This is a genomic window from Gilliamella sp. Choc6-1, from assembly GCF_001690385.1.
In the GTDB taxonomy this organism is placed as follows: Bacteria; Pseudomonadota; Gammaproteobacteria; order Enterobacterales; family Orbaceae; genus Gilliamella; species Gilliamella apicola_A.
On record NZ_LZHI01000041.1, the window covers coordinates 1 to 115,343 of the forward strand.

Below are 115,343 nucleotides of genomic sequence, written 5' to 3' on the forward strand. Positions count from 1 at the left end.
CGTTTTACGTGCCTTTGTGGGCACTAAAGCTTTTTTATGATTTCTTCCTGAAGCTGGGATTTTAAGCTCAGTTCGGCAAACATCTGCTTAAGCTTGCGATTTTCAGCCTCCAGCTCCTTTAAGCGTTTGATATCCGAAGTTTCCATTCCGCCGTATTTTTCTCGCCATTTATAGAAAGTTGAATTACCCACGCCATATTTACGGCACAGTTCTTTAACCGGAATACCCGCTTCAGCTTCTTTTAAAATAGCGACGATTTGATGTTCAGTCATTTTTTTCATCATTAAATCCCCTTTTCTTTTATCATAGAGAATTTTCTACTTTTTTGTTGTACTATTTTAGGGGATAGTTACACAACAAAATCAATATCATTACAAACAAAAAAATAAAAGTAGACGCTAATTGTTATAAATGCTTTCAGTTAATTTCATACAACCCATTCCAATAATAGGTTATAATGAAATGAAATTATATTATTTTATATGGGTTAAATCGATTATATTTTTTGTTATACAACTGACTAATAATTTATAAAATATTGAGCTATTTTTAATACGGGATAGTAAAATTAATAGATTTTTGAAATGCAAGTATAGAAATAATGCCATGACTAATGAATACAATTTAACCAATCACACCCCAATGATGCAACAATATCTCAAATTAAAAGCAGAAAATCCCGATATTTTGCTTTTTTATCGCATGGGTGATTTTTATGAGATGTTTTATGATGACGCCAAGCGTGCCTCGCAGCTTTTAGATATTTCTCTCACAAAGCGTGGCTCGTCAAATGGTGAACCAATTCCTATGGCAGGGGTGCCTTATCATGCGGTTGAAAGTTATTTAGCAAAGTTAATTGGACTAGGTGAATCGGTTGCTATTTGTGAACAGATTGGCGATCCAGCTACTAGTAAAGGACCAGTAGAACGAAAAATTGTCCGTATTGTAACTCCTGGTACGGTAAGTGATGAGCTATTATTAGAAGATCGCAAAGACAATTTACTGGCATCAATTTGGCAATATAAAAATTATTACGGCTATGCCACGCTCGATATTAGCTCCGGACGATTTTATATTTTCGAATGTGACAATTTCGAGGAAATTCAAGCCGAATTGCAACGTACAAGTCCTGTCGAATTATTATATCCAGAAGAATTTCAATCCATGCCATTAATTGAAAATAACTCTGGATTGCGCCGTCGCCCGCAATGGGACTTTGATCTTGAAACAGCAAAACAACAGCTTAATCTACAATTTGGCACTAATGATTTAATTGGATTTGGTGTGGAAGACTGTCATTATGCACTTTGTGCAGCTGGCTGTTTGTTACAATATGTTAAAGATACCCAGCGAACAGCTCTACCTCATATACGTTCAATTGTCAAACAGTCGGCTTATGATTTTGTCGTGTTAGATGCCGCAACACGTCGTAATCTAGAAATCACCGAAAACCTATCTGGTGGAACTCAAAATACTGTAGCTGAAATACTTGATAAAACTCAAACACCAATGGGTAGCCGTATGCTTAAACGTTGGTTGCATTCACCAATTCGTAATTTGACTATATTACAAAATCGACAACAAGCTATTGGCGAATTACAAAATTATATTGATGAAGTTAATCCATTATTAAAACAAATTGGTGATTTGGAACGTATTTTAGCAAGACTTGCATTACATACGGCTCGACCTCGTGATTTTGCTCGTTTACGTGATGCTTATAATTTATTACCACAATTACAAACACTATTAAGTGGTCTTACTTCACCTGCGTTAATTAATTTGCGTAAAAAAATAAATCAATTTGACCGTATAGCCGAAATATTAAATCAGGCTATTGTTGAAACACCGCCAGTAATTATTCGTGATGGTGGGGTTATTGCTAATGGATATAATGCAGAACTAGACGAACTACGAAGTTTAGCCGATGGTGCAACCAATTATTTAGAACAGTTAGAAATCCGAGAACGTGAAACACTTGGCATTGACACATTAAAAGTTGGATTTAATGCTGTGCATGGCTACTATATCCAAATCAGCCGTGGGCAAAGCCATTTGGCACCAATTCATTATACTCGTCGTCAAACACTGAAAAATGTTGAGCGATATATCATCCCCGAACTTAAAGAGTACGAAGATAAAGTGCTAACATCCAAAGGACGAGCATTAGCACTCGAAAAGCAACTTTACGAACAGCTATTTGATCTATTAATTCCAGATCTAGCCACTATGCAAATCAGTGCTGAGGCCATTGCCGAACTTGATGTGCTTACCAACCTAGCGGAACGATCATTAACACTTAACTATCAAAAACCAACACTATCAACCGACTCAGGAATAGAAATTAAAGATGGTCGACATGTGGTGATTGAACAAGTGCTACAAACCCCGTTTATTGCAAACTCGCTCTCATTATTACCAAGCAGACGTATGTTAATTATTACAGGTCCAAACATGGGCGGTAAAAGTACTTATATGCGTCAAACTGCTTTAATTGTTTTACTATCTTATATTGGTAGCTTTGTCCCTGCATCAAAAGCAGTCATTGGACCTGTTGATCGCATTTTTACACGTATTGGTGCTTCTGATGATTTGGCATCTGGACGCTCCACTTTTATGGTCGAAATGACCGAAACGGCTAACATTATGCACAATGCAACTCAACAAAGTTTAGTATTAATGGATGAAATTGGTCGAGGAACTTCAACATATGATGGGCTTTCATTAGCTTGGGCTTGTGCTGAAAATTTAGCAAATGAAATCAAATCAATGACGCTTTTTGCCACTCATTACTTTGAATTAACCCAATTACCCGAACATATGCAAGGTGTTTATAATATCCACTTTGATGCCATTGAACACGATAATACCGTTGCTTTTATCCACGAAGTATCTGAAGGCGCAGCGAGTAAAAGTTTTGGTATTGCTGTTGCTGGACTTGCCGGTGTGCCTAAGACAGTATTAAAGCGAGCTAAACAAAAATTGAAAGAGCTCGAGATTATTTCAAAACAAACGGCTAACAGTGGCGTTGCTCAATCTCAACTTTCTTTTATCAACGAACCTGAACCTTCGGAAGTTGAAGAAGCGTTAAAACAGATTGATCCTGATGCTTTAACACCAAAACAAGCATTAGAAATTTTATATCAATTAAAAAAGTTGGTGTGATCAAATAACTGCTAATTGTTCTATTGTGATGTTATTCTGAAAAAACCGCTAGATGTGATTTCGAGCGGTTGGTTTTAAGTATCTAGAATTTAAAAAAATTAAGCCCAATTTTTCTTCTTAGATGTTTTACCGATGCCCGGATTAAGGCTGTTTGTAGGATCAAGCTCTTGATAGAATTTTTTCAAATCCTCATTGGCATGATACAAATGCCCCACATTGTGCTCGGCTGGATATTGCGCACCACGCTGATCAAGCAATGCTAAAATCTCTTCTTTAACTTTATCGCAATCCACCCCTTTTTTAGCTATATAATCTTGATGAAATACATAACAGAAAAAATGCCCATAATACATTTTATAAATAAATTTCTGATCAATATTATCTGGTAGCGTCTCAAACCAATCGGTATCATTGCGTCGTAATGCAATATCTAATGCAACAATGTTTTCCACTGTTTTACTATGTACATTGCGATATGCCGTTGCAGCACCTGCTGCTGCAAAACGGTGTAACATTGCGGCTTCGGCTTCTTTTTCATCACATAAAAAGTAATTACCATTTTTATTTTGAAAATAATCTTTTAAAAAAGCCTCGGCTTCTGCAATCCCATCATCTGCCATTTTTAAAATAAGGTGATGTTCATAACGATCACGATAATCACGCATTGATTTTGGTAAATGATTTGGCAAAAATTTGCAAGCAAAGATAGAAAACCGATCCGAAAAATTCTTTGGAAAAAATGGAATTTTAGCGGTAACACGATCAACAAAGTTCTTAAACACAAACATGCGTGGCATCATATCTGTACCTAACTTTTTAATGGCTAAAAAGGTCGGTTTCCCATAAACTGCGGCAATATCAAAAGCCACGCGATGTATATATTCGCCCGACACAGGCAAGGTTTTAAATTGGCTTAAAATGTGGCGACGAATACCATTTAATTCATTAATATCATTTGTACCAATATAAAATACGGCTGATTTTTTCTCTAACGGAAATGTATCAAGGCGCACAGCAAATACCATTAATCTACCAGCACTACCTGATGCTTCATAATGACGAGCAGGATCAGCATTAAATCTAGCAGGAGTATCGGCATCTACTTCACGAACATGCTCACAATAATGGTGATCATGGCCTAAACCAGCATCATGTTTAATATCCTTATCAGTATAAGTATGATTTTGAAGATTCTGTAAAATTGTTTCTGGTTCATCACCCAATTCTATACCTAAATGATTAACTAAACGCAATTGCCCTTGCGCATCTAATTGAGCAAACACCGCCATTTGAGTATACGCAGGTCCACGCTGAATCAGTGCTCCACCCGAATTATTACATACACCCCCCATCACAGAAGCGCCAATGCAAGATGAACCTATAACCGAATGCGGACCTCGATGATATTTTTTTAATTCCTTTTCTAGACGAAAAAGTGTGCTACCTGGCAAGCAGACAACTTGTTCACCATTTTCTATCACTTTAATACTATCTAAGCGACGAGTACTAACAATAACAACAGGACGATCATAGCCATTACCATCAGGCGTTGAACCACCAGTTAATCCAGTATTTGCGGATTGTGTGATAACAATCACATCCGCTTCAACACACGCCTTTAACACCTGCCACTGTTCAACTAACGTTCCCGGCAAAACAACGGCCAATGCATCACCTTCACCAAAGCGAATACCTTGACGATAAGGTAATGTACGAGAAGAATCTGTTAAAGTATGTTTTTTACCTACAATACTTTGCAACTTTTCAACAAGCTTTTTTGTTGTATACATACTCATAGATATTTCCTTAAATCGCAAATGGATATTGACTCAATATTGCCTATACTATAACCATTTTAACTTATTAGAAAGTAATTCCGTTATCTTTAATTTTTAAGAAAGAACTAATCGCTTCCATATAGCAATTAAAACTTTTTAATAGTCGACATTTATTTGATAACAAATAGTTACTGTGTGAACTCATAACATGTTGAATATATAATAAAGGGTGGATAAATATAAAAAGCCTTTTATTGTTATAAATAACTGCATAATAATATTCATTAATTCATTATTAGGGTAATTTAAGAGATAAAAATCAGTACAAAGTTGTGATTATTTGCTATGATATTGTTAAATTAAGGAAAAATAATTAATCTAATGAAGCATTTTATTACTTTATCGCTAATACCAATATTGATATTCACACCATTTGATCTTTATGCTGATGATTTTAGCCAACATCATTTTTCATTAATTTGGTGCATTCCATTTGCTGGAACTTTAATTTCCATTGCTTTATTACCATTAATCACTCCGCGTATTTGGCATCATCATTATGGAAAAATCATTATTTTCTGGGTATTACTATTTATGATATCGGCTTTTTATTGTTTTGGATATCAAACCACGATAGAGATGATTACTCATGCAATATTAGCAGAATATATTCCTTTTATTTTATTACTAATGGCTTTGTTTACGGTTTCAGGTGGTATTTTCATTAAAAGTGAAATCATCAGTACACCAGAATTAAATGTTAGCTTGTTAGCAATCGGTACTTTATTAGCATCAATCATGGGGACAACAGGAGCAGCCATGGTAATGATACGCCCACTAATTAGAGCAAATCGTAATCGAAAACAAGCTGTTCATATTATTATCTTCTTTATCTTTTTAGTTGCTAATATAGGCGGAGGATTAACACCACTTGGTGATCCGCCATTGTTTATCGGATTTTTAAAAGGTATCGATTTTTTCTGGACTGTTAAAAATATGTTGTTACCCGTTTTGTTGAGTTCATTGTTATTGCTGACTATTTTTTATTTTATTGATCGCTACTATTTCCAATTACAATACAACAGTATTAAATTGATTACAATTATAAAAACAAATAAATCCATTAAGCTATATGGTATAAAAAATATCTTTTTATTAGCTATGATTATAACCATGGTTTTATTATCAGGACTTTGGCAAACCTCATTAGGGATAACTATTTTGGATACTCATCTTAGTTTATCTAGTCTTATAAGAGATATTTTTTTTATAATTATCACCATCACTTCTACATTCATTACTTCAAAATCAATTCGAGCTAGTAATGATTTTAATTGGGAACCAATTGTTGAAGTAGCTAAACTATTTCTCGGTATATTTATCACTATTGTACCAGTGCTTGCGATTTTAAGAGCAGGAAACAATGGTGCATTATCCTCACTTGTATCATTAGTCAATAACCAACAAGGTCAACCAATTAATAGTATGTATTTTTGGTTTTCAGGATTACTATCTAGTTTCTTAGACAATGCACCAACTTACCTGGTATTTTTTAACTTGGCATCGGGCAATGCGGTAACCTTGATGACTACACTTGAAAAAACCTTATTAGCCATATCAATAGGGTCAGTTTTTATGGGAGCACTTAGCTATATTGGCAATGCCCCAAACCTTATGGTTAAAAGTATTGCTATCCAAAATAAAATTAACATGCCTAGTTTTTTTGGCTACATGAAATGGTCCATTGGAATATTAACTCCAGTATTCGCAATCAACAACTTGTTATTTTTTTTATAACCAACAGTGGTATGAGTATCAGTGACACCACTTTTGGTATTACTTGCTTATGCAACCTAATAAAACTTTTATTTTATAAACAACTCACCTATGCCTAAAAATCACACACTCAAACATAAAAATAATATTTTTATATACATATGAAATAAATAACAATAAGATAGTCCACCTTTAACAGATAAATAACAATTTAATCAATTTATATACATATATTACGTTTTATTATCATTTAATGGTAAAAATCTAATTAATATCCTTTATTTTAATTAAAACAATTACTATCGTTAATTAATAATAATCAAAAATAACTGAGAACTTTTTTTAAATAAGTTCAAATAAAGTTAGATACAGAAGTAATTTTTATCTATAGGTGAGGATATGAACAAAGTTTACAAAATAGTCTGGCATACATCTAAGCGACAATGGGTTGTTGTTTCAGAGCTAGCAAAAAAGGGAAAAACTAAAAGCATCAAACTGTTAGCAGTAACTGCACTAGCTACTCTTTCTGCTAATACAATGGCTAGCCCATGTACTGCAAGCGATCCAACTAAGATCAATATTAGCGGTAGTAGCTGCGAGCTTAACGAAGATAGTTACACAGGAACAGAAACTAAAGGTAAAGACAATAAAGTAATTTCCGTTGATAACGGAGGAAAAGTTACCTTTAAACCAACTAGTGGTAAGGTAACAATTACTAGCCAAAACCAAAATCATGCATTAGTGATTGGTACAGCAGAGCCTTACCCTGGACAATCTCCTGTGAACAATCGACCAAGTTCTGGTGGGGTAATTACCGTGGATGGCGATTTAAGCATTAATGTTAGCGCTAAAACTATGCCGCCAGATGAGACAAAAAAACAATACCGACCAAGCAGTATCTTAATAGGCGATAATAGTGAATTAATTGTTAATGGAAAATTGAATATCAACCATTCAAATCATTGGGCTGATAAAAATGATCAAAACCAAGCAGAATATGGAACTGGAACACCTATTGATGTATCTTTGGCTAATGCACACTCAGCAAAAATTATAGTAAAAGATGAAACAAATATAAAATCAGATGGTGATGGCATTCGAAATGGTTCAGAGCAAAATAATACCCAATTTGGTGGAGATCTTAATTTTAAAAAAGATGTAGAGATTGAAGCAAATTATATAGGCTTAAAAAATAGTGCAGGTAATATAATTTTTGATGAAAACCTCAACATCTCTATAGAAAGAGGGAAAGCAATAGTCCAAACTTCTGGCTTGATCCATGCTAAAGGTGATCTTAACTTAAAATCATCAATATTAGAAGGAAACTATAACTCCATGGATATTTATGGTGGCGAGATTAAAATTGATGGAACAACCAACATTGATTCACATGGTTCTGGAGATCAATGGTATGCTTCTGGTACATCATTATATGTTTCGGGTAATAGTAAGGTTACTTTTGGCTCAGAACTTAATGCAACTACACATGGTGAAGGTAAACCAGAGCATAAAAATGCTGGCATTGGTGACGTTATAAAAATACAAAATGAAGGAGAAGTTAGCTTAGCTACTAAAACGTTGTTTAATGCCGAAGGTTCTGGTAATGGTATAAATATGAGTCAAAAATCTAAATTGAACCTTAACCAAGAAACAATTATCAACACTAAAGAAGGCGATGGTATTAACATTGACGGTGGCACCATAAGCAGTGATAAAGCTAACCTATTAGCTATCACAACTAATGGTAAAGGTAACGCAATTAACATGAGAGATGGCATAGTTAACTTAGCTGCTAATACCACCCTTACCACTAATGATACTGGTCATGGTATTAAAATATCAAACGGCACCTTAAACTTGAATAAACAAACTACTATTCATGCAAACGATGGTAATGGTATTCATGTTGAAGGCGGAAACATCATCGCTGCTGAAGATTCACAATTAGACATTATCGCATCAGAAGCTAAAGCCATATACCTATCTGATGGAACTCTGATGTTAAAAGACACTAATATTACTAAAAATAATGCTGGAACAGCAATTGAATTGGCGGGTGGTACTCTATCTAATCTAGGTAAACTTACCTTCGAAAAAGCCGATGATAAAGCAGCTTTACATAGTACAGTTCAATTAGGTCAAATCGCTACATTTAATAATAGTGGTAGCCTAGATATCAGTAAGGTGAATAATATCGAAGCTATTATCCAGCATGATGGCACCGGTACATTGCAAATAAACAATACTAAAAATGGGATATTGGCCTCAGATAGCGGCAATATCTTCACTAATACCTCTACAGGCACCATTGTAGCTAATAATGCAGGGATCTTGTCTGGTAAAATTGAAACCAGTGATGGTATCATTAATCTAAATAATACTGGTGTTTGGGAAACGACTGAACATTCTAAGCTGACAAACGTAACTAATTCAGGTACTATTCATTTCAAACACTTACCATCGCTAGTCCGTAATACTAGTGAATTTTTTACTATTGATATTACAGGCGATTATGTCGGTCAAAATGGTGTAGTGAAAATGCATACTGTATGGAATGCGCCTAGTGGCGAAAGCGAAGCCAACTCCGAATCAGATGTTTTAAACATTGCCGGTACAGCCAAAGGTATTACTACTATTATTCCAGTATCTAATGATGGTACAGAAAAAATCATCGATGGTGATGTACAAGAAGTTGAAAAACTAATAAATACTATTCCAGTAGTCAATGTTGCTAATAGTGGAGCAGAAGTTGCTTTTATTGGTACAGCTCAAACTACAGGTGCAACAGAAGTTCAGTTAGCTAAACGTACTGTAGATAACCATGATGAATATTTCTGGACAACACAAATAAAATCGGATACTGGAAATGTAGCCGCCATGAATGCAAAATCGAATATAGCCATTTATGCAGATGCAGTTGCTGGTTATACGCTTATGCCTAGCGTTAACTTTGAACAAGGATTTTCAAGTTTGGCAAATCTAAGAGAACGCCGTGGTGATATCTATTGCTTAAATTGTGCTACAGATAATAATCAAAACACTTGGGCGCGTATTTTCGGTAAGCATCAGAAACAAGATGGAAAAACACGTTTAAATCTGAATACAAATATTTATGGTTTACAAATAGGACATGATTTCTTAGTTACACCGACTGGTAATAATGGCCTTAGCTTGCTAGGTGGCTACATATCTTATACAAGAGCCAACACTGATTTTTCAGATAGATACCATGCTAGAAATGGTATCGTTATCGGCAACAAAAAAACTGGTAAAGGTGAGTCTGATAGTTTTAGCTTAGGTATAACAAATACTTATTACTCTGGCACTGGCACTTATATTGACCTAGTGGGGCAATTATCTTACCTACGTAACAAATATAATGCTCAAACAGGAAAAAACCCTTCTACTCAAGATGGTTGGGGAGTAGCGCTTTCGGCTGAAACAGGTCATTCAATTCCATTGAATGACACCAATTGGTCTATTGAACCACAAGCACAACTTATTTACCAAATGGTAAAACTTAATAAATTTACCGACAGGGTTCGTCACGTTGATCAGAATAATCAAGATACTTTACGTGGTCGTGTTAGTTTAATGCTCTCTTATAATGAACTAGATAAAGAAGGTCAAAATACATCAGTGTATGCAATTGGTAATATTTGGCATGATTTTCTCAACCCAGATGAAGTAAAAATTGGTCGTGACAAAATAAGCGAGAAATTTAACAAAACTTGGGGGGAAATTGGTTTAGGTTTAAATATACCTGTTACCAATCAAAGTGAGCTTTATAGTGATATTCGCTACGAACATAATTTTAGTGGCAGTAAACGCCAAAGCTTCCGAGGTAACATTGGTCTGAAAATAAACTGGTAATTAAAATGAATAAATTCTGCCATATACTATTAACTAGTATCTATTTGGCAGAAAATACGACCTTCAATTACTTTATAACCAATTGAAATAAATTAATATTCTTAATAAAGAACTTGCTGATTAGCAAGTTCTTTAATCTAATAAATATTATTCCCTGCGTCCTATTCAAAATAGAAACATGAGTACAACTTAGAAAGTTTACTAAAATTATAGAGCATATTGATAAAATATTACTTACTAATGAATAAAATAAAAAATGTAAATTGAATATTTTTTATCTATCATTAAATTTATAAAAAGCTATACAATACTCTAGCTCACTAAAATTTTACTAATAATATACTGTTAGCAATATTAAATAATTATTTAATCGATATAAATTTTAATCTTTTTTAAATGAATATTAAGCTATATCTAAGATCAACTATCAATCAATGTAAAGAACTCCTCAAAAGTAGTGTTATCTATTTTTTAATGTTATTTAAATTAATTAGTCTTAATTTGTTGGTGTAGATGGCTGTTGATTTGAAATGATCTTAAAATATCCTAATTAAAGAATCTATTAGTGTTTTAACTAATTTATATGCTCTAATATTTTCTAAATTTATTGGCATAGCCAAATAAATTTAACTACTATTATTTAAAAATTAGTTATGATTATCCTGAAATTTTAATCTCAGAGATTTAGTAATTATTAAGAATAGTCAGTTTAATTCTGCATATTAGTTTATCTAATCTTATATGAAACAAAGTACTATAATATTATTACTTTTGTGTTAATTATCCAAAATCAATTAGAATAGAGAATGCGCTTGGATACCGATTATCACAGTTACTGTAATATTTATAAATCTATTTATTATCAGCGTGGTTATACTTGCTATTTTATCAGTAGACAGCGATGATAATGTCATACCATTAAAAGACAATAGGCACAATAAACCAATTATTGGCATTAATTTGCTGAATCATTTTTCAAGTTTTTGGATAATGCGCCAACTTATCTTATATTTTCTAATTTATCGTAAAACAAAATAAAATCTTTAATTTACAAATTTGAAAAAACTTATTGGTTATATCAGTAATGCACCTAACTTTAGGATCAAAGGCATTGTCCCACAAAACAACATTAACATGCTAAGTTTGTTTTGTTAGATGCAATGTTTATAACTATATTAATGCCATGTTTATTATTAATAATTAAGTATTTTTATACTATTTTAAATAATTTACTCTAATAAAAACAATCTTACAGTTATTTACCATAAGTTTATGTACTTATTGGTTAAGCATATTCGGATTTTATATGAAAAATTTCAAGATTAACTTAATGACTTTTTGACTGATTTATCGTTCATTCAAAATAAAACCACAAGATTTGTACACATTTTATTTATAAATGAGTGCAAATCTTGTGGTAAATATGCCAATTTAAATAATTACCAATTTATCATCACACCAAAGTTACCTGAGAAACTTTGACGCTTAGCACTACTAAAGCTATGTTCATAGCGGATATCACCATATAGACTTGTGTTTTGAGCTATAGGTAATTGCGTTCCAATACCAAATTCCCCCCAAGTTTTATTAAATTTTTCGCTTATTTTGTCATGACCAATATTAGTCTCGCCAGAACTCATAAAGTCATGCCATAGATTCCCAATTACATAAAAAGATTTATGTTGAGCCACTACACTAGCATCATTATAGGACAACATTACACCAAGGCGGCCACGCAAACCATCTTGACCATTTTGATCTATATGGCGAACACCATCATTAACTCTATTTAATTTAAGATATTGGTAAATCAACTGTGCTTGAGGTTCAATTGACCAATTAGCACCGTACAAATCAAAAGATTGTCCAACTTCCGCAGAAATTGCGGTTCCCCAACCACGTTGACTATCAGAATTATTACCATTTCGTGCATGATATTTGTTGTTCAAATAAGAGAGCTGACCAACTAAATCAATATAGCTACCACTATTTGTATAAAAAGTGCCAGTTATACCTAAGCCAAAGCTTTCAGATTTACCATCACCTGTTTTTTTATCTCGAATGATAATGCCATTTTTAGCATGATATTTATCTGAGAAGTCTGTATTTGCTTTACTATATGATAGATAAGCACCAAGTAAAAAAAGGTCATTATTACTGGTTTTATTTGCTAAAAAATCATGCCCAATTTGTAAACCATAAATATTTGTGTCGAGATTCAACCGTTCTTTTCCATCTTGTTTATGGTGTTTACCAAAGAAACGTCCCCATGTATGGCTATCATCATCTGAGCTACAATCATAACAAGAAAAACTTCCACGGCGTTCCCTTAAAGTCGCAATACTTGAATATCCTTGTTCTAAATTAATACGAGGCATTAAAGTATAGCCAGAAACGGGTTCTGCATAAATAAGTGTTCCAGATTTAGAATTTAAGTATGGATTGGAACCTAAATGAAGCCAATTATAATCAAATTGAGGAGTCATACCTGAGCTTATCCCCCCATTTGCACTTGGATCTTCAACAGCCATAACCCAGAAATATTCATCTCCAGTAGTTGTTATACGCTTTGCTAACTGAACTTCAATAGCACCAGTAGTTTTTGCTGTACCTTCAAATACTGCGTCATTACTACTATTAGCTACATAGACAACAGGGATAGTATTAATCACTTTTCCGACATATTTAACATCACCATCTATTATATTTTCTTTACCATTTTCTGATACTGGAATAATTTTGGTGTTTCCTGTTGCTGAGCCAGCAATTTTTAGTGTATCTGATAAAGAATTATCTCCATTTTCATTACCTGGCGCATTCCATACTGTATGCATTTTCACAACACCACTTTTACCTACATAATCGCCTTTAACATTAATTGTATAAAATTCATTTGGTGAATTATGCAAGAATTCAATAGTACCAGCATTAATGACATTATTTAAGTTGGATTGACCATTACTATGCCATACACCAGTATTATCAAGATCGATAATACCACTATTTGCATCCATTTTCCCTAAAAGTTTTCCTTTGTTATTAACTTGGATAGTACCATTTGATGTATTGCTAAATAGCAAACCTTTTTCGAAAGAAAGATCACCAGATTTACCATTATTAACAATTAATGTACCTGCTGATTGATGACTAAACATACTTTCAACATTAGCTGAATCTGATTTTATTGTGCCATTATTGTTAAATATTGTGCTATCCCCTTGAGAAACTGCAGACACAATCATAGAATCGTTAGTTAAAGAATCAATAGTTAAAACACCATTATTTGTTAATGTCCCTCGATCTAATTTAATAGCCATCCCTTTTGTTATAATCTGCGTATTTTTGTTTAATGTCAAAATACCATCACTTGTTCTACCATTATGGATCCCAATACCAGAGGTTTGATCATTTTCTATGATAAGATCACCATTAAATGTAAGGTTCCCACCATTACGTATAGCATCTGCTCCTGCTGTAGTTAGTTTGGTTGTGCCATTAATAACAGCGTTATTGGTGTTTTCTACGATTTCAATAGTTACACCACTAGCAGAATTTTTAGTTATTGATAAATCTCCTTTAATAAGTAAATTGCCGCTATCCCCCATATAAATACCACGAGAAGTTTTGACTCCAGCCTCAATTTGTAAGCTGCCTTCAAATATAGCTGAACCACCAGGAATGTTATTACCACCATTCCCCCCCCCTATTGCCAAAGAATGCGTACCATTTACTGCAGTATTATACATCTCAACTTTATTAGCTATAAATGTTGCTACGGTACCTTCACCTTCTATACGAACAATATTGCTACCTTTATATACATCATTAGAAAACGTACAATTAGATCCATTATTTGCAAAAACTCCCCTAATATTATTATCGGATGAACAATCAGCATAAGAAAAATAGGAAGTACCCATTAACGTGGCTAGTGCCAATATTTTTTTAACTTTTAATTTTTTATGATGTGATATTTCAGAAGTAATGCTACATCGCTGCGATGTTAAACTAGATATAACTTTATATTTTTTTTCCATTTTATTTATAAATCTCTTATAACTTAAAAAATTATTAGGTAAAACATAATATCCTTAATTATTTTTATCCCGCTTTTGTAGATTTAGGACTCTAATTTATTAAACATTTTTTCTGTATCGGTGCTTTATAACCCATTAACAGTTAATTTTTGTTTATTTCCTTTCATTCTAAATCATTTAATTTGCCTACTTTACATAACTCCTTTATTTGCTGTTCAGGCAATTTATTAAGTATTAATAATTGTTAGTTTTATTGTTCTCCTTACTGTTATACTTTTTATAGTTTTATTGGTTTGCATTTAATAACAAACTTTAAAAATTGTAAACAGTTGTAATTTTTGTGGATGCTTTAATTAAAAATAATAAAAACTAATTTTATACACTTAAATATACCAGCATAAAAAACGAAGATTTCAGTTTAAGCTCATCTAGAATGTTCGTGAAACCCAGCTAAGAGTTGATTTAGCAAGTAAAATTAAAACCCCACCGTAGATCAAATTTTCATCAATAATTTCTGAATATTATAGTTCAAAAAATACAATTTAATAAGCATTTTTAACAAATTAGATTTTATCTATTTCAATAATAAATTATTCAATATAATATTTTTTCCTTGTCATAATATTAAAAAATGTTCTATTAACAGATTATTAACCTTCTATAATTATTGTTCATGTTCCTCAATCAACACCAATAACTTACTCATCATGTTAAGATTAACTTTAATGCAATCATTGTAAATATTGCTATAATGTGCAATTTTTATCATAATTAGAGAGCAATCTATGTTAAATCAGCTAAAAACAATTATTCAGTATCTTCTCCCTAAACAGCTATTAACTGTCATATTCGGTTGGTTAGCTAAAAAACAGCTAGGAAAGGTTACAACATGGATGATCATAGGGTTTTGTAAACTGTATAAAGTAGATTTAAGCGAAGCAAAACTTACTAATGCAACAGATTACAAGACTTTTAATGATTTTTTCTCCCGAGAATTAAAAGAAGAAGCAAGACCAGTTAATACAGCAAATAATATAATAGTTATGCCTGCAGACGGGGTGATTAGCCAATTTGGCTTAATTCAAGATAATCAGTTATTACAGGCAAAAGGGCATTCCTACTCATTAGAATCACTACTTGCTTGTCATCCTGAAATGATTAAATTTTTCAAAAATGGGACCTATGTAACAACCTATTTATCACCTAAAGATTATCATCGTTTTCATATGCCATGCGATGGAATTTTACGTGAAATGATTTATATTCCAGGTTCACTTTTTTCGGTTAATAAAGCAACAACAGAAAATATTCCCAATATTTTTGCTCGTAACGAACGTGTAATTTGCTTGTTTGAAACTGAGCTTGGCCCTATGGCGCAAATTTTAGTGGGTGCAACAATAGTTGGTAGCATTGAAGTACAATGGGAAGGCATAATTACACCGCCTCGAGAAGGTATTATGAAATCTTGGAATTATAAGGATGAAGTAAAACTCGTCAAAGGGCAAGATATGGGTAGTTTTAAATTGGGCTCAACGGTGATAACATTATTTGCTTCAAACTCAATTGAATTTTCTAAAAATATTAAAATCGGTGATATTACTCGAGTTGGACAGATATTAGCCGAAAGGATTTAACCTTATGTGGATGCGTGGTATTTTAAGTTTTGTACTGATGATTTGTTCTTCAGTAATTTTTGCAGAGTCAATAACCATTAATAATGAACAGGAATTATCTCTACTTATTAGCCAGTTAAGTAATAAAAATGATGAGCTTCGGCAATACATGGACTCTCAAAAATCACATTTGACTAGCATTATTAATGAACAAAATAATATTACCACGCAAATTTCACACGCTCAAAATACACTGGCAACACTAGATGAACAAGGAGAATGGTTGAGTTTTTCAACTGCTCTTGGCGAAACATTACGCCAACAACTTTTACATCTACCAGAAAAACCAAAATCGCATGAACTTGATGCCGAAATTGCTGAAGAAAAAGCACAACAGCTTAACTACACAAATAATTTAGCGGCATTAGACAACTATCCTTCCTTAAATAAGTCTCCTTTTAATAATACAAAAGAAGCAGCTCAATACCGACGTTTACTACGTGAACAAACAGAGCTGCTTAAAACGTTAATTTCAGGAACAGATACAACAATTCTTGAACTTGCAAAATTAAAAATAGCGAATAAACAATTAACTAATGTAATTGACGAAATTAATGACGCCACTCATCGCTACTTCTTCTGGGTTGCCAATGTCAATCCTATTTCATTAAACTTTCCTCTAAATCTAGCTAAAGATGTGGTTTATGTTATCTTTTCAATCGACACATTATCACAACTATATAATGCAAGCTTAGAAGCACTTAGTTCACCAAAACCATTGTTTCTACTTATATTATCGATGTTTTTCGTTTTTGCCCATTTAAAAATGCGTATCAAGTACAACACATTTTTAAATAAATCAGCAATACGAGTAGGTAAAGTAACACAAGATAGCTATTCATTAACCTTAAAAGTCGTTATTTTCTCATTAATAATGGCATTGCCTATACCTATATTATGGGCAGTTTTTGGTTATACTTTACAAATTAATTGGGATTACCCAGTTGCTGTCGCATTAGGCTATGGGGTTAATGCAGCCGCACCGATTTTATGGGTTTTTATTATAACTTCGCATTTTGCGGCCCCAAATGGCTTATTTATCACTCATTTTGGTTGGTTGGCAAAAAATGTTCGTGCTGCAATGAAATACTATCAACTTTCAGTATGGCTAGTGATCCCACTTGTTATGATCGTAATGAGTTTTGATCAGTTTAGTAATCGGCAATTTGCCGCAACAATTGGGCGTTCTGCTTTTATTCTGCTTTGCTTTGCATTAGTATTTATGACCAATTCTATTCACCGTGCTGGAGTACCTTTATTTATTGACAAAAAAGGAACCGGGGATAATCTTTTAAGCCATATTTTATGGTTTATTTTACTAAGTGCACCGTGGTTGGCCATTATTGCTGCATGCTTAGGCTATTTATCCACAGCTCAAGTATTATTAGGACGTCTTGAAGCATCTGTGATCATTTGGTTCGGCTTATTAGTTATCTATTTTATGGTTCGTCGCTGGATGTGGATCCAAAAACGTCGTATTGAATTTGAACGAACAAAGCAACGCCGTCTGGAACGTATGCAACGAGCAAAAATTCAAGAAGACGATAATTCAACCAATGAAAATCTCGATGAACCAGTCATAGATTTAGATGCTATTAGTGCCCAATCTCTACATTTAGTGCGATCCATAATTATGTTAATTGCATTAATTAGTATGATTTTACTCTGGTCAGAATTACATTCAGCCTTTGCTTTTATGAATAATATTAAACTTTGGGGAACCAATACTATCGTCAACGGTGCCGAAATAGAACAGTATATTACTCTTGGTGCGGTGTGCATTGCGATTTTAGTAATGACTATTACTATTCAGTTAGTTAAAAATTTACCTGCTTTATTAGAGCTAGGCATTTTACAACACTTAGATTTAGCACCAGGTACTGGCTATGCAATTTCTACAATATCCAAATATATTATTTTAATGATCGGATCAATGATTGCATTTTCATTTATAGGTATAGATTGGTCAAAAATTCAATGGTTAATTGCTGCATTAGGTGTTGGTCTAGGATTTGGTTTGCAAGAAATTTTTGCAAATTTTATTTCTGGATTGATTATTTTATTTGAAAAACCTGTCCGTATTGGCGATACTGTGACGATTCGTGAGCTTACGGGAAGTATTGCGAAAATCAATACACGAGCAATCACTATTGTTGATTGGGATCGTAAAGAAATTGTAATGCCGAATAAAGCCTTTATTACTGAGCAATTAGTTAATTGGTCTTTATCTGATTCTATTACACGTATTGTACTAACCATTCCAGCAACAATTGATGCAGATAGTGATCTGGTTATTAAATTATTACAACAAGCTTCTAATGAATGTGAATATGTGCTTAGTGATCCGGAACCTCAAGTGTTTTTAGTCGATATTCAAGAAGGCATCCAGTTATTTGAATTACGCGTCTTTGCCGCTGAAATGAATCATAGAATGCTTTTACGTAGTGCAATTCATAAGTTAATACTTGAAGCATATCGCAAGAACAATTTAACTTTACCATTCCCTCCTTTACAAACTAATTTAGAAGCGCTTGGGCGTAAAAGTGGGCGTCGTAGTTATACTGTAGGAACAATTTAACCGAAAAGAGTTTCTAAGAAAGGAACCCCAAATGCGCCTGGAGCTAATAATACAAATGCCCAAATAGGAGCTGAAACAACATTAGCTACATTAAACTTGATTGCTGGCATATGCATTGTGCCAGCAACCAAAGGAACAATTGCACGCAAAGGTCCAAAAAAACGGCCAATAAATACGCCAAATATTCCGTAACGCATAAAAAACTGCTCTGCACGATAAATCAATTTTGGGTGTTTATTCAAAGGCCAAGAAGAAATAACCTGTTGGTGATAGTATTTTCCTAACCAATAAGAAACAAAATCACCAATAGCAGCACCCAACGAAGCTGCTATTAAAACAGGTACAAATGAAATAGCTCCAGAACCAATCAAAGCGCCTGAACCAAGTAAAATGGCGGTAGCAGGAAGTAATAATGAAATAATGGCAAGCGACTCACCAAATGCTAACAAAAAAATAATTGGCAAAGCCCATACCTGATGATTTTCAATAAATTGTATAATTGCATTGGTAATTTCATGTAATGACATAATATATATTGATAATAATATAATTGATTATTACTGATTATTTTAACATAATAATCGACATATTGGTCAACACGAACAAACTATCGTCAGAACCTTACAAAATATAAATAACGAATACTAATCATAGTTTATTAACATTCGTAGCTCTGAACTAACCTATTAAATCAACAAAATAAATCATAAGAGAAAACCATGACCATTGGTATTAAAAAGATTTCAGTCAAAAAATTTAAAGATAGGGATTTTTTCAATTCGCAGGAAGATATTATCGCTATCGAAAAACCAGTAGCATTAATTTATAACGGCATATCACATGTAGTTATGATGGCGACACCGAAAGATCTCAACTATTTTGCTATAGGTTTTTCACTAACGGAAAAAATTATCCAAAACGTGAATGAAATTTATAGTATTGATATTATGGATACTTCAAAAGGGATTGAGGTCCATATTGAACTATCATCAAGGCGATTTAGCGAACTTAAACAAAAACGTAGAAATCTTACGGGAAGAACAGGCTGCGGAATATGTGGTTCGGAACAAATTGATCAGGTTTGCCAAATTTTGCCCAGTATTCCAATAAATGACCACATTGTTCTTTCTGATTTTAATCATAGTTTATCTCATCTTAGGAAAGTACAGCTAGTAGGAAATAAAACTGGCTGCACACACGCCGCAGTATGGCTTGATTTAAAAGGTAACTTCCTTGCAGGATTTGAAGATGTAGGTAGGCACGTTGCATTAGATAAGTTATTGGGGTTTAGAGCCATTAAATTACAAAAGAATTTGGAATATCAACATGGAGTTGTGCTTGTTTCTAGTAGAGCTAGCTATGAAATGGTGCAGAAGACAGCCAGTTGTGGTATCGAAATTATACTGGCTGTTTCGGCGGCAACATCAATGGCTGTTGATATGGCTAAACAAACAAATATAACGTTAATTGGATTTTTTAGAGGAGATAAAGGCGTTATTTATACAGGAACTGATCGTATTAATTAATTGATTGCTTATTGTTATTTTATTTTGTATTTTGAAGAATATGACGCAATCTTTAGCATTCATACAAATTATCGCTTTATCCAATTCTATACACTATCACTGTTTGGATAAACACAAATTCAATACTATAACAGTTTTATCAAAGGATAGAGTATTTGGCACAACAATTGTTATTGTGGTAATGTGGATAAAAAGCTAATTAAGCTAGAACTACTTTATGTCATTTGTACGACACTTCTTATATTAGACGTTTACAATTTAACGCTAATTCATATTAATTTTAATAAAAATCAAAAATAATCTTAGCTTTCTCGTTTAGATTTAGAGAGATAGATTTCCATAATATCTTTGGATTGATTTTTGTAAAAAAAAGAGCAACTATTCAAACAAATACACAAGACCTATTTATGTCTATGATCAATGTTTTAGTGCTTATTTAATTTCAATTATAAATGCTCTATAGGTTAATATACACACAAAGAGAAGACAGGAATTGTCAACCCACATGGTTAATTCTTTAAATTACACACTAGTATTAATTATTAATTCTTATTAATCATTTAACTATATCCGTAATAAATTATATTTTATAATGGAATAATTTATTATATACAATATAATGCATTATAAGATAATTCCTTTCATTTTGTTCTGATTAATTTATAATTTTCCACAAAAATACTCACAGAATTATACCTGTGATTTCTTACTATCTTGTATATTGATTATTATCAATAAAGTAATTTTTTAAATTTTGAGATTTAAATATGAAAGAAAAATTTTTAGGTAGCTTTTTAGTATTTTTAGGTGCTTGTAGTTTTGGCGTACTATCTTCGATTGTAAAAACTGCTTATAAGGCAGGCTATTCCCTTGGTGAGGTCACAGGCATCCAATGTTTTTTAGGTATGATTATTTTATGGAGTATTCACTTATTTGTTAAAAAAATTAGTAAAACAAAAATAGATCAATCGACAAAAAAACCGCTCACTAAAAAATGGAAAGTTTGTAGTGTTGGGATATTTCCTGGATTGGTAGGAATATGCTATTATCAATGCGTGCAGTTAGTACCTGCGTCGATTGCAATTGTTTTATTGATGCAATATTTATGGCTTAGCGTCATTATCGATTTCGTTGTTTTTAAAAATAAACCAACAATAATTCAACTTTTCACTATCTCTATGATTATCATAGGTAGTTGCTTATCTACAGGAATTTTTAATCAAGATATTCATTTAAACTTAACAGGCTGTTTCTTCGGTTTTTTAGCTGCACTAATGTACTCGTTATTTATTATAACGAGTAGCAATATCGGAAACGATTTACCAAAACTAGAAAAAAGTGCCTTAATGATAACCGGTGCATGTATCATAACCTTTTTAATTTTTCCACCATTATTTTTCTTTAAATTGCCTATTGATGACCAACTCTATCAACTCGGATTTTTACTCTCATTGCTTGGTACCGTTTTACCTCCATTTTTATTTTCAGTAGGGATGCCGAAAATCGGGATTTCGTTAAGCGCCATATTATCCACAGCAGAATTGCCTATAGCAGTAACATGTTCTTATTTTTATTTAAAAGAGCCAGTGCTATTTAATGAATGGGTAGGTGTTATAATAATCATGTTAGCAATTACCCTATCAAACCTAAAACATTTAAAAAAATCCACATGATTAACTTTAGCGATTCTGGTGCGGCTATTGCCGCACTATTAAAAAAATATCTTAACCTAATAGTCATACAACAAAAGCTCTCTATCCATTTCCAGGAAAAAATATACTTATTTAGTTATACGATAAATTAGACATATTTTTTTAGCCATTTAACAAAAATATCTGCTTTTGGATTATATTTTGCTTGTGGCCTTAATACATAATAATGCTGTTTACATTGTTTTTTCATTTCAGGAAAAGGAGTTATAAGATCGCCATTTTCAAGATATTTATCAATTAATTGTTTTCGTCCCATAGCTACCCCAACATTATATATCGCAGCTTCACTAGCTAAATCACTTCTATCAAATGTCATTTTAGCAATATTATTAAAATCAAAAGATAATGAAAAATTATTTGCCCAAGTTATCCACTCATCAAAACTTGAATCATATCCCCAAGCCTGGCTATCATGCAATAAAGTACAGTTTTTTAAATTATTAGGATTGCGATATAAATTATGTTTTTCAGCATAATATGGGCTACAAACAGGAGTAATTGTTTCATTCATTAGGTAATCGTAAATTAGTTCATCATGCTTATGATCGTCATAGTAAATAGCTAAATCAATGCGATATCGATTAAAATTTATAATTTCATTGCCTGACAAAATATTGAGTGTTATATAAGGATATTGTCGATTGAACTGCGATAATTTAGGCACTAACCAACTCTGAGTTAAGGAAGGCCGCGCGTAAATTGTTAGTGTACCAGAGATTTCTTGATTGGTTATTTCTAGGATTTCCTGATTTAATTGTTTAAGCAATTTTTTTACAACATCAAATAAATTTTTGCCATCAAAAGTAAGCTCTATCCTTCGATGAAACCGTTTAAATAATTTGAAACCAAGTTCTTCTTCTAACTTAATAATCTGATGACTAACTGCACTTGGACTAATACAAAGTTCTTCAGCAGTTAATGCAAAAGACAAATGGCGAGCAGCAGACTCAAAAGTATATAGTTTAGCTAATTGATAACGGTTAATTACACGATTTTTAGCCAAATAACTTTCTTCATCATACATCAGTAATTCCTCCTGCGTTTCGTTTTACGACTTCAACAGTACTACTAACGGCAATTTACATTTCTAAACATTAAAAACGAATACAACTATTTGAAATAACGCATTATTTGATTTAAATCATTTTTTTGTACAAATTTAATTCATGTTAAGTTGTTTATTTATCATTTGTCAAATAATAACTAAAAACATTTAATAATATTGATAATTATAAAACATAACAGAGGAGTAGATAAAAATGAATTTCCAATTTTGGATTATTTGTGTATTAGTCTCAAGTATTATATTAATTGTTATTTCAATCGTGAAATGTAAGTTACACCCTTTTTTAGCCCTGTTACTTGCTAGCTTTTATGTTGGAGCGTTAATGAATATGCCTCCTTTAAAAATAATCTCTGCTATCGAAGATGGCATTGGTAATACATTAAGTTTCTTAGCAGCTGTCATTGGGCTAGGGACAATTCTTGGCAAAATGATGGAAATTTCAGGTGCAGCAGAAAGAATAGGAATAGCCTTACAAAAATTTCGTTGGTTATCGCCTGAAGTTATTATGGTATTAGTTGGTTTAGTGTGCGGAATCACTCTTTTTGTCGAAGTCGGAGTTGTTTTACTGATTCCTTTAGCTTTTTCTATTGCAAAAAAAACAAAAACATCTTTATTAACATTAGCAATCCCACTTTGTACGGCTCTAATGGCTGTTCATTGTATAGTGCCGCCACATCCTGCTGCACTGTACGTAACTAATGCATTAGGTGCTGATATGGGTACAGTTATTATTTTGGGTTTAGCGATCGGTCTTACTGCTTCACTAATTGGTGGGCCTATTTTTTTAAAAATCATTAAAAACAAAATACCTTTTAAACCTGTACCTACAGAATTTGCTCGCATGCGTGTAAAGGCTGAAGAGGAACTCCCATCGTTAGGCACAACTCTTTTAACGGTTTTGCTACCGATTATTTTAATGCTAATAAAAACAACTGCTGAACTTAATATTGATAAATCGAGTTCTATATACGGTATTTTAGAATTTATTGGCAATCCTATAACTGCCATGTTTATCGGTGCTTTTTTTGCCTATTATACTTTAGGGCATCGCCGCAATATGGGAATGTCAGTACTATTAACCAAGACAGAAGATTGTTTTTCATCTATCGCTAACATCTTATTAATCATTGGTGCTGGAGGTGCTTTTAATGCAATTCTAAAAGAAAGTGGATTAAGTGATGGTCTAGCTAATATTTTATCCCACTTAGATATACATCCTATTTTATTAGCTTGGTTGGTCGCAATTATCTTACATGCAGCTGTTGGCTCAGCCACTGTAGCTATGATGGGAGCGACTGCGATTGTTTCACCTATGCTTCCACTTTATCCTGATATTAGTCCTGAAATTATAACATTGGCTATAGGCTCTGGCGCTATAGGTTGTACTATTGTTACCGATTCACTATTTTGGTTAGTTAAGCAATATTGTGGTGCATCATTGAATGAAATATTTAAATATTACACTTCAGCTACTTTCATTGCCTCATTGATCTCCTTAGCAAGTACTTTTTTATTATCTTACGTTATATAAAATAATTTTAAGAAGGAAATTATGAAAGCTTTAGACATTAAAAACTTAAAACAGCAATATCCTTTAATAGATCAATTGATGAAATTGGAGGAAACTATTTGGTTTAACCCAAAGGTGACCACATTAAAAGAGGCATTACCCTATGTTACGCTTACAAAAGATGATGTTGAAGATGCAAGCCAAAGATTACAACGATTTGCTCCATACTTAAGTAAAGCATTTCCAGAAACTGCCGAAATGAAAGGGATCATTGAGTCTGAAATTGTGATGATTCCAAAAATGAAAATTGCACTTGAAAAACGTCATCAAACAAAACTTATGGGTAATTTATTACTTAAAAAAGACAGCCATTTGCCCATTTCTGGTTCGATCAAGGCACGAGGTGGAATTTATGAAGTACTCACTCATGCTGAAAAACTAGCTTTTGAGCATGGCTTATTAGCAAAAAACGATGACTATAGCCAATTATTTTCAGATAAATTTAGATATTTTTTTAGTCAATACAGTATTGCTGTGGGTTCGACTGGAAACTTAGGCCTATCTATCGGAATTATAAGTGCCAAATTAGGCTTTAAAGTGACCGTTCATATGTCTGCCAATGCATGTGAATGGAAAAAACAGAATTTGCGATCTCATCATGTAACGGTTATTGAGTATCAGCAAGATTATGGTTTTGCTGTTGAGCAAGGCCGTAAAGCTGCACAATCTGATCCAAATTGTTTTTTTATCGATGACGAAAATTCTAAAACACTTTTTTTAGGCTATTCTGTCGCAGGTCAACGTGTTAGGGAACAATTTAAAAAATTAAATGTCAAAGTAGATAATGAGCATCCATTATTTGTTTATCTACCTTGTGGTGTTGGTGGTGGTCCAGGAGGCGTTGCATTTGGATTAAAACTCGCTTTTGGCGATAATGTACACTGTATCTTCGCCGAACCAACCCATTCACCTTGCATGTTTTTAGGCGTTTACACGGGCTTACACGATAATATTTCGGTACAAGATATTGGTATTGATAATATCACCGCTGCTGACGGCTTAGCAGTAGGCAGACCCTCAGGCTTTGTTGGTCGCGCTATGGAAAGGTTACTTGATGGTTACTATACCATTTCCGATCAACATATGTATGATTTACTCAGCTTGTTGAATAAACAAGAACATATTCAATTAGAACCTTCTGCTCTTGCTGGAATGTTAGGACCGTTCCTAGTAGAAGAAAACCAGTCTTATTTAGATCGTTTTCAAATTTCATTAAAAGCGTTAAAAAATGCAACACACCTAGTATGGGCAACAGGAGGGGGAATGGTTCCCAAAGAGGAAATGTGCAAATACCTTAATTTTGGAAATATTTAGTATCTAAAGTATTAAGTGTTTTTAAATATAATTTAAATAGTATTTTGGTAATCGACAAACAAGATATTATTTAATTAAATTTTAAAAAATAATAATAAAATTGAAGAATTTTATTCATTTTTATACTGATAACTTAAAGCGTTGTTAGAAAACAAGCAACAATCGTTTTTTTTAATTGTCCGATACATCGTTATATTATTGTCCTGAAATAAAAAGGAAATTATAAAATGAAGACACATAAAAAACCATTATTTACCTTAGTACAAAGGAGTGAATCAGTAGCTAAACAAAAAACCTTAAGCTATTTAGAAACAAAATTAGATTATCCTGATCGTATTGATGATATTATTGCATTACGTATTAAGGAGCTTAAATTGCATCATACTGAATATAAAGAAAAAGAGTATAACGAAAAAAATACTTTTCGTAATAATAAGGAATTTTCTTTCATATTTGGTGAAGTATTTGAATCGGAACATCATGAAAAACAAATTGGAATGTTAAAAGATGATATAGCTTTGGCTAAAGAATCAAATAAAGTAAAGAAATTACTTGGTACACGTTTAAAAGAAATGGCTAAGATTTATCCTGATGTCAAGCTTGATTTAAATGATGTTAATGTTATGCCAACAAAAATAAAGGAGCACCTTTTTGCGCCACCTTTAATCTTAACTGAAGATAATGCGATAATGCTTTGGGATGATTAAGTAATGGTCCCTTAATAATAAATAATTATCTACAGGGATGGCTCTCTGTAGATAATTTTTTGAAATTAATAGGTTTATTAAAAATAGGAAATATTAACTTTATTCCCAACTGGCTATTAAATCCCAACTAACTATTAAATGCTCTTTCACCATGACAGTTGATATCTAAACCTTCACTTTCATATTCTTCAGAAACTCTCAATCCAACACATAAATCAGCGATTTTATAAGCAAAGAATGATACAACAGTGGTCCAAACAACACACGTAATCACACTTATTAATTGAATACCAACTTGGCTTATTATTGTGACACCTTCAGCGTATCCTATTCCCCCAAAAATATCTGAAGTAAAAACACCTGTTAATAGGCAACCGACAATACCACAGACCCCATGTACACCAAATACATCACAGGTATCATCAACTTTCAAAGCTCTTTTTAATGAAGATACCCCCCAAACCCCTGAAAAACCAGAAATAATACCTATTAATAGTGCCCCCCCTACTCCAACAAAACCAGCAGCAGGTGTTATTCCAACTAACCCGGCTATCACACCAGATACTGCTCCAAGACATGATGGCTTGCCTCGTAATATCCATTCAGCTAATAACCAAGCTAGAACTGCAGCAGCTGTAGCAGCTATCGTATTAATAAACGCTAATCCTGCAATTTCATCCGCATGCGTTGATGAGCCTGCATTGAAACCAAACCAACCAATATAAAGAATAGCAGCACCAAGATACACATATGGTAAATTGAATGGTCTTAATGGTTCGCGGTTAAAACCAATTCTATTTTTCAATAGATAAGCTCCTACTAACCCAGCAATTGCCGCATTAATATGCACTACAGTACCACCAGCAAAATCTAACGCTCCCTCATCACAAAGAATACCACCACCCCAAATCATATGAGCTATTGGAATATAAGAAAAAGTGAACCATAGCACCATAAAAATGATTACGGCTGAAAATCGAATTCGCTCGGCACATGCTCCTAAAATTAAACAACAAGTAATACATGCAAATGATCCTTGAAATGCAATCCAAATAAATTCATAAATTGAACCTGATAGATCTGAAATACCAATACCCATCAATAAGATATGCTGAAAGTTACCAAAAAACCAGTTTCCTTCACCAAAGGTAAGCGAATAACCATAAATAATCCATAACACTGCAATCAAAGAAAATGTCACTAATACTTGTGATAATATCGATAACACATTTTTTGAACGCAACAGCCCTCCATAAAATAATGCAATTCCAGGGAATGACATGAATAAGACTAGTACAGTAGAAATCATCATAAAGCCATTATCCGCTTTATCAGATATTGTCACTTCTTCAGCAAAAGCAGGAACTGTTAGTAAAACAAGGGTTATTAAGCTAAGTAATTTTATTAACATAATTATATCCTTAACAACAGTTATAAAGCTGAATCATCGGTTTCACCGGTACGAATACGAACAACATGATCAAGTGAAGCAACAAAAATTTTACCATCGCCAATTTTGCCAGTATAAGCGGTTGTAGTAATGATATTAATAGCTTCATCAAGTTGTTCATCACTAATAGCTAAGTCAATTTTTACTTTAGGTAGAAAATTGACATTATATTCGGCCCCTCGATAAAGTTCTGAATGACCTTTTTGTCGACCAAAACCTTTAACCTCGGTAACAGTTAATCCCGTTATACCTATTTTTGAAAGCGATTCTCTTACTTCTTCTAGCTTAAATGGTTTAATTATCACAGTCAGTAATTTCATTTATTATTTCTCTCATTAATATGATAGGTGGGTAAGTTAATGCAAACATCGTGCCATAAAGTTATTAAAAGAGAATTTATTTGAAGAAATTGATGATAATCATTTTAAATATTGAGTTAACATATGGAATTATAATTACAAAACAATAAATCAAAATAGGCAGTATTTATTTAAATAATAATTACTTATTAAAAAAATTATTAAACAAATAGCTAGAAAACACTGCCTATTATGCACGAATATTGTGATGATACTTTTTGGTTGCCATTTGACTTTTAAGAAAAAAATAAATCAGAAAGTTACCATAAGTTTACGATATTCGTCATAAGCAAAATGATCTGTCATACCACTGATATAATCCTGTATCAGTCGGCATCGATAATAAAACTCCCAACAAGCAAAACTTGGTTCAATTTTTTCAATATTTTTAATCGCTTGTTGGTAAGCATCACAATGTTTAGCCGACAGTTTATGATAAAGTCTGGTTTCGATTGGATAACCTTGATGAACATTATCTTCGGCTAGCTTCAAAAACTCAGCCGTCGACATATTTAATAAAGGACTATAAATATCTAATAATCCACTAATAATACGGTAACCTTGTAATTCAATGTTTTCAACCGATTCATGATTAAAAACATGTTCAACCCCAACCCTTTTAAATATTTTTAATAATTGATATTCTGCACCATTATCTTCAAGTAATGCATGGTTAAACGAACCATGATAAATATCTTCAATATTTTCAATAAAGCGCTCAGCGGCATGAGGGACAAGCTTTCCTATTGCATTAACGCGTACGTACATAAAAAATTGCCCAATAGCAATAGCATTAAATCCATTTTTTTTTAAATTATCATATGGGCGTTTTACAACTCTACTAAACAAATCATTATCTTTAATTGTTCCCCAAGCTTTTTCTAAATAATGGTAAAGTTGTTGCACTGTAAACAGTTTCTTCTCAACAGCATCTTCAAGATCAGCAATACAATAAGAAATATCGTCAGCTGCTTCCATAATATAAGTAAGCGGATAACGATGGAATGGCTTAATTTCAAGTTGTTCAGATAATTTTTGAATGAATTGTTCTTCAGATAAATAATATCCTGGTTTTTTCATTAGATAAGAAAATTTAGCTGGCACATCATTTTTTGCCCAATAAGCAGGCTTAGAGTATTTAAGAATTGAAGCGACTTGCGAATAAGTAAGATTTAATCGTAAAATACTATGTATCAAACGTATTGCTTGAGCATTACCTTCAAAATTTGATAAATCTCGACGAATTTTAGTTTTTAATTTTTTAAGCTCGGTAGTATCCGATTCCTGTAACTCAAGTAATGGGTATTTAGATGGAGTATCGATCCCCAACCGTTCAATAAACCACTGATTAATTGCTTTTTCACCGAAATGCCCGAATGGGGGGTTACCTATATCATGCATTAAACAAGCCATTTCAACTAAACTTTCTATTGACATTATTGCACTATCTAACCCATATGTTTTAAGCTTCCGCGATTTACCAAGTCGATACATTATTTCTTTTACAATATAGCGGCCGACTTGCTGTACTTCCATAGAATGAGTAAGGCGAGTTCTGACAACTGAATTTCTCTCTAACGGAAAAACCTGCGTTTTTTGTTGTAAACGTCGAATAGCGGCTGAATTAATGATTCTCCCACGATCGCTTTCAAACTGGCGTACAATTGAATAGGCATCGGTTAAATCTTCACATACTTTACTTGTATAACGTTGATAGCTGATTTTTTTATTAAAATCTATCATATTTCAATCCTTTGTATTTATAATACTATAATTTTTGTATTGCCCATTCAATCGATGATTGATAATCAGTAGGTAAAAATGACGTTAAAAGAGTTAAAGATTGTTTTAGTTTAACGGATTGATAATGAGTTAAATTTAAATGCCCAACTTTACGACCTGTTCTAATTTCCTTTTGATACCAATGCAGGTGAACTAAATCAACGGATAACCAGCTAGGATTTAATTTAATTCCAATTAAATTAATCATGACAGAAGTAGAAAAAACATCAGGCATAGGGAGTGGCAATCCCAATATTGCACGAAGATGAAGTTCAAATTGACTTATCGATGCACCATTTTGTGTCCAATGCCCACTATTATGCACTCTAGGAGCCAATTCATTGATTAGTAAATCATTACCGATAACAAAACATTCCATTGCCATAACTCCCACATAATTTAATTTATGCATAATGGCTGATAGCATCTGCTCTGCTTTGGTTTGTAATATAGGTGATTCGTTCGGTTTAGCGACACATATTTTTAAAATACCTTCTTGATGTAAATTATTAGTAAGAGGGTAAAATGCCATCTCCCCTTTAGCGTTACGTGCTCCAACTAATGACATCTCTTTTTCGTAAGGAATCACTTGTTCAGCAATCGCATAGTGATAAATATCATCCGGAACCGATATGTCACTATCTATATTAATTCGCCACTGCCCTCTCCCGTCATAACCACCAGTTCGGCATTTAACAATGATTTGATCACCAAGTTCGGTAAACAATTTTGGCCAATCCTGAGGTTGTTCTAAAGCGAACCATTTAGCAGTAGGTAAACTTAATTCATTAAGCAGTTGTTTTTGTGTTAAACGATCTGCTATTAGCGGAAATATATTTCGATTAATAAAATGGGGATGATTAGCTAAAATTTGCGTGAACGGTGTATCAGGCCAACTTTCAATTTCTGCAGTAATAACAGACTGTTGGTAGGGAATAGAGATAGGATCTACATCTAATCCAACAGGAAAAACCTTTATTCCTAAAGGTTCACCGGCTTCCTTAAGCATTCGGCCTAATTGACCATTACCTAACACGCAAACAGTTTGAAGTTTCATAATTATGCATCTACTCTAGGATCGGGATGATTTAAAATATCATCAGTTTGACTTAATCGCCATGTTGATAAGCGTTGATAAATATCTTTATCATGCAAGGAAAGTATTTGTGCAGCAAGTAATGCTGCGTTAACCGCTCCGGATTTACCTATCGCTAACGTACCAACAGGAATACCTTTGGGCATCTGTACAATTGAATATAAGCTATCTACACCATTTAGTGCTTCACTTTGAATTGGTACCCCTAATACAGGCACTAAGGTTTTAGCAGCTAACATACCAGGTAAATGCGCGGCACCACCAGCACCTGCAATAATCACATTAAATCCTTTTAGTTTTGCATTTTCGGCAAATTGAAATAGCTTATCGGGAGTACGATGAGCAGAAACGATTTCAACATGGTAAGTAATAGTTAATTCATCTAGCACGTTTGCAGCATGTTGAATAGTATTCCAATCACTTTTAGAACCCATTACAATGGCAACTTTAGGTTGAGTGCGCATAAAAAACCATCTAAATATTTGAACCATTAAGTGCTCAAAGTATACACTAATATTTTGCCCATGGGGATAACAATAATAATTTTAACTCAATATAAATTTAAAAAATTAACAAGTTGCTTGGTTATTTTATAAATTAGAAATTGTTTTAATTTGGCTTAATAAAGCAAAAGCAATGTAACTTTAAGTTTTCACTTGTAATTAAACTTAATAAATTTATTTTTGAGCATAATTGTTTTATGCTCATCCATTGACAGTCACAATAATTTTGGCTTCAACTAAGTAATCGCCATGCATTTACCTAAAGTTCTCAGTCATCAACAAGTTCACACTCCCTAATTCCCCTTTCATCGCATACTTGTTTTATTGCTACAAAATCGCTTTTATTTACCACAAATGAATTTATGCCTAAAATATAATCTTTTATCACCATTAGTTAACACTAAAATTTGATTTATTTCTGCTAACACACTTTTTATTTGCTCATAAGCATCATTTTCCAGATTGATAGGGATACTGGTATAGTAAATAATTTCATTATGAACCACTACCTCCTACAAACAATTTTCGGGTTCAATTCGAATTATCTCTAATGATGCTTCTTTTAATTTATTAAGATGCAGTAATAAAATCAGCACGTAATTTTTTTATTTCATCACGCAATACGCCTGCCTTTTCAAATTCTAGATTTTGTGCCGCTTCGTACATCATTACTTCAAGATCTTTGACTTTAGCCTGAACCTCTTTAACCGAAACATAGTGATACGGTTTACCCGGTTCAAATGCTTCAACTTTTGTTATGGATTTTTTGGTACTTAAACCTGCATCTAAAATATCTTTGATTTCTTTACGTACCGATTTTGGTGTAATATTATGTTCTGTATTAAAATCCTCTTGTTTTTTGCGACGGCGTGCAGTTTCATCAATGGTTTTTTGCATTGCTTGAGTAATTCTATCCGCATATAAAATCGCTTTACCATTTACATTTCTGGCTGCGCGCCCAACTGTTTGAATTAACGAACTTTCTGAACGTAAAAAGCCTTCTCGGTCTGCATCTAAAATGGCAATAAGAGAGACTTCAGGAATATCTAATCCTTCTCTCAATAAGTTAATCCCAACCAACACATCTACTTTACCTAAACGCAAATCACGAATAATTTCCATACGCTCAACGGTGTTAATATCCGAATGCAGATATCTAACATTAACATTATGCTCAGATAAATAATCTGTTAAGTTTTCAGCCATACGTTTAGTTAATGTAGTGACTAAAACTCGCTCATCATTATTAATACGAATTTTAATTTCAGAAAGCAGATCATCAACTTGGGTATTAACTGGCCTCACTTCAATAACAGGATCTAACAACCCGGTCGGTCTAACCACTTGCTCAATGATTTCACCACCTGATTTTTCAATTTCGTATTTAGCAGGTGTTGCCGAAACATAAATGGTTTGCGGCATTATATTTTCAAATTCAGCAAACTTTAATGGTCGATTATCTAGAGCAGAGGGTAATCGAAATCCATATTCAACTAAATTAAGTTTACGTGAACGGTCACCGTTGTACATAGCTCCTAATTGAGGAATAGCAACATGGGATTCGTCAATAAATAATAATCCATCAGCAGGTAAATAATCAAATAAAGTCGCTGGAGGATCGCCTGGGTTACGTTGTGCTAAAAATCTTGAATAGTTTTCGATCCCTGAACAATAACCTAATTCTGTCATCATTTCGATATCAAATAATGTACGTTGAGTTAAACGTTGTTCTTCTAAAAGGCGGTTATTGTCTAATAGCACTTTTTGTCGTTGCTTTAGTTCTTGTTTAATCTGTGCAATAGCATCATCCATAATATTTCTTGGTGTAACATAATGTGTTTTAGGATAAATAGTAATTCGTGATACTTCATTAACGCTATTACCTGTCAGTGGGTCGAACATAACAATACGCTCGACTTCATCATCAAATAGTTCAACACGCACAGCCAGCTCGTCAGAATCTGCTGGGAATATATCGATTACATCCCCACGTACCCGAAAAGTACCACGACTGAAACCAATTTCATTACGTGTGTATTGTAATTCCGCCAATCTAGTTAAAATTGAACGTTGATCGGTGATTGTCCCTTTCGTTAAATGCAAAATCATTGACATATAAGTTTCAGGTGCACCTAAACCATAAATTGCCGATACAGATGCCACAATCACCACATCACGACGTTCTAGAAGCGATTTAGTCGCAGACAGACGCATTTGTTCAATATGTTCATTTATTGAAGCATCTTTTTCAATAAAAGTATCAGTCGAAGGCACATAAGATTCGGGTTGATAGTAGTCATAATAAGAGACAAAATATTCAACTGCATTTTCGGGGAAAAAAGCCTTCATTTCACCATATAATTGAGCTGCTAGGGTTTTATTTGGAGCTAAAATAATTGTTGGACGGTTATGTTTGGCTATAACATTTGCCATGGTAAATGTTTTTCCAGATCCTGTTACACCTAATAATGTTTGATGGGCAATCCCATCATCAAGATTTTGGTTAATTTTCTTTATTGCTTCTGGTTGATCACCAGCAGGTTTAAAATCAGAACATAATTTGAATTTTTTCATTCTATCGCAACCTAATATTTTACCTATTAATAAAAAATTATCCCCAAAAGGACTTGACCTTTTAAAATATTATATTTTTTGTTCAAACAATATAAAAATAATAAAACATGACAGAAAAATGAAAGCTTGATTTACAATAACATATTGATAAAATTAAATATAATTATCAAAGCTTACAATCTAAACAAATTAAAACAAATCCTGATAGTAATTGAATTTATCACTGTTTTCAATAAACTACTAACAGAGTTATCCACAGGCTTGGGGGATAACTCTATAAGTATAGTCTTTTTAAACTTTTTTCAACTTTTGAGAAAAAAAAGGAGGTTTATAACATACTAAAAACATCGTTTTTTTCTATTTTTATTCTATTATTTGATAGTAGAAAACTAACAATTTATTTTATCTGCTCTAACTTATATTGATAGCTAAAATCAACATTAGGCACAAAAGTTAGTCGATGTGTGATACATTTTGGAGCATCTTCAACATGATGAGACACAAAAAGTAATTGTGTATTTCCCTCTTTAATTAAACGATCTATCCATCTCTTAACCAATTCTCTATTTAAATGATCGAGCCCTTGTAACGGTTCATCTAAAATAAGCAGCGAGGGATGTTTAACCAAGGCTCTGGCTATTAAAACTAATCGCTGTTGCCCCCATGAAAGCGAATGAAATGGTTTATCAGATTGCAATTGCAAACCTAATAATTGTAGCCATTCATCAGCCAATTTAACTTGTTTATCACTTGTAGCTTGGTATAAACCTATCGAATCAAAATAGCCCGATATTAATACTGCTTTAACGCTAATATTCATACGGTACTCAAGATGTAAACTGCTACTAACGTAACCAATATGTCGTTTTATTTCCCATATTGTCTCACCAGAACCTCGCTTGCGGCCAAATAAAGTAAGGTCATTATTATAACCTTGAGGATGATCCCCGGTGATTAAACTTAACAATGTTGATTTGCCAGAACCATTAGGTCCGATAATTTGCCAATTTTGATGTGCTTTAACATGCCAAGTTAATCCATTAATAACGATTTTATTGTCATATCTAACATAACCATTATTTAAACTAATACGATCTAATTCATCTGCTAGTTGGATTGCTGGGCCATCAGCATCAGGCAATGGTAAGTTAGATATGTTTTCTAAATAGACTAGCTGCTTAACCATTGTATCCTCTAATATTGTGTCTTTTAAACCAAATTTCAACAGCTGGCAATCAGCTAATATACCAATATTATTAATAAATGCGGGAATTTCATTAAACCGATTTAAAACTAAAACAATAGTAATACCTTGCTCAGATAAGGCAGAAAGTATATTGGTCAAATTTTCTCGATATGCAACATCTAAACCATCAAAGGGTTCATCTAATATCAGTAACTCTGGTTGTTGCATTAATGCCTTACAAATAAGCGTTTTACGAGCCTCACCTGTTGAAAGATATTTAAAACGTCTAGATAAAAGGTTAGTTATTCCAAATTGTTTAGCCAACATTTGACAAAGCACATTGTCCGAATTATTTTCTTGGATAATCTGTGCTGTTGTTAATCCAGTATCGTTTTCACCTTCACTCAACATGTCGGTATTATTTCGTTTCCATTCATCATCAATCAACTTTTGTAGCTGCTCAAACGAAATATGCGTTATCGATTTAAATTCGTTAAGCACTTTACCAAATAAGAGTTGCTGCTCGCCAACCAATGCTTTAACTAATATGGATTTTCCACTTCCATTACGCCCAATAAAAGCCGTATTACTACCTTGCTTAATAGTCAGGGATTGAATATCAAAGACTCTAAAGTCATTTATCTTAAAGCATGCTTTTTCTATTTCTAACATGATCCCTCCTTTACCTAAACAATAGTCACGATAATTATATGCTGTGGATTAATGGATAGCATAATTTATCTCTATTCCATTAATCATAAAATCTCGATATATTGAGTTAACTTGGTGATATATAACTTTATACCCGATGATAATTAACAATCAATCACTCTCTTGACCATCTTTTTTAATTTAATATTAATTGTATTTCTTGGAAAAACATAATGTTAACACCATAAAAAGCATTTTTGCTTAATTATTACTCACACTAAAGCTCATTGTAATCTTTTTCAATATGACATCAAAACTTACGAAAAATCATCTCAAATATTGGTCATATTTACTTATATAAAAATTTTGATAATACGAAAAATTAAATAAACTTAATATTTATAGAACATTGTATTAAAACTGAACTTTAGTTGTACTTTATAAATTAAGTTTGGTAATATCGTTATATTTCATTTTACATAACACTAATTAATAAAGGTGATAAATATAAGTTATGGCAGCATACTTATAAAAAATAAGATTGGCATCTCAATTATGTAAGGAATAAAATGCAAAAAATATTTGGAATGATTTTTACTGCTGCTACAGTGGTGCTGATTTTCTCATCGAATGCTACTGAAAAAATAACAGTCTTTGCAGCTGCGTCCCTAACCAACGCTATGCAAGATATTGCAACAATTTATAAAGATGAACATAATGATGCCGATATTGTGTTTTCTTTTGCATCTTCCTCAATATTAGCTAAACAGATTGAACAAGGTGCGTTAGCAGACATATTTATGTCAGCGGATCAAAAATGGATGACCTATCTTATTGATCATCATTTAACGACTAATAAAGAAGATTTATTAAAAAATACTCTCGTTTTAATCGCACCAATACAATCTAAATTAAATTCTATTGAAATTAATGCTAAAACAGATTGGGATAAAATCTTACCTAAAGAAGAAAGAATAGCTCTTGGTGATCCTGAACATGTTCCAGCAGGACTTTATGCCAAAGAATCACTCATTAATTTAGGCGTTTTTGATAAATTATCATCACGATTTGCTCCTGCCACCAATGTTCGTGATGCTCTTATGTTAGTGGAGCGTAATGAAGCTGCCCTCGGGATTGTATATAATACTGACGCTAGAGTAAGTGATAAAGTAAAAATTATCGGTATTTTTCCTACCAATACTTTTAAGTCAATTGAATATCCAATAACCTTACTAAATACTAATGCGATAAATTTTTATCAATATTTACAATCACCACAAGCCAAAGTTATCTTTGAAAAATACGGGTTTATAACTAAACAGTAAATTACGCATATGATATTGACCGAAATTGAATGGCAAACATTATTACTAAGCTTAAAAATAGCTAGTGCGGCAATATTTTTTAGTTTGCCGATAGGAATTTTAACTGCTTGGGTTTTAGCTCGATGCAAATTTTTTGGTAAGTCCTTGTTTGACAGTTTTGTACACCTTCCGTTAGTGTTACCGCCTGTTGTTTTAGGTTATTTATTGCTATTAACTATGGGGCGACGTGGTGTTATTGGTCAGTGGTTAAATGAATATTTAAACATTAGCTTTAGTTTCAATTGGCAAGGTGCTGCGTTAGCTTCAGGAGTGGTTGCTTTTCCACTTATGGTGCGCTCAATTCGTTTGGCTATTGAATCAATAGATACGCGTTTAGAAAATGTAGCTCGAACACTCGGTGCACATAAATTTCGTGTCTTCATGACTATCACTTTACCTTTAGCTTTTCCGGGGATTTTAATGGGGGTGATTTTAAGCTTTGCACGTTGTTTAGGTGAGTTTGGCGCAACTATTACCTTTGTATCCAATATTCAAGGTGAAACGCGCACATTACCATTAGCAATGTATACATTATTACAGACCCCAAATGGTGAATCAGCAGCGTTACGATTATGTACTATTTCTATTCTATTGTCATTAATTGCACTAGTTTTATCAGAAGCATTGAACCGTAGGCATAAAAATAAATTATCTGGGCAATAAACTATGTTAAAGATACATATTAATAAGCAGATCCCTTCTTTTTTATTTCAATTTCATCATGACATTCCCTGCCAAGGTATTACTGCAATATTAGGTGTTTCCGGTTCAGGTAAGTCAACGTTAATAAGCATGATTAATGGATTAACTAAGCCGGATCACGGTTATATTATCCTTAATGATAAACTACTTGTTGATACTAATAATAATCTATTTGTCGTACCAGAAAACAGGCATATTGGTACTGTTTTTCAAGATGCTTTACTATTTCCTCATTATAAAATCATCAAAAATCTCACTTATGGGATGAATGAATTAACCTATAATAGGTTTGATGAGATCGTTGATGTACTTAATATTCGTTCATTGTTAAACCGTTATCCAGCAATGTTATCAGGTGGTGAGAAACAGCGTGTGTCTATAGGCCGAGCATTATTAACGGATCCAACATTATTACTAATGGATGAACCACTTTCTGCACTTGATATGCCTAGAAAAAAAGAGTTATTAACCTATATTCAAAAATTAAATTATAATTTTGATATTCCCATTATTTATGTCACGCATAATATTAATGAAGTAAAAAAAATAGCTAATCATGTCGCCATTTTAGAACAAGGTAAATTAATAAATTATGGTAAAACAGAACATATTTTAAAGACCAACTATTTGAAAGAATGGCTATAGAGTTTTAATTGGTTACTATTTTGTTCCTGTTTAATGTACGAAATACCATCATGCCATGCACCCAGTACAATTCTAGATACAGATTTACCTTCAATGAAAAAATGATGGTTTGCTGGTTTGTGAGTATGACCGTGTACCATAATATTTGCATTATGTTTAATCATCATTTCAACTACAGCTTGCTGATTCACATCCATAATAATTTGAGGTTTTATTTGATTATGCTGGCTACTTTTCTTTCGCAATTTATCTGCAATTTTCAGTCGAATGAAAAATGGTAAAAATAAAAATAGCTTTTGAAGCCATTTATTGTGCATAACATTACGAAATTTTTGATATTGCAGATCATCTATACACAATAAATCTCCATGTAATAAAATGATATTTTTGTCCTGATTTGGTAAGCTGCTAATATCAGACAAAATCGTCATATCACATAATTGAGCGTATTTATTCCCTAATAAAAAATCACGATTACCATGTACAAAATATTTAGTAATCTGCTTTTGGGATAGTGCATTTAATGCTTGAGCAATCTTCTTATTCAAATTGGTTCTCACATCATCACCAACCCAATAATCAAACAGATCACCTAAAATATATAATTCACATTTCTCAGGTAAGGTATCTAAAAAAGATAGAAAGCCTCCCAACACGCCAAAATGACCGGAGGCAGGCTCATTGTCTGCTAGATGAATATCAGCAATAAAATAACGGGCAGGATTATTCAACCGTAACACTCGTAATGATGACATCTTCAACTGGGACGTCAGAATGCATACCATCGCGCCCGGTTTTTACGGATTTAATTTTATCTACAACGTCAAGCCCGTCTACAACTTCAGCGAAAACACAATAGCCATAACCACTCATATCTGGCGAGCGAAAATTCAAATAATCATTATCAACCACGTTAATGAAAAACTGTGCAGTTGCCGAATGAGGATCTGGGGTGCGAGCCATCGCCAATGTCCCACGATTATTTTTTATGCCATTATCCGCCTCATTTTTAATTGGCGCCTTTGTTTTTTTCTGTTTCATACCGGGTTCAAAGCCACCGCCTTGAATCATAAAACCATCAATAACCCTATGAAAAATAGTATTATTATAAAAACCTTCTTGGCAATATTCAATAAAATTCTTAACTGTTTCTGGTGCTTTATCATTAAAAGTTTTAACTTTAATGTCACCTAAATTAGTATGAAGTATGATCATAACATGTTCCTTATTTTCCATTTTTAAATGATTTATTTCAATACATTAAAAATGTGTCTAACATAAAATAATTTATTTATTAAATTTTTCGCATGCTTCAAGCGTATTGCTCATTAACATTGCTACTGTCATCGGACCTACACCACCAGGAACAGGTGTGATCCAACCAGCACGCTTCATGGCTGTATCAAACTCGACATCCCCAACTAGTTTACCATCAGGTAAACGATTAATACCAACATCAATTACAATTGCACCTGGTTTTATCCATTCACCTTTTACATAATTAGGTATACCTACACCAGCAATCACAATATCAGCATTATTTACATGTTTTGCAAGATCTATTGTTCGACTATGAGTAATGGTTGTTGTACAACCTAATAGCAACAATTCTAAGGCCATTGGGCGACCAACAATACTTGATGCACCAACAACAGTAGCATTTAATCCAGATAGGTTTATACCTGTAGATTTTAATAGTTTAACTATACCATAAGGAGTACATGGGCGTAAAATTGGGTCACGTTGTAATAAATGCCCAATATTATATGGATGAAAACCATCTACGTCTTTACTCGGCTCTATGCGTTCAAGCACTTTAGTTTTATCGATGTTATCGGGTAATGGAAGTTGTACTAAAATCCCATGCACATCAATGCGACAATTTAATTCATCAATTAGTGCTAACAGTTCATCCGTCGTCGAATAAGGAAAGTCATAATCAAATGAAATAAAACCAACATCTTCGCAAGCTTTTCGCTTATTTTTAACATAAATTTTCGATGCAGGATCTGAACCCACTTGTATTACTGCAAGCCCAGGGACAGATAACCCTTTTTCAATCCGAATTTTTACCTTAGTCGCAATGTCATTTCGCACTTGTTGTGCTAATGCTTTACCATCAATTATATGTGCAGTCATGGGCTTTAATTCTTTATCCAAATAAAAATAATATTCTCGCAAAAGTTTTTATTAATGTCTATTCACTTGTCATTCAATTGATTAAGATAAATTAATATTTTTTGATATTGCTCATCTATATGGGTAATAACAGAACAAACATACTCATCAAATACTTTTAATTTCGGTTTTTGCAATTTCCATTCTTTTTTAGATATTTGTTTAATTGCATTGTAATTTTTAAATATATTTAGTTGTAAAATACTGTTTCCCACAACATTTAAAAAAATTTCTTGACCAATAGCTTCACCATCTTTTTTTAAATTATTATAATTCTTATAATTAAAATAGGTTTCATTGTTGATAGTAACTATTGATTGCTGTAATAAGTTTACAAGACGCTTATATAATGTTTTTAATTCGCTACTTAGTTGGCTATCATTATTTAATCTTGTTTGAATCGCCTTTTCAAATATTTCATATACTTCTCTTAACAAATTTAAAGTCTGTTGTTCCAATTGTGGTAGATGTTGCCGTAACTCTTGCTGAAATTGAGTTGTTACATTTTGTAATTGTGACCCTAAGGCTATCGATTTACCATTAAAAATTACCTCACCATCAGGTAATATTAACATATCACTTTTTTTATTAAAAATATGCACATTTTGGTCATTAATTGTTATATTGTAACTTGGTTTAACCATGCATTCCTTATAAGATGCAAAAACCATGAAGGGAAATAATACTAAAACAAATAAAATTTTTTTTAACATATTTACACCCAATTAGTTATCAAAGTTAGATTATAATCTATTATTTGGTCACAAAGATAACAAAAGATGGCTCACTGCTTATGTATTGATAAATAGAACATAAAATTGAAAATAATGGAAAAACTCGCTAGATACTATTTTTAAAGCTAACTCACTTTCAAACAGTCAAATTAATGGATATAATCTTTTTGATTAACTATAATTAGATACTTTTAATTTTCTAAAAGTTAAGTATAGTAAATGCAACTTAAATTCACTTACCAGAGGTGTTAAATGTATACCGTAATTTTCGGGCGTCAAGGGTGTCCTTACTGTGTGCGAGCAAAAGAGCTTGCCGAAAAGCTTTCACAAGAACGCGATGATTTTTCATATCGTTATGTAGATATTAATGCTGAAGGTATCACGAAAGAAGATTTATCTAAGAGCGTTGGAAAACCTGTAGAAACAGTTCCACAGATTTTTATTGATGAAAAACCAATCGGCGGTTGTACTGATTTCGAAGCTTATGCAAAAGAGCATTTAGGACTTTATAAAGAATAAGTAATATTAATAATTTTCATATAAAATTTAAGCCCCAAAAATGAGGCTTAAATTTTTATGTTTACTCTATTTTATTGACGTCCAGGTAGTTTTTTCCATGTTACTTCATTACGCAAATAAGTTGGTTCAACTTCTTCAACGTTAATTATGTCTTTTCTTTTCCATTTTTGATCTGCAATCACAATTAAATCTTGAGCATGAGGCAGTAAAATATTACTTCGTTTTATATTGTTAAGCATATTTGGGTAAGTTTGCCATCCGGTACCAGCACTATAACTATTTTCATTAATATTCTGCACTTTTTCGATTACTTGTTCCGGAGCAATAACGCATTCGGGTATTATCGTTTGCCATTGATTATTAATATAACGATACTGCCCTAAATAAACTTCATTCATTCTCGCATCAATAGCTGCAATTATATCTGTTGCCTGTTCTGTACGGTATACACCTTGCACTAAAGTCATAAGAGTTGATACACCAATCATTGGTTTATCAATGCCTAAAGCCAAACCTTGTGCAACCCCAATGCCGATTCGAACACCAGTAAAACTACCAGGACCTTGTCCAAAAGCGATTGCATCAATTTTTGAAAGTGAACAATCAGATTGTTTGAGTAATTTATCAACCATTGGCAATATTTGTTTGGTATGATCGCGAGCAGAGATAATAAAATCATATGTGATTTCGTTCTGGTAGGACAAAGCTACGGAACAGGCTTCTGTTGAAGTATCAATGGCTAAAATAGTACTCATTTTTTCCTCAAAATAATTAATCTTTTCAAATCAGCGTTTAGTTAATAGGAAATTAATAACCTTATTAACATCTCGAGTTCTTGGCGAAGGTGGCAAGCTATTAATAAAAGTTGCACCATAAGGTCGCATCACTAGACGATTATCACAGATAATAATCGCCCCCCGATCATCATGGTGGCGAATTAATCGCCCAACACCTTGTTTTAAAGTGATTACCGCTTCGGGTAACTGTACTTCATCAAATGCGTCACCACCTTGCATTTGGCAATCTTCCATCCGAGCTTTAATCAATGGATCTTCTGGTGATATAAAAGGCAATTTATCTATAATAACACATGATAGAGTATCGCCTCTAACATCAATGCCTTCCCAAAAGCTACTAGTAGCAATTAATAATGCGTTGCCGCTTTGAATAAACTGTTCAAGTAACTTAATTTTGCTGGTTTCCCCTTGGACTAGCACTGGTAATTGTATTAGTTCCCTAAATTGCTTAGCTAAAGCATTCACCATGGCGTAAGAAGTACATAAGAAAAAACAACGCCCGTTATTTGCTTCGATTACAGGTAATAAAATTTCAACAAGTTTTTCAGCATTACCTTTTTCATTAGGAGAAGGAATATAACGAGGAACACATAATATCGTTTGATGTTGATAATCAAAAGGGCTTTCTAGTATCAATGAATCGGCATTAATTAGTCCTAAACGTTTAGTAAAATAGCCTAATTGATTATCAACCGATAATGTTGCAGAAGTAAATATCCAGCATCCTTTTCGTTCAACTAACAGTTCAGCAAATTTATCCGAAACGGATAAGGGTGTTAAAGCAAATATAAAATAGTTAGGTGTACTTTCATACCAGTAACTAAACCCCATTACTTTTGTTTCGCTTAATCTTTTTAAAAGTAAAATATATTGATTCACTCGTTCAAAACAGTTATCTAATGTGGTGGACCGCCCTAAACCCAATAATAGAATCTCATGACAAAAGTTCAATACATCAAATAGATAAGACAACTCATTTTTTATTGATTCTTGACTCAAAAGATATCGCAAGTTTCCTTTTGGGGCTTGCTGGCTAACAATGATACGTAGATCTTGAACACTTTTTTGCAATTTATCTGCACACTGCTGTAATTGAGACATATCTTTTACTTCCGTCCGATAACAAAGCATAATTTGTTTAGATAAATCAAATAATTGCCTGCTACTCAATTGTTGCCCAAAATAATGACAAGCTAAATCTGGCAATTGATGTGCTTCATCAAAAATCATGACATCAGCTTTAGGTATAAGTTCGCCAAATCCAGTATCTTTAACAACAATATCCGCCAAAAATAGATGATGATTAACTACAACAATATCTGCATTTAATGCACGTTTACGGGCTTTGACAACATAACAATCGTTATAATGCTCGCAATCACTGCCAAGACAAGACTCATTAGTGCTCGTCAGTATTGTCCAAATTGCATTCTCTTCAGTCACGTTAGCACATTTGCTAATATCACCATCTTTTGTTTTAATTGACCAGTTCTTTACACGTGCTAAATCCACTCTTAGCTCTTTATTAAGATCACCCGCAGCAGCATATTGGTGATACAACCGTTCTAAACAAAGGTAATTAGAGCGTCCTTTAAGCAACGATACTTTGCCCGTGTAATTCAATGCCTTTTTGATAATTGGCAAGTCTTTACTAAATAACTGTTCTTGTAGGTTTTTAGAACCAGTTGACAATATTACTTTTTTATCACTTCGCAAAGCAGGTACTAAATAAGCAAATGTTTTACCCGTTCCAGTTCCTGCTTCAACAACAAGCGATTGCTGTTTTTTTATTGACTCAGTAATTTTACTTGCCATGATCCTTTGTGGTTCTCGAGCCACAAAGCCTTCAATAGTTTTAGCTAGCAAACCATTATCTGCAAAATCATCAATCACTTAAATCACACCTAATTAAAAAAAACAGCTTTAAATAAACTTTTAAAAATTATTTAATAAATTATACAAGGTTATACTATAAGAAACAGTGTAAAACAGCTGTATTTATTACAATGGAATGGGATAATTAATAACCTATGAATTAGTCATACTATAACAATAACTTTTCAAAAAAGATATATTTGAATTCAAACCTAATTTAATGAAATAATACTAAAAATAAGAGTAACTAAAAAAATATTTACTAAATAAATTATCCATTTGGTAAATTAGGTTTTATTACCAAATGGCAGATTAATATTGATTTGAGTCTATAAAAATAATTTGTTAAATTTCATTATGGCATACTATCCGAAATCCGATTGATAAATTCATTATTATCTACTTTACCTAAAAAAGACTTATAAAAAACAATTTGTTTGGCATTTGGGTTATTTGGTGCCCATAATTGTTCATAACAATAAGGTAATTCAACTGTTAAGTTATGTTGGTTTAAATAAGTCTTATCAACAAGATAATTACAAGACTGCTTAAAATAGTTTTTCCATTTTCTTCGCATTTTTAAATTAATATCATCAGTTTCTTCATATAAGATAGATTCAGAATAGATCGTTAAGCATGGCAAATTAAAGGCGGCTGCGATATGAACAATAGAAGTGTCAACGGTTACTACATATGATGATTTTTTTACTAAGGCAACAATATCTAAAATTGAGTTAGATTTAAATTTTAATCCTAATTTTGCATCAATTTTATTCAGTTTATTAGGTTCACCAATAAATACTATTTGATAACCAAACTTTGTTTCTTTCAAACTTGATACAAGGCATTCCATTTGCCATTGAGATAATTCCCGCTTTCTTGCTCCACCAAAAGGATTAACGATAACAAATTTGTCTATATTATTTTGGGATAAAAAATCTAATATATATTTTTCGTTTGCTGATGATGTATGAAGGTCATAACTGTAATCATGAGTTCTCACATTTAAATAGGTATATACCATATTTAGCTGATTTGTTATATGAGCATTATTATCATAATAAGGGATAGATATATTATAAGTTTTCACATTGCTTTTATTAAATCCCATTAAATGAGTTGAGTTGGTAAAAGCGCAAAATATAATTTTTCTCATCTCGAAAGAATAAAAAGGCCTAGTGTCAATAACAAGGTCAAAATGCTTTTTCCTAATTTTTTTTATGGTATGAAATAAATCTTTTATTGAATAGTCATTGTAGCTAAAAGTGCCTTTTACATATGGGTTATGCTCAATAATAGCCAGACTTCCTTGTTGCGATGATACATATACATCATAGCCTGCTTGCGCGAGATTTTTGATTAACGGGGTGGTCACTACCAAATCGCCAATTTTGTCATTACGAGCAATTAAAATTGTTTTTATTTTTGAAGGATCAAATTCCTCTTTTCTTTTAGGAAAACAGCATATTAATAGTTTGTTTATTGTATTTAGAAAAAATAATTTTATTTTTTTACGTAAAAACTTTATTTGCCACACAAAATTACTCATACTCTTTAAATCCTAGCTTGGTTTGTTATTTTTTTCTTTCTTGTTTAATTTCAATAATAAATAAGTTATTAAAAATTTTGTCCCTTTAAATAATTTACCTTTTTTTAAAAAGGACTTTCCATAAATACGATAATCATTAATTCTCATTCTCGGAAGATAACTTTTTAAAGGTTGCTTATGCCATGGCGTGAAATGTTTATAAAAAACATATAAGTTTTGAGCTAACCCAATATGCTCAAGATACCAAGGCTTTCTTGCTCCAGTAAAATGGATAATATAAGGAAGAGTATCTTCATGGTAAAAAAATTGTTCTTTTTCAGATTCAGTCATCCAAGTAAAAAGATAATTCCATCTACAATCAATAAATTTAACATGATTTTGTAAAACAAGATTTAATGCATCTTGATCTGGATAAATCAGTTTTGACTGAGGATTTAATAAAATGGCATTAACTTTATTTTCAACGTCAAATTCACACCAATTTTTGGTATTAATATAAAGGAACCCAGAATTAAAATAATTCGCTGAATTTAATTTTAATCGACTAACATTTTTAGCTACGTTTTGCTGTTTTAATGAGTCTGAAACTACTGCACATATTACAGTATCAATATCAACCTGTTTAATTGAAGATATGTCTTTGAAACAGAGCGTATCAGCATCTAAATAGATAAATTTATCCACTTTACCTAATAGTAGTCGAGGGACTAATAACCGAATATACATTGAACGGTTAATATGTTTTAATTTATGCTCATTTTGATATTTTTCTATTTCTTGCTGGTCAATTGTCAGAATTTCAATAGGGGCATCAAGTTTTTGAAAGATTTGAAGTTCACTTTTCGGAACATCATATAAAAATACATAGAATTGTATAGAATTATGTAAATTATTTAATTGAATTGATTTTATTGCAATTGCGACATATTCAAGATAATTACTATCTGTACAAAAGGCTATATTTATTTTTTGATTATTCATATTGTTTCTGCCCTGTTATTACAGTTTAATTAGATTAAACACTTCTACTTATCCATTTAGTTACTTTTTTGAACCACGCCTAATATATCGATAATATAAGCTACCAAAAATCCAAACCATTAAGTTAGTAGATTTGATAATTTTTATTTTTTTTTGATCAGTTTTACGTAAGTATTGTGTATCAACAATTTTTATCTCATTGATAAATCCTAAATCTTTATTAAGATAATTACGAATTTGCTTGTAGTTGAAGTTTTTTAAATATTCAATTAATAGTTTTGTTTTTAGTTTGACTAAAATTGATTGAACCAACTGCTTTACAATAAGTTGATCTTCACAATGATAATTCTGATTTAAATAAAATTGTATACGTGACCATGTGTTAATATCTTCTAAATATAAATCAATTATTGCAGTTGCATTTGTTACTGATTTTTCACGATAAAAATAATTAAATAAGTGCTCTTTTACCACAAAGACATCACTTTTAGTTATTGTTTTGATCGTAAAGAAAATATCTTCACACACTTTTAGATCGATATCGAATGTGATGTTATTGTCGATTAAAAATGAACGTCTAAACAGCATACCTGAGATATGAAAGCATTTTTCAAGAAAACTTTTGACAATATTACCCTCATTAAAATTAAATATCTCTTTAACAATACTACTTTTTTTTATCCGATAAAATCCACAATAAACAATGTTGCCATGTGTTTGCTGTTGTCGTAATAACATTGTTTCAAAAAAGGTAGGAGCATAAGTGTCATCACTATCTAAAAAGCAAATAAACTCACCTGTAGAACATTCTATCCCTTTATTCCTTGCTGCTGATACCCCACTATTAGTTTGATGATAAACAATACATTTATTATTATTTTGCTGATATTCATCTAGCAATTGTGATGTGCCATCGGTTGATCCATCATCAATAATTATCATTTGGTAATTTTGATAAGTCTGCGCCTCCACTGATTTAAGGGTCTTTTCAATCACATCTTTTGTATTATAAGCAGGGATAACTACCGATATTAGAGGGTTAATATTCATGTAAACCTTAATTAAAATAATTATAAACCGTTAATGTGTTATACATTGTTTTGCATTCATAATATAACTGATTTTATTCTTCACCAATAATGATTACTTGGATTTATACAATTTTAGCTAAATGTTATTGAGTTCGCTAAATCATTTTTTCCAAATTTTATGCTTTAAATATAGAGTATAATAAAGAACAGCTCTCCAATATTTACCTTCATTCGATAAAATTTTAGCGTAACGGCGAGTAGTTGAAGGTGATTTGTTATTGGCTAATAATAATGAAGTGTCCCTCCAAGGCGATCCATTAATATATTGCTGATATACAGGGGTCAAATAAAGTCTAAACCATGGTTTGCTACCTGATACATAATGAATAAAAATGGCGTTATCAGATACTTTCAAATCCTCATTTCCTTCAACTGTAAGTACTGTAATATTATTATATTTTCTTGGAAGATAATATACTTTATCTTTCAATAAAAGGTTTAATACATCTTGATCTGGGAATTTATAAGCTACGCCTTCATTTAATAGATTTAGCGCTTTATTTGTTACATCTAACTGATTCCAGTTTTCGATGTTATATAGAATTACACCGGAATTAAAATAATTACCATATTCGATTTCAAATTTTTTGCATTGGGATTTTTGAGTATTTTCAACATCAGGGACAGCAGCAACAACTTGATCAGTTAAATTAGTATTAAATAGTTGTTCTAATGATCCTAAACATAATGTATCGCTATCAACATAAAGTAATTTGTTAATATCTTTAGATATAATTAATGGAGCAATTATGCGTAGGCAAGCTGAAACAGGAAAATATTTGGTGTTATTTGTATGAATTTGGAGTTTATCGTTAATATCATATTCAGTTAATGATACTAAATCCGATGCAAGTTGGGCTATTTTACTTTTATTCGCATCTGATACATTCTGCATAAATAAATGGAAATGTAATGCTTTATCTGCATTATTTTTAATAATTGAGTGGATATTTACTCCTGCAGGTAAGGCATAATCATCATCAAAACAAAGAAGCACATGCCATTGTTCGGGCGATGTTTTATTATTTAAAATTATTTCTTTTTTATTTTGTAGGAATTCATTAATATTAATCATTTATTATTTCCACTGTTGTACCAACTAATTAAAAGCTATCGTTTTGAGTTAAATCCAATAGTTTTGGAACAAATTATTAAAACGCGATATCAAAAATTATCTTTTATATAAGTTTTGTACATATAGTCTTCATTATTTGCAAATTTTTGGACGGTAATGAAATTTTTCATAATCGCCTTTTTTCGAGATAAATAATCTGCCTCATTACATTGATTAATTATATATTCAATATTATCAATTTCACTTTCATCTACTCGGATAATACCATCTTCATCAAAAAATTCATAAATTTTAGTCGCTCCAATGTAGATAGGCACTGTCTGAGTTGCAAAGCAATTTGTCAATTTTTCGGTAAAACAATATGGTGATATTTCATTTTCAAAGATAATAGAATACCGATAATCTTTCAAAGTATCATAAGGTTCAACAATGTTACCACCGTCAAACGTTCCAAACGTATCAACATTGGGATTATTTTTTAATTTAATCGCAGTCGCAATTCGTTTAAGATGTAAATCACATAATCTTTTTCCGGAAGATATCATGGATATATTTTTTATCTTTTCATAAAATAAGTTTTGTTGAAAGATTCCCTCTAAGTTAGGTAACATAATAAAATCTCTTGTAAAAAGTTTTATGTCTGCACAAAAAGGAACAAATCGAGCATTTGGTATTTCGTTTAATAATTTTTCATCATAGGTAAATATCAAATCAAAATCTTTTTCTAACCCCTGATAGTTTTTGAATATATCATAACTATCTGGTTTTATACCTTTTGTTTCAACTAGAGCACCAAAACGATTACGTGGTGACCCCATTGTTTCTAACATACGACCATGGGTATATAAATGTAAAGGCAATTCGAAATTGTATTTATCCCAATAGATAAGGTTACTTGTTTGCGATGAAGCATCAGGGCGATAGCGATCTCTTAAAAACATGACCCGAATTTTTTCACCTTTTTTATTGTAAATTTCGGGTTCAATGGAACATAGTCTTACATTAGGCTTGTAGATAGGAATATAGATATTTTCATAAATTTTTGCATTTTTTCTATATAATATATAAGGAGTTTTACTACCATATTTCTTTTTAAAGAAATATTTTTTTTTGTTATCTTTTATAAATAGACAAATAAAATCGACTACAATCCTTTTTAAACTCATCATATTACCTTATATTTCTAAGCTAACTTTACTACATTGCTGCTTTAAAATTAATCACTATAAACAATGAATATATCGATACAAATCAAATTTTTTTGAATTTTATTTATTGTTAAATATATAACCGTAAAATCTGCAATGCCACAATAAATTATCCTAATTGATTTGATAAATACAATTTAGCATAAATACCTTCTTTTTGAAGTAATGTTTTATGATTACCTCGTTCAATTATATGCCCATTATCAATAACTAATATTTCATCAGCTTTTTCAATAGTAGATAATCTATGTGCTATAACAATAGCTGTTCGGCCTTTTTGCAATTCATCTAAGGCTTTTTGAATGGCTCTTTCTGATTCAGTATCTAGCGCAGAAGTAGCCTCATCTAAAATTAAAATTGGGCTATTCCGTAAAAGTGCTCTAGCAATAGCAATTCGTTGTCTTTGCCCACCAGATAATAGCGAACCACCTTCACCAACCTTGGTATCAAATCCATTTTCACATTGTATAATGAAATCATAAGCATAAGCCTTTTTTGCAGCTTCTTCTATTTCCTCTATTGTGTACTCACCAATCCGACCATAAGCAATATTGTTAGCAATAGAATCATTAAAGAGATGAACATTTTGTGATACTAATCCAATTTGATTACGCAAAGAATTTAACGTTAAATCCTGTATATTGTAACCGTCAATGAATATTTCACCTTCAGAAATATCATAAAAACGCGCTAATAAACTAGCTATTGTCGTTTTTCCTGAACCTGATCGCCCAACCAATGCTACAGTTTTTCCAGCTGGGACTGAAAAACTAATATCTTGTAAAGCCAAATCTTGCCGTGTTTCATAACCAAAAGATACATGATTAAACTTAATATCGCCCTTGACTCTTTCGATATTTACAGTGCCTTTATCTGATTCTACTGGTTGTTCTAAAATAGCAAAGAGTGTCTGACAAGCAGCCATACCTTTTTGAAAATTAGCATTAACACTCGTTAAACTTTTGATTGGTTGCATTAATGCAACTAATGATGAAAAAACAACAGTAAATTCACCTGGTGTTATATTTAGTTCAGGATCACTTGCAGTAAGCAAGACAAATGCTATTGCGAAGGAAATAACTGATTGTATAATTGGTGTAGACAATGCTGATATAGACACTAAACGCATACCATCACGACGAAATTTATTACTTACTTTTTCAAAATTTTTTGACTCTTCATCTTGGGCTCCAAATACAATTATTTCTCGATGCCCTTTAAGCATTTGCTCGACCGACATGGTAACATTACCCATGGAGTTTTGCATATTTTTGGCTAATTTTCTAAACTTTACAGAAATAAAGGTAATTAAGCTAACAACAATAGGAGTAACAATAATTAAAGACAACGATAACTGCCAGCTGTTATAAAACATTGTGTAGAAAAGCCCACATACAAAAGCTGATTCACGTATTATTGTAATTAAGGCATCTGACGATGAAGCAGCGACTTGTTCTGTATCATAAGTAATTCTAGATAATAACCTTCCTGTTGAAGATTGATCGTAGAAGCTAACAGGAGCATCAACAAAGTGAGCAAATAACCTTTGTCGAATCCGCATAACAATTTTACCTGAAACTAAGGCTAAAAATACAGAATAACCATAATTTGCAATACCTCGCATCAGTACTAAACCAAAGATGAAAAAGGGTGCCATATATAAAAACTCTTGATCATTCATTGAAAACCCACGATCAAGCAATGGGCGCAATATGCCAATCAATGAAGTATCAGCAAATGCACTAATAATTAACAAAATTACTGATATAAATAAAATAAATTTATGTTGTGCAATATATGGCCATAACTTCAAAAAAGTTTGCCATGTTGATGAATCTCGATCTATATCATTAATATTTTTATGGTTATTTTGAGTCATATTTTTTTACTAAATCAACTATTTTAAGAGTTAAATTGCATTTTATGCATTAATGCATAAATACCATTTTGTTCGATAAGTGATTGGTGATTGCCATCTTCTACAATTCTACCGCTATCAATAACTAAAATACGATCAGCTTTTTCAATCGTCGATAAACGATGAGCAATGATAATCGAAGTTCTACCTTTTTGTAATCTTTCAATGGCTTCTTGGACCAGCTTTTCTGACTCGTTGTCGAGAGCTGAGGTTGCTTCATCCAAAATTAAAATTGGGTTATTTCGTAATAATACTCTTGCAATAGCAATACGTTGCCGCTGACCTCCAGATAATAAAATACCATTATCACCAATTTCAGTATCAATACCATGCTCTAATTTATCAATAAATTCCATTGCATTAGCAAGTTTAGCCGCATTAATAATCTCTTCTAGACTATGCTGACCTTTTTCACCGTAAACAATATTATCTGCAATAGTTCCATTAAATAAATGTACTTGCTGAGACACATAACCAATTTGATTTCTTAATGACTTTAAAGTATAGTCTTTGACATTTATAGAATCTAAACATATTTCACCTTGTTCTAAGTCATAAAATCTAGGAATTAAGCTTGCAATAGTTGATTTACCTGCTCCTGAGCGCCCAACTAAAGCTAACGTTTGTCCTGCTTTAATTTTTAAATTAATATTATTAAGAGCTGGTGAATGAGCCGTTGGATACTGATATGTTACATTTTTGAACTCAATATCACCTCGAATATGATTAGCAACAATCGTTCCACTATCTTCTTCTAATGGTGAGTCAAGCAATTCAAATAATGATTCACATGCCACAGCACCTTTTTGTAATTCCACATGTAAACTGGTTAATTCCCGTAGTGGACGCATCACCGCAACCATAGCAGAAAAAACCACAGTAAAAGAACCTGGTGTGATATCTAAACTCTGGCTTGCAACGAGATATAATATTAATCCTAAACCACATGTTGCAATCAACTGTATAATCGGCGTAGATAATCGGGAAACAAATTCGATTTTAAGTAAACCACGTCGAAAAGTGTCAGTAATTTCATTGAAATTAGATCGTTCATACTCTTTTGCATTAAAAACTAAAACTTCCTTATGCCCTTTTAGCATTTCATCAGCTGCGGCAGTAATCTCCCCCATACCTTTTTGCATCGAAGTAAGTGTTTCTCTAAATCTTTTTGCAATAAATTGAGCAACCAGAATAATTAAAGGTACAAGAATAATTAATACTAATGCTAATTTCCAATTACCATAAAACATCACTATACATAAACCAACAGCGTATGTTATTTCGCGCACAAGAATAATTAATGCATCAGAAGAAGCTTTCGATAACATTTGAGTGTTAAACGTAATAATTGATACTAAATCACCAATAGACTGTTTTTCATGATAACTAACTGGACTTTTCATTAAATGGTTGAAAATCATTTGTCTAAATTTAGTGATAACTTTACCTGACAACCAAGATAAACAATAGGTTGATCCATAATTGGATAAGCCTCTTAATGCTATTAACCCAATAATAGCAATAGCAATAGTAATTAAAAGCCCATAGTTTTTATCCATTAGACCATTATCAAGCAACGGTTTGGTCAACGATATTAAAGTTGAATCTGTAATTGCATTTAATAAAAGACCCAAAATTGCAACAAACAAAGCCTTTTTGTATGGCTTTACAAATGGCCAAAGTTTTATAAGTGCAGTCAAGGAATTATATTTTTTGGACATAATTTAAAATTTTATATAAGTAAATTGGAAAGATTATACTATAAAAAAAACGGTATTGATTAAATTATCGAACTATTACCTTTTTTTTACATTACATAATGTAATCAATTTTCAGAACATTATTTAATACTAGCTATTAATTATATTTGAGTTTTTACCTATCCCAAAATTAGAAATCATTTACAATGCGCTGAAATAATTGCAGAAAAAATAAAACATTCAAAGTATATATACTAGTATATAATTAATTTCTATGTTAATTATTTACATCTTATAACTATATGATTTCTAATAGAAATAATTATTAAATACTTTTTATAGCATTAAAAATTAAAACTCTATTGATAAACATCTTCAAAAACTCCTTTCAATCCTATTGGATTAATAGAAACTATTTCTATATCAGGATAAAACTGATCTTTGAACTTTTTAAATACGTGCCATCCATTTAAAAGAGAATCAATATTAGAAGAAAATGCATTTTGATCATCGTTATCAAAGTAGCCATTTTGGCATACATCGCACCCAACTAAATAAATTCGCTTTGGATGAGTATAAAGAGCAAATGCTAATGCAGAAAATACAACGGATCCATATTCTGGAAAAACTGAAGATGTAATATCAGGGAAAAAATCGGTAAAGAAACTGCCAACATAATATCGCTTAGCATTGGCTTTAATTAAATCTTTTTCCGGTATGGAAGCACCAAAAGTTATGCTGCTTCCATAAAATTTTTGACATGTTTCAGGATTATAATTATTTATTGCATCAATATCGTTTTTAAGACCAGTGATATCTTGAATAAAAATAAAATCAAGGCTAATATCACCACGTCTGAAAGCCCTATTTACACCAATATTGATTGTATTTTCAATTGGCTGATATTTTGCAAGCGTGGGACCAGTGCATAAAATGACTATATCTTGACCTGTAAATTTATTTTTAAAACCAGCAAAACTTTCCATATGAGCTTTTGAATAAGCATTAATATTGTTAATATTCAAAGATAACCCATTAAATTGATTATCAATATTTTTAGATAGGCTATTAATATTATTAATGCGTCCATCAATTTCATTCATAAATATATTGAATTTATTATCTATATTATAAGTGATCTTACTTATATGCTCACTGATATAGCCTTCTAACTTTTCATACCTAGCTGCATTCTCAGTTCGAATAATACTAACTTCATTTGCTAATTTTTCTGTAAGAGACTTAATATAGTTTAATTTCACTCTTTTCAAAATTTTAAAACCAAAAAAATAAACGCACATTAAGCTTTTTGAATTTACGACTTTAACACAATTTAATCCAAAAAGTTGATAATAACGAGTATCACCATTTTTTACTTTCTTATAAATCATAAAATTTTTATTTTCCTAAAATTATATAAATAAATCATTAAAATTATACTAATGAAATTTACTTATAATTACAACATACTAGTAAATTATGTGTTTTATATACATCTTATTTTTGAATAATATTTAGAATATTAACTAGCCGAAATTATTATTCGAAAATAATTACATTTTTTTATAAGTTTTATAAATATAATAAGGAAAAAGAAAATAAGAAAAACTAAAAGTTAATACTTTTTTGATAAATTTTTTGACGGGTTTCTTTTTTTTCTTTTTATTATCTTCTTGATAAAAAGGCTGGTAGTATTTATCCTTTATATTCAGTAGAGGAACTTTATTTTCAATATCAGGAAAACAATCAAGATCCAAATCAAATAATATGGTTTCATTACAATAATTTAAAAAGAAAATAATTTCTTCCTTACTGTTACACATCCCTATTACCCATTTTATTAATCCTGATAATATTACAATAAAATAAGTCTTATTATCATTTAATAAATTATTATCTGAAAGCCTTAATAATAAATATTTCATTACATCTATTGCATCAAACATCTTTTTCCTATCTTTAGCTGAAAAATATGTTTTATGCATTATAGAATCACTTCGAAGTAAATAATTATAAAGATGAACATCAATAGCATAAATCGTTTTTGCACAACAAAGATATTGCAATACAAATGCCATATCATCATGATAATAACCTGAAGGAAAGGCTATATTATATTTTTCAATAATACTTCTTTTAAAAATTTTATTCCAAAGAACACTATTAACTCTAGTTTTAAAAGGAAAAGTTAATGAATGAAGACCATAATAAGTTAGCTTATGATAATCAATATCATTATCACGCAAATCATATTTTTGTTCATCTTTGACAACATTACAATTACATATGGCTAAATCAACACTTTTAGATTGAATAGTTTCCAACATTTTTTCACACATTGTTGGCTCGTACCAATCATCACTATCACAAAACATAATGAATTCACCACAAGATTTTTTTAATCCTTTGTTTCTTGCTTCTGCAGGCCCACTATTTTCTTGATCAATAACAATTATGCGTTTATCTTTTTGTGAAAAACTATTCAATATAGTTAAAGAATTATCTTTAGAACCATCATTAACGCATATAATTTCAATGTTTTTAAAAGTTTGATTTAATAAACTATCAATGCACTTTTTAATAAATTTATCACAGTTGTATACAGGTATAATAATTGATATATCAGGTAACATCTATTCCTCACAATATAACTGATAGAGAAAAATTTTTTCTAACGTAAATTTTTTATTATACGATAAAACCAAGAAATTTCTTATTTTAATTTTTTCTTTGTATTTTTTATATAGCTATCCCATAAAATAGTACAGCTCAAAGTAGATATTCCAGTTAAAGAGCTTTGCCGAAAATATGGCATGAGTAATTCAGCCTTTTATAAATAGAGAGAAAAATATAACAGTATGGAAAACTCAGATAACAAACTTTTAAAATAATTTGAAGCAAAATATCGGAAGATTAATCAAGCTTGTTGAGTTAAATTTAAAATCACAGCTTCATGAGAAAATCATAAACAAGCTAGCTCCCACCAAAGACGAAAAACATCAGCAAAAGAGCTACAAGTTACTAAATATATCTTAATTACCATAAGTTGTTCTATTGATGGATTAAGTGGTAGTGCTTACTACAACTTAACTTACTAGATGACTCAACGATTATTTTGATATTGAACAATATATAGATGAAAAACATTTACCTGGGGAGCCTAAATATTTTCATTGTATATCTGAAATCTAGGCTATAAATGGAAGCATAGCCGTATTTATTGGGTATATTGTGAGTTAAAATTTAACCTCAAAATAAAGCGTAAAAGCGTATCCCACTATTAGCACCAGAAAAAGTGAACGCTCTTCAATAAATAAGGTAAATATTGATCAATGGATTTTATGAATGATAGTAGTCAAAATCAACGTTATATTAGAACTTTCAACATCATCAATAATTTCAACCGAGAAGCATTAGGGATTCATTGGCATTGCTGTCAAATTATCGGTTGGTAGAATTTACCTATTATCTAGATAAATTGACTGATATCATCGGTGATATAATCAAAATATGGGGCAATAATGAACCTGAATTTACTGGAAGAATCTTTACCTCTTGGGCAAAACCTTAAAGTATCACCATTGATTATATTGAGCCTGATAGCCCATATCAAAATGATTACAATGAACGATTTAACCAGACTTACTGAACCGATGTGTTAGATTTGTATTTTTTAACAACCTAGAACAAGCTGGGAGAATGACCGAAGAATCACTCGCCATTTATAATACTTAAAGATCCCATGAGGTATTAAATAATATGATCCCTATTGAATATAGTCACTAAAATAATCAACATAATTTTCTACGTTAGTTTTGGACTAAAAATGGAGTATTTACAGTTAAACCACATAAAGCAGTTTTGGAAAAAACGCCTTATGAGTTTTTAGAAGATTATTTTAACCATGGAGTATAAATAATTGGGTATTTTCTGTTTTACTACTTACTAAACCTAGTGAACTGTATTATTATCAATTGTGCCAATAAGCCCTTTTTTGTCAGAAATTAAAACGTTGGAAAACCATGATGTTCTAGCCCTCAAAATTTCCTTGGGATATATTGCACAGTGACAAACTCGCATTCGCTATAAATTATACTTCCAGTGTGTTGCAATGTGCTCGTTTATTGTAAATTAGACCTGTATTTAGAATCAATTTTGATGATTTTTTTCAAATGTATATTATTAATATTGTTTTAGGCATAAAGCATTGTTATTGTTAATTTTTGGAGAAATTAAATTATAACAACAACTTTATGCCTTTTTAAAGATAAACAGCTCCTAAATTGCTTTTTAAAAAATTTTTATAATTTTTTATATATTCGATAAATATAATATGGAAAAAGCAAATAACTACGAATGATAACTAATATTTTACCAAAAATCATTTTGTTAACTTTAGTTATTTTCTTAATCTCTTTCTGACTGGATATATTATTTTCTTTTTGAATATTATGTAGCTTTCTGAAGAAATCATAATTTTTATCTTTTACCATATTTATGTAATAACGTTCATTACTTTCAGGGAAAATATCTAGATCTAAATCAAAAATCAGTTTCTCATTACAATAATTTAAAAAATAAACCATTTTCTCTTCATTGTTATTATATTTTAATACCCATTGAATCACTGAAACTAACTTTGTTATAAAAAGCTTTTTATTACCAACTAAATTATTATTTTCAACTAATTTAGAATAAAAATATTTCATTGCATCAATTACATCAAATAATTTTTTTTCATGATTTGGTGTAAAATAAGTTTGATGCATTATCGAATTGCTTCGAAATACATAATTATATAGATTACAATCAATTGCATACAAATTTTTTGACGAACAAAGATATTGTAAAATAAACGCCACATCGTCATGATAATAACCAGATGGAAAATCAATATTAAATTTATCAATAATACTTTTTTTGAAGATCTTATTCCAAAGGACACTACTAACTTTATGCCTCAGTTCAAAAGTCAACGTGTGATATCCAAAAATATTTAGTTTATGATAATTAATATCATCATCACGCACATCATATGATTTGTCATACTTTACAATATTGCAATCACACATAACCATATCGACATTTTTTAGTCTTATTGTTTCCAACATTTTTTCACACATAGTTGGTTCATACCAATCATCGCTATCGCAAAACATGATGTATTCACCTTGTGCAATAGCTAGTCCTCTATTTCTAGCAATTGCTGGACCTTGATTTTCTTGGCTTAACAAAACGATATGAGAATGTTTACTAGCATAATCCTTTAAAATGTTAAGCGACTCATCAGTAGATCCATCATCGATACAGATGATTTCTATGTTATCTATAGTTTGATTTAATAAACTATCAATACTTTTTTTCAAATATTTATCACAATTATAAACAGGTACAATAATTGATATATCTAATGACATTAGAACCTCATAATATTCAAATTAGTTAAACTAGCCGCTGTATACCCATAAATAAAGTTATTCAAGATAATAAATTTATAATGTTAATTAATCGCTCTACTACAAGAACGCTCATATCAATCCTACCTTATTGCTAATATAGTTTTGATTTATTTCCCTATTCTAAAATATGAAAAACCAAGCTTATTAGCAAGATCACAATCTAAAAGATTACGAGCATCAAAAATATTTTTCGTTCTCATCGTTGACGCTATGCGATTCAAATCGTAATTTTTAAAATCATCCCATTCAGTTAAAATTACTAAAATATCTGCCCCATGAGCTACTGAATACATGTCATCAGCATAACAAATTTTATCGTCAAGCAGCTCTTTTGCATTTCCCATTCCTTTAGGATCATAAGCAATAATTTTTAACTCTGCTTTTAATAATTCTGCAATAATTTCCATTGCAGGACTTTCTCGACAATCATCCGTACCACCTTTAAATGCCAGCCCTAATACAGCAATTTTTGCATTTTTAACACTACTTACTTTTTCAATAATTTTTCCAGCAATATTCTGTTTTCGTTTTTCGTTGCCTTTTATTGCCGCATCAATTAGTGTAAGCTCCACACCATTTTGCTTAGCCATAAAATGCATGGCATGAGTATCTTTAGGGAAACAGCTGCCACCATAACCTGGTCCAGGGTTTAAAAATTTATTACCGATACGAGAATCTAACCCCATTCCTTTCGCTACTTCGTCTATATCAGCATGTGCTTTTTCACAAAAATCCGCCATTTCATTGATATAATGGATCTTCATCGCTAAAAATGCATTAGAAGCATATTTGATCGTTTCACTTGATCTTCTTTTCACAAATAAAATTTTTGATTTTTCAGAAAATGGTTTATATAACTCCGTTAATATTTCTTTTGCCTTTTCTGAATTGGTTCCTATTACAATACGATCAGGATTGAAAAAATCATAAACCGCAAAACCTTCTCTCAAAAATTCAGGCAAAGATACCACGTCAAATTTTGCCTCTGGGTTTCTTTTAGAAATTAACATTTCGATATCATCACCTGTACCAACAGGAACAGTAGATTTAGTTGCAATCACTGTATAGCCATCTAGATATTGAGCAAGTTCGGTAGCAGCTGCATGAACATATTTCATATCGGCTTCTTTAGTCACTGGATGGGGCGGTGTTCCTACTGCAATAAGGACAATATCTGCCCCAGCAACTCCTTCTTGCATAGAGGTTGTAAATGAAATATTTCCATTTTTTAAGTTTTTCTTTAATAGTTCTTCTAAACCATCTTCAAAAAGAGTAACTTCGCCTCTTTGTAATTTTTCTATTTTTGACAGTTCTCTGTCAATACAGATAACTCTATGACCTAATTCAGCTAGTCCAACACCTGTAGGCAACCCTACGTATCCCGTACCAATAATACCTATTTGCATTATTTATCACCTCTATTATTCATTATTTCAGATTTAAAATATTCAATCGTTTTGTCTAAACCATGATCTAAATCAATCTTTGGTTTCCATGATAATTTTTCATTCGCTAGAGATATATCAGGTTTACGCTGAGTAGGGTCATCTTTAGGCAAGTCACAATAAACAATTCTAGATGTTCCACCAACTTTAGCTATTACTTTTTCAGCTAACTCTTTTATCGTGAATTCACCTGGGTTACCTGTATTTACTGGTCCAACAAAATCATCCGAAGTTTTCATCATTTTGATCATTGCATCAATTAAATCATCTACATAACAAAATGAACGAGTTTGAGTACCTTCCCCGTAAATAGTAATATCTTCTCCACGCAGTGCTTGGCAAATAAAATTACTTACGACTCTTCCATCTTTTGGATCCATTCTTGGGCCATAAGTATTAAAAATGCGAATAACTTTTATTTTTACATTTTCTTCGCGATAATAATCAAAAAATAAACTTTCTGCACAACGTTTTCCTTCATCATAACAAGCTCTTATACCATTAGGGTTTACATTTCCACGATAACTTTCAACTTGGGGGTGAACTAACGGATCGCCATAAACTTCTGAAGTAGAGGATAACAATATTTTGGCATTTTTCTCTTTTGCCAATTCAAGTAGATTAATTGCCCCATAAACACAAGTTTTTGTTGTCATGATGGCAGCTTTTCCCTGATAAGCAGGAGGCGAGGCTGGACAGGCTAAATGATAAATTTCATCTAAAGAGCCATCGATTTCAATAGGATTAATAACATCATGGTTGATAAATGAAAAATTAGGGTGATCGATTATACTTGCCAAGTTTTTCATTCTACCTGTATAGTTATTATCCACGCAAATTACTTTGTTTCCTTCATTAATCAGTCTGATGCACAAATTTGATCCGAGGAAACCACTCCCACCTGTTACCAAAATGCTTGCCATTTATAATCTCCAATAACAATGACTTTATAATTTTTTAGCAAAAACGAATTTCTAGCTTGCTATATTTAATTTAATTTAAATTGATTTGATTTATTTTTTGACTAAATATGAATTAAAATATTATATTTTTCTTTTTAATTCTACAACTTATGGAGTGAGCAATGATAAATCTATATTCATGTTCTCCCTAACAAAAAAATTATTTAGCTTTACAAGCGAGTAAGTATAACTATATTATCTCATTATTGACAATATATTTTGTAATTATTTTGTAATTCATTGTAATCTTATTAGCTCTCCTCACTTTTCAATATTACAAAAAAACAGGTAAGATTCCCTTCAATTTGATTAATTCATATAGCAACCTTCCCTAAACATAAAAAGTTAGAATATAATAGCGCTAAAATAAATACACCTAACTATATAAATGAAAATTACGGCTATAATTATTTTATACAATGCAAATATTGAAAATTCTAAAACTTTTCAATCATTATTAAGTTCAGATAAAAATGGTATCACTTTAAATGTAATTATATGGAATAATGGCCCGAAAGCACTGAATCATCAGGAATGTATACAATATAAATCCATTTGTGACAGTAAAAACATTCACCTTTCTATCTATGAAAACCTTTATAATATTGCTTTAAGTAAAATCTACAACATTTTTATTAAGCAAGAAAATTTTGATTTTTTCACTATCTTGGATCAAGACTCAATATTAAATAATGATTTTTTCCAAAACATTATCATGAATGATAATTTTGATGTAATTGTTCCTGAAATCTATTCTACTGGATGGATTTCAGAACAAAATTCATTATGTTTCCCAATATATCACGAAACACGAAAACTTTTTGATAAAAAAGTTTTTACTATGGGAGAAATTGAGTCTATCTCATCTGGATTAACACTATCTAACCAATTAATAAAATATATAATCAAAAAAAAGCAAGCTGTTTTCGACGAACGTTATGCACTTTATGCCATTGATACCAGTTTTTTCCTTGATTTAAAAGCATTAAAACAAACTCAATTTAAAGGGATATGTGTGGGGAAAATTAATCATTCTTTGGATTTTAACTTACAGGATAGAAAAAAAATAAGCGCCACAAGAAGACTAGAAATGGAATATTCAAAAGTATTAAATAAAATTTTTTATGATAAAAAAAGCCGGTTAAATGTCTTTTTATATTTATTAAGAAAATTTACAAGAAGAGAGTATTCGTTCTCAGAATTTCTTGAATTAGTAAAATGTCTTTTTAGAAAAAAACACCCTCGTTCTTGTATACCTCTAACAATGAATCAATTACTCTAAATGGATGCGAGGAATCGCATCAATTAATGCTTTATTCCAATCAGACCCTTTTATCTCTAACTGTTTTATTTTATCCATGTTTAAAACAGAATATAACGGTCTTTTAGCCTTAGTTCGATACGCTGAGGTTAAAATTGGCTTTACTATTATATTGTGATTAGTCATAAGATTTAATTCATTAGCTGTTGCAAATATCTTAGAGGCAAACTGGAACCAACTTACATACTTATCACCACAATAATGATATATGCCACCTTGAATATCATTCATTAACATTTTTAAAATCGTTTTAGCAATATCACCTGCATACGTTGGACATCCTAGCTGATCATTAATAATGGTTAATTCAGATCTAGTTTGACCAAGTTTTAACATTGTTTTGACAAAATTATTGCCATATTCGCTAAAAACCCAAGAGGTTCTAATTACAATTGCAGAGGAATAATTATCTAAGACAAACAATTCACCAGCTCGTTTAGTCTCACCATAGACATTAACAGGATTGGTTAAATCATCCTCTAAATAAGGGGAGCGTTTGGTACCATCAAAAACATAATCGGTCGAAACATGAACTAGTTTTGCTTGATATTTTTTGGCAATTATTGCTAAATTCTTAGGACCGACTGCATTAACTTTATAAGCTAATTCATATTCATCTTCTGCTTTATCTACTGCAGTATATGCTGCAGCATTTACAATGGCATCTGGTCTATGCAAGGCGACAAAATTATCAACAGCTAAGTCATCAGTTATATCTAATTGCTGGCTGTCTGTGGCAAGTAATTGCCAATCTGAAGGAAAGATATCTTTAAAACAATGTCCTAATTGACCATTAGCACCAGTTAACAAAACTTTCATCAATTAACTATAACTCCTGTAGTTTTTTGCCTAACTTATCTTTTGCCGATAGTAATGGATTTGAAATCGGCCATCTGATATTTACTGTTGGATCGTTCCACAATAAACACCCTTCTGATTTAGGATCATAATAGTTAGTACATTTATATTCAAAGTCAGCAATATCTGACAACACAGCAAAACCGTGAGCAAGCCCAGGGGGAATCCACAGCTGCGTTTTATTTTCTTCTGTTAAGGTAACACCAACCCATTTTCCATAAGTTGGGGAATCTTTACGAATGTCGACAGCTACATCAAAAACTTCACCTCTAACAACTCGAACAAGTTTTCCTTGAGGATTTTGCTTTTGAAAATGTAATCCCCTCAACACCCCTTTTTGTGAACGAGAATGATTATCTTGAACAAAATTAAGTTCTATACCTAACATATCTTGATAACGTTTTTGCTCAAAAGTTTCGAGGAAAAAACCTCTTTCATCGCCAAACACTTTAGGCTTTATAATTTTTACACCCTCAATATTCGTTGCAATAACTTCCATTTTTCCACCTATTGCTCTATCAATCTTGCTAAATATTGCCCATATAATGTTTTGCCTGAACTAACAGCTTCTTCTTTTACTTGTTCAGCGCTTAACCAACCATTACGATAAGCTATTTCTTCAAGGCAAGCTACTTTGAGCCCTTGCCTTTTTTCTATCACTTGAACAAACGATGAAGCTTCAAGTAAACTGTCATGTGTACCTGTGTCAAGCCAAGCAAAACCGCGACCTAGGATTTCAACGTTTAACAATCCTGCATCCAAATACATTTGATTAAGAGTCGTAATTTCCAACTCACCACGATGAGATGGTTTAACTTGTTTTGCCATTTCAACCACATTTTCATCATAAAAATAAAGACCAGTTACAGCCCAATTGGATTTTGGTTTGACGGGTTTTTCTTCAATGGATAACGCTCTAAAATTTTCGTCAAAATCAACGACGCCAAATCGTTCTGGATCAAGCACTTGATAACCAAAAATTGTTGCACCTTTTTTTTGAGCAGCAACTCTTGCTAATTTTTTGCCAAAACTCTCTCCAAAGAATAAATTATCACCCAGCACTAAAGAACAGCGTTGTTTTTGAATAAATTCTTCACCAATTAAAAAAGCTTGAGCTAGCCCTTCAGGTTTAGGTTGTTCAGCATAACTAAGTTTAATGCCAAATCGTGAACCGTCACCTAATAATCGTTGAAACATGGGTAGATCATCAGGAGTAGTAATAATCAAAATATCACGAATACCAGCAAGCATAAGCACCGATAAAGAATAATAAATCATAGGTTTATCATAAACAGGCAACAATTGTTTAGAAACACCACGAGTTATAGGATAAAGGCGAGTTCCTGACCCACCTGCAAGTACAATTCCTTTCATAAATTTACCTACTATTTAATAATGCCTTGTCTCGATCTTGCATATGAGCCATCTTTAATACGCTCGCACCAATCTTTATTTTTTAAATACCATAAAACAGTCTTACGCATACCCGTTTCAAAAGTTTCTTGCGGTTTCCAACCTAAATCTTGATATATTTTTGATGCATCAATAGCATAACGTTGATCATGACCAGGCCTATCAGTAACATATGTAATAAGGTCTTTATAATGATTAATACCTTGAGGCTTATTTGGGAACAATTCTTCAAGCAAATCACAAATGAGATTTACAACATCAATATTTTTTTGCTCATTGTGTCCACCAATATTGTAAGTCTCGCCTATCTTTGCTTTAGTAGCGACAAGATAAAGCGCTCTTGCATGATCTTCGACATATAACCAATCCCTAATTTGCTGACCATTACCATAAACAGGCAAAGGTTTTCCCTCTAAAGCATTTAAAATCATTAATGGAATCAATTTCTCTGGAAAATGATAAGGTCCATAATTATTAGAACAATTAGTGATAATTGTAGGCAAACCAAAGGTTCTATTCCATGCTCGAACTAAATGATCACTTGAAGCTTTCGATGCCGAATATGGACTACTTGGCGAATAAGGTGTTTTTTCAGTGAATAAATCATTAGTTCCATGCAGATCACCATAAACTTCATCGGTAGAAATATGATGAAAACGGAAATTCGCTTGTTTATTTTCATCTAAAGTTCGCCAATAGGCTAAAGTAGATTCCAAAAGCGTGTAAGTTCCAATTACATTGGTCTCAATAAATGCAGCAGGGTTATCAATTGAACGGTCAACATGACTTTCAGCCGCTAAGTGCATAATGATATCTGGGCAAAATTCTAATATAGCAGTATCAAGTGCATTTCTATCACAAATATCGATTTGCTTGAAACGATATCGTTTATCTTCAGATACGTTATCTAATGACTCCAAATTCCCAGCATAAGTTAATTTATCAATAACCAATACATCATCATTAGTTTGTTCAATAATATATCTAACAACAGCAGAACCAATAAAGCCAGCTCCCCCTGTAACAATCACTTTCATTAATCAATCCTCTAAAATCCTATGCAAGGAATAATAATAACAAAGTTAATAAATAGCAATATTTAGAATTAGGTATTAATCGTAATATTTTCAAAAAAATACCCTAGTTCCTCACCAATTTACAACCATTGTATTCGTAATTCTTTATATGTTATATTGTTAGCAATTTCCACTGCTTAATTTATTCAACATATCAACATGAGAATAAACGTATTAACTGTTCTATATAATTGTGCTTTATCTGATTCTGAAACGTTAAGATCAATTTTACAAACAAATTTAGAATCCATTAAATTAAATATGATTGTTTGGAATAATGGACCAAATTTACTTAAAGAACAAGATATCAAAAATTATTTAGAGCTAAGTCAAAATAAAGGAATAACAACATCAATTTATCAAGATGTTCGAAACCTATCTTTAAGTAAAATTTATAATCATTTTATTAATAAATTGGATTATGATTTTTTCGTTATTTTTGATCAAGATTCAAATATTGATTGCTCTTTCTTCCAAAACATCTATCATAACAGCCATTACGCAATTGTTTGCCCAGCAATTTTCCCTAAGCAAAAAATTGATAAACAATGTTTCCCTTCTGATTTTGAGCAAAGAGAGCAAGTTACACCATCTGGAGAATTCAACTTAAGTAACACTAGAACGATCAATTCAGGCACTGCATTATCTAAAGACTTAATTGATAAATTGCTGGATAATCATCATTATGTTTTTGATGAAAAATTTGCTTTCTATCACACAGATCACCGCTTATTTGATTTAATTCATGCAACACCACAAACTGCGATGTTAAAAGGTTTATGTATAGGAAAAATGTATCATGATATGACTTGTGAAATCTCCTATAATGAACTTAGCGAACGTGCAAGGCTTGAAATCGCTTATGCAAAAATGTTAATGCGAATGTATCGAGCTCGCAACCCTAAAATTGAGGTGCTCCGAAACTTATTTTATGCATATAAAATGAAGAAAAAAGATAAGTTAAGTATTAAGAGCTTTTTGAAATTGTTGAAATGTGTAATAACAAAAGAACATCCGCGTTCATACGCCTCCATAAACAAAAATGTCAAACCAATTAACAGCAATGTCTCTTCTTAAAAAGATATTTTATTATGGTAAATGAAGAATCGATACTAAACCTTTCAATCATTATTCCTTGTTATAATGTTGAAAATTATATTGAACAGTGTCTTAATTCCATTGTTCAACAAGCAGTTCTACCTAAAGAAATTATATGTATAGACGATGGCGCCACTGACGACACCGCTGTTATTATTCAAGCATTTGCCGAAAAATTTTCCTGTGTGAAATATCTATACCAAACTAATCAAGGAGTTAGCCAAGCTCGGAATGCTGGAATTAATCAAGCAACAGGACAATATATTCAATTCGTCGATCCTGATGATATTTTACATCCTAATTTATTTGCAACGTTTTTAAACATTTTAAACATTGATGGCGCTATTGAATTATTTTATTTTGAAAACCAACGCTTTGAAGAATTGGAAAATCTAGAATTTAATAATAACGATAATAATTTAATCAAATTTAGCTCTGGTAATGAATTATTTGCATATCTAATTGAAAAAGAAAGATACCCAGCTGCGTGTTGGAAATATATTTTTAAAAAGAAAATGCTTAATGTACGATTTGAAGGAAGAAATCACGAAGATCACTTAATAACATTAAATATATTGTTATCTGCAAATTTGAGTTATTATACAAAAGCACCTCTATATTATTATAGAAAAAGATCTAACTCATTAACCAGCAATAAAAAAATAAGTAAACAATATGTTGAATTATTTGCTCAAGTCATTGATAAGTGCGCAAAATACGTACAAAAAAGCAATCTATTAACAAAGACAAAAACACAATATATAAATTTTCTACGTTCCGATTATCTTTTTAATATCAATATTTATTATTTACATAGAGAAAAACCACCCATAGTGGAAATATATACTCATATTTATGCACGGTTATTTATAAAAAATAAGTCAAAAATGCTGAGTAATATAATATATATGATACGTTATAGCTTTAGAAAGAAAATACCTTTAAAACACATTATGATATTGATAAGGGCTGTTTTGAATAAAGATATTAATTTCATGAATAACAAAATAAATGCCTTACTAAATTAATATACATAACAAAATGCTCCCTTTTAAAGTACAAAGCAAGCGAATATTGCTCACTTGTTTTATATAATCATCGCCTTACTCGATAATCCCTTAATTTATTGGCAATCGCTGTATGCGAAACGCCAAGCCTTTTGGCTAGTTTTCGTGAACTTGGGAATTTATCGTAAAGCCGCAATAAAATCTCTTTTTCAAATTGTTTAGTCATTTCATCAAGAGTTTTATTTTCGATATCATCTATCCATGGCAATTGTGTTTTCGTTGAGGATGGTAAAATAATATCTTTCACTGTTAATTCAGACGAGGTTAACTGAGCTAACGAAGAATAAAGAATATTTTTAAGTTGCCTTACATTACCTGGCCATGAATACCGTGACAAATAATCAATCACATCATTATCAACTAATGGTGGGATAACGCCTTGCTTATTTGCAAATTCAACAACAAACATATGAATAAGTAGTGGAATATCTTCCTTACGTTCTTGCAATGAAGGTAAATTAAGTGATAGTACATTAAGTCGATAATACAGATCTTTTCTAAATTTACCCTGCTCAACTAACACAGCCAAATCAGCTTTTGTTGCACAAATAATACGTACATCCACATAAACTTCATTATCATCACCGACACGGCGAAAATAACCGTCATTAATAAAACGCAACAATTTTGTTTGCATTTGAAACGACATTTCATCAATGCCATCAAGTAATACTGAACCACCATTTGCTTGTTCAAAAAATCCTTTTTTGCTTTCAAGCACGCCAGGATAAGCCCCCGCTGCATGACCATACAATTCACTTTCAACAACATCATCTGGCATAGCTGCACAGTTTAATGCTAAAAAAGTTTGATCTCCTCGAGGGCTATATAAATGGCAAGCATTGGCTAATAAATCCTTACCAGTTCCGGTTTCACCTGAGATCAATAAAGGCTCACGTTGCATCGAAAAAGCTTTAGCCTTATCTACCAACTTTTGCATAACATTACTTCTGGTCGCAAAAATATCAAAAGCTTGGCAATCAACAACATCAATTTTTGACAAACGTTTTTTTAAATACTCAATAGGTTGCAAAATATAAAGTGTTTTTAAGGCTACTTTGACTTGCTGTAACAAAAAGTATTGCGCATCTAACACAATAATTGTGTCATCTTGTTTTTCTAAACAAATAGTATCATTCAGGTTAAACAATTCCCGATAGTCAATGGATTGATTTACCTTTAATAAATTAGGTGCAAATAATTCTTTTGCAGTTTGGTTATATGCAACCAAATTACAACTATTATCAATTTCAATTATTGCTACTTGCATTATATTCTGCCCACTTATCATTAAGCTTCATTAAATTATCATGACTGCGCTGCCAATCATGGCTTTTTACTAATTGAGAATAAGATATATGTGACTTTTTAAGTAATAAGTTTGCTTTATCATTTCTTAAAGGTTTAGCTCTATCGAGTATAGCAAGCTGTTCTAAAATAGCTAATGTAGCTAACCGGTTATTACAAGCCAAAAGTAGATCACAACCTGCCAATAAAGCTGTTTTAGCGCGCTCGGCATGATTCCCCATGACTGAAGCTCCTTCCATAGATAAATCATCCGAAAAAATAATACCGTGAAAACCTAACTTCTCACGTAATATTGTTTTCAGCCAATAAGGAGATCCACTTGCAGGCTTATCATCAAAATTAGAATAAATAACATGTGCTGGCATAATTGCATCAAGTTTTTTATCAGAAATAAGTTTAGCAAATATCTGCATATCATTATTAATTAACGATTTTTCACGGTGATCAACTGGAGTTTCTTTATGTGAATCGGCAATAACATGACCATGACCAGGAAAATGTTTTCCCGTTGTTTTCATTCCTGCAGCATGCATACCATCAATCATAGCTGATGAGATCTGATAAGCAATATTAACATCATAATGAAATGAACGCGTACCAATAGCTAAACAATCATGACCTAAATCTAAAACAGGTGCATAACTAAGATCAATATCAAAAGCCATTAACTCCATAGCAAGTAACCAGCCAGCATCAAATGCTAATGACTTAGCTTGTTCAAGCTCATTAACTGCAGCAAAAGATTGAGCTGGAGGAATGGCTGTGAATCCATTTTTAAAACGTTGAACACGCCCACCTTCATGATCAACTGAAATTAATAGACGTTTTGAAGATGCGGCACGAATCTCTTTTATCAAATCGGTTAATTGAGCAGGATCTTGGTAATTACGACTAAAAAGAATCACTCCTGCAACTAGTGGGTTTTGCAAAAGCTTTTTATCTTCGAAAGAAAGTGATTTACCTTCGAAATCAATCAATAATGGTCCCATTATTTATTTTCCTCAAACTCTACACTTTGATTTGGATTTTCATCTTGAGTTTGAAGAAAATCTTTAGACGTAATTCTCTTTAAAATTTCCCCACTTTGAGTGGCAAGCAATTCCATTGAAAGATCTGCATTATTTTCATCACTTGGCGTCTTATAAATCGTAGTGAATAATACATAACCAGCATTCATTGATTTAGCTAAACCAATCATCTTACTACGCGATACTAACTTGTCATCTGATGAAATGCCTAAAGTCTGTTTAGCTAGAATTATTGATTTTTTATCAGCAACAATAAACGTATTTTGCTTATCCATGAGTTGATGCAATGTATCATCAACTTGATTATTAGCAAGATAATCACCACTTCTATTTTGAATATCACTTATCAATATGACATTATTACCCTCATATACTGGAGATGATTGTAATAATTGTTGTACATATGGTGATAATATGGCATACCAATCAACTTTTTTGGTAAACTGTGGTGGTTGTTCAACCACTGATTCAGTTGGTTGAATCACATCAACAGAAGAACTCACCTCAGCCTTTTCAGTGTTTGAGATAAGGTGGCATCCACCTAATAAAACGACAAGCAAATTTATAACTAATAACTGTTTAATTTTATTCATACTAAAATTACCCGACTAATCGACCTAAATTTTTTCCGCCTAACAAATGCATATGAATGTGGAAAACCTCTTGCCCTGCATCTTTATTACAATTCATAATTAAACGATAACCAGTTTCATCAATACCTTCTTGCTTAGCGATTTTAGCTGCCACAGTCACCATATGCCCAAGCATGGTCTCATCTTCTTCAGTAATATCGTTAATCGTAGGGATAAGTTTATTAGGAATAATTAAAATATGGATTGGAGCTTGGGGAGAAATATCTCGAAACGCAGTAACTTTGTCATCATGAAAAACGATATCAGCGGGAACTTCTCTTCGAATAATCTTACTAAAAATAGTTTCTTCTGCCATTGTATTTTCCTTTTACCAACATTCATCAACAAAAATTACCTTTGAGCAAGCATAACATATTTTAATAATAAAAGTGTATATATATCGTTACATATCGACAATCTTTTCTTAAAGTATTCCCTTAAAATTGCATAGCTAATTATCATTATGATATTAATCATCTTTATGCTAAAAAAATAAAGTTTTATTATTTTATCGTTTGATAGCCACTACGCAATATGGCACACTTTATCCCATTGATATAACTATCTAAAATAATGGTAAACATAAAGTGGGCAAACCTAAACGACACTTAAGTAATTTTAGAATATTTCAATCCGATTTTATAACTCATGTAACACAACAGCATCAACAAAAGTAAACACAGCCATACTTCCAATCACTTTACTTTTTATTAAGCTATATCTTAACGATTTAATTTTGGAAACATGATAGGCTTGAGCTTAATTATAAAGCACATGATATACCTTAGCCTTTCGAAACCAACAATGTGCCTTGTTCAAATTCATTCCTGGCGAATTTCTTGAACGACAACGCTGTCATTATTTTGTCTTTTTTAAGTTATATCTTGATGATTTAATTTTTAAGAAATGGTGGGTCGTGAGCGATTCGAACGCTCGACCAACGGATTAAAAGTCCGCTGCTCTACCGACTGAGCTAACGACCCATCTACAGATGGTGGGTGATACCGGGTTCGAACCAGTGACCCCCTCCTTGTAAGGGAGGTGCTCTCCCAACTGAGCTAATCACCCCAAATGCTTCATAAACGAAACATCACGGTAAAGATTGGTGGGTGATACCGGGTTCGAACCAGTGACCCCCTCCTTGTAAGGGAGGTGCTCTCCCAACTGAGCTAATCACCCTTACCGTGTGGCTGTGCATTATAAGCCACACCTCATTTCAGTCAACCCTTTTTTTTATTTTTCTGCCAAATTGCCCCCGTTCGATTTAATTTTAAACATTTTTTGCGTGATAGCTCTCAAAAAATCCTTTTTGTTAATTTTAACAGTGGTAAAAATGACTATTATCAAACAATATTTCTGGGCTAATTAAAAGATCATTAATTATGAAAATAAAAAAATGTCGAGTCATCATCTATATTGAACCCAAATTTTTACGTTATAAAATCCTACATACGAAGAAAAAAGAGGCTTTAACTGACCATAACTCCATGATTGAGTATCATTACCAATATTTTTCTGAAATTGAATTACTGATAAAAAAATTAAAAAAAAGTGTTTCACAATATGCTATTTTTGAACTTCATTTGGATAACACTTATATCCAAATGCAACAACTACCTTTACCTAAAATTAAAATTCAACTAAACGAAATCGCTTTATATGTTGAAGCATCAATTTACAAATTATTTCAATTATCATCTAAAAATGTATATTTTGATTTTAGCTATTCATCTAATCAAAAACAAATAAATGTTGCAATATGTGAGCGTCATTTTATCGATAACTGGATTAAACTTTTTGAAAAATATAATCTATTACTAAGTTTCATTGGTTACTTAACCAGTGATAATAAATTAAATTTTTTGCCATGGAGGCAAGAAAAACAAAAAAAACAAAAATTACAACTCATATTCACAATTGCCAGCTTTATCGTGGTTTTATGCAGTTTATTTTTTTATATATGGATACAGGAACAAAACAAACTTAATTATTATGTTTTTAAAATAGCCGAACAACAAACTATTGAGAAACAATTAAGAAAAAAATTATCTAATTACCTTCCTATATCATCTTCAAGTCAAAAGCAAATTTACCAATCATTATTAATACTTTCTGAACAGCTACCTATTGGTAGTTGGCTAGAATCATTTAATTTTGTCAAAAATAAAATTTCAATAAAAGGATATAGTTTTAGCTATCTCGAAATTACTAATTTCAAAAAACGAGTATCAAAACAAGAAAGCATTAAAAAAAGCCAAATTCAAGCTATATTGGCTAACAAAAATAATTTTTTGTTTGAAATGGATATTGAACTAAATGAACAGTGATTTTTTTTATAGACCACTTTGGCAACAATACTGCCTCTGTTTTTTAAGTACGTTAGCGATATTTGCCATTGGCTATCTATTTTTTATTAATGATCTTGCTAATCAAGTACATCAAAAGACCATGTTATTTTATGCAAACAATCAAAATATTGAACAATTAAAAGCACAGCTTGCAAGATATCAAACAGATAAACCTTTCATTCTCATATCAGAACAGGATTTTGCAAAAGCAATTAAAAAAAATCATTTAACTCTGGGGTCTTTCAAACATTACCAAATGGAAAACACAGCAAATTGGGATATTGAATTATATGGTCAATTTAATAATCTAATTAATTTGATCACCTACTTTAATGAAAATTATTTTTATCTGGATTTTAAGAATTTAGATATCTATCAAGAAGATAATTATTTAAAGATATCATTTACGTTAGTATTGAAAAAGGAAATAGCATGAAAAACTATCTATACATTGGACTGGTATCTGTTTCAATCAGCTATTTTAATGTTTACGCCGAACAAAAAATAATACGCGATCCCTTTTACCCACAATATCAAACTTCATGCCATGAACAAAAAAACACCTTATTTAACCAAATACAAACTTGGCAATATAAAGGGCATATAAAACATAACGATAAAAATTATCAGCAAATTTGGTTAGCATCTCAAAATGAATGGTTGGATATTCTAGGGGATATGGATCCTAACATATTGTTACCTTGGCAAATCCATTCTTTATTAAACGATAAAATAATCTTTCAAGCAATGTTACCTCAATACTGTCAAGAAAGCATTTCATGGACAATATCACTAAATGAACCATAACACTATTTAACCCTGAGGTATACACCAATAATGAAAATTCAAAATATAAGCTTAAGAATAATAATACACTGCACACTAACTATATTTATCATATTAATTATTAGCACTAATTTAAGTAGAGCAAGCAACAATAAAATGTCAAATTTAAATCAGCCAGATTTAATTTCACTAAACTTTTATCAAACTGATATTGCTATTATTTTGCGTTCTTTAGCAAGCAGTAAACAGATGAACTTAGTCATGACAGAAGAATTATCCATTAAGCAAACAATCAAACTCGAAAATGTCGATTGGCACAAAGCTTTAACAATTATATTAAATTTAGCCAATTTACAAGCTGAAATTGATGACAATATTTTATTAATATCCAAAGCAGCTGATCCTGAACGTTTATATCAAAAACAACAAATTGAAAAACTAGAACAACAAAAAAAACTCTCTTTAGATTCAATTGCTATAGCAGTGAATCATACTGATCCTTCCCAATTGCTTGAAACAATTCAACAACAAGAATTATTATCAGAACAAGGCAAAGCCACAATCGATAAACGAACAAACTCAATAATCATTACCGATTCATCCAAACAATTAAATGATATAAAAAAGCTTATTCAAACACTTGATAAACCAATACCGCAAATACATATTTCTGCTCACATTGTTAATATGAATGAAGAAAGCCTGTCCGAACTTGGTATAAAATGGGGATATTCAGGAAAATCTTCTCAAGTTTTAGACAACCTTGCTATCGGATTGGATGTAACTAATCCAGCCACAACAGCAGGATTTAATCTAGCTAAAATTTCAGGCAATTTACTTAAATTAGAATTATCTGCACTCGAGGCAGAAAATCAGCTTGAAATTATTGCTAGTCCTAATTTACTTACCGCTAATCAAAATATGGCATCAATTAAACAAGGAACAGAAATTCCTTATGAAGTTTCTAGTGGAAATAATGGTGCAACATCCATTGAATTTAAACAAGCGGTGCTCGGTTTAGAAGTCACCCCTAAAATACTTACTAATAATGAAATGATATTAAATCTTTATATTACCCAAAACACGGCTGGACGATCAATTAAACGTAGAGATGGCGGAGAAGCGCTTGCAATTGATACTCAAGAAATAAAAACACAAGTACATGTAAAAAGTGGTGAAACAATTGTGCTGGGTGGGATTTTTCACCAAATAAATAACCAAATTGCTCATAATGTACCTGGTATAAGTCAAATACCCATTCTAGGTCACCTATTTCAATATAAGAATAAAAAGCAACAGAAAAGAGAATTAGTGATTTTTATAACGCCACAATTAGTTGAGTAAATTTCGACAGAGTTGTATCATACCTTAAGATAGCTCTTAAATTTATGTTTACAGTCCGCACCTAATTTTCGGTACTGTTTATCGATCATTATAATTATCATTTTTTCACAATATAGAGAATAATATGTTTAATGTAGTAGCTTCAGATCTTGATGGCACTTTGTTAACGCCTGAACATAGCTTATCGCCTTATACAAAAAAAATCCTACAGGCATTGCGCAAAAAAGACATTCATTTTATTTTTGCAACAGGGCGACATCATATTGATGTCAGTCAAATGAGAGAAAATATGGAAATAGATGCTTTTATGATAACCTCAAATGGCGCAAGAGTACATGATAGTGTAGGAAACTTAATTTTTAGCCGAAATATAAAACCAGCATTAGCTAGTGAAATTGCTAAAGAATGTATTGACGATCCATTAGTATACACACACATTTATCGCGGCGATCACTGGTTAATTAACAAAGAAGATACCTATTCTTTAAGCTTTCATAAAGACTCACAATTTTCATATGAGTTTTTTAATCCACTTGATTTTGAAACAGATGATGTAGCAAAAATTTATTTCACAACTTGTGATTACGATCTTCATCCACACTTAATTAAGTTAAAAAATCGACTCGATGAAAAATATGGAAATCAGGTAAGTATTGCCTTTTCATCTTTAAACTGTCTTGAAGTCATGGGTGAAAATGTTTCTAAAGGCAGCGCCCTAAAGAACGTCGTTGAAAAACTAGGTTTTGGCTTACAAAACAGCGTTGCCTTTGGTGATGGTATGAACGATTATGAAATGTTAAAAATGGTCGGTAAAGGCTGTATAATGCAAAACGCTAGCACAGATTTAAAAGAAAAATTACCTGAGCTAGAAATTATCGGTTCAAATGCAGATGATGCCGTGCCACACTATTTAGAAAAACTTTTTCTATAAACCATTAACACATATTATTATATGAATATGAATGCAGATAAAGAACTCAATACTATAGGGTTACGTTGTCCTGAACCAATCATGTTAGTTCGAAAAACAATAAGAGAACTTGCTATAGGGCAAGTTCTTTATGTTATTGCCGATGACATGGCCACAACGCGTGACATTCCAAGTTTTTGTAGACACATGGATCATGAACTGCTTAATTCACAAATTGAATCTAAACCTTATCGGTATTGGATAAAAAAAACGCATTGATAACATAATGATTGCTTAGTCATTAAACCATGCTATTAAATTCAATTTGATATAAATAATAACGCAGTGTTCGCCAATCGTCAGGGGAAATACTATCAAACATTAAAAAAAGCGTACGCCGTTGGCTGTTACGGCGTGACCTCAAATTTAAGATTACAACATAACGAAATATTAACGGTTTACGTACTAAGTACCAACGTTGATTATACCAATAGATCTGGCGTATATGATGAAAAATTGCTAATTCCCCTTTTATCATTTGGCAATAACAAATACTACGCCACCATTCAACAATTAATAAAGGCATAACAATAAAGGTATATGAATTTAACGTCGTATCGGCAAATAAAATTAAGCTTATTAAAATTAAAAACAGATAAAAGCTTGATGATAACACCAACTGCAAATAAGATTGACTGAGCCTTGTACTCCACATAACAATTATTCAGCAAGAATAAAAATCAATTATTGCATGCCGAAAAAGAAATTATTTTAGCATTAGTAAAAATTTGTGAGATAATACACAAAAATTATAAAAGTATTACTTAACAATCTGGCTAAAATTTTTATTTTATAGTGACATTAATTTCCAAAAAACTCATTTTTCTAGCCGTTTTACTCTTTTTTATATTCAAATGTCAGAAAAGAGCTTTGAATTCATTAGGTTGCAACTATTTTAATTTGCAGCTTTACATACTAATTTGATACTAAAAAACAAGTAATAACCGCTTTTTATTTTGCCCAATTTCCTAAAATTAGTATATACTCATCGACTTAAAAATATTGAAATCTTACAGGCAAAAAAGTTTATTGGTATTGTTGCTTTATGCCTTAACTGAATTGGTTAGGAATTAATTGTGATGTTTATTAGAGTATTAAAATTTCTACTTAAATTTTTTGCTGGTTGCTTTCTATGTGGCTTAATCATTAGTATAGTTGGTTATGCCTATTATTCAAAAGATTTACCAGATGTAACTACTCTAAAAGATGTGCAATTACAAACACCATTACAAGTATTAAGTAAAGATGGTGAATTAATTGCTATTTTTGGTGAGCGTCGACGCACGCCACTAAAATATAACCAAATGCCTCAAATAGTTGTTAATGCAGTTATTGCTACCGAAGATTCGCGCTTTCACGAACATTTTGGCATTGATTTAATCGGTATCATTCGTGCCATGTATATTGGAGTAAAACAAAAAGGTTTTTCGCAAGGCGGCAGCACCATAACGCAGCAAGTTGCTAAAAACTTTTTTTTAACACCTGAAAAAAGCATTTCTCGAAAAGTTAGAGAAATGATTTTAGCAATTCGTATGGAAAAAGAATTATCAAAGAATGAAATCATGGAACTTTACTTAAACATGATCAACTTTGGCTCAAGGGCTTATGGTATAGCCTCTGCTTCTTACACTTTTTTCGGTAAAACGCCTGATCAGTTAACGATTGATGAAGCAGCATTACTAGCGGGCTTACCAAATGCGCCTTCTGCATTTAACCCAATTTCTCACCCTAATCGAGCACTAACAAGACGTAATTGGGTATTAAGTCGAATGTTAGATCAATCGTACATCACCCAAGCACAATATAAGGAAGCTATCCAAAAACCATTAAATGTAAGCTATCATGCTCCACAAATCGAATTTTCGGCGCCTTATGTAGCAGAAATGGCACGACAATATATGTTCGAAAAATTTGGCGAAAATGCCTATACTGATGGCTATAAAGTATACACAACAATAACAAAACAGGATCAGCTAGCTGCAAACCAATCTGTACAAAAACACATTATCGATTATGACATTAGACATGGTTATCGTGGTGCAGAAAAAATACTATGGAAAAATAATGAAACGCCATGGGATAATGAACAAATCCACCAAATTTTAAGTAAATATATGTGTTACAACAGTATGTGCCCTGCTGTAGTTTTAAAAGCCACAGATAAAGAAGCAACTGCGGTATTAACAGACAAAAGCCACATTGTAATTTCGTTCGAAGGCATGAAGTGGGCTCGACCATATATTAGTGATAATAGACAAGGTGATTTTCCAAAAAAAGTTTCTGACACATTAAAAGCAGGGCAACTTATTTGGGTTAAAAAACCTGCAGATATTTGGGAGCTTGCACAAATTCCGGGCGTTAATGCAGCATTGGTATCACTAAATTCAGATGACGGTGCGATTAAAGCGATTATTGGGGGATATGATTTTAATTTAAGTAAATTCAACCGAGCCACACAAGCACTTCGTCAATTAGGTTCAAATATTAAGCCATTTATTTACACAGCAACACTAGAAAAAGGCTTAACCATGGCAACGTTGCTTAATGATGCCCCCATTGTGCGCACAGCCGGAAGCGAAACTTGGCGCCCTAAAAATTCACCTCCTACATATGAAGGTCCATTACGTTTAAGAATTGGTTTAGGTATGTCTAAAAATGTCATGATGGTGCGAGCTTTACGTGCTATTGGAATAGATTATGCAGCGACTTATTTAGAACGATTTGGATTCCCAAAAGAAAACATTTCGCATAATGAATCTTTAGCTTTAGGTTCTGCATCGTTTACACCACTGCAGGTTGCAAGAGCCTATTCGGTTATTGCTAACGGCGGCTATTTAATCACACCTTATTTAATAGAACGAATCGAAAACAGCAATGATAACAGCATTATTTATCAGCACCAACCATTGATTGCTTGCCATGACTGCATTGACGATCCTATTGCAACAGATTCAACACCAATATCACTTGGTAATGTCGAAGATATTGCTAATGAATCTGATAACGAAGAGCCAGAACAAGGGAACTTAAAATCAGACGATGATTTAATATTACCTAAAATTAATAATACCTCTGACAAGAATACTGCAACAAAATATGCCCCACATACCATAAGTAGTGATATCGCATTTATTATGAAAGATGGCTTACGAACAACCGTGTTTGGCGGTCCAGGTTGGCAAGGCACCGCATGGCGTGCTAAAGCTTTAGGCCGAAAAGATGTTGGAGGAAAAACAGGTACAACTAATGCTTCAAAAGATGTATGGTTTTCTGGATATGGGGGCAACATTGTCACTACTGTTTGGATGGGATTTGATGATCACCGTCGTGAACTAGGGCGAACCTTCCGTGCCGAAGGTGGTGCAAATACGGCTAATCCTGTTTGGGTTGATTACATGAAAATTGCTTTAAAAGATGTACCGGTAAAAGAAGATATAAAACCTGAAAATGTTATTACCGTAACTATAGATCAAAAAACAGGATTATTACCACAATCTGGAGCTGATACCATGTCAGAATATTTTATTAAAGGTACCGAACCGACACATTATGCAACTAAAGAAGTTGGCACTGAAGTGACAGATTCGGACGGTAATACATCAGAGCTATTCTAAGAAAGGATTTATAATGAATGGTTCAATAAGAATAATTGGTGGAAAATGGCGTGGGCGTAAACTGTCAGTACTTGACAAACAAGGCTTGCGCCCAACAACTGATCGGGTCAAAGAAACGCTGTTTAACTGGCTAATGCCTGTCATACATGATAGTGACTGCCTAGATTGCTTTTCTGGCAGTGGTTCACTAGGATTCGAAGCCGCTTCACGTGGAGCTAAAAGCGTTACACTACTTGAAAAAGACAAACAAGTTGCAAACCTACTCACTAAAAATAAACAGCTTATAGCTAGTCATGCTATTGATATTTACCATACCGATACATTAACATGGCTAAATAAACCAGCACAAAAACAGTTTGATATTATATTTATTGATCCGCCTTTTCATCAATCACTAGTTGAAAAAACAGTAAGCCAACTAGAAGGTAACAACTGGTTAAAACCGTCTTCTTATATCTACATTGAAACCGAACTCACTCATAATGTAACAAGTTACATCCCCACTAACTGGCATTTGCACCGCGAAAAGGCAGCAGGTCAAGTTCAAAGTTATTTATTTATTCGAGACAATATATAATGTTCATATTATTCGGTAAGATTTTCTATTCTTTTGTTTGGCTATTTTTATTATTTAATTTAATTCATCCTTTCCCAAGCCCGGCTAATGTTGTTGCTTATGTTGGCTTGCTAATTTTTGCTATTACCCATGGCTTACAAGCATGGATGTTATATTCCACTATGACCAACCAAGAAAAAAGAGAGGACAAATTTAAAGCACTTAGACTTTTTATTTTTGGTTTTATTGAATCACTTAGCTGGAAAAGCAAAAAATAATTAAAAAAAATTCTTGCGACGTTAAGAATTTTTTGTATAATGCTCACCACTTCTTATGAAGCATTCAAATAAGCGGGAATAGCTCAGTTGGTAGAGCACGACCTTGCCAAGGTCGGGGTCGCGAGTTCGAACCTCGTTTCCCGCTCCAATTATCAAATTTAACGCACCTATCAATGCACAAAAATTACCGATAAATAATACCGATTTATATTTCTAATAAAGCATGTGATTTCTTATTTTTTATTGATGATTTTTATACAATCTACTTACCTGTTACTCTATTATTTATCCAATACTTCTCGTATCAATTTACCTAACTATTTGAATAGCTGAATAAAGAGATATAATTAAATAGCATTATTATTTGAAAGCAAAATTAAACTGACTAAATATCAGAATAAACCATATACACTTAAAACGGCAATGACTCTTTCTTATTAGTCGCTATTAAAAATAGTATTAGTTGCCTACTTACTAAATTATTTACTGCTGACTATTTCCATTTTATTTTTACGAAAAGGGTGATAACTGCCAAAGATAAACTCATTTCCTCTATCAGAATGAAATAACCTAACCGACTTTAAGTTAATGGGAATTTGACTAATTACGCCCAAAACAAGTTGAGCATTCTGATATTATTATCTCGACTACTACAATTATCTTGAGCGGTAAACCTACCATTGTTTTGGTATGGCTTTATTTACCTATCTAATGCTGATTTAGTCAGCCCACACGGATCAACTACATCAACATGTTTTTACCTCTTTGATACCGCATTACCTTATCTTTTTAAACTCATGAGTAAAATTACGTTTTCTCTTCTTGAAATATACTTTGTCATTGTTGGTTCCTTCTTATTTTTCATTTATCATAACAACGACCTTATAAAACGAGTACTAATTAGTGTAGTCTATCCAATGATTCAAACTACGCTAACATCAGAAAATCAAAATCCAATACAAATTGCATAAGCAGGGAATAAATATGGCATATATGTTACTTACATTAGCGGCTTGCTTTTGGGGCGGTAATTATGTAGTTGGGCATATTCTAATGGCTAACGCTGACCCAATAGTACTTTCAGAGGGGCGCTGGGCTATAACCGCCTTATTATTATTCTTGTTATATCACAAACAAGTTATCAATGATTTTTCCAGAATTAGAAAATCCATAAAATCCACATTATTACTCTCTCTTTTTGGGCAAGTATTATTTCCCGTTACACTTTATATCGGTTTACAATACACAACCTCTTTAAATGCTGCTATTTATATGTCTGCAACACCAGCAATGGTATTGGCTATAAACAAACTGGTGTTTAACGAGCATATTTCAAAAAATAATATTTTAGGTGTTTTATTAAGTTCTTTAGGGGTTATTTATTTAATCTTTAAGGGGGATTTGAACCACATAGAAATGCTAAAAAACCTTAACAGAGGGGATTTATGGGCAATGGGGTCAGCGATAAGCTGGGCTTTTTATTGTTCTTTTTTAAGAAAAAAAGATAAAACCATTCCCAATAATGTATTTGTAACGGTAAGTTCTTTACTAGGGGCATTAATATTATTACCGATTTGCATTCTTTATTTTATTTTCTTTCCTGTTACAAACTTTAGCCCTTATTGGCAATCTAATTTTATTTTAGGTCTATTGTATTTGATATTCTTTCCATCATGGCTGGCTTACTTATTTTGGAATAAAGGTATTATGGAAATTGGTGCGACACGTGGTGAGATTTATACTCATTTAATACCACTTTCAGGAGGGATATTTAGCATGATATTTTTGAATGTAAGTATAAGCTGGTTTCATATAATAAGTGCGATTTTAATTATGATGGGGATAATCCTTTGCTCTAAGAAATAACATGCAATTTTTGCTTAAACAAATTTAAAATCGATCTTTTATATATCCTAAAATGATTAATAATTAATCCTAATAATTATTTAAATCAATATATAAAAAAACATTATAATTTTAATTATTTTGTATAAACATAATATTAAAGTGTGATACTGTCTCATTTTTAGATTAATAAATACGGAAATATTATGTCTCGCCCATCTCACCCTTTGGTTCGTTTATACTTTAAAGTAGGATTGATACCGCAAATTATGTTGGGTTTAATCTTTGGTATTATTCTTGCTGCGGTATCAAAGGAAACCGCATTACATATGTCTTTATTAGGGGACTTATTTATTAATGCGTTAAAATCAGTTGCCCCTATTTTGGTTCTCATCTTAGTCATTGCTTCCATATCAAATCATCAACATGGTAAACAAGCGAATATAAAACCCTTAATTATGCTTTATTTTGCAGGAATGGTACTAGCAGCTTTATTAGCGACAATCGCAAGCTTTTTATTTCCTTCGCAGATTTCATTGGGTGATACATTGGAAAATTTGACACTAACACCACCTAATGGCATATCAGCGGTATTAAAAACATTATTAGAAAAAATGATCGACAACCCAGTTAATGCCCTTATAAAGGCAAACTATATAGGCTTAATTATTTGGGGGGTTGGCATTGGTTTAGCGCTCAGGCACTCAAGTGAAACAACAAAAACTATGATGAATGACCTATCCTATGCTATTTCATTTATTGTAAGAATAATCATCCGTTTTGCACCTTTAGGTGTGTTTGGTTTAGTTGCATCAACACTGGCAGAAACAGGATTTGGTGAATTACTAAAATATGCACACTTATTGGTTGTATTGGTTTCTTGTATGCTGATTGTTGCCTTAATGATTAACCCATTATTAGCGTTTTTAGTCATGCGTAAAAACCCTTATCCACTGGTGTTTACATCATTAAAAGAAAGTGCGATTCCTGCCTTCTTTACGCGTAGCTCTGCGGCGAATATTCCTGTAAATATTGAAATCTGCAAAAAATATAAAATGGATAAAGATACATATACAGTTGCTGTACCATTAGGCGCAGCCATTAATATGTCGGGTGCTGCTGTAACTATAACGGTTTTAACTTTAGCAACGGTCAACTCAATGCCAGCTAGTGCAGGCATACAGGTTGATATCTATTCCGCATTATTATTGTGTATTATCTCCTCTATTTGTGCTTGTGGCGCATCAGGCATTGCAGGCGGTTCATTGCTGCTTATACCTGTAGCATGCAGTATGTTTGGCATTCCTAACGAAATTTCAGCCAAAGTTATAGGAATTGGTATTGCAATAGGTGTTATTCAAGATTCCGTTGAAACAGCGCTGAACTCCTCAAGCGATGTCGTGTTTATCGGCGCAGTTTCATCTGCTTCGCAAAAAAATAGTTAGAGGCTAATAAATTCTAATAGCAACAAGTTGGTTATTAGAAATAAACCTTAATTTAAACTTAGCATTTTAACTTCATCTTTAACACAACAAAACATGATGATCACAAGATCATCATGTTTATATTTTTAGCCTATTGAATGCTCTCTAGGCTTCAGATCCAATTTACAAGGGGTAGCTATGTCATTTAACGCCATTATTTTAGAAAAAAAGGATATGAATGTTTTTAGCTGTTCACTAAAAACAATTAACAAACAACAACTTTTATCCCAACAAGGCGATACATTAATCAAAGTGGCCTATTCAAGTATTAACTATAAAGATGCGCTAGCTTTAACTCATAAAAGCCCTATTGTTAGGCAGTGGCCAATGGTACCCGGTATTGACGGAGTAGGCACAGTTGTCGAGTGTACAAGCGGTCGCTACCAATCTGGTGATAACGTTATATTAAATGGTTGGGGATGTGGAGAAACCCATTGGGGAAGTTTAGCTCAATATGCTTATTTAAAATCTGACTGGCTTATCCCTTTACCTAAAAATATTACCCCTTATCAATCCATGGTGATTGGCACTGCTGGTTATACTGCAGCGTTGTGTGTAAAACGTCTTATGGATTTTGGTATAAAACCACAAGACGGCATGATTTTAGTCACAGGTGCAAGTGGCGGTGTTGGGTCAATTGCTATCGCCTTACTGACTAAATTAGGTTATCAAGTCACGGCATCCACCAATAAAATGAATGAAAAACCTTACCTACAACAACTTGGCGCAGTTAATATTATTGATAGTCAAACATTAAAAAAAGCAGGTAAACCACTACAAAAAGAGCAATGGTCTGGAGCAATAGACACCGTTGGTTCATACACATTAGCCAATATCTGTGCACAAACAAAGTATAATGGTCTTGTTGCTTGTTGTGGGCTTGCTCAAGGTATGGATTTTCCAGCTACTGTTGCGCCATTTATATTACGTGGCATAACCTTAGCAGGGATTGATAGTGTTATGGCCAATTACCACAAACGCTTAGAAGCATGGAATCTATTATCACAATATCTTGATAATCAAAGTTTATCTTACATTGGTAAAACCATTACCCTAAATCAATGTGCTGATATCGCTCAAAAAATGATAGCAGGAAAAATAAAAGGACGATTTGTGGTTGATGTCAATAAATAGCCTTGCTATTTGCAGCCGACAATACCATGAACTAATTAAAACCCAACGAGACCAAATGTACCGCTTTTGGCAAAGCGGTTATTATTCTCCTGCTCTCACATGCACATAAAAAATAATATCTGTTCACCTTAGTTATGCTTAATGTGATGCTTCTGTTTGATTTCGGCGAGCTCTGCTTGCGATGTGGCATTAAACGCTTCGACCATCCATTCTGGCCAGCCTTGTCCTTTAATAATTTTTTCTTTAAATTGAGTTTCTTGTTCCCATTTGTATTTGCCATCGTTTAGACCGGCTAATTTGTTCGCGCACATAAAGTTATTAACCCAACCCCAAACCAAATAACTGCCTATGCCAGCACGTAATGGGTCTAACAAGATATGGTCGATTGTTTTATGGGTATTTGGTTTGCACACCATTAATATAGTGGTGTTGAGTGAGTAGCGTGAAAAATTATGCACCACCACCCCTTGTAAATGGGCCCAGTCATATTCTTTAATGCGTTTTTTATTGGGGTGCAAAAAGGTTAACGGATTACGTAACACTTTAAAATTAAAAAAATAGCTTTCATTGATATACACTTTACCTGTTTTGCGGTTAAAAATAATGGGGCTTCCTCGGCGTGTAAAAAGGTTTTGATAACATTCTGGAATCATTAAATATAAAACGAGAATAAAACAGATTAAAATAACAACCAAAACATAAAAAACAAATTCAGTTTCAGATGTTATTTTAAATATCATAAGTCCATATGATAAACCAGGTATCACAAAAAACATTGAAATTGACAGAAATAAACTTATACATAAATAAAAAATCTGATCAGATTTTGTTTTACGAATAAAAGCACAATAGTTATCGTTGGCATAGAGCAAGCGATCATCGGCATCGGTTAGAGAGTTACCACCTTTTACTAAATCGCCTATCCAACCAAAAATTTGGGGTTGATATTGTGATGGCATAATTATCCCTTATTCCTTAATCATCTTGGTTATTCCGTTATATGATGCCGTTGTTTAATTTCAGCGAGCTCTTCTTGCGATGTGGCATTAAACGCTTCTACCATCCATTCGGGCCAGCCTTGTCCTTTAATAATTTTGTCTTTAAATTGGGTTTCTTGTTCCCATTTGTATTTGCCGTCGTTTAGACCGGCTAATTTGTTCGCGCACATAAAGTTATTGACCCACCCCCAAACCAGATAACTACCTATGCCGGCACGTAATGGGTCTAACAAGATATGGTCGATTGTTTTATGGGTATTCGGTTTGCACACCATTAATATAGTGGTGTTGAGTGAAGAACGTGAAAAGTTATGCACAACCACCCCTTGTAAATCCGCCCAGTCATATTCTTTTATGCGTTTTTTATTGGGGTGCAAAAAGGTTAGTGGATTGCGTAATACTTTAAAATTAAAAAAATAGCTTTCATTGATATACACTTTACCTGTTTTGCGGTTAAAAATAATGGGGCTTCCTCGGCGTGTAAAAAGGTTTTGATAGATTTCAGGAATAGATATATATAAAGCAAATAAAGAAGTTATTAGAATTGTTACAAAAGTAATGTATATCAAACTTTCATCCTTAAGATCTAAATCTAGAATTAATGAAAAACACATATAAATGGCTGGCATTAAAAGAGCAAAAGTAACTAAAAAAATGGATAAGTAAAATATTTGATCCGATAAAGTTTTACGGATAAAAGCACAGTAATTATCATTGGCATAGAGCAAGCGATCATCGGCATCGGTTAGAGAATTGCCGCCTTTTACTAAATCGCCTATCCAACCAAAAATTTGGGGTTGATATTGTGATGGCATTGTTTTGCTCCTTATTTTAAATTTTATTGTTTTTAGTCACGATTAATGGCACGTCTTCACGGTTATTGTAAAGTCGGCGGCGTTATCCTTTCCCGCCCTGAGCTATTAAAACTTATTGTTTGACATGATGCCGTTGTTTAATTTCGGCGAGCTCTTCTTGCGATGTGGCATTAAACGCTTCGACCATCCATTCGGGCCAGCCTTGTCCTTTAATAATTTGGTCTTTAAATTGGGTTTCTTGTTCCCATTTGTATTTGCCGTCGTTTAGACCGGCTAATTTGTTCGCACACATAAAGTTATTGACCCAACCCCAAACCAGATAACTGCCTATGCCAGCACGTAATGGGTCTAACAAGATATGGTCGATTGTTTTATGGGTATTTGGTTTGCACACCATTAATATAGTGGTGTTGAGTGAATATCGTGAAAAGTTATGCACCACCACCCCTTGTAAATGGGCCCAGTCATATTCTTTTATGCGTTTTTTATTAGGGTGCAAAAAGGTTAGCGGATTGCGTAAGACTTTAAAATTAAAAAAATAGCTTTCATTGATATACACTTTACCCGTTTTACGATTAAAAATAATGGGGCTTCCTCGGCGTGTAAATAAGTTATGATATAATTCAGGAATGCAAAGGTACAAAGCAACGATGCAAGCAATCAATGTAACTATCACTGTAATGAATATAGCTGACTCTGTTATAGGACTTAAATCCAAAATCAATGAAAAACCCAAATATATAATGGGTATTGAAAGAATTAAAACAATTATAAATATAAATGAATAAAAAATCTGATCAGATTTTGTTTTACGAATAAAAGCACAATAGTTATCGTTGGCATAGAGCAAGCGATCATCGGCACCCGTTAAATAGTTACCGCCTTTTTCTAAATCGCCTATCCAACCAAAAATTTGGGGTTGATATTGTGATGGCATAATTATCCCTTAATCATCTTGGTTATTCCGTTATATGGTGCCGTTGTTTAATTTCGGCGAGTTCTTCTTGCGATGTGGCATTAAACGCTTCGACCATCCATTCTGGCCAGCCTTGTCCTTTAATAATTTTTTCTTTAAATTGAGTTTCTTGTTCCCATTTGTATTTGCCGTCGTTTAGACCGGCTAATTTGTTCGCGCACATAAAGTTATTGACCCACCCCCAAACAAAATAACTACCTATGCCACCACGTAATGGGTCTAACAAGATATGGTCGATTGTTTTATGGGTATTTGGTTTGCACACCATTAATATGGTGGTGTTGAGTGAAGAGCGTGAAAAGTTATGCACCACCACCCCTTGTAAATCTGCCCAGTCATATTCTTTTATGCGTTTTTTATTGGGGTGCAAAAAGGTTAGCGGATTGCGTAACACTTTAAAATTAAAAAAATAGCTTTCATTGATATACACTTTACCCGTTTTACGGTTAAAAATAATGGGGCTTCCTCGGCGTGTAAATAAGTTATGATATAATTCAGGAATGCAAAGGTACAAAGCAACGATGCAAGCAATCAATGTAACTATCACTGTAATGAATATAGCTGACTCTGTTATAGGACTTAAATCCAAAATCAATGAAAAACCCAAATATATAATGGGTATTGAAAGAATTAAAACAATTATAAGCATAAATGAATAAAAAATTTGACTAGATTTTGTTTTACGAATAAAAGCACAGTAATTATCATTGGCATAGAGCAAGCGATCATCGGCATCGGTTAGAGAATTGCCGCCTTTTACTAAATCGCCTATCCAACCAAAAATTTGGGGTTGATATTGTGATGGCATAATTATCCCTTATTCCTTAATCATCTTGGTTATTCCGTTATATGGTGCCGTTGTTTGATTTCGGCTAGCTCTGCTTGCGATGTGGCATTAAACGCTTCGACCATCCATTCTGGCCAGCCTTGTCCTTTAATAATTTTTTCTTTAAATTGAGTTTCTTGTTCCCATTTGTATTTGCCGTCGTTCAGACCGGCTAATTTGTTCGCGCACATAAAGTTATTGACCCAACCCCAAACAAAATAACTACCTATGCCAGCACGTAATGGGTCTAACAAAATGTGGTCGATTGTTTTATGGGTATTTGGTTTGCACACCATTAATATAGTGGTGTTGAGTGAAGAACGTGAAAAATTATGCACCACCACCCCTTGTAAATCTTCCCAGTCATATTCTTTTATGCGTTTTTTATTGGGATGCAAAAAGGTTAGTGGATTGCGTAATACTTTAAAATTAAAAAAATAGCTTTCATTGATATACACTTTACCCGTTTTGCGGTTAAAAATAATGGGGCTTCCTCGGCGTGTAAATAAGTTATGATATAATTCAGGAATCAGAAGATATAAAGCAAAAAAACAGGTGATGTTCATCAATAATAATACAATATCTATAATTTTTTGATCATTATTAACCGCAGGAGTCATAGTAAAAACAAAATAAAAATAAAGGCCTATATAAAAAGCAAGGGAAAATATTATTATAAACCAAGTAAATAAATAAAGAATCTGATCAGATTTTGTTTTACGAATAAAAGCACAGTAGTTATCATTGGCATAGAGCAAGCGATCATCGGCATCGGTTAGAGAATTGCCGCCTTTTACTAAATCGCCTATCCAACCAAAAATTTGGGGTTGATATTGTGATGGCATTGTTTTACTCCTTAATTTAAATTTTATTGTTTTTAGTCACGATTAATGGCACGTCTTCACGGTTATTGTAAAGTCGGCGGCTTTATCCTTTCCCGCCCTAAACTATTGAAATTTATTGTTTTATATGATGCCGTTGTTTAATTTCAGCGAGCTCTTCTTGCGATGTGGCATTAAACGCTTCGACCATCCATTCTGGCCAGCCTTGTCCTTTAATAATTTTTTCTTTAAATTGAGTTTCTTGTTCCCATTTGTATTTGCCGTCGTTCAGACCGGCTAATTTGTTCGCACACATAAAGTTATTGACCCAACCCCAAACAAAATAACTACCTATGCCACCACGTAATGGGTCTAACAAAATGTGGTCGATTGTTTTATGGGTATTCGGTTTGCACACCATTAAAATAGTGGTGTTGAGTGAGTAGCGTGAAAAGTTATGCACCACCACCCCTTGTAAATGGGCCCAGTCATATTCTTTAATGCGTTTTTTATTGGGGTGCAAAAAGGTTAGTGGATTGCGTAATACTTTAAAATTAAAAAAATAGCTTTCATTGATATACACTTTACCTGTTTTGCGGTTAAAAATAATGGGGCTTCCTCGGCGTGTAAAAAGATTATGGTAAAATTCTGGTAACATTAAATATAATGTAATAATAAATAAAACTAATATTCCTAGTAAAAGGGAAAAAATATATTTATCATCATCTGATTTTAATTGCATATCATCTACAATATCATATGCAAGAAAAGGAATAATAAACATTAATCCAATTGAAATTACTCCAGAAAGACATAAATAAAAAATCTGATCGGATTTTGTTTTACGAATAAAAGCACAGTAGTTATCATTGGCATAGAGCAAGCGATCATCTGCATCGGTTAGAGAATTGCCGCCTTTTACTAAATCGCCTATCCAACCAAGAATTTGGGGTTGATATTGTGATGGCATAATTATCCCTTATTCCTTAATCATCTTGGTTATTCCGTTATATGGTGCCGTTGTTTAATTTCAGCGAGTTCTTCTTGCGATGTGGCATTAAACGCTTCGACCATCCATTCGGGCCAGCCTTGTCCTTTAATAATTTTTTCTTTAAATTGAGTTTCTTGTTCCCATTTGTATTTGCCGTCGTTTAGACCGGCTAATTTGTTCGCACACATAAAGTTATTGACCCACCCCCAAACAAAATAACTGCCTATGCCACCACGTAATGGGTCTAACAAGATATGGTCGATTGTTTTATGGGTATTTGGTTTGCACACCATTAATATAGTGGTGTTGAGTGAAGAGCGTGAAAAGTTATGCACCACCACCCCTTGTAAATCTGCCCAGTCATATTCTTTTATGCGTTTTTTATTGGGATGCAAAAAGGTTAACGGATTGCGTAACACTTTAAAATTAAAAAAATAGCTTTCATTGATATACACTTTACCCGTTTTACGGTTAAAAATAATGGGGCTTCCTCGGCGTGTAAAAAGGTTTTGATAAAATTCAGGAATCATTAAATATTCGAGAATAATATAACAAAATAAACCAGGAGTTAAAAGATAGACAAGTGTATCACTATTGCACGTTATAATAGAATATATCAAAGATGGAATTAAAAAGATCCCCGAAATTGAGAAAAAAAAACCCATACATAAATAGAGTAACTGATCAGATTTTGTTTTACGAATAAAAGCACAGTAGTTATCATTGGCATAGAGCAAGCGATCATCGGCATCGGTTAGAGAATTGCCGCCTTTTACTAAATCGCCTATCCAACCAAAAATTTGGGGTTGATATTGTGATGGCATTGTTTTACTCCTTAATTTAAATTTTATTGTTTTTAGTCACGATTAATGGCACGTCTTCACGGTTATTGTATTGCACAATAATTTGATATTTTACAATATTAAACGCACTTATGGTGCCAGCAATCCATTTATTGATAATAAGCCCATTTTGCACTGGCTCGTCGCTATTGGTTGTGGTTTTATCAGTAAGATGATTGGCCGATGTGGTTAAAGTAAATTCGTTTGGCTCATCAATTTTACTATAATCAGGTATTGGGAGCCTAGTCAGTATGCCGATATTACGATCATACTTATCAAAATAGGCTTTTTTATCCGTCGAAATAAGATTGAGGTTACCATAGTTTTTGCTGATGGCTAATAACGTTATTTGTTGCGAGGTGATACGGTATTTTAGATCGATATATTTTTCGGGCAGTGGGTCTGGCTCGCTTTTTAGATTTGGGTAATCATTAATAAATAAGCGAATTAGCGCAATTGCACTTTCGTTTTGATTGTATTTGGCAAAATCGGGAATATCCAAATAAAAATAGATGTGCCGTTGAAATTGATTTGGGGCATCGGGCTTGACTAGTATTTCTGTTGTTGATGGTACATGATACAGCGGTTTTAAACGAATAAAAGTTTGAATATTATAAACCATAATCGCATAGTCGTTGAGCGCTAAACCAAAACCCGCGTGAGTGCTGTATTCATCTTCGTGATAGGCTTGATAGCCTAAATAGTCCAATTCTTGTTGCTTACCAAAGCAACAACGGTTTAACCAGTGTTGAATAGCCGTAAAATTATCGTACTTTTTACTAAACATAACTGCGATTGAACCACTAATGATTAAAATAGCCCCCACAATCACAGTTATCCATGAACTAGCTAATGCTACTATAACAGCGCCAGCACCTAGGAAAAGTGAACCATAGAGCCTTGCTTTAAAATAATCTTGATCTTCCATATTCATCATATCAAACGAACTTTTTAGCTCACCGATCGCATCTAATACCGTGATCGTAGCCGTTGCTCTAGAAACAGTTTTACTGATTATAGTATTGAGCTTAATTTGTGCTTTGATTGGACGCACATTTTTACCAGCGTTAATCGCTTCAGCCATTTGCATATTGAGTTTGATATTTTTATATTGGTTAGTTAAGTCGATGCCAGTTAGTACCAGTGACACCAGATCTTTAAGCATTTGCCCTTTTAGATTAGTTTCACCGTTACCTTCTTTTGCTTCATCCCACTCTTTAAGCATATCGCTAATGTTTATTAGGGTCAGGGTACCTAATATACCGTTCACCGCAAGATTGATACCAAAAGTTATTTTCCCTGTTCTGGCGTTTTGATTAGCGGTTTGTAGTTCTACCTCATTATAGATACTTTCTAATTCATGTTGCGCTTTGTCTATCACACCACCCGCTTTTGATATTTTTTCGTTTATTTTAGCTTTTGCTTGTTCTAGGGCTTTATCACTGGTTTTGCTTAATACTTCAGTGGTTGAGGCTTTGCCTTGATTCACTTTTTCTATGTTTTCAAGCAGTGTTTTTTGTTTATGGATTAATTTGAAATAATCTTTATACTTTTGCTCCATAAATTGTTTTAAGCTGTATGGGCTTAATGTGCCATTGGTGCTATTAATAAAGTCTACAAATAAGGCTTTACTGACTTTATCAGGAAAGCATAGGGTAAATTTCGCTTTTTGCATTTTGCCCGAGCTGGTTTTAATTGGCTTTTCATCAATATCAACACTTTCTAAAAAGGCAAGCTCATGCGGGTGATAGGCGCCACGATTGTAAAAACCACGATGCATTTGGGTTAATAAATTTTGAATTTTTACGATATTTTCTGGTTTAATTTGCACGTTTATTTCAACCGGTAGCGCCCCTAGTTTGGCAAGTTCATCAAATGCATTTAGCCGCATCCAGTGCGATTTTATCGGTTTAAGTAGGGTGTCTTTAGCCAGTATTGCCTGTTTTTTTAGTGCCGTGCGGTTAAGTAAACTTTCACTATATTGGGTTGATACTTGAGTGTGTTGTGTTGAACTAGCAAGCTTTGATAATTCGTTATTTACCACTTCAAGGTTTTTATTTAATTCCCTATGCTTCGTTTCATAAACCTTTTTTTCACGTCTGAGTTTTTCTTGCGCTACCGGATCACTAACTGGAATCTGTTTTTTTTGTTGTTCAAGCTCGTCAATTTTTTGTTTATTTTGTTCAATTTTAGCTTCCAACTCGGCTTTGTTTTTTTCTAATACGATTTTTTTATTGTTTAGCTCTTTATCCCTCTTTTTTTCTACCATTGCAGTAGAAACAGTACCAATAAACTCCGTTGATTTTGATAACCAGTCGGTTGGTGTTATTAATTCGTTCGTTTTTAAGTCTACGTAGATAGGCTCGTCACGATCAATACCTTTTGCGTTATTATATTCGGTAATGTAATAGATACTTTCAGGATTACTGAGCAGCTCGTCCCACAGGGCGCTGTCTTGATCGAGTTTGATTTCGGAATGAGTGGTATCGACTAAAATAGAGCCCACTTCTGATGCGTGCACCAATTGCGTCGTTTCAGTACTGAAATCAAATTCACGTTGCCAAAAATGATTGGTGTTAACACTTTTGGGTTTGGTTTTGCTAAATTGCGAGACAATCCCTTGTTTGCCAAATAACCAACGGACATAGGTAAAATAGTCCTGCGACCACTCTTTATGGTAATCAACCACTTTTTGATAAGCGGATTCTAATTCCCCTTTAAAGGTATCAACTTTACCTTGATCCACACAGCTATCAAAATCATTGAGTTTTTCATCTTTCATCGATTTTAATTTGCTTATACTTAATGCCTTTCTAGTGATATCCTGTGATCTAGCTGTAATAGAATACCCTTCAGGGTTATTTTTTATTAAATTTTCATGTTCTTGTTCTAAAATTGCTATTTTATGATCAAACGAAGTTACAATCGAAGTTCGGTACTGTTCCATTAGCTGTAAAATTATCCGCTTTTTAAACATCACGGGTTGATAATAATCAAATTTTCTTTTCAATGCAGGATTGATGGTGTGGAGCATGTTTTTTGCTCGTTGTTCGTAGATTTTTGTTGCTTTGTCTAAATCGTCAAAACCATCGATTAATTCTTCTGCTAAATTCACTTCTTCTGCGGTTAACGGTATTTCGTTAAACATATGCAGGTGCGATACCCGTTGCGAGTTGAGCTCTTCGGCAATGCCTAAAGTGTCTTCCAGCACGACGCCGCAGGATATCGGTTTATCCCCTTGGTATAATTGATTGGTATGTAGCACATATTTTAATTTTTGGTCTTTTAAACGGGTAAACCCATGTACCGATTCAAAATTATCAAGATGCTCATCAAAACGAAATTCCAGTACTTTGCTGTTTTCTGCTTGGTAAGTCTGATAACTACTACCAAAAATATCTTTAAACGGTACGGCTCGGTTGCCAGTTGCCTCAGACGGTGAGTCTTTGAGTTTTTGTATATCAATTTGGGTAAAACGGGATAGCGCTTGGCTATCTTGTTCTTGTAGGTAATCATCAATGGTTGTTTTCGACCAAGGTCGTGAACAATAAGCCACCCAAGCTTGCGTAAAGTTTTTATCATCAAGATTGATGAACGATGCCGGAATAGAATGGCAAGCTTTGTTACACGCTTTTGATAAAGGTCTTGGCTCGGTATTGGGCAGGTCATGGTAGTTTCTTAAACGTAGTGCCCCATCAATGCATTCATACGCATGGAGTATTCGGCTATGGATGTCGTCGCCTTTTTGTTGCATCACATACACATAACCTTTACGCAAAATACGCAGTACATAGCTATAATATTCTAATGCCTCTTCTGGCATGCGGTTTTTAAAATCTAAGTTTTTAGCGTAATCGGCTAACTCTTGATAAGTGGCGTTGACTTTTTTTGTTAAACTCGACGTTGTTTTTATCACAGCCTGACGCAGTAAAAAAACCGGTAGCCCAGTTCGTTCACAGACAGGGCAAGCGCCCGATGCTTGGATTACATTTTCTAACGCAAGGTTTGCTGCTTTCTTCATCTTACATCCTTTATTGCTTGTCTTATTTGTTATTCGTTAATCGAAAGTGATGAGATTTCAAGGTGAATCTGGGCGTTAATAACGTGTTTTGAGAATGTGCTCGGCTCTTTTTGCGCTTTGGCTATTTGTTCAAGCACGTTAGGATGCTGAGTAAATGCAGTTTGGTACCTTAAGCCATTTAATACCCAAAATTGAATATCGTTAGCGTCAGTTAAGCCTAATTGATAAGCTTGTTCAACCAGTTGTGTTGCTTGCATAATCACCTTGTTATCAAGGGGGAGCCGTTTTTGTTCTGTATAATCTAAATCCGAACGTAAAACTTGCGTGAGTTTTTTTTCGCCAAATGGGGTGTCTTCACCAAATAGATCTATTAACTCTTCTTTTGATAATGGTTCAACTGGGTTAAGGACGACGATGTTATCAACCAATAAGTAACGGTATTTAAATAAGTTGTTGGTATTATTTAATTCAAAAATCATTATTTACCCTTTTCTACACAACCATGAACATCCAGATCGCTAGGCTGATGCCAACATCAGCCAATAGTCGTTGAATAAAGGCTAAATCACTTTCTTGCCATTGTGTGATTAACTCACGGTTAGGGTTGCAACTGGTAAAGGTGATAATATAACGCCAAGGTTGGTTTAACTGTTCATCAATGGCAACAGCATCAACTGAAATTGATTCGGTTATATTCAGTTCATTCAATTTAAGGGAGTAACGATTATGAGGTACTGCTGAAGAAAGAGCATCTAACCCAGTTGAAATTAAACCCGAAAAAGACATTTATATTCCTTACTAATGCAATATCCAAATTCTAAATATTATTTATTTTTGATGCGTAAACAATCAATGTTAGTGAATGTAAATACATTAACAGTTAATGTTTAAAAAGTCGTTAAAATAACTTTTTTTGAGTAATTAATCAACCATTTTGTTGTAGAAATTCGACTTTATTATTGGGTATGATGGATTTCGTAATCGTAAATTAATTGACTTTTTGGTGCGTTTTGCCAAGTTCTGTTTTTATCACTATGAAAAGAAAATCAAATATTGAATGATTTTCAACGGAATTAATAATCAAGCAAATTTATTTGATACACAAACAACAATAAAATTATCATTTGTTAAAGGAGTTATAACGTTAATCATTGCAGGAAGATCTAAAACCAGCGATACTGTGATACCACCGGCTTTAATAAATGTTAATAATTTATTTCGTTGTTAGTGCTTTTATTCCCACTCAATGGTTGCTGGCGGTTTTCCGCTTATATCATACACAACACGGGATATGCCGTTAACTTCATTAATAATGCGATTAGAAACTCGACCAAGAAATTCATATGGTAAGTGAGCCCAATGAGCAGTCATAAAGTCAACCGTTTCAACAGCTCGCAGTGAAACAACCCAATCATATTTTCGACCATCCCCCATGACACCAACTGAGCGTACAGGCAAGAATACGGTAAAGGCTTGGCTGACTTTGTGATATAGCTCGGCTTTGTAAAGCTCTTCAATGAAGATAGCATCGGCTCTACGTAGTAAGTCGCAATACTCTTTTTTTACTTCACCAAGTATTCGAACACCTAAGCCGGGACCAGGGAATGGATGGCGATAAAGCATGTCGTAAGGTAAGCCAAGTTCTAAACCGACTTTGCGTACTTCGTCTTTAAACAGTTCACGCAGTGGCTCAACCAAGCCCATTTTCATATTTTCGGGTAATCCGCCTACATTATGGTGTGATTTAATCACATGTGCCTTACCTGTGTCAGCTGCTGCCGATTCAATGACATCAGGATAGATAGTACCTTGAGCTAACCATTTTACATCTTTTAATTTTGCCGCCTCTTCATCAAATACAGCAACAAATTCACGCCCAATAATTTTACGTTTTGCTTCAGGATCTGCTTCACCTTTTAGTGCAGCTAAAAAGCGCTCTTCAGCATTTACAGCTATGATATTTAAGCCAAATTTATTACCAAACATATCCATAACTTGTTGAGCTTCGTTCAAGCGTAACAAACCATGATCAACAAATACACAAGTTAATTGATCTCCGATAGCTTGGTGTAATAACAATGCTGTAACAGAAGAATCAACCCCTCCTGATAAGCCAAGTAATACTTTGTCATTGCCAACCTGTTCTTTAATTCGAGCAATAGCATCGGTAATAATTGAAGATGGTGTCCAGAGCTTTTCACAGTGACAAATATCAATCACAAAACGTTGCAATAACTCGAAACCTTTTACAGTATGAGTTACTTCTGGATGAAATTGAACGCCATAAAATTGTTTTTCGTCATTAGCCATAATAGCAAATGGGCAAGTTTCAGTACGCCCAATCAGTGTGAAACTATCAGGCAATGCTGTTACTTTATCACCGTGGCTCATCCAAACATCAAGTTGATTAACGCCTTGTTCACTTGCACTATCAAAAATACCATCAGTTAATTTTGATGATCCAACAAGATCCACTTTAGCATAACCAAATTCACGTTGGTTAGATCCAGTCACTTGACCGCCCTTACCAACTTGAATTGCCATAGTTTGCATGCCATAACAGATCCCTAATACAGGCACACCTGCGTTGAAGACATATTCGGGTGCTCGTGGGCTGTTTAGTTCAGTCGTGCTTTCAGGACTACCTGATAAAATGATACCTTTAGGATTAAATTGTTTGATTTTTTCTTCTGATACATCCCACGGCCAAAGTTCACAATACACGCCGATTTCGCGAATTCTACGAGCAATTAATTGAGTAACTTGTGAACCAAAATCAAGAATTAAAATACGTTGCTGGTGGATGTCTTTTTTCATCAATTTTATTCCTAAACTATGAACTATTACAAAATTGGGATGCTATTGTATCATTTACCGATTAAATTGAGATCATTAATTAAAAACATTGATAAATATTTATATTATTAATAATTTTGAAATCATCTTATTACAAAATTCAATATCATGGTCATCAAATTAACCTTGTAATAAGTCAATAAATCAAAGAATTGAATTCTCTTTACTTAATTAATAAGTAAACTTATTAAAAGGAGACCCATGAATACCATTTCAATTTGTTTCATATTACCAACAAAGGCTAAACCAATTCAATTTGCAATATTATACTGCTCTTAATTTAAGAAAATTATGGGAAACTGATCTTGAAGACTTTCGTATATTTGGTGACTTAAAAACAGGGGCTAAAGGTATTTTCAAATTACAAAATATACCAGAAATGGAAGTGACTTTATCAAAGATTATTGATAAGCAGGAATTTACAGAATAATTTGATATGCCTGAAATAGGTTTACTGTTTTTCTCACATTAAATTATGGAAATATCACATAATCAATATGCATTAAAATTAGAAATTTCTCTAAAACCAGATCTAAAAATGGATACGAAAGCATTCTATGATTTTATAAAACAGATTTCAGATGATATTATTGATAAAGCTTACAAATTAAATAGTTTAGTTGAAGGGTAAATTATGACAAAGGACGATAAGTTTTTAACTCAATTCCAAACTGATTCTGAATCTATTGGTTTTGTTTTTATGAAAACTATTCGTTCTGGCATACGAATATCAAAAATTGCTTGAAAAACAGTCTATCACTCATCCGCAATTTATAGTGCGTGCAACGCTTGCTTATCTATCACAGCGATCAGGCGAAATAACACAAGTTATTGTATCAAATAAAACAAATATCGATGTGATGACAATTTCCCAAATATTAGAGAATTTAGAAAAAAGTTATATAAAATGCTCTTGCTCAATTAAAGATAGTCGAGCAAAATCCATTCAATTAACCCCAAAAGAATTGAATAAAGCAAATGAAACTATGCTGAATAAAAAACGTACGCAATGCCTAACAAGCCATTACGTACGTATAATATTGATAACAATTTGAAACTAAATCGTGATTTAAATTTTTAATTCAGAATTACCATTTATGTTCTATACCAAGATTTCCTCTATAACCTTGACGTTTAGCACTACCAAAATCGTGTTCATAGCGAGTATCGCCGTATAAGTACATATTTTGACCTAATGGAGCTTTGATTCCAAGCCCTAATTCACCCCATGTGTTAGCATATTTTTCACGTAAACTATCTCGACCAATATCAGCCTCATTGGGTTTGATAAAATCATGCCAAATATTACCTATAGCATAAAGTGTTGTTGTTTGATGATCTTTGCTTTGATTATAAGCGAGCCGAACCCCTATTCGCCCCCTAAGTAGATCTTGACCATTTTGATCCACTTTTCTGTATTTATCTTTAAAGCTATCTAAGTCAACATATTGATACACCATTTGAACTTGAGGCTCAATTAACCAATAATTTTGATTTAAATCCGTTTGGTTTATTGTAAAAGCATGCCCTGCTTCGGCAGAGATAGCAATACCCCAACCATTTTGGGAATGAGGATTATTCCCATTTCTAGCTTCATATTTGTTACGTAAGTAGGAAAATTGCCCCACTAAGTCAAGATAGCTGTTATCGGTAGAAAAATAAGTATTGGTTAATCCTAAGTTTACTGACTCTGATTTACCTTTACCTGTCCGTTTATTATGAGAAAGTCTTCCGTTTTCAGCTCGATATTTGTCAGAAAAATCAGTATAAGCCTTACTATAGGCTAAATACATACCAACATGATTATGACCTCCATTTTCGTAAACTTCGTTAATTAAGTCATGCCCAAATTGGATTCCATATATATCTGTATCATAATTTAAGCGATCTTTCCCATTTTGTTTAAGGTGTTTGCCTAATATTCTTCCCCATGTTTCTCCTGCGTATTCATTGCTATTATAATTGACAGAATCAAATTTTATATCTTGTCCACGGCGTTCATGTAATGTTCCAATGCTTAAAAGTCCTTGTTCTTGATTGACTCTTGGCATAGCAACATAACCAGCAACTGGACTTGATAAAATCGGTTTAGGCTCAGCCAGATCAATTTGTGGTGTTAATGGCACTATCGGCATTGGAAATATTGGTGATGTCGGTAGCTCAGGTGGTATTATAGGGATTAATGGTGTTGGATTGCCTGATTCCATTGTCCAGTAATATTCATCTCCATTTGCAGTTGTACGTTTTGCTAATTGTACCTCAGTTGCACCACTAGTGTGTGCAACGCCTTGAAAAGCTTGCTCATTGCTACTTTCCCCAACATAAATTACTGGCACTGAATTAATGATACTTGTGATTTGCTGAATATTTCCGTCAATAATATTTTCTTTTCCAGCCGAATTTACCGGAATAACTTTTGTTACTCCAATTGCCGTACCTGTAATTTTTAACATATCTGATTGCGAATTAGTGCTATACATTACACTTGGGTTATTCCACAGCGTATTTATTTTAATTATTGCATTGCCAGAAGCGCTATAATTACCATCAATAGTTAAAATGTCATTATATTTTCCATGTGAATGGTTATCCAAGTTAATAATACCGCCATTATTTATGACATCCCCTTGTAATATAAATTCATTGCCACCTGCATCATCAAAAGCACCATTAATTGTTGCGCCATTGTTCAGCTCAACCTTATCAAATTTTGCTATGTTGTTTGTATCATTTGGTTTCAAATTCCATGTAAAATTATCATTTAAATTAATATTAAGTACAGTATTTACATTGGTATCTAAAACCTCACCTTCTTCGACTTTTACTAAACCTTTATAGACTAATCCAGTCATGCTACCTTTACCCGAAGCATTAAATGTGACTGATGATCCTTGATATGCATCGTGCCCAAGTTCAGCTCCATTAGAATCATAAGTGTTAGAAAAGAATTGATAATTAGGTGCAGTGTAATTACCACTTACGTTAATAATATAGCCTGCATCATTTGCAGTAAGATTTGTTTTGTCACCAGTAAAGGATAAAACCGTATCAACTTGCCCTTGATCGACAAATATTAAATCTTTACGACCTATAGAACCATTTACTACAGGATCTGCACTGGTACCAGTTGTTGTGAATATTGCATTTTTAAAACTAGCTTTCACACCATGCGATGCGGCCTGTTCAAGCTGTCCGCCTAAAGTGGCATCGTCATGTGTACCAATTTCAAGTGCATAACCTCCTGTTTTGATAATAGTTGAACTATTTTCATAATCCGCTTTTATCAATGAATTGCGGACCATTTTGATACCACTACCCTCTAGAGCATTGGTTGTATCAATCGTCAATTCTCCATACGACTCTAAAATACCCGCACCTTCACCAGTGTTACGTGTTTTTCCTAATTTTATTGCAGAGCTATCCCATTTTAATGTCGATTTTTCGCTGCTTTTATTTATGGTAATTGTATTTTTTTCACCTTTTAATATTACTTTGGGCGTCAATTGACCATCCGCACCAACTTTATCGGCTGTATCATGATTAGTAGGGTTACCTGAGATGTAAATCCCAATAGAACGATTCCCTGTCAATGTCATATCTAAATTATCATTGATTATAACTTGACCGGCTGAACCATTACCTGAGTTATCGTAAGCACCTTGAATAGCTCGAATACCATTATTTAAAATTGGTTGGGTTTTGCCGCCTTTTACTGCTTGATTAATTTTTAATTTATCGACAGTAATTGTACTGTATTTTCCGTTATAAGTGTTTATTTCTCCGGAATTTACAGCCGAACCTGCCAATAGGCTATAAGATGCAATATTACCACTTAAATTACTACCTCGAGTATAATCGTTCGTTACATTTAATTCGACATTTTTGGCCGTTATATCAACATTATGATATGTTGCAAGCCCAATAGAGTTACCATTATTTACAATAGTAAAATTTAAGTCACCTGCGTTAATTGAACTTCCAGAACCACCGCTAGCATATTGATTCGCTAATCCAGTATAATCTCCATTAACATTTGCAGTTAAAACTGTATCCCCGACATTAAGTTTTTCATGTAGTTTACTTCTTGTTAGGATATAAAAACTAGCATTACCAGATTGAGTTACGGTAGCGACTTTAATATTATTACAGCTAGGACTGTTTTGACCTACTAAATATGAACCATCAGCATTTGCTGTACAATCTAAAGCAAATGCAGAAGTTGGAATCATTAAAGCTGAAGTAACGAGGCATGTAAATGTGGTCGTTGATTTACAAGCTCTGCGAACTAATTCAGAACATGCTATTGTAATACCAGTAACAATATTAAATTTTGTTTGGTAGACTTTATTCATAATTATTACCTTTAATGAGTGATAAAACTTAGCGATATCACATATTTATTTTTACACAATGAAAACAATCACATAAAAACTAATTAGCTATAAATCATAATTAATTTGGAAAACTCAACATTGAACTTTTTTAATGACTGTCTTATTTTTAGATTTGTGATAGCCGAAATAACAAAGATTATTTTTTAGTACTTTTTTACAGATTGATTTCGTTAAAAAGACATCACGTAATCCAAACGGACAGTAAAAGGAGAGTATCCATAGTCGTTTGGATTTATTTAATTGATTGCAATGAACAAACTGGGTATAAGGCAGTTCTTTATTGAGGTATTGTTGCTCTTCTTGGCGATTAAAATAAGCCCAATTCATGTAACCTAAAGGCTTATTATTATGAACAATTAACGCAAAGTTTTTAGAGCGAATTATGGGTTGTAAAACGTCTAGAGCTGAATCAAGTGCGGCTTTTTTATAATCTGGATTTTGATTCCATAACCAAATCATGGCGCCTAATACCTCAGCTTCACTCCATAGCGTCTCAGGATATATACTTGGTGCAATGATTCTATCACCTGTTTGATTAAAATCGCCCATACACTTTTACCTTTATTAAAAATAATTAACAATTATATTACTTAATTAACAAAATTTCATCAAATTATGTTTTTTTATTAATAAGATTTTACATTTCTTGATTAACTGGTTGTTTTATTGAAGTATAAAAGTACATTGCCAATAAAATATTCAAAAGAATATTTTTAAAATGCCCTTTTTTTGATAGGCTCAATAAAATTAAATATAACTATTTGAATAATATATAATTAAATTTAAAGAAGCGTTAATTTATTAACTAATTGATTTGAAAATAGAATGGTTACTTTATTTATTGAGTTTAAAATCGAGAGTTTTTTAGCTATTTCGGATTTGAATAATGTGTTAGGTAAGTCTACATTGAAAAAGGAGGGATTTTACTCCCCCTTATTGATATTAGACAAAATTAATTATTAGCATTTTGCTCTTGTGCAGATTGAATTGCTGTTAAAGCAATCGTGTAGACAATATCATCAACTAATGCACCTCGAGATAAGTCATTAACGGGTTTACGCATACCTTGTAGCATTGGACCAATTGAAACAAGATCCGCTGAGCGTTGTACTGCTTTATAAGTTGTATTACCGGTATTAAGATCAGGGAAGATAAATACAGTCGCTTTACCTGCAACTTGCGAATTTGGTGCTTTCGATTTTGCTACATCAGGCATTACCGCTGCATCATATTGTAATGGACCATCGATCATTAAATCTGGGCGTTTTTCTTGAGCAATACGAGTTGCTTCTTTAACTTTTTCAACATCAGCACCTTGACCTGAACTACCTGTTGAATAAGAGATCATAGCAACACGTGGCTCAATACCAAAAGCAATGGCGGTATCAGCTGATTGAATTGCAATTTCTGCCAGTTCTTGTGCCGTTGGATCTGGGTTGATCGCACAGTCACCATAAATATAAACTTGATCAGGCATTAACATAAAAAATACCGATGAAACAAGTGAGCTACCCGGCGCAGTTTTAATTAGTTGCAATGGTGGACGTATAGTATTAGCAGTTGTATGTACAGCACCTGATACTAAGCCATCAACTTCATTAGCTTCAAGCATCATTGTACCAAGTACCACATTATCAGCTAATTGCTCACGAGCAATCACTTCGGTCATACCTTTGTTTTTACGTAATTCAACTAGACGAGGAACATATTTTTCACGGATATTTTCAGGATCGACAATTTCAACACCAGAGCCTAAAGTTACACCTTGTGAAGCAGCTACTTTACGTACTTCATCAGGATTACCAATTAGTACACATTTTGCAATGTTACGTTCAGCACAAATTGCTGCTGCTTTAACTGTTCTTGGTTCGTCACCTTCTGGTAATACCACTACTTTTTTCGCATTACGTGCAAGTTCAGTTAATTGATAACGGAATGCAGGAGGAGACAAGCGACGAGCAGAAGCTACAACTTCATTTAATGATTTCACCCAATTAATATCAATATGATCAGCGACATAATTTTGGGTATTTTCCATACGCTCTTTATCATCAACAGGAATTTCTAAATTGAATTGCTGTAAATTAATAGAAGTTTGGAAAGTATTTGTTTGCACGGTAAATACCGGTAAGCCTGTATCAAAAGCTGGTTGACATAATTTTGCGATTTTTTCATCGATTTCATAGCCACCAGTTAAAAGCACACCACCAATTGCCATACCATTCATGGCTGCTAAACTGATAGTCACTAATACATCAGCACGATCAGCAGACGTCACTAATAATGCATTTGGTTGAAGATGACTAATGATATTTGGCACACTACGAGAACAGAAAGATATATGTTTGATGCGGCGGTTTTTGATGTCACCTTCATTAATAATTTTTTCACCAAAATGTTTTGCAATGTCAATAGAACGGCAAGCACTTAAATCCATATTCCAAGGAATACACCCCAGAACTGGCAATGGACTATGTTTATTTAAATCCTCGATAGTGATTTTTTTATCATCGAATTTAGGGGTATGATAAATTTCGGCAACATCCGGGCGAGCAAGGTTTTGTTCTTCAACTGGGGCGTTAACTTTGTTTACAATCATACCCACAATTTTTTCATTTTTGATACCACCAAAGTTAGAACGTGCAATTTCAATACGATCTTTGAGTTGTTCTGGTGTATCTTTCCCCATGTTAACAACAAAAATAATTTCAGCACCCAGTGTTTTAGCAATGTTATTATTGAGTTCATTTGCAAAAGGGTAATCCGAAGTTGGCACAATACCTTCAACTAAAACAACATCTGCACCTTTGGTGTTTTCAGCATACAGCGCCACGATTTCTTCCATTAATACGTCTTGTTGATTTAGCCCTAATAGGTTTTCAACATGGCTCATTTTTAGTGGTTTAAGCGTTGGAATTGATGTGTTATTGCTCACTAAGGTTGTTGTGTTGTCTGGTGCATCCCCTCCGGCTCTTGGTTGTGCAACTGGCTTAAATACATTTAAGTTTATACCTTGACGCTCCATAGCTCGAATAACACCAAGACTCACACCTGTTAACCCCACATTGGTACCAGTTGGAATGAGCATAATTGTACGAGACATAATTAATTTCCTCTTAATTCTTTATTAAATAAAAACAAACCGCCATTAGGCGGTTTTAATTGTTTTTTAAGCAGTTAAGCGTGCAGCATCTTGAGCAATAACGAGTTCTTCATTGGTAGGAATCACCATTGCAATTGCTGAGCCATCTTTAGTAATTGTTCCACCTTGACCGAAACGTGCAGCAAGGTTACGTTCTTGATCAAGTTCAAAACCAAGAATACTTAATTTTTGTAATGCCATACGACGAACTTCTTCAGAGTTTTCACCAATACCACCGGTAAAGATAATGGCATCTAAACGTCCATCTAATAACATTGCATAACCACCGATATATTTCACTAAACGATGAACAAAAACATCTAACGCATTTTTAGCATTTTCATCTGTTTCATAATTATCAGTGACATAACGGCAATCGCTGCTTACCCCTGTTAAACCTAATAAACCCGATTTTTTATTTAAAAGATTATTAATATCACCAACAGACATTTTTAAATTGTCATGTAAGAAGAACATAATAGCAGGATCGATATCACCACTACGTGTTCCCATCACTAAACCTTCAAGTGGCGTTAATCCCATTGAAGTTTCAACACATTCACCATTTTTAACAGCTGTAATTGATGCACCATTACCTAAATGACAAGTAATAACATTAGTTTCTTCAACTGGTTTATTTAATAATCTTGCAGCTTCACGGCTAACGTAATAATGGCTAGTGCCATGTGCACCATAACGACGAATACCATGTTTTGTGTATAATTCGTTTGGAATAGCATATAAATAAGCTTCTTTTGGCATTGTTGTATGGAATGCAGTATCAAAAACAGCAACATTTTTAGTTTTTAAATGTGGAAATGCAGCAAACGCTTCACGAATACCAATTAAATGCGCTGGGTTATGTAAAGGTGCGAATGCTGCTGCATCTTCAATACCTTTTAATACTGAATCATCAATTACAACTGATTGAGTGTATTTTTCGCCACCATGAACAATTCGGTGTCCAATAGACTTAATACTATCTAATAATTCTGGTTTTTGTGGGAAGATACTATCAACAATAAATTTAATTGCTTCACTATGTGCAGCGCCTGCACCTAAAGATGCTTCACCTTTAACACCGTCAAGTTTCCACTTAATACGTGCATCAGGAAGGTTAAAACATTCGGCTAATCCAGAAAGAAATTCATCACCGTTTTCAGGGTTTATAATGGCAAATTTTAATGATGAGCTTCCGCAATTAAGAACAAGAGCGTTATTACTTGATGACATAGTAATTCCTATAATTTGAATAAAAAAGATATATACCAATCAAAATTGGTAACTCAACACATGATTTAAATCGATGTGATTACACGAAGGTGACTTCTGATATCTTATATTTTAAGATAAAATAAAAAGAGTCTCCAATTTGGATGGCGTTATTTTAAGACAATAACAAGTGAATGTCGAGGAATCCCCTACATATGAATTTAGTTAATACTTTTAAGCTTGGACAACGGTATATGCAGCTTTGCCCTAAAGATAAAGAGCTCATTTATTCGTTTCCGGAATTAAAAATCATTAACTACATAAAAACCGCAAAAAAATATTTACCACCTATTATTATTGGTTTATTAGTATGGCAATACTATTTACCTGCACAATTAGCTGTTACAGTAATTACAATATTATTTTCCATAAGCCTACCCTTGCAAGGTATTTTTTGGCTTGGTAAACGTGCACATTCGCCTTTACCACTTAATTTAGTCGATTGCTATAATCGTATTGAACTAAAACTTATTGAAAGAAAGATATTAGTTAAGAATAAAAATACTGCTGATAAACTAACTTTTGAAGCATTTATGAAACTCATTAATCTATCCAAAATTCATTTGGGAAGTTATTTTGGTGAAGATGACAATACATCACTTAATTCATAAGATTAAAAATAATGCCAAATTTATTAAATCGACTTAAAACACAAATTGATATGCTTGAACAACAAATTACTTTATCAGAACAAAAGCAATATCAAGAACATTATTTTGATGAGCATTTATTTCATACGAGTAAAATAGTTACTGATAATGCGTTCTATCTTGAAAAAATTAAGCAAACTTATCTATCTTTAGTTCATCATGTAATGTCACAAAAAATTGAGCAGATTACTTTTTTATCCGAAACATTAGTTAATCAAATTACTGCTTTAACCCGTGAATTAGCAACTCATCAATTGCGTAAAAAAGAACAAGATTCCTTTATAAAAGAAACACTTTATGAAAAACATTCACGTCATTTAGATTATTTACGACGATTACAAGAAATGAAATTTGAATTGGAACTTTCTCCTGAATTTACCGATCCTGTTAAAATTGCTTCACTTGATAACCGAATTTACCGTTGTGAGCAAGCAATAAGAAAAATTGAATTAGAAATAGAAAGTGATATTAGTATTTAGCTTTTTAAAATATTACGGTCTAAATCTGTTTTTGAATGTGACTAATCAAAAATGCAAATGTTGTATATTTATAATTTTCTTTCACTTTTGATGGTTCCTTTTTAAATATTTAAAACATATTTTATATATTTATCGAAGGCAATGATGTTTTTGAATTAATATAGCATTTTAATCTATTTAAGCCAGTTAATCTCGTAATAAGACATTAATCTGTAAAATTCACGGCTACTTTTTTTCATTTATTTTTTGGTATTTAAAAAATTAATTTTTATCTCTTAAATGAATATTATAAGTATTAGTTAGTATCATCTTTTTGGGTTATATTTATAATGTTAGTATTATTAGCTATCATAACTCTGTGCTACCCTATTTAAAGCCACTTATTAAGGATTCTTTTATGAGTATAATATTTGATGATAACTCACAAACTATCGGCCATACTCCACTTGTTCGCTTAAAACATTTTGGTCGTGGTAATATCTTAGCTAAAATTGAATCGCGTAATCCAAGTTTTAGTGTGAAATGTCGTATTGCATCAAACATGATTTGGGACGCCGAAAAACGTGGTTTGTTAACATCAAATGTCAAATTAATCGAGCCAACAAGCGGCAATACAGGTATTGCGCTTGCGGCCGTTGCCGCAGCTCGAGGTTATAAATTAACTTTAGCTATGCCAGAAAGTATGAGTATAGAACGTAGAAAACTCCTTAAAGCACTTGGCGCTAACCTTGTATTAACCGAAGCAGCAAAGGGCATGAAAGGTGCTATTGAAAAAGCCGAAGAAATTGTTGCTAGCAATCCTAAAAAAAACATCATGCTGCAACAATTTAGTAATCCAGCCAATCCTGAAATACACGAAAAAACAACCGGTCCGGAAATATGGCAAGACACCGATGGTCAAATCGATATTTTTATCGCAGGCGTAGGAACGGGCGGCACATTTACTGGCGTTACACGTTATATTAAAAATGTGCAGGGTAAGGCTATAACTGCAGTTGCTGTTGAGCCAACCAATTCACCAGTAATTACCCAAGCGCTAACAGGCAAGCCGATTAAACCAGGTCCGCATAAGATTCAAGGTATTGGAGCTGGTTTTATTCCTGCAAATCTTGATTTAAGTTTAATTGATCGGGTTGAAAGGATATCGGACGAAGAGGCTATCGAAACAGCTCGTGAATTAATGGAAAAAGAAGGCATATTAGCAGGAATCTCGTCTGGTGCAGCCGTTTTTGCAGCCCATCGCTTAGCAAAATTACCCGAAAATGCTAATAAAATGATTGTAGTTATTTTACCATCTTCTGGTGAACGTTATTTAAGTACTGATTTATTTAGTAGGGTTTTTACAGGAAAGGAATTAGATTAACTCTAATTTGAGAGCAAAAAGCGTAATAACATAATCATTACGCTTTTTATATTTATGTGTTCTTATTTATAATTAATTGTCTTGAATAATCCCAAAATGACGGTAGGCATGTGGCGTTGCAATTCTACCTCGAGGGGTTCTTTGAATATAACCTTGTTGAATTAAAAATGGTTCAAGCACGTCTTCTATTGTTTCACGTTCTTCACCAATAGCTGCAGCAATATTATCTAAACCAACAGGACCACCCATAAATTTTTCAATAATTGCAAGTAATAATTTGCGATCCATGTAGTCAAAACCTTCATTATCAACATCAAGCATATCAAGTGCTAGCATTGCTATTTTCTCATCAATGATTCCCTTTGATTTAACATCCGCATAATCTCTTACTCGACGTAATAAGCGATTGGCAATTCGAGGGGTTCCTCGTGAACGTTTAGCAATTAAATGTGCGCCTTTATCTGATAAATCCATACCTAAAAATTTAGCGCTACGGCTCACAATATATTCCAAATCTTCAACTCGATAAAATTCAAGACGTTGCACAATACCAAAACGATCCCTAAGTGGCGAGGTTAGTGAACCTGCTCTTGTTGTAGCTCCAATTAACGTAAACGGTGGAAGATCTATTTTAATCGAACGTGCAGCTGGCCCCTCGCCAATCATAATATCTAATTGATAATCTTCCATAGCTGGATATAAAATTTCTTCTACAACTGGGGAAAGTCGGTGAATCTCATCAATAAAAAGCACATCATTTGGTTCGAGATTTGTTAACATAGCAGCTAAATCACCGGCTTTTTCAAGTACAGGGCCTGAAGTAGTGCGTAAATTAACGTTCATTTCGTTGGCAACTATATTAGCTAAAGTGGTTTTACCCAATCCTGGAGGTCCAAAAATTAATACATGGTCAAGTGCATCTTTACGTTGTTTTGCTGCTTGAATGAAGATTTTCATTTGCTCTCGCACTTGAGGTTGGCCAATATATTCATCCAAATATTTAGGACGAATCGCACGATCTAGCGATTCTTCTTCTTTTTGAACTTGTGGTGCAATCAAACGATCCGCTTCAATCATACTTAATCCTTATTTTATAACGCCGATTTTAATGCTTCACGAATGAGTGTTTCACAATCCATATCATGACTGATGACTTTACTAATGATACGGCTAGCTTCTTGCGGTTTATAACCTAATGCGATTAATGCCGAAATTGCTTCACTTTCAATTTGGTTGGATGATTTTTTGTGTTCGCCTGTCTCAATGATCATATTAGTGACAGATAACTCTTCACCTAAACGTTTGACCCGATCTTTCATCTCAACAATTAATCGTTCTGCGGTTTTTGTACCAACCCCAGGTAATTTAACGAGTGTTTTTATTTCACTTTGTTCTACGGCATTAATAAATTGTTGAGCAGACATCCCTGATAAAATAGCTAAAGCTAATTTGGGACCAACACCATTCACTTTTATCAATTCACGAAACAATTCACGTTCTTGTTCATGATTAAAACCATATAATAGCTGTGCATCTTCACGAACAATAAAATGAGTTAATACCATTACTTCTTGACCATTATTAGGTAACTCATAAAAACAAGTCATAGGCATAAAAACATTATAACCTACTCCTCCGACTTCAATCAGTACTTTAGGGGGTTGCTTTTCTATAATTGTTCCGCGTAAACGACCTATCACAATGTATCCTCAGTACAATTTATGTTGCTTTCAAAAATCGCCAATAATAATTTAAATTCAAATGTCATTATGACATAGCAGCATAAAAGTTGAATTTTTGATGATGCTAATTGACAATTTACATTAAAACTAATGTTAGTTAGTTAGTTTACCTGATAGAATAAAAATAATAAAGAAAAACTGTATAAATAGACAGTCAAAATGTTGAGCTAAAATTGAGATCTATGATTTATGTAATATATTCAAAAAAGTGGAATGTTATTACTTACAATAAGGAAAAGTAGTAAATGATTTTATTTTTATTGGGAAATAACCTTGAATTAATAAGCGAAAATTAAGCTCTTTTGAATTTCCGCTCTTTTTCAATTAATAATAGAGTCGACGCCCTATTTAAAACATTAACATATTTTAAATAATTGATAATTAAAATGGCATTTTAAAACCTGGTGGTAATTGCATTCCACCAGTTACTTGTGCCATTTTTTCTTTTTGTGATTCGTCTAAACGGCGAGTAGCATCATTAAAGGCTGCTGCAATAAGATCTTCTAACATTTCTTTATCATCTTCGGAAACTAAAGAAGGATCAATTTCAACACGTTTACAGTTATGAGCCCCATTTATAGTAACTTTAACTAAACCTGCACCTGATTCGCCAGTAACTTCTAATTTAGCAATTTCTTCTTGAGCTTGTTGCATTTTTGCTTGCATTTGTTGAGCTTGTTTCATTAAATTGCCCAAACCACCTTTACCACCTGAAAACATAATTCTTCCTCATTATTAAATATATTTAGCCCATAATTATACAGGACGAATACTAGCTTCATCAATCTTGGCTTCAAAATATTGACAAATCAGTGCTACTTTTGGATCGCTATTTATTGTGGCTTTTGCTTGGAATACTTTTTGTTGGTATAAGTCTTCACGCATTTCTAAAGGGGTTTTATTCGTTTGGTTATCATCTATAATAATTTTCACATTTAATGTACATTGTCGATACTTGGCTAATGCTTTTTCAACTTTAGCAACATTATTTACTGAATTAATTAGGTGTTTTACAGATGATCGCGTATGTAAAACAATATTATTACTATCTATTTGCTCAATAAATGAGTTAATGACGATCTGCTTAATTAATGGTGGTAAGTCTAACTGCTCAATTTCAGCGCACCATGCATCTTTTTTTGCCATTTCATCAATTAATTTTTTTAACATTTCAGGGGTTTTATCACCATTTAGCGACTCACGAAATGTTTTAGTATTAATAAGTAAATCATCTTTAACTTCAACTAAACCACGAGATTGCCATTGATAGTTCTCAGCTGTAATTTCCTCTTCATTATTATGTTGAATATTATCAAGTTTATTGACATTATCTATAACTTTTGAGATGCCATTTTTCTGGCTTAGTGATTCGCTTACATTAAGATGTTGTGGTTGTGGTTGTGGTTGTGGTTGAGTTTGCTCAACCGATTCAGGCTTTTTTGGATTTTGTTCCTCTTTTATCAATTGCATACGCATTTCTAAAATACTTTTAGTTATAGATGAAACATCATCTGGCGCTTGCAGCTCTTGTTTTTCTTCATTTGAATCAACATTCAGCACATTTTTTTGTTTTGCTTGATGCTGTTGTTTGTCAGTTGTACCGGACTCCATTGGTTGAGGTACTTGATAAAGCAATTCATCCTTTATTGTAGACGAACCAATATTAACTTTAACTGGTTGTTTTATTGGTGTTGCGACATTTGTTTTTGCTGTATGCAATTGTTTTTGTGGTTGTGCATCTTTTGTTACTGAGGAAGAGGTTGGCATCTCAACTAAATCAACCGCCTTTGGTATAAAAGCCAAAGCTCGAAGAAAGCTCATTTCAACACCAATTTTCTTATCTGGTGCAAAAGCTAGTTCTTTTCTTCCCATTAGCAAAATTTGATAAAACAATTGAACATCATTTGGCGCCATATATTGTGCTAGATAACGAATACGTTCTTCGTTATCAGTATAGTCACCTAAAGCAGTTGGTACTACTTGTAATAATGCTATTTGATGTAATAATGTAATAGTCTCTGCTAATAAATTATCCCAATCTGCACCTTGCCTAGCTGCAGCTTCAATTTGCTGCATTAATGCATTACCATCACTTTGATAAAGCGCCTCAACTATCGAAAACGGTATAGATTTATCTAGTGTACCTAACATAACGGTAACTGATATTACATCAACTTTGCCATTTCCTAGGGCGATGGCTTGATCTGTCAAACTTAAAGCATCACGCATACTTCCATTAGCTGCTTTAGCCAATAAATGCACAGATTTTGGGTCATGTTCAATTTGTTCTAACGTTAGAACATGAGTAAGTTGACGTTCAATAAGTGTAGTGTCCAATACATTCAGATGTAAGTGTAAACAACGAGACAAAATAGTAATTGGCAATTTTTGCGGATCTGTCGTTGCTAACAAAAACT

General features: G+C 32.7%; 91 protein-coding genes, 4 tRNA genes and 2 pseudogenes (1 of these 97 running past the window's edge). 36 read left to right on the plus strand and 61 right to left on the minus strand.

Annotated elements, in window-relative coordinates; all coding sequences use genetic code 11:
• Positions 1-29 precede the first annotated feature (29 nt).
• A pseudogene (locus A9G36_RS05895) lies at positions 30-284 on the minus strand (transposase); the annotation flags it as partial.
• Positions 285-606: 322 nt separating this feature from the next.
• Here A9G36_RS05895 and mutS point away from each other — a divergent pair.
• Positions 607-3,165: a DNA mismatch repair protein MutS gene (gene mutS / locus A9G36_RS05900; RefSeq protein WP_065575676.1), complete on the plus strand. Its 2,559-nt coding sequence runs from the start codon at positions 607-609 to the stop codon at positions 3,163-3,165.
• Positions 3,166-3,263: 98 nt separating this feature from the next.
• Here mutS and dld read toward each other — a convergent pair whose 3' ends face one another.
• Positions 3,264-4,955: a D-lactate dehydrogenase gene (gene dld, locus A9G36_RS05905; protein WP_065569258.1), complete on the minus strand. Its 1,692-nt coding sequence runs from the start codon at positions 4,953-4,955 to the stop codon at positions 3,264-3,266.
• A 369-nt stretch (positions 4,956-5,324) separates the two neighbouring features.
• On the opposite strand from dld, the gene A9G36_RS05910 reads away from it, so the two are divergent.
• Together A9G36_RS05910 and A9G36_RS05915 are read left to right on the plus strand one after the other, a co-directional pair.
• Positions 5,325-6,740: a sodium:proton antiporter gene (locus A9G36_RS05910; protein WP_034943293.1), complete on the plus strand. Its 1,416-nt coding sequence runs from the start codon at positions 5,325-5,327 to the stop codon at positions 6,738-6,740.
• 378 nt (positions 6,741-7,118) lie between these two features.
• Positions 7,119-10,592: an autotransporter outer membrane beta-barrel domain-containing protein gene (locus tag A9G36_RS05915; protein WP_065585502.1), complete on the plus strand. Its 3,474-nt coding sequence runs from the start codon at positions 7,119-7,121 to the stop codon at positions 10,590-10,592.
• Positions 10,593-12,031: 1,439 nt separating this feature from the next.
• Here the strand turns inward: A9G36_RS05915 and A9G36_RS05920 are convergent.
• On the minus strand, positions 12,032-14,629 hold the full coding sequence (locus A9G36_RS05920; protein ID WP_065569222.1) for an autotransporter family protein: 2,598 nt from the start codon (positions 14,627-14,629) through the stop codon (positions 12,032-12,034).
• A 785-nt stretch (positions 14,630-15,414) separates the two neighbouring features.
• Between A9G36_RS05920 and asd the strand changes: the two are divergent.
• Both asd and mscM read left to right on the plus strand, forming a co-directional pair.
• A pseudogene (gene asd / locus A9G36_RS05925) lies at positions 15,415-16,251 on the plus strand (archaetidylserine decarboxylase); the annotation flags it as partial.
• 16 nt (positions 16,252-16,267) lie between these two features.
• A complete protein-coding gene (mscM, locus tag A9G36_RS05930) occupies positions 16,268-18,880 on the plus strand; it encodes a miniconductance mechanosensitive channel MscM (protein WP_065585503.1) in 2,613 nt (870 codons plus the stop codon).
• On the opposite strand, the gene A9G36_RS05935 is transcribed toward mscM, so the two are convergent.
• Entirely contained in the window at positions 18,877-19,407 is a 531-nt protein-coding gene (locus A9G36_RS05935; protein WP_034943296.1) for a DedA family protein, read from the minus strand. The two genes, mscM and A9G36_RS05935, sit on opposite strands and share 4 nt — an antisense overlap.
• A 192-nt stretch (positions 19,408-19,599) precedes the next feature.
• On the opposite strand from A9G36_RS05935, the gene fdhD reads away from it, so the two are divergent.
• On the plus strand, positions 19,600-20,406 hold the full coding sequence (gene fdhD, locus A9G36_RS05940; RefSeq protein WP_034943298.1) for a formate dehydrogenase accessory sulfurtransferase FdhD: 807 nt from the start codon (positions 19,600-19,602) through the stop codon (positions 20,404-20,406).
• A 767-nt stretch (positions 20,407-21,173) separates the two neighbouring features.
• A complete protein-coding gene (locus tag A9G36_RS05945; protein WP_034943300.1) occupies positions 21,174-22,079 on the plus strand; it encodes an EamA family transporter in 906 nt (301 codons plus the stop codon).
• Positions 22,080-22,206: 127 nt separating this feature from the next.
• On the opposite strand, the gene dsdC is transcribed toward A9G36_RS05945, so the two are convergent.
• Positions 22,207-23,142 carry a DNA-binding transcriptional regulator DsdC gene (dsdC, locus tag A9G36_RS05950; RefSeq protein ID WP_065569225.1) on the minus strand — a complete coding sequence of 312 codons (936 nt, stop codon included), beginning with the start codon at positions 23,140-23,142 and terminating at the stop codon, positions 22,207-22,209.
• A gap of 235 nt (positions 23,143-23,377) precedes the next feature.
• On the opposite strand from dsdC, the gene dsdX reads away from it, so the two are divergent.
• The 3 genes from dsdX (at position 23,378) to A9G36_RS05965 (ending at position 26,775) form a co-directional block, all read left to right on the plus strand.
• Positions 23,378-24,715, plus strand: a complete 1,338-nt coding sequence (gene dsdX / locus A9G36_RS05955) for a D-serine transporter DsdX (protein WP_065569226.1) — start codon at positions 23,378-23,380, stop codon at positions 24,713-24,715.
• Between the two features lie 21 nt (positions 24,716-24,736).
• The gene (locus A9G36_RS05960) at positions 24,737-26,068 is read left to right on the plus strand and encodes a D-serine ammonia-lyase (RefSeq protein WP_065585504.1); all 1,332 of its coding nucleotides are present in this window, start codon (positions 24,737-24,739) and stop codon (positions 26,066-26,068) included.
• A gap of 227 nt (positions 26,069-26,295) precedes the next feature.
• A complete protein-coding gene (locus A9G36_RS05965; protein WP_034943308.1) occupies positions 26,296-26,775 on the plus strand; it encodes a hypothetical protein in 480 nt (159 codons plus the stop codon).
• 127 nt (positions 26,776-26,902) lie between these two features.
• Here the strand turns inward: A9G36_RS05965 and amtB are convergent, their stop codons facing one another.
• The 7 genes from amtB to modF all read right to left on the minus strand — a co-directional run bounded on the left by amtB (position 26,903) and on the right by modF (position 36,397).
• The gene (amtB, locus tag A9G36_RS05970; RefSeq protein ID WP_065569228.1) at positions 26,903-28,186 is read right to left on the minus strand and encodes an ammonium transporter AmtB; all 1,284 of its coding nucleotides are present in this window, start codon (positions 28,184-28,186) and stop codon (positions 26,903-26,905) included.
• Between the two features lie 20 nt (positions 28,187-28,206).
• Complete coding sequence (gene glnK, locus A9G36_RS05975) at positions 28,207-28,545, minus strand: P-II family nitrogen regulator (RefSeq protein ID WP_034943312.1); 339 nt, start codon at positions 28,543-28,545, stop codon at positions 28,207-28,209.
• A 291-nt stretch (positions 28,546-28,836) separates the two neighbouring features.
• Positions 28,837-30,327, minus strand: a complete 1,491-nt coding sequence (dgt, locus tag A9G36_RS05980; protein WP_034943315.1) for a dGTPase — start codon at positions 30,325-30,327, stop codon at positions 28,837-28,839.
• Between the two features lie 25 nt (positions 30,328-30,352).
• The gene (gene purK, locus A9G36_RS05985; protein WP_034943318.1) at positions 30,353-31,423 is read right to left on the minus strand and encodes a 5-(carboxyamino)imidazole ribonucleotide synthase; all 1,071 of its coding nucleotides are present in this window, start codon (positions 31,421-31,423) and stop codon (positions 30,353-30,355) included.
• A 2-nt stretch (positions 31,424-31,425) separates the two neighbouring features.
• Complete coding sequence (purE, locus tag A9G36_RS05990; protein WP_081295285.1) at positions 31,426-31,926, minus strand: 5-(carboxyamino)imidazole ribonucleotide mutase; 501 nt, start codon at positions 31,924-31,926, stop codon at positions 31,426-31,428.
• Between the two features lie 609 nt (positions 31,927-32,535).
• Entirely contained in the window at positions 32,536-34,539 is a 2,004-nt protein-coding gene (uvrB, locus tag A9G36_RS05995; protein WP_065574010.1) for an excinuclease ABC subunit UvrB, read from the minus strand.
• Positions 34,540-34,936: 397 nt separating this feature from the next.
• Complete coding sequence (modF, locus tag A9G36_RS06000) at positions 34,937-36,397, minus strand: molybdate ABC transporter ATP-binding protein ModF (protein ID WP_065569231.1); 1,461 nt, start codon at positions 36,395-36,397, stop codon at positions 34,937-34,939.
• A 548-nt stretch (positions 36,398-36,945) separates the two neighbouring features.
• Here modF and modA point away from each other — a divergent pair.
• From modA to A9G36_RS06015, 3 genes are read left to right on the plus strand one after another with little or no spacing between them, the layout of a single operon-like run.
• Positions 36,946-37,701, plus strand: coding sequence for a molybdate ABC transporter substrate-binding protein (gene modA, locus A9G36_RS06005; protein ID WP_065569232.1), 756 nt, complete (start codon positions 36,946-36,948; stop codon positions 37,699-37,701).
• 9 nt (positions 37,702-37,710) lie between these two features.
• The gene (gene modB / locus A9G36_RS06010; protein WP_034943329.1) at positions 37,711-38,403 is read left to right on the plus strand and encodes a molybdate ABC transporter permease subunit; all 693 of its coding nucleotides are present in this window, start codon (positions 37,711-37,713) and stop codon (positions 38,401-38,403) included.
• Between the two features lie 3 nt (positions 38,404-38,406).
• Complete coding sequence (locus tag A9G36_RS06015; RefSeq protein WP_034943332.1) at positions 38,407-39,087, plus strand: ATP-binding cassette domain-containing protein; 681 nt, start codon at positions 38,407-38,409, stop codon at positions 39,085-39,087.
• Here the strand turns inward: A9G36_RS06015 and A9G36_RS06020 are convergent.
• From A9G36_RS06020 to A9G36_RS06035, 4 genes are all read right to left on the minus strand, one after another.
• Positions 39,066-39,842, minus strand: coding sequence for a UDP-2,3-diacylglucosamine diphosphatase (locus tag A9G36_RS06020; RefSeq protein ID WP_051824992.1), 777 nt, complete (start codon positions 39,840-39,842; stop codon positions 39,066-39,068). The genes A9G36_RS06015 and A9G36_RS06020 overlap by 22 nt on opposite strands.
• Positions 39,811-40,302 (minus strand): peptidylprolyl isomerase B, encoded by a 492-nt coding sequence (gene ppiB, locus A9G36_RS06025; RefSeq protein ID WP_034943336.1) that lies wholly within the window; start codon positions 40,300-40,302, stop codon positions 39,811-39,813. Before ppiB ends, A9G36_RS06020 begins: the two co-directional genes overlap by 32 nt.
• A gap of 72 nt (positions 40,303-40,374) precedes the next feature.
• On the minus strand, positions 40,375-41,226 hold the full coding sequence (folD, locus tag A9G36_RS06030; RefSeq protein ID WP_034943338.1) for a bifunctional methylenetetrahydrofolate dehydrogenase/methenyltetrahydrofolate cyclohydrolase FolD: 852 nt from the start codon (positions 41,224-41,226) through the stop codon (positions 40,375-40,377).
• 62 nt (positions 41,227-41,288) lie between these two features.
• Positions 41,289-41,978 (minus strand): DUF2884 family protein, encoded by a 690-nt coding sequence (locus A9G36_RS06035; RefSeq protein ID WP_065569235.1) that lies wholly within the window; start codon positions 41,976-41,978, stop codon positions 41,289-41,291.
• A gap of 273 nt (positions 41,979-42,251) precedes the next feature.
• Between A9G36_RS06035 and A9G36_RS06040 the strand changes: the two genes are divergently transcribed.
• Positions 42,252-42,518, plus strand: a complete 267-nt coding sequence (locus A9G36_RS06040) for a GrxA family glutaredoxin (protein WP_034943342.1) — start codon at positions 42,252-42,254, stop codon at positions 42,516-42,518.
• Between the two features lie 71 nt (positions 42,519-42,589).
• Here the strand turns inward: A9G36_RS06040 and tsaB are convergent, their stop codons facing one another.
• From tsaB to A9G36_RS06095, 11 genes are all read right to left on the minus strand, one after another.
• Positions 42,590-43,273: a tRNA (adenosine(37)-N6)-threonylcarbamoyltransferase complex dimerization subunit type 1 TsaB gene (gene tsaB / locus A9G36_RS06045; protein ID WP_065569236.1), complete on the minus strand. Its 684-nt coding sequence runs from the start codon at positions 43,271-43,273 to the stop codon at positions 42,590-42,592.
• A 30-nt stretch (positions 43,274-43,303) separates the two neighbouring features.
• Entirely contained in the window at positions 43,304-45,208 is a 1,905-nt protein-coding gene (locus tag A9G36_RS06050; protein ID WP_065569237.1) for an ATP-dependent DNA helicase, read from the minus strand.
• A gap of 337 nt (positions 45,209-45,545) precedes the next feature.
• Entirely contained in the window at positions 45,546-46,739 is a 1,194-nt protein-coding gene (locus tag A9G36_RS06055) for a glycosyltransferase family 9 protein (RefSeq protein ID WP_034943349.1), read from the minus strand.
• Between the two features lie 12 nt (positions 46,740-46,751).
• Positions 46,752-47,720, minus strand: a complete 969-nt coding sequence (locus tag A9G36_RS06060; RefSeq protein ID WP_065574011.1) for a glycosyltransferase family 8 protein — start codon at positions 47,718-47,720, stop codon at positions 46,752-46,754.
• 60 nt (positions 47,721-47,780) lie between these two features.
• Positions 47,781-48,770 (minus strand): glycosyltransferase family 2 protein, encoded by a 990-nt coding sequence (locus tag A9G36_RS06065; RefSeq protein ID WP_034943353.1) that lies wholly within the window; start codon positions 48,768-48,770, stop codon positions 47,781-47,783.
• 141 nt (positions 48,771-48,911) lie between these two features.
• A complete protein-coding gene (locus A9G36_RS06070; protein ID WP_065569239.1) occupies positions 48,912-49,886 on the minus strand; it encodes a glycosyltransferase family 8 protein in 975 nt (324 codons plus the stop codon).
• An 89-nt stretch (positions 49,887-49,975) separates the two neighbouring features.
• Complete coding sequence (locus tag A9G36_RS06075; protein ID WP_051824993.1) at positions 49,976-51,052, minus strand: glycosyltransferase family 10 domain-containing protein; 1,077 nt, start codon at positions 51,050-51,052, stop codon at positions 49,976-49,978.
• Between the two features lie 151 nt (positions 51,053-51,203).
• Positions 51,204-52,973 (minus strand): lipid A ABC transporter ATP-binding protein/permease MsbA, encoded by a 1,770-nt coding sequence (gene msbA, locus A9G36_RS06080; protein WP_065569241.1) that lies wholly within the window; start codon positions 52,971-52,973, stop codon positions 51,204-51,206.
• A gap of 23 nt (positions 52,974-52,996) precedes the next feature.
• Entirely contained in the window at positions 52,997-54,733 is a 1,737-nt protein-coding gene (gene msbA / locus A9G36_RS06085; RefSeq protein ID WP_065569242.1) for a lipid A export permease/ATP-binding protein MsbA, read from the minus strand.
• Positions 54,734-55,071: 338 nt separating this feature from the next.
• Positions 55,072-56,103, minus strand: a complete 1,032-nt coding sequence (locus A9G36_RS06090; protein ID WP_065585505.1) for a hypothetical protein — start codon at positions 56,101-56,103, stop codon at positions 55,072-55,074.
• 162 nt (positions 56,104-56,265) lie between these two features.
• The gene (locus tag A9G36_RS06095; RefSeq protein WP_051824999.1) at positions 56,266-57,345 is read right to left on the minus strand and encodes a glycosyltransferase family 2 protein; all 1,080 of its coding nucleotides are present in this window, start codon (positions 57,343-57,345) and stop codon (positions 56,266-56,268) included.
• A 947-nt stretch (positions 57,346-58,292) separates the two neighbouring features.
• On the opposite strand from A9G36_RS06095, the gene A9G36_RS10500 reads away from it, so the two are divergent.
• Complete coding sequence (locus A9G36_RS10500; protein WP_442902655.1) at positions 58,293-58,361, plus strand: hypothetical protein; 69 nt, start codon at positions 58,293-58,295, stop codon at positions 58,359-58,361.
• 652 nt (positions 58,362-59,013) lie between these two features.
• On the opposite strand, the gene A9G36_RS06100 is transcribed toward A9G36_RS10500, so the two are convergent.
• From A9G36_RS06100 to A9G36_RS06110, 3 genes are all read right to left on the minus strand, one after another.
• Entirely contained in the window at positions 59,014-60,129 is a 1,116-nt protein-coding gene (locus tag A9G36_RS06100; protein WP_065569244.1) for a glycosyltransferase family 2 protein, read from the minus strand.
• Positions 60,130-60,278: 149 nt separating this feature from the next.
• Positions 60,279-61,577 (minus strand): UDP-glucose dehydrogenase family protein, encoded by a 1,299-nt coding sequence (locus A9G36_RS06105; RefSeq protein ID WP_034943359.1) that lies wholly within the window; start codon positions 61,575-61,577, stop codon positions 60,279-60,281.
• Entirely contained in the window at positions 61,577-62,539 is a 963-nt protein-coding gene (locus tag A9G36_RS06110; RefSeq protein ID WP_065569245.1) for a UDP-glucuronic acid decarboxylase family protein, read from the minus strand. Before A9G36_RS06110 ends, A9G36_RS06105 begins: the two co-directional genes overlap by 1 nt.
• 427 nt (positions 62,540-62,966) lie before the next feature.
• Here A9G36_RS06110 and A9G36_RS06115 point away from each other — a divergent pair, with 427 nt between their 5' ends.
• On the plus strand, positions 62,967-63,860 hold the full coding sequence (locus A9G36_RS06115) for a hypothetical protein (protein WP_065569246.1): 894 nt from the start codon (positions 62,967-62,969) through the stop codon (positions 63,858-63,860).
• Here the strand turns inward: A9G36_RS06115 and rfbD are convergent.
• Genes rfbD through rfbB form a run of 4 tightly spaced genes read right to left on the minus strand, consistent with a single transcriptional unit; the run spans position 63,852 to position 67,207 of the window.
• Positions 63,852-64,718, minus strand: a complete 867-nt coding sequence (rfbD, locus tag A9G36_RS06120) for a dTDP-4-dehydrorhamnose reductase (RefSeq protein ID WP_065574015.1) — start codon at positions 64,716-64,718, stop codon at positions 63,852-63,854. The two genes, A9G36_RS06115 and rfbD, sit on opposite strands and share 9 nt — an antisense overlap.
• A 7-nt stretch (positions 64,719-64,725) precedes the next feature.
• Positions 64,726-65,256 (minus strand): dTDP-4-dehydrorhamnose 3,5-epimerase, encoded by a 531-nt coding sequence (gene rfbC / locus A9G36_RS06125; protein ID WP_065569248.1) that lies wholly within the window; start codon positions 65,254-65,256, stop codon positions 64,726-64,728.
• A gap of 8 nt (positions 65,257-65,264) precedes the next feature.
• Positions 65,265-66,131: a glucose-1-phosphate thymidylyltransferase RfbA gene (gene rfbA / locus A9G36_RS06130; RefSeq protein ID WP_034943370.1), complete on the minus strand. Its 867-nt coding sequence runs from the start codon at positions 66,129-66,131 to the stop codon at positions 65,265-65,267.
• 11 nt (positions 66,132-66,142) lie between these two features.
• Positions 66,143-67,207: a dTDP-glucose 4,6-dehydratase gene (rfbB, locus tag A9G36_RS06135; protein ID WP_065569249.1), complete on the minus strand. Its 1,065-nt coding sequence runs from the start codon at positions 67,205-67,207 to the stop codon at positions 66,143-66,145.
• 198 nt (positions 67,208-67,405) lie between these two features.
• Between rfbB and A9G36_RS06140 the strand changes: the two genes are divergently transcribed.
• Both A9G36_RS06140 and A9G36_RS06145 read left to right on the plus strand, forming a co-directional pair.
• On the plus strand, positions 67,406-68,323 hold the full coding sequence (locus tag A9G36_RS06140) for a hypothetical protein (protein ID WP_065585506.1): 918 nt from the start codon (positions 67,406-67,408) through the stop codon (positions 68,321-68,323).
• A 14-nt stretch (positions 68,324-68,337) separates the two neighbouring features.
• Positions 68,338-69,372 (plus strand): glycosyltransferase family 2 protein, encoded by a 1,035-nt coding sequence (locus A9G36_RS06145; protein WP_065585507.1) that lies wholly within the window; start codon positions 68,338-68,340, stop codon positions 69,370-69,372.
• Positions 69,373-69,439: 67 nt separating this feature from the next.
• Here the strand turns inward: A9G36_RS06145 and A9G36_RS06150 are convergent, their stop codons facing one another.
• The 7 genes from A9G36_RS06150 to A9G36_RS06180 all read right to left on the minus strand — a co-directional run bounded on the left by A9G36_RS06150 (position 69,440) and on the right by A9G36_RS06180 (position 73,558).
• Positions 69,440-70,681 carry a sigma 54-interacting transcriptional regulator gene (locus A9G36_RS06150; RefSeq protein ID WP_065585508.1) on the minus strand — a complete coding sequence of 414 codons (1,242 nt, stop codon included), beginning with the start codon at positions 70,679-70,681 and terminating at the stop codon, positions 69,440-69,442.
• Positions 70,662-71,708 carry a beta-N-acetylhexosaminidase gene (gene nagZ / locus A9G36_RS06155; protein ID WP_065569252.1) on the minus strand — a complete coding sequence of 349 codons (1,047 nt, stop codon included), beginning with the start codon at positions 71,706-71,708 and terminating at the stop codon, positions 70,662-70,664. Before nagZ ends, A9G36_RS06150 begins: the two co-directional genes overlap by 20 nt.
• Positions 71,708-72,340 carry a hypothetical protein gene (locus A9G36_RS06160; RefSeq protein WP_034943387.1) on the minus strand — a complete coding sequence of 211 codons (633 nt, stop codon included), beginning with the start codon at positions 72,338-72,340 and terminating at the stop codon, positions 71,708-71,710. Before A9G36_RS06160 ends, nagZ begins: the two co-directional genes overlap by 1 nt.
• A gap of 7 nt (positions 72,341-72,347) precedes the next feature.
• Positions 72,348-72,695, minus strand: a complete 348-nt coding sequence (locus A9G36_RS06165; RefSeq protein WP_034943390.1) for an HIT domain-containing protein — start codon at positions 72,693-72,695, stop codon at positions 72,348-72,350.
• A 591-nt stretch (positions 72,696-73,286) separates the two neighbouring features.
• A tRNA-Lys gene (locus tag A9G36_RS06170) sits at positions 73,287-73,362 on the minus strand.
• A 9-nt stretch (positions 73,363-73,371) separates the two neighbouring features.
• A tRNA-Val gene (locus tag A9G36_RS06175) sits at positions 73,372-73,447 on the minus strand.
• Positions 73,448-73,482: 35 nt separating this feature from the next.
• A tRNA-Val gene (locus A9G36_RS06180) sits at positions 73,483-73,558 on the minus strand.
• A gap of 203 nt (positions 73,559-73,761) precedes the next feature.
• Between A9G36_RS06180 and A9G36_RS06185 the strand changes: the two genes are divergently transcribed.
• The 6 genes from A9G36_RS06185 (at position 73,762) to tusA (ending at position 78,046) form a co-directional block, all read left to right on the plus strand.
• Positions 73,762-74,706 carry a PilN domain-containing protein gene (locus A9G36_RS06185; RefSeq protein WP_065576035.1) on the plus strand — a complete coding sequence of 315 codons (945 nt, stop codon included), beginning with the start codon at positions 73,762-73,764 and terminating at the stop codon, positions 74,704-74,706.
• Complete coding sequence (locus tag A9G36_RS06190) at positions 74,696-75,163, plus strand: hypothetical protein (protein ID WP_065569253.1); 468 nt, start codon at positions 74,696-74,698, stop codon at positions 75,161-75,163. The genes A9G36_RS06185 and A9G36_RS06190 overlap by 11 nt, the downstream gene beginning before the upstream one ends.
• Positions 75,160-75,534, plus strand: a complete 375-nt coding sequence (locus tag A9G36_RS06195; RefSeq protein WP_065569254.1) for a hypothetical protein — start codon at positions 75,160-75,162, stop codon at positions 75,532-75,534. The genes A9G36_RS06190 and A9G36_RS06195 overlap by 4 nt, the downstream gene beginning before the upstream one ends.
• Before the next feature lie 135 nt (positions 75,535-75,669).
• The gene (locus tag A9G36_RS06200; protein ID WP_051825004.1) at positions 75,670-76,857 is read left to right on the plus strand and encodes a secretin N-terminal domain-containing protein; all 1,188 of its coding nucleotides are present in this window, start codon (positions 75,670-75,672) and stop codon (positions 76,855-76,857) included.
• A gap of 124 nt (positions 76,858-76,981) precedes the next feature.
• Entirely contained in the window at positions 76,982-77,788 is an 807-nt protein-coding gene (locus A9G36_RS06205) for a Cof-type HAD-IIB family hydrolase (protein ID WP_034943399.1), read from the plus strand.
• Positions 77,789-77,809: 21 nt separating this feature from the next.
• Positions 77,810-78,046 (plus strand): sulfurtransferase TusA, encoded by a 237-nt coding sequence (gene tusA / locus A9G36_RS06210; protein WP_065569255.1) that lies wholly within the window; start codon positions 77,810-77,812, stop codon positions 78,044-78,046.
• A gap of 22 nt (positions 78,047-78,068) precedes the next feature.
• Here the strand turns inward: tusA and A9G36_RS06215 are convergent, their stop codons facing one another.
• Positions 78,069-78,482 (minus strand): protein YgfX, encoded by a 414-nt coding sequence (locus A9G36_RS06215; RefSeq protein ID WP_080715841.1) that lies wholly within the window; start codon positions 78,480-78,482, stop codon positions 78,069-78,071.
• A 430-nt stretch (positions 78,483-78,912) separates the two neighbouring features.
• On the opposite strand from A9G36_RS06215, the gene A9G36_RS06220 reads away from it, so the two are divergent.
• The 7 genes from A9G36_RS06220 to acuI all read left to right on the plus strand — a co-directional run bounded on the left by A9G36_RS06220 (position 78,913) and on the right by acuI (position 86,738).
• Positions 78,913-81,441 carry a PBP1A family penicillin-binding protein gene (locus A9G36_RS06220; protein ID WP_034944630.1) on the plus strand — a complete coding sequence of 843 codons (2,529 nt, stop codon included), beginning with the start codon at positions 78,913-78,915 and terminating at the stop codon, positions 81,439-81,441.
• A 13-nt stretch (positions 81,442-81,454) separates the two neighbouring features.
• Complete coding sequence (gene rsmD / locus A9G36_RS06225; RefSeq protein ID WP_034943406.1) at positions 81,455-82,018, plus strand: 16S rRNA (guanine(966)-N(2))-methyltransferase RsmD; 564 nt, start codon at positions 81,455-81,457, stop codon at positions 82,016-82,018.
• The gene (locus tag A9G36_RS06230; RefSeq protein WP_080715842.1) at positions 82,018-82,275 is read left to right on the plus strand and encodes a DUF1145 domain-containing protein; all 258 of its coding nucleotides are present in this window, start codon (positions 82,018-82,020) and stop codon (positions 82,273-82,275) included. Before rsmD ends, A9G36_RS06230 begins: the two co-directional genes overlap by 1 nt.
• A gap of 72 nt (positions 82,276-82,347) precedes the next feature.
• A tRNA-Gly gene (locus A9G36_RS06235) sits at positions 82,348-82,423 on the plus strand.
• A gap of 836 nt (positions 82,424-83,259) precedes the next feature.
• Entirely contained in the window at positions 83,260-84,141 is an 882-nt protein-coding gene (locus A9G36_RS06240) for a DMT family transporter (protein ID WP_034943410.1), read from the plus strand.
• Positions 84,142-84,323: 182 nt separating this feature from the next.
• Entirely contained in the window at positions 84,324-85,565 is a 1,242-nt protein-coding gene (gene sstT / locus A9G36_RS06245) for a serine/threonine transporter SstT (RefSeq protein WP_065569257.1), read from the plus strand.
• Positions 85,566-85,742: 177 nt separating this feature from the next.
• Positions 85,743-86,738, plus strand: coding sequence for an acrylyl-CoA reductase (NADPH) (gene acuI / locus A9G36_RS06250; protein WP_034943414.1), 996 nt, complete (start codon positions 85,743-85,745; stop codon positions 86,736-86,738).
• Positions 86,739-86,866: 128 nt separating this feature from the next.
• Here acuI and A9G36_RS06255 read toward each other — a convergent pair whose 3' ends face one another.
• The 11 genes from A9G36_RS06255 to guaA form a co-directional block, all read right to left on the minus strand.
• Positions 86,867-87,697, minus strand: a complete 831-nt coding sequence (locus tag A9G36_RS06255; RefSeq protein WP_065585509.1) for a DUF6708 domain-containing protein — start codon at positions 87,695-87,697, stop codon at positions 86,867-86,869.
• 29 nt (positions 87,698-87,726) lie between these two features.
• Positions 87,727-88,551, minus strand: coding sequence for a DUF6708 domain-containing protein (locus A9G36_RS06260; RefSeq protein WP_065585510.1), 825 nt, complete (start codon positions 88,549-88,551; stop codon positions 87,727-87,729).
• A gap of 112 nt (positions 88,552-88,663) precedes the next feature.
• On the minus strand, positions 88,664-89,488 hold the full coding sequence (locus A9G36_RS06265; RefSeq protein ID WP_065585511.1) for a DUF6708 domain-containing protein: 825 nt from the start codon (positions 89,486-89,488) through the stop codon (positions 88,664-88,666).
• A 22-nt stretch (positions 89,489-89,510) separates the two neighbouring features.
• Entirely contained in the window at positions 89,511-90,335 is an 825-nt protein-coding gene (locus A9G36_RS06270; protein WP_065585512.1) for a DUF6708 domain-containing protein, read from the minus strand.
• Positions 90,336-90,364: 29 nt separating this feature from the next.
• Positions 90,365-91,198, minus strand: coding sequence for a DUF6708 domain-containing protein (locus A9G36_RS06275; RefSeq protein WP_065585513.1), 834 nt, complete (start codon positions 91,196-91,198; stop codon positions 90,365-90,367).
• Positions 91,199-91,310: 112 nt separating this feature from the next.
• Positions 91,311-92,144 (minus strand): DUF6708 domain-containing protein, encoded by an 834-nt coding sequence (locus A9G36_RS06280; protein ID WP_065585514.1) that lies wholly within the window; start codon positions 92,142-92,144, stop codon positions 91,311-91,313.
• Positions 92,145-92,173: 29 nt separating this feature from the next.
• Positions 92,174-92,989: a DUF6708 domain-containing protein gene (locus tag A9G36_RS06285; RefSeq protein WP_065568994.1), complete on the minus strand. Its 816-nt coding sequence runs from the start codon at positions 92,987-92,989 to the stop codon at positions 92,174-92,176.
• A 16-nt stretch (positions 92,990-93,005) separates the two neighbouring features.
• Positions 93,006-97,028: a toxin VasX gene (locus A9G36_RS06290; protein WP_065585515.1), complete on the minus strand. Its 4,023-nt coding sequence runs from the start codon at positions 97,026-97,028 to the stop codon at positions 93,006-93,008.
• 29 nt (positions 97,029-97,057) lie between these two features.
• The gene (locus A9G36_RS06295; RefSeq protein WP_065585516.1) at positions 97,058-97,507 is read right to left on the minus strand and encodes a hypothetical protein; all 450 of its coding nucleotides are present in this window, start codon (positions 97,505-97,507) and stop codon (positions 97,058-97,060) included.
• Positions 97,508-97,520: 13 nt separating this feature from the next.
• Complete coding sequence (locus A9G36_RS10295; RefSeq protein WP_034946324.1) at positions 97,521-97,814, minus strand: contractile injection system protein, VgrG/Pvc8 family; 294 nt, start codon at positions 97,812-97,814, stop codon at positions 97,521-97,523.
• A gap of 447 nt (positions 97,815-98,261) precedes the next feature.
• Positions 98,262-99,845: a glutamine-hydrolyzing GMP synthase gene (gene guaA / locus A9G36_RS06305; RefSeq protein ID WP_065569569.1), complete on the minus strand. Its 1,584-nt coding sequence runs from the start codon at positions 99,843-99,845 to the stop codon at positions 98,262-98,264.
• 514 nt (positions 99,846-100,359) lie between these two features.
• On the opposite strand from guaA, the gene A9G36_RS10170 reads away from it, so the two are divergent.
• Together A9G36_RS10170 and A9G36_RS06310 are read left to right on the plus strand one after the other, a co-directional pair.
• Complete coding sequence (locus A9G36_RS10170; RefSeq protein WP_176701019.1) at positions 100,360-100,515, plus strand: hypothetical protein; 156 nt, start codon at positions 100,360-100,362, stop codon at positions 100,513-100,515.
• A gap of 106 nt (positions 100,516-100,621) precedes the next feature.
• On the plus strand, positions 100,622-100,939 hold the full coding sequence (locus A9G36_RS06310) for a MarR family winged helix-turn-helix transcriptional regulator (protein WP_065585517.1): 318 nt from the start codon (positions 100,622-100,624) through the stop codon (positions 100,937-100,939).
• Between the two features lie 33 nt (positions 100,940-100,972).
• On the opposite strand, the gene A9G36_RS06315 is transcribed toward A9G36_RS06310, so the two are convergent.
• The 4 genes from A9G36_RS06315 to A9G36_RS06330 form a co-directional block, all read right to left on the minus strand.
• On the minus strand, positions 100,973-104,236 hold the full coding sequence (locus A9G36_RS06315; protein ID WP_065585518.1) for an autotransporter outer membrane beta-barrel domain-containing protein: 3,264 nt from the start codon (positions 104,234-104,236) through the stop codon (positions 100,973-100,975).
• A gap of 114 nt (positions 104,237-104,350) precedes the next feature.
• The gene (locus A9G36_RS06320) at positions 104,351-104,827 is read right to left on the minus strand and encodes a toxin-activating lysine-acyltransferase (RefSeq protein WP_065569572.1); all 477 of its coding nucleotides are present in this window, start codon (positions 104,825-104,827) and stop codon (positions 104,351-104,353) included.
• 403 nt (positions 104,828-105,230) lie between these two features.
• A complete protein-coding gene (gene pta / locus A9G36_RS06325) occupies positions 105,231-107,381 on the minus strand; it encodes a phosphate acetyltransferase (RefSeq protein WP_065573993.1) in 2,151 nt (716 codons plus the stop codon).
• A gap of 66 nt (positions 107,382-107,447) precedes the next feature.
• Entirely contained in the window at positions 107,448-108,653 is a 1,206-nt protein-coding gene (locus tag A9G36_RS06330; RefSeq protein ID WP_034946338.1) for an acetate kinase, read from the minus strand.
• A 194-nt stretch (positions 108,654-108,847) separates the two neighbouring features.
• Here A9G36_RS06330 and yfbV point away from each other — a divergent pair, with 194 nt between their 5' ends.
• The 3 genes from yfbV (at position 108,848) to cysK (ending at position 111,184) form a co-directional block, all read left to right on the plus strand.
• Entirely contained in the window at positions 108,848-109,303 is a 456-nt protein-coding gene (gene yfbV, locus A9G36_RS06335) for a terminus macrodomain insulation protein YfbV (RefSeq protein WP_065569574.1), read from the plus strand.
• 11 nt (positions 109,304-109,314) lie between these two features.
• A complete protein-coding gene (gene priC, locus A9G36_RS06340) occupies positions 109,315-109,821 on the plus strand; it encodes a primosomal replication protein PriC (RefSeq protein ID WP_065569575.1) in 507 nt (168 codons plus the stop codon).
• Between the two features lie 397 nt (positions 109,822-110,218).
• On the plus strand, positions 110,219-111,184 hold the full coding sequence (cysK, locus tag A9G36_RS06345) for a cysteine synthase A (RefSeq protein WP_065569576.1): 966 nt from the start codon (positions 110,219-110,221) through the stop codon (positions 111,182-111,184).
• Between the two features lie 72 nt (positions 111,185-111,256).
• On the opposite strand, the gene ruvB is transcribed toward cysK, so the two are convergent.
• The 4 genes from ruvB to dnaX form a co-directional block, all read right to left on the minus strand.
• On the minus strand, positions 111,257-112,261 hold the full coding sequence (ruvB, locus tag A9G36_RS06350) for a Holliday junction branch migration DNA helicase RuvB (protein ID WP_034946348.1): 1,005 nt from the start codon (positions 112,259-112,261) through the stop codon (positions 111,257-111,259).
• Between the two features lie 14 nt (positions 112,262-112,275).
• Positions 112,276-112,884: a Holliday junction branch migration protein RuvA gene (gene ruvA / locus A9G36_RS06355; RefSeq protein WP_065585519.1), complete on the minus strand. Its 609-nt coding sequence runs from the start codon at positions 112,882-112,884 to the stop codon at positions 112,276-112,278.
• 423 nt (positions 112,885-113,307) lie between these two features.
• Positions 113,308-113,646 (minus strand): YbaB/EbfC family nucleoid-associated protein, encoded by a 339-nt coding sequence (locus A9G36_RS06360; RefSeq protein ID WP_034946353.1) that lies wholly within the window; start codon positions 113,644-113,646, stop codon positions 113,308-113,310.
• Between the two features lie 36 nt (positions 113,647-113,682).
• Positions 113,683-115,343: the 3' portion of a DNA polymerase III subunit gamma/tau gene (gene dnaX, locus A9G36_RS06365; RefSeq protein ID WP_065585534.1), read on the minus strand. 451 nt of this gene lie beyond the right edge of the window; the window shows 1,661 of its 2,112 coding nt (coding positions 452-2,112); the start codon falls outside the window, past its right edge — the gene reads right to left on this strand; it ends in the stop codon at positions 113,683-113,685.

Coding starts and splice junctions, on each gene's coding strand:
- mutS (WP_065575676.1), top strand. CDS start 607: ATGACTAATGAATACAATTTAACCAATCACACCCCAATGATGCAACAA.
- dld (WP_065569258.1), bottom strand. CDS start 4,955: ATGTATACAACAAAAAAGCTTGTTGAAAAGTTGCAAAGTATTGTAGGT.
- A9G36_RS05910 (WP_034943293.1), top strand. CDS start 5,325: ATGAAGCATTTTATTACTTTATCGCTAATACCAATATTGATATTCACA.
- A9G36_RS05915 (WP_065585502.1), top strand. CDS start 7,119: ATGAACAAAGTTTACAAAATAGTCTGGCATACATCTAAGCGACAATGG.
- A9G36_RS05920 (WP_065569222.1), bottom strand. CDS start 14,629: ATGGAAAAAAAATATAAAGTTATATCTAGTTTAACATCGCAGCGATGT.
- mscM (WP_065585503.1), top strand. CDS start 16,268: ATGTGGATGCGTGGTATTTTAAGTTTTGTACTGATGATTTGTTCTTCA.
- A9G36_RS05935 (WP_034943296.1), bottom strand. CDS start 19,407: ATGTCATTACATGAAATTACCAATGCAATTATACAATTTATTGAAAAT.
- fdhD (WP_034943298.1), top strand. CDS start 19,600: ATGACCATTGGTATTAAAAAGATTTCAGTCAAAAAATTTAAAGATAGG.
- A9G36_RS05945 (WP_034943300.1), top strand. CDS start 21,174: ATGAAAGAAAAATTTTTAGGTAGCTTTTTAGTATTTTTAGGTGCTTGT.
- dsdC (WP_065569225.1), bottom strand. CDS start 23,142: ATGTATGATGAAGAAAGTTATTTGGCTAAAAATCGTGTAATTAACCGT.
- dsdX (WP_065569226.1), top strand. CDS start 23,378: ATGAATTTCCAATTTTGGATTATTTGTGTATTAGTCTCAAGTATTATA.
- A9G36_RS05960 (WP_065585504.1), top strand. CDS start 24,737: ATGAAAGCTTTAGACATTAAAAACTTAAAACAGCAATATCCTTTAATA.
- A9G36_RS05965 (WP_034943308.1), top strand. CDS start 26,296: ATGAAGACACATAAAAAACCATTATTTACCTTAGTACAAAGGAGTGAA.
- amtB (WP_065569228.1), bottom strand. CDS start 28,186: ATGTTAATAAAATTACTTAGCTTAATAACCCTTGTTTTACTAACAGTT.
- glnK (WP_034943312.1), bottom strand. CDS start 28,545: ATGAAATTACTGACTGTGATAATTAAACCATTTAAGCTAGAAGAAGTA.
- dgt (WP_034943315.1), bottom strand. CDS start 30,327: ATGATAGATTTTAATAAAAAAATCAGCTATCAACGTTATACAAGTAAA.
- purK (WP_034943318.1), bottom strand. CDS start 31,423: ATGAAACTTCAAACTGTTTGCGTGTTAGGTAATGGTCAATTAGGCCGA.
- purE (WP_081295285.1), bottom strand. CDS start 31,926: ATGCGCACTCAACCTAAAGTTGCCATTGTAATGGGTTCTAAAAGTGAT.
- uvrB (WP_065574010.1), bottom strand. CDS start 34,539: ATGAAAAAATTCAAATTATGTTCTGATTTTAAACCTGCTGGTGATCAA.
- modF (WP_065569231.1), bottom strand. CDS start 36,397: ATGTTAGAAATAGAAAAAGCATGCTTTAAGATAAATGACTTTAGAGTC.
- modA (WP_065569232.1), top strand. CDS start 36,946: ATGCAAAAAATATTTGGAATGATTTTTACTGCTGCTACAGTGGTGCTG.
- modB (WP_034943329.1), top strand. CDS start 37,711: ATGATATTGACCGAAATTGAATGGCAAACATTATTACTAAGCTTAAAA.
- A9G36_RS06015 (WP_034943332.1), top strand. CDS start 38,407: ATGTTAAAGATACATATTAATAAGCAGATCCCTTCTTTTTTATTTCAA.
- A9G36_RS06020 (WP_051824992.1), bottom strand. CDS start 39,842: ATGTCATCATTACGAGTGTTACGGTTGAATAATCCTGCCCGTTATTTT.
- ppiB (WP_034943336.1), bottom strand. CDS start 40,302: ATGATCATACTTCATACTAATTTAGGTGACATTAAAGTTAAAACTTTT.
- folD (WP_034943338.1), bottom strand. CDS start 41,226: ATGACTGCACATATAATTGATGGTAAAGCATTAGCACAACAAGTGCGA.
- A9G36_RS06035 (WP_065569235.1), bottom strand. CDS start 41,978: ATGTTAAAAAAAATTTTATTTGTTTTAGTATTATTTCCCTTCATGGTT.
- A9G36_RS06040 (WP_034943342.1), top strand. CDS start 42,252: ATGTATACCGTAATTTTCGGGCGTCAAGGGTGTCCTTACTGTGTGCGA.
- tsaB (WP_065569236.1), bottom strand. CDS start 43,273: ATGAGTACTATTTTAGCCATTGATACTTCAACAGAAGCCTGTTCCGTA.
- A9G36_RS06055 (WP_034943349.1), bottom strand. CDS start 46,739: ATGAGTAATTTTGTGTGGCAAATAAAGTTTTTACGTAAAAAAATAAAA.
- A9G36_RS06060 (WP_065574011.1), bottom strand. CDS start 47,720: ATGAATAATCAAAAAATAAATATAGCCTTTTGTACAGATAGTAATTAT.
- A9G36_RS06065 (WP_034943353.1), bottom strand. CDS start 48,770: ATGAATATTAACCCTCTAATATCGGTAGTTATCCCTGCTTATAATACA.
- A9G36_RS06070 (WP_065569239.1), bottom strand. CDS start 49,886: ATGATTAATATTAATGAATTCCTACAAAATAAAAAAGAAATAATTTTA.
- A9G36_RS06075 (WP_051824993.1), bottom strand. CDS start 51,052: ATGAGTTTAAAAAGGATTGTAGTCGATTTTATTTGTCTATTTATAAAA.
- msbA (WP_065569241.1), bottom strand. CDS start 52,973: ATGACTCAAAATAACCATAAAAATATTAATGATATAGATCGAGATTCA.
- msbA (WP_065569242.1), bottom strand. CDS start 54,733: ATGTCCAAAAAATATAATTCCTTGACTGCACTTATAAAACTTTGGCCA.
- A9G36_RS06090 (WP_065585505.1), bottom strand. CDS start 56,103: ATGATTTATAAGAAAGTAAAAAATGGTGATACTCGTTATTATCAACTT.
- A9G36_RS06095 (WP_051824999.1), bottom strand. CDS start 57,345: ATGTTACCTGATATATCAATTATTATACCTGTATACAACTGTGATAAA.
- A9G36_RS06100 (WP_065569244.1), bottom strand. CDS start 60,129: ATGTCATTAGATATATCAATTATTGTACCTGTTTATAATTGTGATAAA.
- A9G36_RS06105 (WP_034943359.1), bottom strand. CDS start 61,577: ATGCAAATAGGTATTATTGGTACGGGATACGTAGGGTTGCCTACAGGT.
- A9G36_RS06110 (WP_065569245.1), bottom strand. CDS start 62,539: ATGGCAAGCATTTTGGTAACAGGTGGGAGTGGTTTCCTCGGATCAAAT.
- A9G36_RS06115 (WP_065569246.1), top strand. CDS start 62,967: ATGAAAATTACGGCTATAATTATTTTATACAATGCAAATATTGAAAAT.
- rfbD (WP_065574015.1), bottom strand. CDS start 64,718: ATGAAAGTTTTGTTAACTGGTGCTAATGGTCAATTAGGACATTGTTTT.
- rfbC (WP_065569248.1), bottom strand. CDS start 65,256: ATGGAAGTTATTGCAACGAATATTGAGGGTGTAAAAATTATAAAGCCT.
- rfbA (WP_034943370.1), bottom strand. CDS start 66,131: ATGAAAGGAATTGTACTTGCAGGTGGGTCAGGAACTCGCCTTTATCCT.
- rfbB (WP_065569249.1), bottom strand. CDS start 67,207: ATGAAAGTGATTGTTACAGGGGGAGCTGGCTTTATTGGTTCTGCTGTT.
- A9G36_RS06140 (WP_065585506.1), top strand. CDS start 67,406: ATGAGAATAAACGTATTAACTGTTCTATATAATTGTGCTTTATCTGAT.
- A9G36_RS06145 (WP_065585507.1), top strand. CDS start 68,338: ATGGTAAATGAAGAATCGATACTAAACCTTTCAATCATTATTCCTTGT.
- A9G36_RS06150 (WP_065585508.1), bottom strand. CDS start 70,681: ATGCAAGTAGCAATAATTGAAATTGATAATAGTTGTAATTTGGTTGCA.
- nagZ (WP_065569252.1), bottom strand. CDS start 71,708: ATGGGACCATTATTGATTGATTTCGAAGGTAAATCACTTTCTTTCGAA.
- A9G36_RS06160 (WP_034943387.1), bottom strand. CDS start 72,340: ATGAATAAAATTAAACAGTTATTAGTTATAAATTTGCTTGTCGTTTTA.
- A9G36_RS06165 (WP_034943390.1), bottom strand. CDS start 72,695: ATGGCAGAAGAAACTATTTTTAGTAAGATTATTCGAAGAGAAGTTCCC.
- A9G36_RS06185 (WP_065576035.1), top strand. CDS start 73,762: ATGAAAATAAAAAAATGTCGAGTCATCATCTATATTGAACCCAAATTT.
- A9G36_RS06190 (WP_065569253.1), top strand. CDS start 74,696: ATGAACAGTGATTTTTTTTATAGACCACTTTGGCAACAATACTGCCTC.
- A9G36_RS06195 (WP_065569254.1), top strand. CDS start 75,160: ATGAAAAACTATCTATACATTGGACTGGTATCTGTTTCAATCAGCTAT.
- A9G36_RS06200 (WP_051825004.1), top strand. CDS start 75,670: ATGTCAAATTTAAATCAGCCAGATTTAATTTCACTAAACTTTTATCAA.
- A9G36_RS06205 (WP_034943399.1), top strand. CDS start 76,982: ATGTTTAATGTAGTAGCTTCAGATCTTGATGGCACTTTGTTAACGCCT.
- tusA (WP_065569255.1), top strand. CDS start 77,810: ATGAATATGAATGCAGATAAAGAACTCAATACTATAGGGTTACGTTGT.
- A9G36_RS06215 (WP_080715841.1), bottom strand. CDS start 78,482: ATGTGGAGTACAAGGCTCAGTCAATCTTATTTGCAGTTGGTGTTATCA.
- rsmD (WP_034943406.1), top strand. CDS start 81,455: ATGAATGGTTCAATAAGAATAATTGGTGGAAAATGGCGTGGGCGTAAA.
- A9G36_RS06230 (WP_080715842.1), top strand. CDS start 82,018: ATGTTCATATTATTCGGTAAGATTTTCTATTCTTTTGTTTGGCTATTT.
- A9G36_RS06240 (WP_034943410.1), top strand. CDS start 83,260: ATGGCATATATGTTACTTACATTAGCGGCTTGCTTTTGGGGCGGTAAT.
- acuI (WP_034943414.1), top strand. CDS start 85,743: ATGTCATTTAACGCCATTATTTTAGAAAAAAAGGATATGAATGTTTTT.
- A9G36_RS06255 (WP_065585509.1), bottom strand. CDS start 87,697: ATGCCATCACAATATCAACCCCAAATTTTTGGTTGGATAGGCGATTTA.
- A9G36_RS06260 (WP_065585510.1), bottom strand. CDS start 88,551: ATGCCATCACAATATCAACCCCAAATTTTTGGTTGGATAGGCGATTTA.
- A9G36_RS06265 (WP_065585511.1), bottom strand. CDS start 89,488: ATGCCATCACAATATCAACCCCAAATTTTTGGTTGGATAGGCGATTTA.
- A9G36_RS06270 (WP_065585512.1), bottom strand. CDS start 90,335: ATGCCATCACAATATCAACCCCAAATTTTTGGTTGGATAGGCGATTTA.
- A9G36_RS06275 (WP_065585513.1), bottom strand. CDS start 91,198: ATGCCATCACAATATCAACCCCAAATTTTTGGTTGGATAGGCGATTTA.
- A9G36_RS06280 (WP_065585514.1), bottom strand. CDS start 92,144: ATGCCATCACAATATCAACCCCAAATTCTTGGTTGGATAGGCGATTTA.
- A9G36_RS06285 (WP_065568994.1), bottom strand. CDS start 92,989: ATGCCATCACAATATCAACCCCAAATTTTTGGTTGGATAGGCGATTTA.
- A9G36_RS06290 (WP_065585515.1), bottom strand. CDS start 97,028: ATGAAGAAAGCAGCAAACCTTGCGTTAGAAAATGTAATCCAAGCATCG.
- A9G36_RS06295 (WP_065585516.1), bottom strand. CDS start 97,507: ATGATTTTTGAATTAAATAATACCAACAACTTATTTAAATACCGTTAC.
- A9G36_RS10295 (WP_034946324.1), bottom strand. CDS start 97,814: ATGTCTTTTTCGGGTTTAATTTCAACTGGGTTAGATGCTCTTTCTTCA.
- guaA (WP_065569569.1), bottom strand. CDS start 99,845: ATGAAAAAAGACATCCACCAGCAACGTATTTTAATTCTTGATTTTGGT.
- A9G36_RS10170 (WP_176701019.1), top strand. CDS start 100,360: ATGGAAATATCACATAATCAATATGCATTAAAATTAGAAATTTCTCTA.
- A9G36_RS06315 (WP_065585518.1), bottom strand. CDS start 104,236: ATGAATAAAGTCTACCAAACAAAATTTAATATTGTTACTGGTATTACA.
- A9G36_RS06320 (WP_065569572.1), bottom strand. CDS start 104,827: ATGGGCGATTTTAATCAAACAGGTGATAGAATCATTGCACCAAGTATA.
- pta (WP_065573993.1), bottom strand. CDS start 107,381: ATGTCTCGTACAATTATGCTCATTCCAACTGGTACCAATGTGGGGTTA.
- A9G36_RS06330 (WP_034946338.1), bottom strand. CDS start 108,653: ATGTCATCAAGTAATAACGCTCTTGTTCTTAATTGCGGAAGCTCATCA.
- yfbV (WP_065569574.1), top strand. CDS start 108,848: ATGAATTTAGTTAATACTTTTAAGCTTGGACAACGGTATATGCAGCTT.
- priC (WP_065569575.1), top strand. CDS start 109,315: ATGCCAAATTTATTAAATCGACTTAAAACACAAATTGATATGCTTGAA.
- cysK (WP_065569576.1), top strand. CDS start 110,219: ATGAGTATAATATTTGATGATAACTCACAAACTATCGGCCATACTCCA.
- ruvB (WP_034946348.1), bottom strand. CDS start 112,261: ATGATTGAAGCGGATCGTTTGATTGCACCACAAGTTCAAAAAGAAGAA.
- A9G36_RS06360 (WP_034946353.1), bottom strand. CDS start 113,646: ATGTTTTCAGGTGGTAAAGGTGGTTTGGGCAATTTAATGAAACAAGCT.